This window comes from Mycolicibacterium insubricum (assembly GCF_010731615.1).
Taxonomy (GTDB): domain Bacteria; phylum Actinomycetota; class Actinomycetes; order Mycobacteriales; family Mycobacteriaceae; genus Mycobacterium; species Mycobacterium insubricum.
Genome location: NZ_AP022618.1, coordinates 1,705,004 through 1,819,459 on the forward strand (window position 1 = coordinate 1,705,004; position 114,456 = coordinate 1,819,459).

Annotated in this window: 108 protein-coding genes, 1 tRNA gene and 2 pseudogenes (2 of these 111 only partly in view); 63 read left to right on the plus strand and 48 right to left on the minus strand. The window is 66.1% G+C overall.

Annotated features, from left to right (window positions below; genetic code table 11):
* Together G6N16_RS08195 and G6N16_RS08200 are read left to right on the plus strand one after the other, a co-directional pair.
* On the plus strand, positions 1-714 hold the final stretch of the coding sequence (locus tag G6N16_RS08195) for an ATP-dependent helicase (RefSeq protein WP_083030742.1). Its footprint begins 2,415 nt before the window's first position; the window shows 714 of its 3,129 coding nt (coding positions 2,416-3,129); its start codon lies off the left edge, out of view; the stop codon is at positions 712-714.
* Positions 711-4,103 (plus strand): ATP-dependent helicase, encoded by a 3,393-nt coding sequence (locus tag G6N16_RS08200; RefSeq protein ID WP_083030744.1) that lies wholly within the window; start codon positions 711-713, stop codon positions 4,101-4,103. The genes G6N16_RS08195 and G6N16_RS08200 overlap by 4 nt, the downstream gene beginning before the upstream one ends.
* Here the strand turns inward: G6N16_RS08200 and G6N16_RS08205 are convergent.
* Complete coding sequence (locus G6N16_RS08205) at positions 4,030-4,425, minus strand: DoxX family protein (RefSeq protein ID WP_083030745.1); 396 nt, start codon at positions 4,423-4,425, stop codon at positions 4,030-4,032. The two genes, G6N16_RS08200 and G6N16_RS08205, sit on opposite strands and share 74 nt — an antisense overlap.
* Positions 4,426-4,470: 45 nt before the next feature.
* On the opposite strand from G6N16_RS08205, the gene G6N16_RS08210 reads away from it, so the two are divergent.
* Both G6N16_RS08210 and nudC read left to right on the plus strand, forming a co-directional pair.
* Entirely contained in the window at positions 4,471-5,556 is a 1,086-nt protein-coding gene (locus G6N16_RS08210) for a potassium channel family protein (RefSeq protein ID WP_083030747.1), read from the plus strand.
* The gene (gene nudC / locus G6N16_RS08215) at positions 5,549-6,472 is read left to right on the plus strand and encodes an NAD(+) diphosphatase (RefSeq protein WP_083030748.1); all 924 of its coding nucleotides are present in this window, start codon (positions 5,549-5,551) and stop codon (positions 6,470-6,472) included. The genes G6N16_RS08210 and nudC overlap by 8 nt, the downstream gene beginning before the upstream one ends.
* 122 nt (positions 6,473-6,594) lie before the next feature.
* Here the strand turns inward: nudC and G6N16_RS08220 are convergent, their stop codons facing one another.
* The 3 genes from G6N16_RS08220 to G6N16_RS08230 all read right to left on the minus strand — a co-directional run bounded on the left by G6N16_RS08220 (position 6,595) and on the right by G6N16_RS08230 (position 9,564).
* Positions 6,595-8,169: a serine/threonine-protein kinase gene (locus G6N16_RS08220; protein ID WP_234805833.1), complete on the minus strand. Its 1,575-nt coding sequence runs from the start codon at positions 8,167-8,169 to the stop codon at positions 6,595-6,597.
* A complete protein-coding gene (locus G6N16_RS08225; RefSeq protein ID WP_083030752.1) occupies positions 8,166-9,191 on the minus strand; it encodes a YncE family protein in 1,026 nt (341 codons plus the stop codon). The genes G6N16_RS08220 and G6N16_RS08225 overlap by 4 nt, the downstream gene beginning before the upstream one ends.
* A gap of 130 nt (positions 9,192-9,321) precedes the next feature.
* Entirely contained in the window at positions 9,322-9,564 is a 243-nt protein-coding gene (locus G6N16_RS08230) for a mycoredoxin (RefSeq protein WP_083030753.1), read from the minus strand.
* Between the two features lie 98 nt (positions 9,565-9,662).
* Here G6N16_RS08230 and G6N16_RS08235 point away from each other — a divergent pair, with 98 nt between their 5' ends.
* From G6N16_RS08235 to G6N16_RS08245, 3 genes are all read left to right on the plus strand, one after another.
* A complete protein-coding gene (locus G6N16_RS08235) occupies positions 9,663-11,789 on the plus strand; it encodes an ATP-dependent DNA helicase UvrD2 (protein WP_083030755.1) in 2,127 nt (708 codons plus the stop codon).
* 134 nt (positions 11,790-11,923) lie between these two features.
* The gene (locus G6N16_RS08240; protein ID WP_163787824.1) at positions 11,924-12,091 is read left to right on the plus strand and encodes a hypothetical protein; all 168 of its coding nucleotides are present in this window, start codon (positions 11,924-11,926) and stop codon (positions 12,089-12,091) included.
* Between the two features lie 162 nt (positions 12,092-12,253).
* Positions 12,254-12,517, plus strand: a complete 264-nt coding sequence (locus tag G6N16_RS08245) for a WhiB family transcriptional regulator (protein WP_083030778.1) — start codon at positions 12,254-12,256, stop codon at positions 12,515-12,517.
* 25 nt (positions 12,518-12,542) lie between these two features.
* Here the strand turns inward: G6N16_RS08245 and G6N16_RS08250 are convergent, their stop codons facing one another.
* The 3 genes from G6N16_RS08250 to G6N16_RS08260 all read right to left on the minus strand — a co-directional run bounded on the left by G6N16_RS08250 (position 12,543) and on the right by G6N16_RS08260 (position 16,220).
* Positions 12,543-13,871, minus strand: a complete 1,329-nt coding sequence (locus G6N16_RS08250; RefSeq protein ID WP_179961187.1) for a macrolide-binding ATPase MABP-1 — start codon at positions 13,869-13,871, stop codon at positions 12,543-12,545.
* 57 nt (positions 13,872-13,928) lie between these two features.
* On the minus strand, positions 13,929-14,780 hold the full coding sequence (locus G6N16_RS08255; RefSeq protein WP_083030758.1) for a bacteriocin biosynthesis cyclodehydratase domain-containing protein: 852 nt from the start codon (positions 14,778-14,780) through the stop codon (positions 13,929-13,931).
* 81 nt (positions 14,781-14,861) lie between these two features.
* Complete coding sequence (locus G6N16_RS08260) at positions 14,862-16,220, minus strand: zinc-dependent metalloprotease (protein ID WP_083030759.1); 1,359 nt, start codon at positions 16,218-16,220, stop codon at positions 14,862-14,864.
* Between the two features lie 93 nt (positions 16,221-16,313).
* Between G6N16_RS08260 and G6N16_RS08265 the strand changes: the two genes are divergently transcribed.
* The 5 genes from G6N16_RS08265 to G6N16_RS08285 all read left to right on the plus strand — a co-directional run bounded on the left by G6N16_RS08265 (position 16,314) and on the right by G6N16_RS08285 (position 25,471).
* Positions 16,314-17,336, plus strand: a complete 1,023-nt coding sequence (locus G6N16_RS08265) for a YlbL family protein (protein ID WP_083030761.1) — start codon at positions 16,314-16,316, stop codon at positions 17,334-17,336.
* A gap of 103 nt (positions 17,337-17,439) precedes the next feature.
* Complete coding sequence (locus G6N16_RS08270; RefSeq protein WP_083030763.1) at positions 17,440-20,424, plus strand: UPF0182 family protein; 2,985 nt, start codon at positions 17,440-17,442, stop codon at positions 20,422-20,424.
* Positions 20,425-20,443: 19 nt separating this feature from the next.
* Positions 20,444-23,797, plus strand: a complete 3,354-nt coding sequence (locus G6N16_RS08275) for an ATP-binding protein (protein WP_083030764.1) — start codon at positions 20,444-20,446, stop codon at positions 23,795-23,797.
* 101 nt (positions 23,798-23,898) lie between these two features.
* Positions 23,899-25,269: an FAD-binding oxidoreductase gene (locus G6N16_RS08280; protein ID WP_083030766.1), complete on the plus strand. Its 1,371-nt coding sequence runs from the start codon at positions 23,899-23,901 to the stop codon at positions 25,267-25,269.
* A 128-nt stretch (positions 25,270-25,397) separates the two neighbouring features.
* Positions 25,398-25,471, plus strand: a tRNA-Met gene (locus G6N16_RS08285).
* Between the two features lie 104 nt (positions 25,472-25,575).
* On the opposite strand, the gene G6N16_RS08290 is transcribed toward G6N16_RS08285, so the two are convergent.
* From G6N16_RS08290 to G6N16_RS08300, 3 genes and pseudogenes are all read right to left on the minus strand, one after another.
* On the minus strand, positions 25,576-26,892 hold the full coding sequence (locus G6N16_RS08290; protein WP_163787825.1) for an ISL3 family transposase: 1,317 nt from the start codon (positions 26,890-26,892) through the stop codon (positions 25,576-25,578).
* A gap of 325 nt (positions 26,893-27,217) precedes the next feature.
* On the minus strand, positions 27,218-27,571 hold the full coding sequence (locus G6N16_RS08295) for a hypothetical protein (protein WP_163787701.1): 354 nt from the start codon (positions 27,569-27,571) through the stop codon (positions 27,218-27,220).
* A 111-nt stretch (positions 27,572-27,682) separates the two neighbouring features.
* A pseudogene (locus tag G6N16_RS08300) lies at positions 27,683-28,126 on the minus strand (transposase-like zinc-binding domain-containing protein); the annotation flags it as partial.
* Between the two features lie 102 nt (positions 28,127-28,228).
* On the opposite strand from G6N16_RS08300, the gene G6N16_RS21580 reads away from it, so the two are divergent.
* Together G6N16_RS21580 and G6N16_RS08305 are read left to right on the plus strand one after the other, a co-directional pair.
* Positions 28,229-28,513, plus strand: a complete 285-nt coding sequence (locus tag G6N16_RS21580; protein ID WP_179961188.1) for a hypothetical protein — start codon at positions 28,229-28,231, stop codon at positions 28,511-28,513.
* Complete coding sequence (locus tag G6N16_RS08305; RefSeq protein ID WP_179961189.1) at positions 28,495-29,004, plus strand: hypothetical protein; 510 nt, start codon at positions 28,495-28,497, stop codon at positions 29,002-29,004. The genes G6N16_RS21580 and G6N16_RS08305 overlap by 19 nt, the downstream gene beginning before the upstream one ends.
* 143 nt (positions 29,005-29,147) lie before the next feature.
* Here G6N16_RS08305 and G6N16_RS08310 read toward each other — a convergent pair whose 3' ends face one another.
* Positions 29,148-29,657, minus strand: coding sequence for a very short patch repair endonuclease (locus G6N16_RS08310; RefSeq protein ID WP_083032008.1), 510 nt, complete (start codon positions 29,655-29,657; stop codon positions 29,148-29,150).
* Between the two features lie 98 nt (positions 29,658-29,755).
* On the opposite strand from G6N16_RS08310, the gene G6N16_RS08315 reads away from it, so the two are divergent.
* Entirely contained in the window at positions 29,756-30,754 is a 999-nt protein-coding gene (locus G6N16_RS08315; RefSeq protein WP_165756836.1) for a DNA cytosine methyltransferase, read from the plus strand.
* A gap of 27 nt (positions 30,755-30,781) precedes the next feature.
* On the opposite strand, the gene G6N16_RS08320 is transcribed toward G6N16_RS08315, so the two are convergent.
* From G6N16_RS08320 to G6N16_RS08330, 3 genes are read right to left on the minus strand one after another with little or no spacing between them, the layout of a single operon-like run.
* On the minus strand, positions 30,782-31,633 hold the full coding sequence (locus G6N16_RS08320) for a protein NO VEIN domain-containing protein (protein WP_133052964.1): 852 nt from the start codon (positions 31,631-31,633) through the stop codon (positions 30,782-30,784).
* Positions 31,617-33,443, minus strand: a complete 1,827-nt coding sequence (locus G6N16_RS08325; RefSeq protein WP_083032011.1) for a DEAD/DEAH box helicase — start codon at positions 33,441-33,443, stop codon at positions 31,617-31,619. Before G6N16_RS08325 ends, G6N16_RS08320 begins: the two co-directional genes overlap by 17 nt.
* Positions 33,440-34,852 (minus strand): hypothetical protein, encoded by a 1,413-nt coding sequence (locus tag G6N16_RS08330; protein ID WP_083032013.1) that lies wholly within the window; start codon positions 34,850-34,852, stop codon positions 33,440-33,442. Before G6N16_RS08330 ends, G6N16_RS08325 begins: the two co-directional genes overlap by 4 nt.
* Before the next feature lie 158 nt (positions 34,853-35,010).
* On the opposite strand from G6N16_RS08330, the gene G6N16_RS08335 reads away from it, so the two are divergent.
* Entirely contained in the window at positions 35,011-35,658 is a 648-nt protein-coding gene (locus G6N16_RS08335) for a KpnI family restriction enzyme N-terminal domain-containing protein (protein WP_234805915.1), read from the plus strand.
* 98 nt (positions 35,659-35,756) lie between these two features.
* On the plus strand, positions 35,757-36,689 hold the full coding sequence (locus G6N16_RS08340; RefSeq protein WP_264025644.1) for a NaeI family type II restriction endonuclease: 933 nt from the start codon (positions 35,757-35,759) through the stop codon (positions 36,687-36,689).
* A 13-nt stretch (positions 36,690-36,702) separates the two neighbouring features.
* Here the strand turns inward: G6N16_RS08340 and G6N16_RS08345 are convergent, their stop codons facing one another.
* On the minus strand, positions 36,703-37,737 hold the full coding sequence (locus tag G6N16_RS08345) for a UvrD-helicase domain-containing protein (protein WP_083032016.1): 1,035 nt from the start codon (positions 37,735-37,737) through the stop codon (positions 36,703-36,705).
* The gene (locus G6N16_RS08350; RefSeq protein WP_083032018.1) at positions 37,724-39,322 is read right to left on the minus strand and encodes an ATP-dependent nuclease; all 1,599 of its coding nucleotides are present in this window, start codon (positions 39,320-39,322) and stop codon (positions 37,724-37,726) included. Before G6N16_RS08350 ends, G6N16_RS08345 begins: the two co-directional genes overlap by 14 nt.
* Before the next feature lie 137 nt (positions 39,323-39,459).
* Here G6N16_RS08350 and G6N16_RS08355 point away from each other — a divergent pair.
* Positions 39,460-40,143, plus strand: a pseudogene (locus G6N16_RS08355) (SDR family oxidoreductase); the annotation flags it as partial.
* 90 nt (positions 40,144-40,233) lie between these two features.
* Here G6N16_RS08355 and G6N16_RS08360 read toward each other — a convergent pair.
* From G6N16_RS08360 to G6N16_RS08380, 5 genes are all read right to left on the minus strand, one after another.
* A complete protein-coding gene (locus G6N16_RS08360) occupies positions 40,234-40,830 on the minus strand; it encodes a hypothetical protein (protein ID WP_083032019.1) in 597 nt (198 codons plus the stop codon).
* Between the two features lie 88 nt (positions 40,831-40,918).
* Positions 40,919-42,325 carry a TIGR00366 family protein gene (locus tag G6N16_RS08365; RefSeq protein ID WP_083032021.1) on the minus strand — a complete coding sequence of 469 codons (1,407 nt, stop codon included), beginning with the start codon at positions 42,323-42,325 and terminating at the stop codon, positions 40,919-40,921.
* A 144-nt stretch (positions 42,326-42,469) separates the two neighbouring features.
* A complete protein-coding gene (locus G6N16_RS08370; RefSeq protein ID WP_083032022.1) occupies positions 42,470-43,324 on the minus strand; it encodes a cutinase family protein in 855 nt (284 codons plus the stop codon).
* Positions 43,325-43,469: 145 nt separating this feature from the next.
* Positions 43,470-44,294 (minus strand): class I SAM-dependent methyltransferase, encoded by an 825-nt coding sequence (locus tag G6N16_RS08375; RefSeq protein ID WP_083032024.1) that lies wholly within the window; start codon positions 44,292-44,294, stop codon positions 43,470-43,472.
* Positions 44,295-44,466: 172 nt separating this feature from the next.
* Positions 44,467-45,441, minus strand: a complete 975-nt coding sequence (locus tag G6N16_RS08380; protein ID WP_234805917.1) for a PDR/VanB family oxidoreductase — start codon at positions 45,439-45,441, stop codon at positions 44,467-44,469.
* Between the two features lie 458 nt (positions 45,442-45,899).
* Here G6N16_RS08380 and G6N16_RS08385 point away from each other — a divergent pair, with 458 nt between their 5' ends.
* The 17 genes from G6N16_RS08385 (at position 45,900) to G6N16_RS08460 (ending at position 59,451) form a co-directional block, all read left to right on the plus strand.
* Entirely contained in the window at positions 45,900-47,111 is a 1,212-nt protein-coding gene (locus G6N16_RS08385; RefSeq protein WP_083032025.1) for a cytochrome P450, read from the plus strand.
* 13 nt (positions 47,112-47,124) lie between these two features.
* Complete coding sequence (locus G6N16_RS08390; protein WP_083032027.1) at positions 47,125-47,319, plus strand: ferredoxin; 195 nt, start codon at positions 47,125-47,127, stop codon at positions 47,317-47,319.
* A gap of 65 nt (positions 47,320-47,384) precedes the next feature.
* Complete coding sequence (locus G6N16_RS08395; protein ID WP_083032028.1) at positions 47,385-48,266, plus strand: MlaE family ABC transporter permease; 882 nt, start codon at positions 47,385-47,387, stop codon at positions 48,264-48,266.
* Between the two features lie 95 nt (positions 48,267-48,361).
* Positions 48,362-49,138, plus strand: a complete 777-nt coding sequence (locus G6N16_RS08400; protein WP_083032030.1) for an ABC transporter permease — start codon at positions 48,362-48,364, stop codon at positions 49,136-49,138.
* 20 nt (positions 49,139-49,158) lie between these two features.
* The gene (locus G6N16_RS08405) at positions 49,159-50,229 is read left to right on the plus strand and encodes an MlaD family protein (RefSeq protein ID WP_083032031.1); all 1,071 of its coding nucleotides are present in this window, start codon (positions 49,159-49,161) and stop codon (positions 50,227-50,229) included.
* Positions 50,226-51,236 carry an MlaD family protein gene (locus G6N16_RS08410; RefSeq protein ID WP_083032033.1) on the plus strand — a complete coding sequence of 337 codons (1,011 nt, stop codon included), beginning with the start codon at positions 50,226-50,228 and terminating at the stop codon, positions 51,234-51,236. Before G6N16_RS08405 ends, G6N16_RS08410 begins: the two co-directional genes overlap by 4 nt.
* Entirely contained in the window at positions 51,233-52,195 is a 963-nt protein-coding gene (locus G6N16_RS08415; protein WP_083032034.1) for an MlaD family protein, read from the plus strand. Before G6N16_RS08410 ends, G6N16_RS08415 begins: the two co-directional genes overlap by 4 nt.
* Positions 52,165-53,337: an MlaD family protein gene (locus tag G6N16_RS08420; protein WP_407663685.1), complete on the plus strand. Its 1,173-nt coding sequence runs from the start codon at positions 52,165-52,167 to the stop codon at positions 53,335-53,337. Before G6N16_RS08415 ends, G6N16_RS08420 begins: the two co-directional genes overlap by 31 nt.
* A complete protein-coding gene (locus tag G6N16_RS08425; protein WP_179961190.1) occupies positions 53,334-54,332 on the plus strand; it encodes an MlaD family protein in 999 nt (332 codons plus the stop codon). Before G6N16_RS08420 ends, G6N16_RS08425 begins: the two co-directional genes overlap by 4 nt.
* Entirely contained in the window at positions 54,329-55,285 is a 957-nt protein-coding gene (locus tag G6N16_RS08430) for an MlaD family protein (protein WP_083032036.1), read from the plus strand. The genes G6N16_RS08425 and G6N16_RS08430 overlap by 4 nt, the downstream gene beginning before the upstream one ends.
* 39 nt (positions 55,286-55,324) lie before the next feature.
* A complete protein-coding gene (locus tag G6N16_RS08435) occupies positions 55,325-56,008 on the plus strand; it encodes a hypothetical protein (protein ID WP_083032038.1) in 684 nt (227 codons plus the stop codon).
* 71 nt (positions 56,009-56,079) lie between these two features.
* The gene (locus G6N16_RS08440) at positions 56,080-56,634 is read left to right on the plus strand and encodes a hypothetical protein (protein WP_083032057.1); all 555 of its coding nucleotides are present in this window, start codon (positions 56,080-56,082) and stop codon (positions 56,632-56,634) included.
* A 166-nt stretch (positions 56,635-56,800) separates the two neighbouring features.
* Positions 56,801-57,193 carry a hypothetical protein gene (locus G6N16_RS08445; RefSeq protein ID WP_083032039.1) on the plus strand — a complete coding sequence of 131 codons (393 nt, stop codon included), beginning with the start codon at positions 56,801-56,803 and terminating at the stop codon, positions 57,191-57,193.
* 8 nt (positions 57,194-57,201) lie between these two features.
* Positions 57,202-57,591, plus strand: coding sequence for a hypothetical protein (locus G6N16_RS08450; RefSeq protein ID WP_234805919.1), 390 nt, complete (start codon positions 57,202-57,204; stop codon positions 57,589-57,591).
* 57 nt (positions 57,592-57,648) lie between these two features.
* Positions 57,649-58,224 (plus strand): hypothetical protein, encoded by a 576-nt coding sequence (locus G6N16_RS22035; protein WP_165756837.1) that lies wholly within the window; start codon positions 57,649-57,651, stop codon positions 58,222-58,224.
* Between the two features lie 69 nt (positions 58,225-58,293).
* Complete coding sequence (locus tag G6N16_RS08455) at positions 58,294-58,698, plus strand: nuclear transport factor 2 family protein (RefSeq protein WP_083032042.1); 405 nt, start codon at positions 58,294-58,296, stop codon at positions 58,696-58,698.
* Between the two features lie 18 nt (positions 58,699-58,716).
* The gene (locus tag G6N16_RS08460) at positions 58,717-59,451 is read left to right on the plus strand and encodes an SDR family NAD(P)-dependent oxidoreductase (RefSeq protein ID WP_083032044.1); all 735 of its coding nucleotides are present in this window, start codon (positions 58,717-58,719) and stop codon (positions 59,449-59,451) included.
* Between the two features lie 163 nt (positions 59,452-59,614).
* Here G6N16_RS08460 and G6N16_RS08465 read toward each other — a convergent pair whose 3' ends face one another.
* Both G6N16_RS08465 and G6N16_RS08470 read right to left on the minus strand, forming a co-directional pair.
* Complete coding sequence (locus G6N16_RS08465; RefSeq protein ID WP_083032045.1) at positions 59,615-60,757, minus strand: 2-oxo acid dehydrogenase subunit E2; 1,143 nt, start codon at positions 60,755-60,757, stop codon at positions 59,615-59,617.
* Between the two features lie 34 nt (positions 60,758-60,791).
* A complete protein-coding gene (locus tag G6N16_RS08470) occupies positions 60,792-63,119 on the minus strand; it encodes a thiamine pyrophosphate-binding protein (RefSeq protein WP_083032047.1) in 2,328 nt (775 codons plus the stop codon).
* A 135-nt stretch (positions 63,120-63,254) separates the two neighbouring features.
* Between G6N16_RS08470 and G6N16_RS08475 the strand changes: the two genes are divergently transcribed.
* Complete coding sequence (locus tag G6N16_RS08475; RefSeq protein ID WP_083032061.1) at positions 63,255-63,731, plus strand: Lrp/AsnC family transcriptional regulator; 477 nt, start codon at positions 63,255-63,257, stop codon at positions 63,729-63,731.
* A gap of 28 nt (positions 63,732-63,759) precedes the next feature.
* On the opposite strand, the gene G6N16_RS08480 is transcribed toward G6N16_RS08475, so the two are convergent.
* Positions 63,760-64,350, minus strand: a complete 591-nt coding sequence (locus G6N16_RS08480; RefSeq protein ID WP_234805920.1) for a TetR/AcrR family transcriptional regulator — start codon at positions 64,348-64,350, stop codon at positions 63,760-63,762.
* Positions 64,351-64,461: 111 nt separating this feature from the next.
* Between G6N16_RS08480 and G6N16_RS08485 the strand changes: the two genes are divergently transcribed.
* Entirely contained in the window at positions 64,462-65,466 is a 1,005-nt protein-coding gene (locus G6N16_RS08485; RefSeq protein ID WP_234805921.1) for a spirocyclase AveC family protein, read from the plus strand.
* Positions 65,467-65,518: 52 nt separating this feature from the next.
* The gene (locus G6N16_RS08490) at positions 65,519-65,890 is read left to right on the plus strand and encodes a hypothetical protein (RefSeq protein WP_133052965.1); all 372 of its coding nucleotides are present in this window, start codon (positions 65,519-65,521) and stop codon (positions 65,888-65,890) included.
* Positions 65,891-65,980: 90 nt separating this feature from the next.
* On the opposite strand, the gene G6N16_RS08495 is transcribed toward G6N16_RS08490, so the two are convergent.
* The 6 genes from G6N16_RS08495 to G6N16_RS08520 all read right to left on the minus strand — a co-directional run bounded on the left by G6N16_RS08495 (position 65,981) and on the right by G6N16_RS08520 (position 72,466).
* Entirely contained in the window at positions 65,981-66,574 is a 594-nt protein-coding gene (locus G6N16_RS08495; protein WP_163787826.1) for an NADPH-dependent FMN reductase, read from the minus strand.
* A 101-nt stretch (positions 66,575-66,675) separates the two neighbouring features.
* Positions 66,676-67,224, minus strand: coding sequence for a YybH family protein (locus tag G6N16_RS08500; protein WP_083032761.1), 549 nt, complete (start codon positions 67,222-67,224; stop codon positions 66,676-66,678).
* A gap of 35 nt (positions 67,225-67,259) precedes the next feature.
* Positions 67,260-69,023, minus strand: a complete 1,764-nt coding sequence (locus G6N16_RS08505; protein WP_083032762.1) for an FAD-dependent monooxygenase — start codon at positions 69,021-69,023, stop codon at positions 67,260-67,262.
* Entirely contained in the window at positions 68,996-71,023 is a 2,028-nt protein-coding gene (locus G6N16_RS08510) for an acetoacetate--CoA ligase (protein WP_083032764.1), read from the minus strand. The genes G6N16_RS08505 and G6N16_RS08510 overlap by 28 nt, the downstream gene beginning before the upstream one ends.
* Entirely contained in the window at positions 71,020-71,874 is an 855-nt protein-coding gene (locus G6N16_RS08515) for a fumarylacetoacetate hydrolase family protein (RefSeq protein ID WP_083032765.1), read from the minus strand. Before G6N16_RS08515 ends, G6N16_RS08510 begins: the two co-directional genes overlap by 4 nt.
* Before the next feature lie 19 nt (positions 71,875-71,893).
* Positions 71,894-72,466 carry a VOC family protein gene (locus G6N16_RS08520; protein WP_083032767.1) on the minus strand — a complete coding sequence of 191 codons (573 nt, stop codon included), beginning with the start codon at positions 72,464-72,466 and terminating at the stop codon, positions 71,894-71,896.
* 246 nt (positions 72,467-72,712) lie between these two features.
* Here G6N16_RS08520 and G6N16_RS08525 point away from each other — a divergent pair, with 246 nt between their 5' ends.
* The 4 genes from G6N16_RS08525 to G6N16_RS08540 all read left to right on the plus strand — a co-directional run bounded on the left by G6N16_RS08525 (position 72,713) and on the right by G6N16_RS08540 (position 76,209).
* Positions 72,713-73,369, plus strand: coding sequence for a TetR/AcrR family transcriptional regulator (locus tag G6N16_RS08525; RefSeq protein ID WP_163787827.1), 657 nt, complete (start codon positions 72,713-72,715; stop codon positions 73,367-73,369).
* A 263-nt stretch (positions 73,370-73,632) separates the two neighbouring features.
* Entirely contained in the window at positions 73,633-74,091 is a 459-nt protein-coding gene (locus G6N16_RS08530; protein WP_083032770.1) for a 3,4-dihydroxy-2-butanone-4-phosphate synthase, read from the plus strand.
* A gap of 37 nt (positions 74,092-74,128) precedes the next feature.
* A complete protein-coding gene (locus tag G6N16_RS08535) occupies positions 74,129-75,343 on the plus strand; it encodes an acyl-CoA dehydrogenase family protein (RefSeq protein WP_083032771.1) in 1,215 nt (404 codons plus the stop codon).
* 191 nt (positions 75,344-75,534) lie between these two features.
* Positions 75,535-76,209 (plus strand): winged helix-turn-helix transcriptional regulator, encoded by a 675-nt coding sequence (locus G6N16_RS08540; RefSeq protein ID WP_083032773.1) that lies wholly within the window; start codon positions 75,535-75,537, stop codon positions 76,207-76,209.
* A gap of 30 nt (positions 76,210-76,239) precedes the next feature.
* Here G6N16_RS08540 and G6N16_RS08545 read toward each other — a convergent pair whose 3' ends face one another.
* The 3 genes from G6N16_RS08545 to G6N16_RS08555 all read right to left on the minus strand — a co-directional run bounded on the left by G6N16_RS08545 (position 76,240) and on the right by G6N16_RS08555 (position 78,142).
* On the minus strand, positions 76,240-76,995 hold the full coding sequence (locus G6N16_RS08545) for an isocitrate lyase/PEP mutase family protein (protein ID WP_083032774.1): 756 nt from the start codon (positions 76,993-76,995) through the stop codon (positions 76,240-76,242).
* A gap of 76 nt (positions 76,996-77,071) precedes the next feature.
* The gene (locus G6N16_RS08550; protein ID WP_083032776.1) at positions 77,072-77,485 is read right to left on the minus strand and encodes a rhodanese-like domain-containing protein; all 414 of its coding nucleotides are present in this window, start codon (positions 77,483-77,485) and stop codon (positions 77,072-77,074) included.
* Between the two features lie 39 nt (positions 77,486-77,524).
* Positions 77,525-78,142, minus strand: a complete 618-nt coding sequence (locus G6N16_RS08555) for a maleylpyruvate isomerase N-terminal domain-containing protein (protein ID WP_083032777.1) — start codon at positions 78,140-78,142, stop codon at positions 77,525-77,527.
* A 464-nt stretch (positions 78,143-78,606) separates the two neighbouring features.
* Between G6N16_RS08555 and G6N16_RS08560 the strand changes: the two genes are divergently transcribed.
* Complete coding sequence (locus tag G6N16_RS08560; protein WP_234805973.1) at positions 78,607-79,011, plus strand: PPOX class F420-dependent oxidoreductase; 405 nt, start codon at positions 78,607-78,609, stop codon at positions 79,009-79,011.
* Here the strand turns inward: G6N16_RS08560 and G6N16_RS08565 are convergent, their stop codons facing one another.
* Complete coding sequence (locus tag G6N16_RS08565; protein WP_083032779.1) at positions 79,012-79,479, minus strand: DUF2231 domain-containing protein; 468 nt, start codon at positions 79,477-79,479, stop codon at positions 79,012-79,014.
* Positions 79,480-79,685: 206 nt separating this feature from the next.
* On the opposite strand from G6N16_RS08565, the gene G6N16_RS08570 reads away from it, so the two are divergent.
* On the plus strand, positions 79,686-80,504 hold the full coding sequence (locus G6N16_RS08570; RefSeq protein WP_234805974.1) for a DUF3298 domain-containing protein: 819 nt from the start codon (positions 79,686-79,688) through the stop codon (positions 80,502-80,504).
* On the opposite strand, the gene G6N16_RS08575 is transcribed toward G6N16_RS08570, so the two are convergent.
* From G6N16_RS08575 to G6N16_RS08630, 12 genes are read right to left on the minus strand one after another with little or no spacing between them, the layout of a single operon-like run.
* On the minus strand, positions 80,494-81,948 hold the full coding sequence (locus tag G6N16_RS08575) for a carotenoid oxygenase family protein (protein WP_083032780.1): 1,455 nt from the start codon (positions 81,946-81,948) through the stop codon (positions 80,494-80,496). The genes G6N16_RS08570 and G6N16_RS08575 overlap by 11 nt on opposite strands.
* Positions 81,949-81,973: 25 nt before the next feature.
* Positions 81,974-82,750, minus strand: a complete 777-nt coding sequence (locus G6N16_RS08580) for a hypothetical protein (RefSeq protein WP_083032782.1) — start codon at positions 82,748-82,750, stop codon at positions 81,974-81,976.
* Positions 82,751-82,773: 23 nt separating this feature from the next.
* A complete protein-coding gene (locus G6N16_RS08585; protein WP_083032783.1) occupies positions 82,774-83,415 on the minus strand; it encodes an Rv1363c family protein in 642 nt (213 codons plus the stop codon).
* Between the two features lie 14 nt (positions 83,416-83,429).
* On the minus strand, positions 83,430-84,719 hold the full coding sequence (locus G6N16_RS08590; protein WP_234805975.1) for an MlaD family protein: 1,290 nt from the start codon (positions 84,717-84,719) through the stop codon (positions 83,430-83,432).
* Positions 84,716-85,801 carry an MlaD family protein gene (locus G6N16_RS08595; protein ID WP_163787828.1) on the minus strand — a complete coding sequence of 362 codons (1,086 nt, stop codon included), beginning with the start codon at positions 85,799-85,801 and terminating at the stop codon, positions 84,716-84,718. The genes G6N16_RS08590 and G6N16_RS08595 overlap by 4 nt, the downstream gene beginning before the upstream one ends.
* Positions 85,802-85,845: 44 nt before the next feature.
* A complete protein-coding gene (locus G6N16_RS08600) occupies positions 85,846-86,952 on the minus strand; it encodes an MCE family protein (protein ID WP_234805976.1) in 1,107 nt (368 codons plus the stop codon).
* Positions 86,953-86,966: 14 nt separating this feature from the next.
* Entirely contained in the window at positions 86,967-88,100 is a 1,134-nt protein-coding gene (locus tag G6N16_RS08605) for an MCE family protein (RefSeq protein WP_083032789.1), read from the minus strand.
* 4 nt (positions 88,101-88,104) lie between these two features.
* Positions 88,105-89,163 (minus strand): MlaD family protein, encoded by a 1,059-nt coding sequence (locus G6N16_RS08610; protein WP_083032791.1) that lies wholly within the window; start codon positions 89,161-89,163, stop codon positions 88,105-88,107.
* Positions 89,160-90,488, minus strand: coding sequence for an MlaD family protein (locus tag G6N16_RS08615; RefSeq protein ID WP_083032792.1), 1,329 nt, complete (start codon positions 90,486-90,488; stop codon positions 89,160-89,162). The genes G6N16_RS08610 and G6N16_RS08615 overlap by 4 nt, the downstream gene beginning before the upstream one ends.
* Positions 90,488-91,342, minus strand: a complete 855-nt coding sequence (locus tag G6N16_RS08620) for an ABC transporter permease (RefSeq protein ID WP_083032794.1) — start codon at positions 91,340-91,342, stop codon at positions 90,488-90,490. Before G6N16_RS08620 ends, G6N16_RS08615 begins: the two co-directional genes overlap by 1 nt.
* A gap of 2 nt (positions 91,343-91,344) precedes the next feature.
* Positions 91,345-92,205 (minus strand): MlaE family ABC transporter permease, encoded by an 861-nt coding sequence (locus G6N16_RS08625; protein WP_110810932.1) that lies wholly within the window; start codon positions 92,203-92,205, stop codon positions 91,345-91,347.
* Positions 92,202-93,470, minus strand: a complete 1,269-nt coding sequence (locus tag G6N16_RS08630) for a cytochrome P450 (protein WP_163787829.1) — start codon at positions 93,468-93,470, stop codon at positions 92,202-92,204. Before G6N16_RS08630 ends, G6N16_RS08625 begins: the two co-directional genes overlap by 4 nt.
* A 133-nt stretch (positions 93,471-93,603) precedes the next feature.
* On the opposite strand from G6N16_RS08630, the gene G6N16_RS08635 reads away from it, so the two are divergent.
* From G6N16_RS08635 to G6N16_RS08650, 4 genes are read left to right on the plus strand one after another with little or no spacing between them, the layout of a single operon-like run.
* On the plus strand, positions 93,604-94,395 hold the full coding sequence (locus tag G6N16_RS08635; protein ID WP_083032805.1) for an SDR family NAD(P)-dependent oxidoreductase: 792 nt from the start codon (positions 93,604-93,606) through the stop codon (positions 94,393-94,395).
* Positions 94,392-95,801: an aromatic ring-hydroxylating oxygenase subunit alpha gene (locus G6N16_RS08640; RefSeq protein WP_083032797.1), complete on the plus strand. Its 1,410-nt coding sequence runs from the start codon at positions 94,392-94,394 to the stop codon at positions 95,799-95,801. The genes G6N16_RS08635 and G6N16_RS08640 overlap by 4 nt, the downstream gene beginning before the upstream one ends.
* Positions 95,791-96,486, plus strand: coding sequence for a TetR/AcrR family transcriptional regulator (locus G6N16_RS08645; protein ID WP_234805977.1), 696 nt, complete (start codon positions 95,791-95,793; stop codon positions 96,484-96,486). The genes G6N16_RS08640 and G6N16_RS08645 overlap by 11 nt, the downstream gene beginning before the upstream one ends.
* Positions 96,487-96,489: 3 nt before the next feature.
* A complete protein-coding gene (locus tag G6N16_RS08650; protein ID WP_163787830.1) occupies positions 96,490-97,872 on the plus strand; it encodes an aldehyde dehydrogenase family protein in 1,383 nt (460 codons plus the stop codon).
* A 42-nt stretch (positions 97,873-97,914) separates the two neighbouring features.
* Here the strand turns inward: G6N16_RS08650 and G6N16_RS08655 are convergent, their stop codons facing one another.
* Positions 97,915-99,354 carry an NAD-dependent succinate-semialdehyde dehydrogenase gene (locus G6N16_RS08655; RefSeq protein ID WP_083032929.1) on the minus strand — a complete coding sequence of 480 codons (1,440 nt, stop codon included), beginning with the start codon at positions 99,352-99,354 and terminating at the stop codon, positions 97,915-97,917.
* 91 nt (positions 99,355-99,445) lie between these two features.
* Here G6N16_RS08655 and G6N16_RS08660 point away from each other — a divergent pair, with 91 nt between their 5' ends.
* The 12 genes from G6N16_RS08660 to G6N16_RS08715 all read left to right on the plus strand — a co-directional run bounded on the left by G6N16_RS08660 (position 99,446) and on the right by G6N16_RS08715 (position 109,812).
* Entirely contained in the window at positions 99,446-100,900 is a 1,455-nt protein-coding gene (locus tag G6N16_RS08660) for a carotenoid oxygenase family protein (protein ID WP_083032930.1), read from the plus strand.
* 15 nt (positions 100,901-100,915) lie between these two features.
* Positions 100,916-101,503, plus strand: a complete 588-nt coding sequence (locus G6N16_RS08665) for a TetR/AcrR family transcriptional regulator (RefSeq protein ID WP_083032932.1) — start codon at positions 100,916-100,918, stop codon at positions 101,501-101,503.
* Between the two features lie 128 nt (positions 101,504-101,631).
* Positions 101,632-102,597 (plus strand): thiamine pyrophosphate-dependent dehydrogenase E1 component subunit alpha, encoded by a 966-nt coding sequence (locus G6N16_RS08670; RefSeq protein ID WP_197913097.1) that lies wholly within the window; start codon positions 101,632-101,634, stop codon positions 102,595-102,597.
* Positions 102,598-102,601: 4 nt separating this feature from the next.
* On the plus strand, positions 102,602-103,645 hold the full coding sequence (locus G6N16_RS08675; RefSeq protein WP_083032935.1) for an alpha-ketoacid dehydrogenase subunit beta: 1,044 nt from the start codon (positions 102,602-102,604) through the stop codon (positions 103,643-103,645).
* A gap of 9 nt (positions 103,646-103,654) precedes the next feature.
* The gene (locus G6N16_RS08680) at positions 103,655-105,193 is read left to right on the plus strand and encodes an AMP-binding protein (protein WP_163787831.1); all 1,539 of its coding nucleotides are present in this window, start codon (positions 103,655-103,657) and stop codon (positions 105,191-105,193) included.
* Positions 105,194-105,197: 4 nt separating this feature from the next.
* Complete coding sequence (locus G6N16_RS08685; protein ID WP_083032938.1) at positions 105,198-106,259, plus strand: acyl-CoA dehydrogenase family protein; 1,062 nt, start codon at positions 105,198-105,200, stop codon at positions 106,257-106,259.
* On the plus strand, positions 106,252-107,445 hold the full coding sequence (locus G6N16_RS08690) for an acyl-CoA dehydrogenase family protein (RefSeq protein WP_234805984.1): 1,194 nt from the start codon (positions 106,252-106,254) through the stop codon (positions 107,443-107,445). Before G6N16_RS08685 ends, G6N16_RS08690 begins: the two co-directional genes overlap by 8 nt.
* 1 nt (position 107,446) lies before the next feature.
* Positions 107,447-107,791: a 2Fe-2S iron-sulfur cluster-binding protein gene (locus G6N16_RS08695; protein WP_083032961.1), complete on the plus strand. Its 345-nt coding sequence runs from the start codon at positions 107,447-107,449 to the stop codon at positions 107,789-107,791.
* Positions 107,784-108,215 carry a Zn-ribbon domain-containing OB-fold protein gene (locus G6N16_RS08700; protein ID WP_234805985.1) on the plus strand — a complete coding sequence of 144 codons (432 nt, stop codon included), beginning with the start codon at positions 107,784-107,786 and terminating at the stop codon, positions 108,213-108,215. Before G6N16_RS08695 ends, G6N16_RS08700 begins: the two co-directional genes overlap by 8 nt.
* Entirely contained in the window at positions 108,212-109,357 is a 1,146-nt protein-coding gene (locus G6N16_RS08705; RefSeq protein ID WP_083032941.1) for a thiolase family protein, read from the plus strand. The genes G6N16_RS08700 and G6N16_RS08705 overlap by 4 nt, the downstream gene beginning before the upstream one ends.
* A gap of 9 nt (positions 109,358-109,366) precedes the next feature.
* On the plus strand, positions 109,367-109,558 hold the full coding sequence (locus tag G6N16_RS08710) for a ferredoxin (protein WP_083032942.1): 192 nt from the start codon (positions 109,367-109,369) through the stop codon (positions 109,556-109,558).
* Between the two features lie 35 nt (positions 109,559-109,593).
* Positions 109,594-109,812 (plus strand): lipoyl domain-containing protein, encoded by a 219-nt coding sequence (locus G6N16_RS08715; protein ID WP_234805986.1) that lies wholly within the window; start codon positions 109,594-109,596, stop codon positions 109,810-109,812.
* 61 nt (positions 109,813-109,873) lie between these two features.
* Here G6N16_RS08715 and G6N16_RS08720 read toward each other — a convergent pair whose 3' ends face one another.
* Positions 109,874-113,104 carry a cytochrome P450 gene (locus G6N16_RS08720; protein WP_234805987.1) on the minus strand — a complete coding sequence of 1,077 codons (3,231 nt, stop codon included), beginning with the start codon at positions 113,102-113,104 and terminating at the stop codon, positions 109,874-109,876.
* On the opposite strand from G6N16_RS08720, the gene G6N16_RS08725 reads away from it, so the two are divergent.
* From G6N16_RS08725 to G6N16_RS08735, 3 genes are all read left to right on the plus strand, one after another.
* A complete protein-coding gene (locus G6N16_RS08725; RefSeq protein ID WP_234805988.1) occupies positions 113,103-113,909 on the plus strand; it encodes an N-acetylmuramoyl-L-alanine amidase in 807 nt (268 codons plus the stop codon). The genes G6N16_RS08720 and G6N16_RS08725 overlap by 2 nt on opposite strands.
* Positions 113,910-114,039: 130 nt before the next feature.
* Positions 114,040-114,285: a hypothetical protein gene (locus tag G6N16_RS08730; RefSeq protein WP_133052988.1), complete on the plus strand. Its 246-nt coding sequence runs from the start codon at positions 114,040-114,042 to the stop codon at positions 114,283-114,285.
* Positions 114,272-114,456, plus strand: the 5' portion of a protein-coding gene (locus tag G6N16_RS08735; protein WP_083032945.1) for a type II toxin-antitoxin system VapC family toxin. Its footprint extends 211 nt past the window's final position; only the first 185 of its 396 coding nucleotides appear in the window; its start codon is at positions 114,272-114,274; the stop codon falls past the right edge of the window. The genes G6N16_RS08730 and G6N16_RS08735 overlap by 14 nt, the downstream gene beginning before the upstream one ends.

The window sequence follows — 114,456 nt, forward strand, 5'->3', positions numbered from 1 at the left end:
CCGCTGCGCTGGCTGGGCGAACGCCACGGCGGCTCCGACCCGCGCGAGGTCACCTCCGCCCTCGGCTCGCTGCTGCACGCGCTGATCGCCGAACCCGGCCGCAGCACCGAGGAACTGGCCCGCGATCTGGAAAAGCTCTGGGACGCACTACCGTTCGGCTCGCCCTGGTACGCCCGCAACGAACTACACCGCCACCTCGACATGCTGGCAGCCTTCGGCGAATGGCGGCTGAACACCCGCGGCGAACTCACCGAGGTCGGCACCGAGGTCGTCGTGTCGGGAACCGTCGAGGTCGACGACGACACCCGCGTCGGTATCCGCGGCCGCGCCGACCGGGTGGAACGCGACGCCGCCGGCCGGCTGGTGATCATCGATATCAAGACCGGCAAGACCCCGGTCAGCAAGGCCGACGCCGCCGAGCACGCCCAGCTGGCGGCCTACCAGCTGGCCGTGGAAGAAGGGCTGCTCGGGGAGGGGGAGACCCCCGGCGGCGCTCGGCTGGTCTACCTCGCCAAGACCGGGCGCGACGGCGCCACCGTGCGCGAACAGGACCCACTGACCCCGGAAACCGCCGAAACCTGGCGCGCGGCAATGGCATCGGCACGCACCGACATGACCGGTCCGGACTATCCGGCACGTCGCAACACCGGCTGCACCCACTGCCCGATGCGCACCAACTGCCCCGCCTACCGTGAACCGGGAGCGCGATCGTGAACCCGCTGTCACCGGCCGAACTCGCCGACATCCTCGGTCTGCACACACCCACCGACGAACAGGCCGCCGTCATCGCCGCGCCGCCCGGGCCCGTGGTGGTCATCGCCGGCGCCGGCGCCGGAAAGACCGAGACCATGGCCGCCCGAGTGGTGTGGCTGGTCGCCAACGGCTACGCCACCCCCGGCCAGGTGCTCGGCCTCACCTTCACCCGCAAGGCCGCCGGGCAGCTGGCCCGGCGCGTGCGCAACCGCCTCACCAAACTCGCCGCCGCCGGACTCGTTCCCTACGGCAGCGCCGACGACGCCCAACCCGCGGTCTCCACCTACCACGCGTTCGCCGGCAACCTGCTCGCCGAATTCGGGCTGCTGCTACCGGTGGAACCCGACGCCCGACTGATCGGCGAAACCGAACTGTGGCAGCTGGCCTTCGACGTCGTCAGCCGCCACCCCGCCGAGCTGGACACCGACCGCACCCCGGCCGGCGTGACCCGGCTGGTGCTCAACCTGGCCGGCCAACTCGCCGAACACCTCGTCGACACCGGCGCCGTCCGGCACACCCACGCCGAACTCGGCCGACTGGTCACCACCTTGCCGCCGGGCCCGCGCCAGCGCGCCGAACCCAGCCAGGAACTGATGAAAATGCTGGACATCCAGCACGAACGGGCCGACCTGGTCCCGCTGATCGACGCCGTCGCCACCCGGATGCGCGAAACCGGGGTGATGGACTTCGGCGCCCAGATGTCGGCCGCCGCCCAACTCGTGCAACGCGCCCCGGAAGTCGGCGAGGCGCTGCGCGCCCGCTACCGGGTGGTGCTGCTCGACGAATACCAGGACACCGGCCACGCCCAGCGGGTGCTGCTGTCCGGGCTGTTCGGCCACGGCGCCGACGACGGGCTGGCCCTGACCGCCGTGGGCGACCCCATCCAATCCATTTACGGCTGGCGCGGCGCCTCGGCCACCAACCTGCCCCGCTTCGCCACCGACTTCCCGCTGGCCGACGGCTCCCCGGCGCCGATGCTGGAACTGCGCACCAGCTGGCGCAACCCGCCGGCCACGCTGCGGCTGGCCAACGCCATCTCCGAACCGGCCCGCCGCCGCTCGGTCGAGGTCCGCGAACTGCTGCCCAAACCCGGTGCCGATCCGGGCGAGGTGGCGCTGGCCCTGTGTGAGGACGTGGCCGCCGAACGCCGCTGGGTGGCCGAGCAGATCGCCGCGCGCTGGCAGACCGCCGCCGACGCCGGCCAGGCCCCGCCGACGACGGCGATCCTGGTGCGCCGCAACGCCGACTCCGCCCCGCTGGCCGCCGAACTGCGCGCCCACGGCGTGCCGTCCGAAGTGGTCGGGCTGGCCGGGCTGCTGGCCATCGACGAGGTCGCCGACGTGGTCGCCATGCTGCGGCTGGTCGCCGACCCGTGCGCGGGCACCGCCGCGCTCCGCGTGCTCACCGGGCCGCGCTGGCGCCTCGGCGCCGCCGACATCGCCGCGCTGTGGCGCCGCGCCCGCGACCTGGACTACCGGCCCACCGCCACCGCGGAATCCGGAATCGCCGCCGCCGAGGCGGTGGTCGCCGGACTGGCGCCCGACGCCGACACTCCCGCCCTGGCCGACGCCATCTGCGACCCGGGCCCCGCGCACAACTACTCGCCCGAAGGATGCGCCCGGATCACCGCGCTGGCCGCCGAGCTGACCGCGCTGCGCGCGCAGCTGCACCACCCGCTGCCGGACCTGGTCGCCCAGGTCCGCGCGGTACTCGGCGTCGACGTCGAGGCCACCGCCACCCACGGCGGCCCGGACCGCACCGGCACCGAACAACTCGACGCGTTCGCCGCCGTCGTCGACGGCTACGCCGCCCGGATCAGTGCCCGCGACATCGACCCGGTGCTGGGGCTGCTCGGCTATCTGGACGCCGCTATCGCGCAGGAGGGCGGGCTGACCCCGGCGGACATCGCCGCGGCCGCCGGTCGGGTGCAGATACTGACCGTGCACGCCGCCAAGGGCCTGGAATGGGAAGTCGTTGCCGTGCCGCATCTTTCGGCCGGGGTGTTCCCTTCGTCGACGGCCGGCGGCACCTGGCTGACCAACCCCGGCGAACTGCCGCCGGTGCTGCGCGGTGACCGCGTCACCCTCGGCGAACACGGGGTCCCGGTGCTCGAGGTCTCCGAGGTCACCAACCGCAAGCAGCTCGTCGACACCATCGACGCGCACAAGGCCCGGCTCGCCCAGCGCCGCAACGACGAGGAACGGCGCCTGCTCTACGTCGCGCTGACCCGCGCCGAGAGCACCCTGCTGATCTCCGGGCACCACTGGGGCGAAACCGGCCTCAAACCGCGCGGCCCGTCGGAGTTCCTCGTCGAGCTCGCCGGGATCGTCCGCGCCGCCGCCGACGACGGGCAGCCGTGCGGGGTGATCGACCGGTGGGATCCCGAACCCCCGACCGGCGCGCAGAACCCGCTGCGGGAGAACACCGCCGCGGTGAACTGGCCCGCCGACCCGCTGGCCGGCACCCGCGGCGATATCGAGCGCGGCGCCCAGCTGGTGCGCGCCGCCCTGGCCGCGCTGCCGTCCGACAACGTTGACGCCGACGTCCAAGAAGCCCGGGAAGCCCACGAAGACCCGTACGGCTGGACCGCCGAGGTCGACGCCCTGCTGGCCGAACGCGCCCAAACACCCCAACTGACCGTCGCCGCCCTGCCGGCGCAGCTGTCGGTCAGCGCGCTGGTGGACATCGACCGCGACGCCCAAGCCGCGGCCACCCGGCTGCGCCGCCGGCTCCCGTCGGCCCCGGACAGCAACGCGCTGCTGGGCACCGCGTTCCACGAATGGGTCCAGCGCTACTACCGGGCCGATCGGCTGTTCGACCTGGAGGATCTGCCCGGCGCGGCCGACGGGGCGCCCGTGGACCCCGACCAACTGGACGCGCTGCAGGCCGCATTCACCGCGTCGGCGTGGTCCGGGCGCACCCCGGTCGACCAGGAGGTGCCCTTCGAACTCGCGTTGGGCAACACGGTGGTCCGCGGCCGGATCGACGCCGTTTTTGCCGAACCCGGGGAACCCGACGGCTTCACCGTCGTCGACTGGAAGACCGGTGCCCCGCCGTCAGACGAGGAAGCCCTGCGGCACAACGCTATTCAGCTCGCTGTCTACCGCATCGCGTGGGCGGGTCTGGTCGGCTGCGATCCGGAGCGGGTGCGCGGCGCGTTCCACTACGTGCGGACCGGCACCACCGTCTACCCCGACGCGCTGCCCGGCGCCGAGGAACTCGCCGCACTGATCGGCCGCGCGGACACCACCGGCGCAACCGATGAAGCCAACTCGGTTACGAGTGCCGCCACACCCGCAGCGCCGCGAGGATCATCGGGAGCTGCATCGGCAGGCGCCCCAGCGCGATGAGCCGCATCGGCAGCGGCTTGTCCCGCCACTGCACGGCCATGTTGATGTTCGCCGGGTAGACGCCGAGGAACAGCAGCGTCGCGACCAGGCCGCCCTGGCGTCGGGTGGCCGGTGCGGCCAGCAGGGCGGCGGTGCCGAGCTCGGCCACGCCGGAGGCGTAGGTGTAGAAGCGCTGACCGCCCGGAAGCTGCTCGGGAACGATCTCGTCGAACCGCTTGGGGATCAGGAAATGCAGCACCCCCATCAGCGTCAAGGCCCCGGCCATGCCGAGGGCGAGCCTGCTGGTATCTGGTGCGTCGGTCCGACTCACGGGAAGGGTCATGCTTTCATTGTGGGGTGCCTCGGGCAGAACAGGTGACACAACGGCGTGGCGAACACTAGATTGCGCCGCCGGCTGCGCGGCCTCAACGACGAGCTGACCAGCAAGCCCGACGCGGCACTGCTGGACACCCTGCATATTCCGGAGAAGTTCGTCAGCCCGGTCAACCGCATTGTGCGGCGCGTGCTGTACGCGTTCGGCGCGCTGATGGCCGCGGTGCTCATCGTCTACTTCGACCGCAGCGGCTACCACGATATTCAGGGCGACGGTGACCTTTCGTTCCTGGACTGCCTCTACTACGCGACGGTGTCGCTGTCGACGACGGGATACGGCGACATCACGCCGTACGCACCGTCGGCCCGGCTGGTCAACGTCCTGGTCATCACGCCGTTGCGGGTCGCCTTCCTGATCGTGCTCATCGGTACCACCGTCGAGACGCTGACCGCCGCGTCGCGCCAGGCGTTCAACATTCAGCGTTGGAGGAAATCCGTGCGCAACCACACCATCGTCGTCGGTTATGGCACGAAGGGTAAGACCGCGGTCACCGCGATGATCGGCGACGGCACCCCGCCCGGGGACATCGTCGTCGTCGACACCGACCAGGCCACCCTGGAGCGCGCCGCGGTCGCCGGGCTCGTCACCGTCAAGGGCGACGCCAACCGCGCCGACGTGCTGCGTCTGGCCGGTGCGCAGCATGCCGCGGCGATCATCGTCGCCACCAACAGCGACCCGACCGCGGTGATGGTCACCCTGACCGCCCGCGAGCTGGCCCCCAACGCCAAGATCATCGCCTCGATCCGCGAGTCGGAGAACCAGCACCTTCTCAAGCAGTCCGGCGCCGACTCGGTGGTGGTGTCCTCGGAGACCGCGGGGCGTCTGCTGGGTATCGCGACCGCCATGCCGAGCGTGGTGGAGCTCATCGAGGACCTGCTGACCCCGGATGCCGGCTTCGCCATCGCCGAGCGCGCGGTGGAGCGCAAGGAAGTAGGCGGTTCGCCCAAACACCTCGGCGACATGGTGCTGGGCATCGTGCGCGACGGCAAGCTGATGCGCGTCGGCGACCCCGAGGCCGACGCGGTGGAGGCCGACGACCAGCTGTTGTACGTGCGCACGGTCGCCGACGACAATGACTGACTTCGCGCTGCGCGCGGTGCCACTGCTGGCCCGTGTCGGCGCCGACCGATCCGATGCCCTGCGCACCGACGTGGACGCGGCCGCCGCCGGCTGGCCGAGCGCCGGGCTGCTGTGGGTCGACCCGCGCGGCCGGGTGCTGGTGTCCGGGCCGGCCGTCGTCCTGTCCGACACCGAAAAGCTGGGCCCGACCCCGCCGCGCGAGGCGGTCTTCCTGGGCAAGCTGCCCGGCGACGACGGCCGCGCGGTCTGGGCGATGCGCGGACCGTTGCCCGACGGGCCCGGGGCGCCGATGGACGTGCGGCGCGACGCCGTCGGCCTCGACGACCTCAGTGCCCAGCTTCTCGTCACCGCGCTGGCGCTGCTGAACTGGCACGACAACGCCCGCTTCAGCCCGGCCGACGCCACCCCGCTGCGCCCGGCGCGCGCCGGCTGGGCCCGGGTGGATCCGGTGACCGGGCACGAGGAGTTCCCGCGGATCGACCCGGCGGTGATCGTCCTGGTGCACGACGGCGCCGACCGGATGGTGCTGGCCCGCCAGCACGGTTGGCCGGACCGGATGTTCTCGCTGCTGGCCGGTTTCGTTGAGGCCGGCGAATCCTTCGAGACGTGCGTGGCCCGCGAGATCCGCGAAGAGGTCGGCATCGACGTGTGGGACCCGCGTTACCTGGGCAGCCAGCCGTGGCCGTTTCCGCGGTCGCTGATGGTGGGCTTCCACGCCCAGGCCGACCCCGCGCAGCCCTTCGCCTACCACGACGGCGAGATCGTCGAGGCCCGCTGGTTCACCCGCGAGCAGGTCCGTGCGGCGCTGGCCGCCGGTGACTGGACCACCGCCGACGCCAATGCGGCGTTTGTGGTCCCCGGTTCGGTGTCCATCGCCCGGGAGATCATCGAATCCTGGGCGTATTCGCAGGACTGACAATGGTTTCGGTGACGGGAATGGTCGGGCGGGCGCTTGTGGCCGCGATTCTTGCGTTGGGTTGTGCGACGGCGTGTTCGTCTTGTGGCACTCGACAAGGCGTGTCCGGCCTGAGCAGGTACCTATTTCGCAGCGTGGACCACGATCTCGGACAGCTCGGTCTTGCTCTGCCCGCCGGTAGTGCCCAGCGTCGAAATCCACACCAGCAGATACGACGTCGGCGACGAGGCGTTCACCGTGATCGTGTTCTCGCCCGGCTGCAGGGTCTTCGGGTCGGTCAGCGCGGTGGTGTCATCCAGCGCAGCCGGATTAGCCGAGGTCGCCGACCGGATCTGAATCGCCGTCCCGGTACTGGGCAACCGCACGCTCACAGTTGCGACCTTGGTCGGTGACGGGAGTTCCAGCATCAGGCCGATACCCGGTTTGAATGTCGGGAACGGCACCGCGTCGGTGTAGGTGTCGGTGCGCCACCCGGTGTTCGGGTCACCGTCGATGGCCCGCTCGGCCTTGTCGGGGCTGTCCGGGTCGCCGCCGGGGGAGAAGACCGTCGCCTTCACCGGGTGGACCACGGCGCCGGGCTGGACGTCGGAATCGTCGTGGTACAGCACGATCGACGCAAACACGGTCAACACGGCGACCAGCACCGCCGCGAGCGCGATGATCAAACGCCGACGTTTGCGCGTCGGTTCGGTCGTCGGCAGGGGCAGCGGCGCGGTCGACGGGCCCACCTGTTCGCCGGTATCGGGAGCCAACAGCTCGTCGGGACTGAGGACACCGGTGTACTCGAGCGTTTGCTCGCGTGGCGCCGGCCTCGCAGCAGGTGCCGGCGATGGCACCTGCCGATGCGATACCGGGACGGCTACGGCCTGACCGTGCAGCGCCGCGCGTGCCGCGGCGGCCAGCTCCGCGGCGGTCTGGAAACGCTGCGCGGGATCGGTGGCCATCCCCTTGGCGATCACCGAATCGAATTCGGTTGGCACATCGGTGTTCACCCGGCTCGGTTCGGGAGGCGGCAGGTGCACGTGACCCCACAGCTGCTCTTCCAGGCTCTGCCCGACATACGGTTTCGCGCCGGTCAGGCACTCGTAGAACACGCACGCCAGCGAGTAGATGTCGGCGCGCTGGTCGGCGGTCTCGGCCGCGGTGAAGCGCTCCGGCGCGATGTAGGCGACCGTCCCGACCGTCGCCCCGGTACTGGTCAGCTGGTCCTCGCCGGGGGCGCGTGCGATGCCGAAGTCGATCAGGTACAGGAAGTTCTTCGGCGTGATGAGCAGGTTCGCGGGTTTGATGTCGCGGTGTTCCAACCCGGCCTCGTGGGCGGCGTCGAGCGCGGCGGCCGCCTGTTCGAGCAGCGACACCGCCTGCTCGGGCGGCAGTGCCCCTTCGCGCAGCAGGGTGCCCAGGTCGGTGCCGTCGATCAGCGGCATCGAGATGAACAGCCGGTTGTCGATCTCCCCGGAGTCGAAGATCGGCACGATGTGCGGTTCGTTAAGGGCGGCGGCGATGCGGGCTTCGCGGCGGAACCGCTCCTCGAACACCGGGTCGGTGGCGGCGCGGGCGTGCAGCACCTTCAGCGCGACCTCGCGCCCGAGCGCGGTGTCGTACGCGCGGTACACCTGCCCCATGCCGCCGGTGCCCAGCGTCCCGCGCAGCCGGTACCGCCCGAACTCCTCGTCCATCCCTGAATTCTCGCTCATCGCCCCAGCACCTCGACGGTCCTGTCCTTGGTATTGATGACGTAGACCCGGTGGGTGTCGGTGTCGACGGCCAGTGAACCGGGGTTTCCGCCGACCTGCACGCTCCCGGCGAGCGCGTTGCGGGTGGTGTCCAGTATCGACACCGTCCCGGCCTGGTAGTCGGTCAGGTACACCGTGTGGAGTCCGGGGTCGACGGCAGCGAATCCGACGTGTATTCCGAGGTGCAGCGTGCCCGTGACGGTGTTGTTCGTGGTGTCGACGACGGTCACCGGGTTGTCGGTGCCCGGGTCTGCACTCGTTGCGCCCACGCTGGTACTGGTGAGATACGCGCGGTGCACACCGGGGTCGACGACGACGTCGTGGGCGCTTTCCGGCAGTTTGATCGTGTCGGTCACCGCGGCATGCTCGGTGTCGACGACCGTCAGCGATTTGTCCAGCATCCCGGTCACGTAGGCGGTGGCGGGCTGCGGGGCCAATGCCAGTGCGAATGGAGTGTCGACCGGGGTCCGGCTGCTGACCGTGTTGGTCGCGATGTCGATGACGGCCAGTCCGCTTTGCGCGGTGATGGTGGTGACGTAGGCGGTGTGCCGCTGCGGGTCGATCACGATCGCCCCCGGGCCTTCGAGGGGGATCACGGCGGTCACGGCCTTGGTTGCCGGATCGACGACCGAGACGGCCTCGTCGGCGGTATTCGTGACATAGAGCGTGCCGCTGTCCGGCTCGACGGCGACGCTGATCGGAGCCTTGTCGACGGGAATCGTCGCGGTGACCGCGTTGGTCGTGGTGTCGATGACCGAGATCGTCTTGTCCTCGCGATTGGTGACGTAGGCGGCGTGCCGCTGCGGATCGACCGCGACATCTCGCGCGCCTTTTCCGACCGGGACGGTGGCGATCACCGTCGGGGCGGTGGTCTTCTTGGTGTTGGTGGCGTAGACCAGCCACGCCGTCACTGCGACCGCAACGACGACGACCGCGGTCACGAGGGCGATGAGCCGACCGCGCCGCGACGGCTTCGCCTGCATCGTCACTGCGCCCTCCCGTCGGCCTATGACCACCCTACTGACCGTGGTCGGGGCCTCGTGACGCCGAATGTCGCGTGATGTGCGACGACACGTCGAGAGGGTGGCACACAAGCCGACACTGGGCGGAAGGTCAGACCCCGAGCTTCGCCTTGACCTCGCGCAGGCTCGGGTTGGTCAGCGTGGACCCGTCGGGGAACCGCATCGTCGGGACCGTCTGGTTGCCGCCGTTGGCGGACTCGACGAACTTCGCCGCCTCCGGGTCGTGCTCGATGTCGACCTTGCTGTACTCGATCCCGGACGCCTTCAGCTGGGTCTCCAGCCGCCGGCAGTAGCCGCACCACACCGTCGAGTACATGATCAGTCCGTCGCTCATAGTGCGACCAACCTATCCCGGCCTGGCAGGTATTCCCCAGCCACACCCGGGCCTACCCGACGTTGTCGGTGCGGCCTGACAGACTGTGCCCGATACCCATGAATGCGATCTCCTCGGCCCTGGTGGCCGGTCTCGACGACGAGCAGCGCGCTGCCGTGCTGGCCCCGCGCGGCCCGGTGTGCGTGCTGGCCGGCGCCGGCACCGGCAAGACCCGCACCATCACCCACCGCATCGCACACCTGGTGGCCTCCGGGCACGTCGCCCCCGGGCAGGTGCTGGCGGTGACCTTCACCGCCCGGGCGGCCGGCGAGATGCGCGGACGGCTGCGGTCCCTGGAGGCCGGGCTCGGTGACGACGCCGGGGTGGCCCGGCTCGGGTCCGTGCAGGCCGTCACCTTCCACGCTGCAGCCCGGCGCCAGCTGCAGTACTTCTGGCCGCGGGTGGTCGGCGGCACCGGCTGGCAGCTGCTGGACTCCAAGTTCTCCATCGTCGCCCAGGCCGCCAACCGGGCGAAACTGTCCACCAGCACCGACACCGTGCGCGACCTGGCCGGTGAGATCGAGTGGGCCAAGGCGTCGCTGGTCACCCCGGAGACCTACCCGGATGCCGTCGCCAAGATCGGGCGCGACATCCCGATGGACGCCGCGCAGATCGCCGCCGTCTACGCCAACTACGAGACGCTCAAGGCCCGCGGCGAGGTCGCGCTGCTGGACTTCGACGACCTGCTGCTGCACACCGCCGCGGCCATCGAGAACGACGCCGCCGTCGCCGCCGAGTTTCGCGACCGCTACCGCTGCTTCGTCGTCGACGAGTACCAGGACGTCACCCCGCTGCAGCAGCGGGTTTTGACGGCCTGGCTCGGCGATCGCGACGACATCACCGTCGTCGGCGACGCCAACCAGACCATCTACTCGTTCACCGGCGCCACCCCGGACTACCTGCTGGACTTCCCGCGCCGCTATCCCGAGGCCACCGTCGTGCGCCTGGAGCGCGACTACCGCTCCACCCCGCAGGTGGTGTCACTGGCCAACCGGGTCATCGGCGCCGCCCACGGGCGGGTCGCCGGCAGCCGGCTGCAACTGATCGGCCAGCGCCCACCCGGCCCGACGCCGAGTTTCAGCGAGCATCCCGACGAAGTCGCCGAGGCCACCGCCGTCGCCCGCACCATCGGCGCGCTCATCGAGGCCGGCACCGAACCGGCCGAGATCGCCGTGCTGTACCGCATCAACGCCCAGTCCGAGGTGTACGAGGAGGCGCTGACCGCGGCGTCCATCCCGTTCCAGGTCCGCGGCGGCGAAGGATTCTTCACCCGCCAGGAGATCCGCCAGGCCATCGCCGCCCTGGCGCGCGCCGCCGACCGCGAAACCCTGACCGGCCCCGGCCTGCCCGAACTGGTCCGTGACCTGCTCGAACCGCTGGGCCTGACCCCGCAGCCGCCCGCCGGTCTGCGGGCCCGGGAACGCTGGGACGCCCTGGACGCGCTGGCAGTCCTGGTCGACGAGGAGGTCGAACTGCGCCCCGATCTCACCCTGGCCGGCGTGGTCACCGAACTGCGGATGCGTGCCGATGCCCGCCACGCCCCGACCGTGCAGGGCGTGACGCTGGCGTCCCTGCACGCCGCCAAGGGCCTGGAGTGGGACGCGGTGTTCCTGGTCGGGCTGGCCGACGGCACCCTGCCGATCAGCCACGCCCTGGCACACGGCCCCGACAGCGAGGCTGTCGAGGAGGAACGCCGGCTGCTCTACGTCGGGGTCACCCGAGCCCGGGAACACCTCGCGCTGAGCTGGGCGCTGGCCCGCGCCCCGGGCGGGCGCCAGGGCCGGCGGCCGTCGCGGTTCCTCAACGGCATCGCCCCGACGACGGGCCCCTCGGCCGCCCGACCGGCCAAATCGTCGACGAAACGCAGCCGCGGCACTCCGCGCTGCCGGATCTGCAACGCGACCCTGGGTGACCGCGACGCCATCATCCTGGGCCGCTGCACCAGCTGCCCGTCGAACCTCGACGAGCAACTGCTCGCCGACCTCAAGGAATGGCGGTCGCGGCGCAAGGACGAACTGAAGGTGCCCGCCTATGTGGTGTTCACCGACAACACGCTGATCGCCATCGCCGAGGCGCTGCCCACCGACGACGCCGCGCTGACCGCCATCCCCGGCATCGGCACCCGCAAACTCGAACAGTTCGGCGCCGACGTGCTGGCGATGGTGAAGGCCCGCGCCGCCGACTGAATCACGAAACCGCAGGTCAAAAATGAGTTGTGGCCCGCGGTAAATACCGACTAGCCTCGAACCCGTCGACCGCGACCCCGGCCGCGGACCGACGCCGACAACACCACGACAGCAGACCCGAGAGGAGGGGCGACATGATTTACACCGATGTGAACCACCGCGACGTATCGGACAGCGGCATGCTCGCCGCTCCGTTCGCCGCCGCGCAGGCCGGCGCCGCGCTTGCTCTATGGCACGCCGCCCCGGCCGCCAAGCGCCGCGCCGCCGCGTCGCCCGGGTCCCCAATTCGAGGTTTTGCCTAGCAGAACCCACGAAAAGCCGAAATGGCCACGGACCCGTCAACCCGGATCCGTGGCCATCGTTTTTCGCGACAGACACCGCGAAAACCCTGGTCACCGGGTCCCCACCCACCCCAGCCGAATCGCCACCGCGACGGCCCAATGACCAGGAAGCAGGTGAACACCATGACCGCGACGGTCGAATCCCGACGGCCGCTGCTGCCGTGTCATGTCAACGAGCCGGACCTGTGGTTCGCCGACGATCCGTCCGATCTGGAGAAGGCCAAGGGGCTGTGCGCCGCCTGCCCGCTGCGCGCCCAGTGCCTGTCCGCGGCCATCGACCGCGCCGAGCCGTGGGGGGTGTGGGGCGGGGAGATCTTCGACCGGGGTGTGGTCGTCGCGCGCAAGCGCCCGCGCGGACGGCCCCGCAAAACCCCCGTCGCCGCCTGAAGCGCGGGGACGTCGGCCCCGGCGACTACTCGTCGTCGGGGTCGGCGAAACCGGGCACCAGATCGTCGGCGATCTGGCGCACCGGCACATGGGCGTCGAGCTGACACGAGATCGCCACCACCGACGCGATCACCCGCATCGGGATGATCAACTTCGGCGGGATCGCCATCTGCCGGGCCGTGCGCAACTGGCCGGGCGCCTTCTCGAAATCGACGGACGCCATCCGCTGCAACCACTTGCGGTTGTAGTGGAACACCGGAACCTCAAGGGGCTCAACGTATTGCCGCAGCATCTCGTTGATGTCCTCGACGGACACCTTCTCGCTCTCGCCGGCCTGGATGAAGCCGGCCTTCTCCATCGTCGGCAGCAGCCGGTCGTAGTTCTTGTCGACGGCGTAGCGCAGCGTCTGGCCCAACTCGCGCGGCATCCCGCCGGGCAGCGGTGCCACCGCGCCGAAGTCGATGATCGCCATCTTGTTGCCCGGCAGCAGCATGAAGTTGCCCGGGTGCGGGTCGCCGTGCAGCATCTCCACCCGCCGCGGCGCGTCGTCGGTCAGCTCGAAGAGCCGGTAGCCCATCAGGTCGCGCTGTTCCTGGGTGCCGTCCTTGATGATCTCCGACAGCGGGATGCCCTCGATCCATTCGCTGACGACGACCTTCGGCGCGCTGGCCACCACGTGCGGCACCAGAAAATGCGGGTGCCCGTCGTAGGCGACGGCGAACGCCCGCTGGTTGTCGGCTTCCAGCCGGTAGTCCAGCTCCATCTCGGTGCGTTCGATCAGCTCGTCGACCACACCCTCGACGTCGGCGCCGGGCGCGAGCTGCTTGAACACCGAAACGAGACGCTTCATGGTCTTCAGGTCAGCGCGCAGCGCCTCGTCGGCACCCGGGTACTGGATCTTGACGGCGACCGGGCGCCCGTCGTGCCAGACGGCCTTGTGCACCTGGCCGATGCTGGCCGAGGCGGCCGGGGTGTCGTCGAAGGAGGCGAAGCGTTCCCGCCACTTGGTGCCCAGCTGCCCGTCGAGCACCCGGTGCACCTTGGCCGCCGGCAGCGGGGGAGCGTCCTTCTGCAGTTTGGTCAGTGCCTCCCGGTAGGGCTTGCCGTACTGCTCGGGGATGGCGGCTTCCATGACCGACAGGGCCTGGCCGACCTTCATCGCGCCGCCCTTGAGCTCACCGAGCACCTTGAACAGCTGCTGGGCGGCCTTGTCCATCAATTCCGCGTTGACCTCGTCTTTCGACGAGCCGGTCAGCCGCTTGCCCAGCCCCAGCGCCGCACGTCCGGCAACCCCGCCGGCCAGGCCGACGAGCTTGGCATTGCGGGAAATGCCGGTGCGTTTGATCTCTGCCACGCCCCCATCATTCCCTACCTGTCTGGGAGACGTACGCGCCAATGGCAACAGTCGTTGTCAGCAGCCGCAGCCGGGGTGCCGGGGCCAGTGCCGCGCCCGGATCGCACCGGCGTCGACGTCGACCTCCAGCGTCGTCGACAACGTCGCCGGAGCCGCCGCCCGGGCGCTCGATCCGCGGACCGCGGCCAGCACCGTGTGCACCTGGCGCAGCGCGAGTGCGGCGGTGGCCAGCAGTGTCGCCCGGTCGGCCGTCCCGACCCGGCCACGCAGCTGCGCGGCCAGCACCGGCCACGCCGCATCCCGGTCGGTGCGGTGCAGATCCGCGCAGGTCAGACAGCTCGTGACGCCGGGAATCACCAACGGACCGACCAGCCCGCGCCCGTCGCGCACCCGCACCGGCAGGTGCGCGACGCCGCCGCGGGTCAGGTCGCGGGCCAGCCGCGGGTCGGGGACCTGGGTGTCGGCCAGCAGCACCAGGTCGGTGCCGGTGGGGTGCACGGCGATATTGGCGGCGTGACTGCGGGCCAGGCGGGCGTCGGCGCAGCGCAGCCCGTCATACAGCAGCTGCGCCAGCGGCCCGTCGCCGTGGATCCGCACGTTCGGGGTGCGCCGCGGTGGCGCGTTCTCGACGGTCCCGGCCACCTCGGCGGCGACGAGTTGGTCCACCAGCGCGCCGATCGCCGCGTGGTCCGCGCCGGGCGGCAGGTGCGGACGGGCCTCGGCCGCCAGCTGCTCGGCGCTGGCACCCGCCGCGAGCCGGTGCAGCACCGCCGCCAGGGCAGTGGCCGTCCAGCCCGCCGCCGGCGACACCCGCACCGCGCGGCGGGGATCCCAGCCGATCTGGGCGCTGCCGTCGGGACGCAGCAGGATGGGCATCGCGGGGTCGAGCCGGTAGGTGGTCGCGGACATACCGCAGCGTGACACGAACCCGCCGGTCACCCGGATCCGTCATCCACAGGGCCCGAAGCGCGGGGCCCAAAGCGCGGGGGCCTACTCGGGGTCGGTGGCGCCGTCCGACGGCGTGCCCGGATCGCCGAGCTCGTCGAGCTGGCTCTGCAGCTTGGCGATCTCCGCGTCGATACCGGAGCTGTCCCCGCCGATCACCCGGTCGATGAACCGGGCCGGCTCGTCGAGGTCGTCGGAATCGGGCAGCAGATCCGGGTGGTCCCACAGGCCGTCGCGCGCGTCGATCCCGACGGCGTCGGTCAGCCGCTGCCACAGCGCAGTGGCCTCGCGCATCTTGCGCGGCCGCAGCTCCAGGCCGACCAGGGTCGCGAACGTCTGCTCGGCCGGCCCGCCGCTGGCCCGACGGCGCCGCATGGTCTCGGCCAGCGCGTCGGCGCCGGGCAGCCGGTCACCGAGTGCGGCGGCGACGACGGTCTGCACCCAGCCCTCGATCAGCGCCAGCAGGGTCTCCAGGCGCTCCAGCGCCGCGTTCTGGGTGGAGGTGATCTTCGGCTCGAATGCGCCCTGGCCCAGCAGGTCCTGCATGGCCGAGGGGTCCATCAGCTTCGCCGGGTCCAGGTTCTGGGCCAGCTCCTCGATGCCGGACATGTCCAGCGTGACGCCCTGGGCGTAGGCCTCCACCGAGCCGAGCAGCTGCGGCGCGAGCCACGGAACCCCGGCGAACAGCCGGTGGTGGGCGGCCTCGCGGGCGGCCAGGAACGTCAGGATCTCGCTGCGCGGCTGCTCCAGGCCCTCGGAGAACTCCTCGATGGCCGCTGGCATCAGCGCCGCCGTGCCCACCGGGCCCAGCGGCAGCCCGATGTCGGTGGAGGTCAGCACCTCCTTGGACAACGTGCCCAGGCCCTGGCCGAGCTGGGTGCCGAACGCCATCTGACCCATCTGGCCCATCATCGCCATCAGCGGCCCGGCCATCGCCTGGGCCTCCTCGGGCAGCGCCGAGGACCACATCGAAGACATCTGCCCGGCCACCGGGTCGCACAGCCGCTTCCAGGTGCCCAGCGTGTTGTCGATCCAGTCCGCCGGCGTCCACGCCGCCGCGGTGCTGGTCCCGGCCGGCAGCGCGCTGACGCCGTCGAGCCACAGGTCGGCCAGGTGCACGGCGTCGGTGATCGCCGAGGAGGTCCCGGCCGGCACCGGCGCGACGAAGCCGACGGAGTTGGTGGCCAGCTTGCGGGCCAGGTCGTAGTTCACCGCACCGCCGCCGCCGGAGGACATCGCCGCCGCGGTTCCGCTGAACATCTGGCCGAGCTGGCTGAACAGCTGGCCCAGATCATTGGGGTTGAAGCCGCCGCCGAAACCGAACGGGTCCGCGCCCGAACCCCGGGATTGCTTGTCGCGGTCGTCGTCGTCGCCGGCGGAGAAGCCGAAGGGCAGGTCAGCCATGCCCTCAACGGTACTGCGCCCGCGGGCGGTGCGCGCGCACCCGGGTTGCGCTGTCAGAGAAGGCACCCATCCTGGCCGACTACTGTGTTGCGGGTGAACAGGCGGATTGTGACGCTCGTGGTGGCGCTGGTGCCGATTCTGGTGTTCGGTGCGCTGCTGGGGACCGTCCGGGTGCCGTTCGTGTCGCTGGGTCCCGGACCCACCTTCGACACCCTGGGGGAGTACGACGGCAAGAAGGTCGTCGACATCGCCGGCACCGACACCAAGGACTACGGCGGGCACCTGAACATGACCACGGTGTCCCAGCGCGACGGCCTGACGCTCGGCCAGGCGCTGGTCCTGTGGCTGTCTGACCAGCAGCAACTGGTGCCCCGGGCGATGGTGTACCCGCCGGACAAGTCCAAGGACGACGTCGACAAGCGGAACACCGACGACTTCAAGAACTCCGAGGACAGCGCCGAGTTCGCTGCCCTGTCGTACCTGAAGTACGACAACGCCGTCACCGTGCGGACCCTGTCCGACGACGGCCCGGCCAAGGACGTGCTGAAGGTCGGCGACGCCATCGACGCCGTCGACGGCAAGCCCACCGCCACCGTCGATGCGCTCACCGACATCCTCAAGACCACCAAGCCGGGCCAGAAGGTGGTGATCGACTACCGCCGCAAGAACAGCCCCGCCGGGACGGCGACGGTCACCCTCGGCGCCAAGGAGGGTCGCGATTACGGCTACTTGGGCGCGGCGCTGCTGGACGCGCCGTGGGCGCCGTTCTCCATCGACTTCAACCTCGCCAACATCGGCGGCCCGTCGGCCGGGCTGATGTTCTCGCTGGCCGTGGTGGACAAGCTGACCGACGGGGAACTCAACGGCGGCAAGTTCGTCGCCGGCACCGGCACCATCACCCCCGACGGCAAGGTCGGCCCGATCGGCGGCATCAGCCACAAGATCCTGGCCGCCGAGGAGGCCGGCGCGACGGTGTTCCTGGTGCCCGCCGACAACTGCAGCGAGGCCAGCACCGCCGAACGCGGCGACATGACCCTGGTCAAGGTGGACACCCTGACCTCGGCGGTCGATTCCCTGAACCGGCTGACCTCCGGCCAGGACGCGCCCGGCTGCTAGGCCCTGCGAGAGCCTGGGCCCGGTCGCCGGGCCGCTTCCTGTGAGCGCCTTGCGTAGAGTTGAGCGGAATCGAACTTTCCGTACCGACCAGGAGTGCTGACACGTGGCAATGGGGCCCGGCGCCAGGATGCCGAAGTTGACCCGACGAGGCCGAATTCTGATCGTGCTGGCAGCACTGGTGGTAGTGCTGCTGCTGATCGGCCCGCGGCTGATCGACACCTATGTCGACTGGCTGTGGTTCGGCGAGCTCGGCTACCGCTCGGTGTTCACCACGGTGCTTGTCACCCGCGCGCTGATCTTCCTGGCGGTGACCGTCGGCATGGGCGCGATCATCTTCGGCGCCATGGCGCTGGCCTATCGCAGCCGGCCGGTGTTCGTCCCGGTGTCGGGTCCCGACGACCCGGTGGCCCGCTACCGCACCGCCGCGCTGATGCGCCTGAAGATGTTCGGCATCGGCATCCCCGCCGTCCTCGGGGCGCTGGCCGGCGTTGTCGCACAGTCCTATTGGGCCCGGGTGCAGCTGTTCCTGCACGGCGGCTCGTTCGGCGTCACCGACCCCGAATTCCACAAGGACCTCGGCTTCTACGCCTTCGACCTGCCGTTCTACCGGATGATCGTCACCTTGTTGCTGGTGTCGTTCTTCCTGGCGCTGCTGGCCAGTGTCGCCACCCACTACGTCTTCGGCGGCATCCGGCTGGCCGGGCGCGACGGCACCCTGTCGCGGCCCGCGCGGATCCAGTTGGTGTGCTTGGTCGGAACGCTGGTGCTGCTCAAGGCCCTGGCCTACTGGCTGGACCGCTACGAGCTGCTCAGCCACACCCGCGGCGGCAAGCCGTTCACCGGCGCGGGCTACACCGACATCAACGCGGTGCTGCCCGCCAAGCTCATCCTGATGGCCATCGCGCTGATCTGTGCGGTCACGGTGTTCTCCGCGCTGGTGCTCAAAGACCTGCGGATCCCGGCGATCGGCCTGGCGCTGCTGCTGCTGTCGTCGCTGGTGATCGGCGCCGGCTGGCCGCTGATCGTCGAACAGTTCAACGTCAAACCCAATGCCGCGCAGAAGGAATCCGCCTACATCACCCGCAGCATCGACGCGACCAGACAGGCCTACGGGCTCACGCCCCAGCACGTCGAGTACCGCGAATACGGCGGGGGACCATCGGTCACCGCCGAGCAGATCGGCCGCGACAGCGCCACGGTGTCCAACATCCGGGTGCTCGATCCGACCATCATCAGCCCGGCGTTCACCCAGTTCAACCAGGGCAAGAACTTCTACAGCTTCCCCGACCAGCTGTCCATCGACCGCTACACCGTCGAGGGCCAGCTGCGTGATTTCGTGGTGGCCGCCCGCGAGCTGAACCCGACCAAGCTGACCGAGAATCAGCGGGACTGGATCAACCGGCACTCGGTGTACACCCACGGCAACGGCTTCATCGCCGCGCCGGCCAACACCGTCAGCCGGATCGCCAACGACCCCAACCAGAACGGCGGCTACCCGGTGTTCCAGACCCGGGTTATTGGCGCCAACGGCAAGCTGTCCCCGGATGTGGGCCCGGCCCCGCTGGACCAGCCGCGGATCTACTTCGGCCCGATCATCGCCAACACCGCCGCCGACTACGCGATCGTCGGTGGCCCCGGCGACCCCCGCGAGTACGACAGCGAGACCAGCAACTACACCTACAGCGGCACCGGCGGTGTGCCGGTGAGCTCGTGGATCGACCGCAGCATGTTCGCGCTGAAGTTCGCCGAGCGGAACTTCTTGTTCTCCAACGTGATCGGCGAGGGCTCCAAGATCCTGTTCAACCGCGACCCGGCCAAGCGGGTCGCCGCCGTCGCACCGTGGCTGACCACCGATTCCAGCCAGTACCCGGCGATCGTCGACAAGCGGCTGGTGTGGGTGATCGACGGCTACACCACGCTGGACAACTACCCGTACTCCGAGCTGACCTCGCTGTCCTCGGCGACCACGGACTCCAATGACGTTGCGCTGAACCGGCTGATGCCCGACCAGCAGGTGTCCTACATCCGCAACTCGGTCAAGGCCACCGTGGATGCCTACGACGGCACCGTGACGCTCTACGCCCAGGACGAGAGCGATCCGGTGCTCGCCGCGTGGATGAAGGTGTTCCCGGGCACGGTGAAGCCCAAGAGCGACATCACCCCCGAGCTGTCCCAGCACCTGCGCTACCCGGAGGACCTGTTCAAGGTGCAGCGCGCGCTGCTGGCCAAGTACCACGTCGACGACCCGGTGAAGTTCTTCAACTCCCCGGACTTCTGGGACGTGCCCCTGGACCCGAACCCGACCGCGTCGAGCTACCAGCCGCCGTACTACATCGTGGCGAAAAACATTGCCCTGAAGAATGATTCGTCGTCGTTCCAGTTGACGACGGCGATGAACCGGTTCCAGCGCGACTTCCTGGCCGCCTACATCAGCGCCAGCAGTGATCCGGCCACCTACGGCAAGATCACCGTGCTGACCATCCCCGACAGCGTCAACGTCAACGGCCCGAAGCTGGCGTTCAATGCCATCAACACCGACCCGACGGTGACCGCGCATCTGGGTCTGATCGGACGCGACAACCAGAACCGGATCAAGTTCGGTAACCTGCTGACCCTGCCGGTCGGCGAGGGCGGGCTGCTGTATGTGATGCCGGTGTACGCCTCGCCGGGCTCCGGGGACATTTCCTCGACCTATCCGCGACTGATCCGGGTGGCCATGCGCTACGACGAGAAGGTCGGCTACGGCGCGACGGTGTGTGAGGCGCTCAAGGGCATCTTCGGTGACGACGCGGGCAAGTCCGCCGCCGTCTGCCCCGGCCCGGGCTCCCCGGCCGGTGCCCCGGCGGCACCCGCGCAGCCGCAGGCCAACCCGGGCACGCAGGCCCCGGCGGCCACCCCGGTCCCGGCCGCCGCCGTGCCCCCGGGCGCGACGGTGACCCTGTCGCCGGAGAAGTCCGCGGCCCTGGCCGGCATCGGCACCGCGCTGGACGCCGTCCGCAAGGCCCAGCAGTCCGGCAACTTCGCCGACTACGGCCAGGCCCTGCAGAGCCTGCAGACCGCGATGGACGCCTACGACAAGGCCAAGTAGCGGCCAGTAGTCTTCCCGCGTGCACCTACAGCTCCTCGGACCGCTGCAGGCCGTCGTCGACGGCCGCCCGGTGGAGCTCGGACCGCCCAAACAGCGCGCGGTACTGGCCGTGCTGGCGCTGGCCGGCGGGGCCGTGGTCTCCGCCGACCGGCTGATCGACGCCGTCTGGGGCGACGACGCCCCCGCCTCGGCCACCGCCGGGCTGCACGCCTACATCTCCAACCTGCGCAAGGCCCTGCGCGGCGACAGCCTCGGCTCGCCGATCGTGCGCCAGGCGCCGGGCTACCGGCTCGCCCTGCCCGCCGACGCCCGGATCGACCTGGCGGAGTTCACCGCGTCGTGCACCGCGGCGCGCGAGGCCGCCGCCGCCGGAGCGTGGACCGACGCGCTGGCCGAGGCCGATACCGCCCTGGCCCTTCAGCGCGGACCCCTGCTGGCCGATCTGGCCGACGCCGACTGGGTGACCGCGGAAGCCGTCCGCGTCGACGAACTGCGCACCGAATGCACCGAGACCCGCATCGCCGCGATGCTGGCACTGGGCCGCACCACCGAGGCCTTGACCGGTGCGCTCGCCCTGCGCGCCGACCAGCCGCTGCGCGACCGCGCCTGCTGGCTGCACATGCTGGCCGCCTACCGCGCCGGGCGCACCGCCGAGGCGATGGACGCCTACACCGACTACGCGCGGCACCTCGACACCGAACTCGGCCTGACCCCGGGCCCCGAACTGCGCGAACTGCAGACGCTGATCCTGGCCCAGTCACCCGAGCTGGCGACCTGGCCGCGGCCCTCGGCGTGGACCGGCGCTACCGACGTGCAGGCCCCGGTCATCGACCCGCCCGAGCTACCAAGCCCGGAACCCACGACGGGCGCGTTGGTCGGCCGGGAACGCGAATTACCCGTCATTACCGCACTTCTCGACGACATCGACGCCGGCGATACCTCCTGGCTGGTACTCACCGGGCCGCCCGGCATCGGCAAGACCCGGCTCGCCGAGGAAGCCGCCGCACGCGGGAACGCGCCGGTGATCTGGGTGGACTGCCCCGACGAATCCGGCACCCCACCCTGGTGGCCGATGCGCCGGCTGGTCCGCGCCCTCGGCGCCGACGCCGACGAGATCCTCGCCGTCCCGCCCGATGCCGACCCCGACGCCGCCCGGTTCCTGGTCTACGAACGCCTGCACCTGCTGCTGGCGACCGCCGAACCCCGGCTGCTGGTGATCGACGACGCCCAGTGGGCCGACGCCGCCTCCCTCGGCGCGCTGGCCTATCTGGCCGGGGTGCTGCGCGGGCACCCGGTCGGCGTGGTGCTGACCGTCCGCGACGGCCGCCACGGACCCGAACTCGACCGACTGCTGACCACCCTGGCCCGCAGCGACCGCGGCCGTCACCTCCCGGTCCCGGCGCTGGCCGCCGACGACGTCGCCGCACTGGCCAACGGCATCGCCGAGGAACCGCTGAGCACCGACGAGGCCGCCCTGCTGGCCGAACGCACCGGCGGCAACCCGTTTTTCGTCGGCGAATACGCCCGACTGCCCCGGCGCGACCGCGGCACCGACATCCCCTCGGCGGTTCGCTCCGTGCTCGACCGACGCCTCGCCGGCCTCGCCGACCCGGTCATCACCGTGCTGCGCACGGCCGCGGTGATCGGTGACCGTCTTGACGCCGAAGCGCTCGGCCTGCTGCGCGCGGTCACCGCCCTGGACCTCGACGGGCTGGCCGATCTGCTCGACGAGGCCGCCGACGCCCGCATCCTGGTCACCGCGCACGCCTCCAGCGCCTACGAATTCGCCCACGGCCTGCTGCGCGAACACCTGCTGGCCGGCATGCCACCCATGCGCCGCCAACGCCTGCACGCCCGCGTCGCCGAACTCCTCGGCGACGCACCGGAAAACGCCGGCCGGCGCGCCCAGCACCTGATCGACGCCCTGCCGCTGGTGGATCCCGTCGACGTGGTCGACGCCTGTCGCGTCGCCGCCGAACAGGCTGCCGCCCAATGGAGTTCGGAAACCGCCGCGCACTGGTGGCAGGCTGCCCTGGCCGCCTACGAACTCATCCCGGCGGCCGGGCGCAGCGACGCCGACGGCGACGCTCTCACCGTCGCGCTATTGCAGGCCCTGGCTCGCGCCGGGCGCGGGCAGACCGTGCTCGACGCCGCTGCCGACGGGCTCACCGAGGCCCTGGCGTCGGGGCGGTCGGTCACCGTCGGGCGCATCGCCGCGGAGCTGCTGCGGGTCAGCGGCGGATGGCCCTGGCCCGCACCGGGCGGTGACCCCGGCGCCCTGCTCGAACTGCTGTGGCGCGCCGTCGATCTGGTCGGCGGCGACCCGGCCGCCGGAGCCCGGGTCCGCGCGGCCCTGGCCGTCGGCAGCTGCTATCACCCCGACCCGTCGGTGGTCTCTCGCCTGCTGGCCGACGCCGACACCCTGGCCGAACAGTGCGGGGATCCCGACGTCGCCGCCGATGTCCTGCTGGGCCGGCTCATCGCCTACTCCGGGGTCTCGGACTACAGCCGGGCGTCCCTGGACTGGGCGGCCGAGCTGATCGTCCTGCCGCACACCCGTGGCCGTGAGGACACCGTCACCGCGCATTCGGTGGCCACCATGGCCACCTTCAACCTCGCCGACCTGCCCGCCACCCGCGCGCACCTGCAGGCCGGCATCAGCGGCAGCGAACAACTGCGGCTGCCGGTGCTGCGCGTCCAATTGCGGTGGCTGGAGGCCGTTCTCGCGGTCTGGGAAGGGGATTTCGCCGAGGCCCGCCGCCACCACCGCATCGCCGCCGCCGTGCACGGCCAGACCGAGCTGTACGGCGCCGGCAGCGCCCTGCTCGCCCTGGCCAGCCTGCTGCGTGAGGAGGGCGATCTCTCCGGCGACGGCATCCCGTTCGACGACCACCGCGACGACGGCGGTGAGGACATGCTCGCCGTCGTACGCACCGCGATCTGCGCGACGCCGGAGGACGCCGCGGCCCTGGCCGCCTATGGGCTCGGTGACGAACACGTCTGGAGCGCCCTGGGCCGCGCCGCGCTGATGGCGCACCTGTGCGCCGACTTTCACCTGGCCGACTACGCCCCGGAGGTCCTCGCCCGCCTGGACGGGCACCGCGACGAGATCGCGGTGATCGGCCAGGTCGGCGTCATCGGCCCAGTGGCCCTGGCAACGGCCCGCCTGCACACCCTGCTCGGGGACACCGACGCCGCCCGTGCCGATCTGGCCCGGGCGCGGCGGATCGCGCAGCGGGGCGGGGGAGTGCCGTCACTGCTGCGCTGCCGGCTGCTGGCGCGGGAGCTCGATTCCGACGCTCGCGACGACGACCTGGCCGCCGACGCGCAGCGTCTCGGCATGCATGGGGTGGCGGCCGCCGCGCGGCGCTGATCCTTGGATTTTCCTTGGCGCCGGTGCCCCGACCTGCACACCAAGCCCCCGCCAAGAACGCCCCGGCACGGTCATGACAGCCGAACACCGAAAGGACCGTCATGACCATCGCCTCCGCCGATCTGCATCTGAGCACCCTGATCGAGGGGACTGTCGCCGTGGCCTCGGACCCCGAATACGCCCGCGCCACGCCGTGGAACACCGCCGTCGATGTGGCGTCGCAGGCGGTGGTGTTCGCCCGCAGCGCTGCCGACATCGCGACGACCGTGCGGTATGCCGCCGCAGTCGGTGCGACGGTCGCCGTCGCCGCCACCGGGCACGGCGCTCTCGCGGTCGGGCCGGACAGCATCCTGGTGCACACCGGCGACATGATCGACGTGCACGTCGACGCCGTCGCGCGGACCGCCCGGATCGGCGCGGGCGCCACCTGGCAGCACGTGCTCGAAGCCGCCACCCCGCACGGCCTGGCACCGCTGTGCGGGTCCGCGCCGTCGGTGGGGGTGGTCGGGTTTCTGACCGGCGGCGGGATTGGGCCGCTGGTGCGCACCTTCGGGCTGTCCTCGGATCACGTGCGGGCCTTCGAGCTGGTGACCGGGGACGGGGAGGTCCTGACGGTCACCCCGGAGACCCACGGTGACCTGTTCTGGGGGCTGCGCGGCGGCAAGGCGACCCTCGGGATCATCGCGAGTGTCGAGATCAACCTGCCCGAGCTGTCCGGGTTCTACGGCGGTGCTGTGTATTTCGACGGGGCGCACGCTTCCGACGTGTTGCACGCCTGGGCCCGCTGGTGCCCGGAGCTTCCGGAGTCGGTGAGCACCTCGATCGCCCTGCTGCAGCTGCCGGATCTGCCGGAGATCCCCGCGCCGCTGGCCGGCCGGTTCGTCGTCGCGGTGCGCTACGCCGCGGTGGGGGACCGGGGCCAGGCGCTGGATCTGCTGACACCCATGCGGGCGGTGGCGCCGGCGCTGCTCGACGCGGTGGCGGAGCTGCCGTACGCGGCGATCGGCGCGGTGCACATGGACCCGCCGCACCCCATGCCGGTCTACGAGGACCACACGCTGCTGTCCGGGCTGCCGGCCGAGGCCGTCGACGCACTGCTGGCGCTGGCCGGCCCGGGGGTCGGTTCGGCGCAGGCGATGGTCGAGGTGCGCCAGCTCGGCGGTGCGTTCGCTCGCTGGCCCCGGCAGCGCAGCGCGTTCTGCCACCGCGACGCCGCGTTCGCGGTGACGACGATCGGTGCGCCGGTGCCCGAGTTGGCCGAGCCGGTGCGCCAGCACGCGGCGGCGGTGATGGCCGCGATGGAACCCTGGTCGACGGGCCGGCAGCTGCCGAACTTCGCGCCCGCGGCCGATCCGGGGCGCCTCGCGCGCTGCTACGACGACGACACCCTGTACCAACTGGCGGCCCTGGCCGAGCGGTATGACCCGAAGGGTGTGTTGCGGGTGGGCCAGGTGGCCCGGTACCCGTTCTGAGCGTGTGATCCGCGACACCTTCGTGGGGGCGGTGATCGGGTCTCCGGGCTTGGTGCGACGCGGGTTTGGCGGCTTGAACAGGCGATTTGGCGCGTTCGTGACCCGACCGGTAACGTTGTGTTCACCGACGCGGGGTGGAGCAGCTCGGTAGCTCGCTGGGCTCATAACCCAGAGGTCGCAGGTTCGAATCCTGTCCCCGCTACTAGCGAAAATGGCTCCCAGGCACTTGCCTGGGAGCCATTTTCCATTGCGTCAGCTGCGGGTTGGGGGGTTATTGGGCTCTTCGGATCTTGCCGGGGTTGGTGTTCATTGGACGACGATGGATGTGAGGACCCGCCAGTTGGGTTTGCCGGCGTAGAGCAGTGCTCGGATGCGGTAGTTCTTGAAGTTGGTGAAGCCGTAGCCGATGCGTTTGATGCGTTTGATCAGATTGTTCAGTGCCTCGGTGGGTCCGTTGCTGACGCGGGCGATGTGGAAGTTGCAGATCTTGTCGAACCAGGCTTTCAGGGTGCGGGCGAGTTTGTTCAGTTCGGTCGGCAGGCCTGGTCGTAGGCAGTGTTCGATCAGTTCGGACAGCATCGCGCGGGCAGTGTCGATGTCGGGGGCTCGGTAGAACTCGCGGAGTCGTTCTTTGACGCGGTAGGCGATGGCGACTTCGCCACGGGGATCACCGAGTTGTAGTAGCGCGCTCAGGCGTTGGGTGGCTTTGGTGTCGAGGCGTTCCTCGCCGGTCAACAGCACGCGGCGGATCCGGTAGAGGGGGTCGTTGCGTCGTCCGCGGTGGCCTTTTTGTTCACGCTGTACGCGTCGTCGGATCTCGTCGAGGGCCCGGTTGGCCAGTTGCACGCAGTGGAAGGGATCGACGACCTGGGCGGCGCGGGGCAGCATCACCGTGTAGACCGCGGCGTAGGTCGCTGACATGTCCAGGGCGCCGAAGCGGATGCGGTGTTTCCACGCGACGGGTTGCTGATCGACCCAGCCGGCGACGTCGACATAGCTTCGGGTGGGCAGGATTTCGATGATCTGGTGGTTGGCGACATCGGCGACGGTGGTCGCATACGAGCGGCCCCGACGGCCGGCGAGTTTGACGAACGAGGTCTCGTCCAAGCCGATCGCGGTGGTGGCGTTGAGGCGACGCCGATCAGCAGCCAGCAGCGCCGCACCGTAGGTCATGACTGCGTCGTTGACGGTATGCCAGTCACACGAGAGCTCACCGGCGACATCGGAGACCGCACGACCGGTCCCGACCTGCAGAGTCGCCCATTTGGCGCACCGGGTCGTCAGCAGGCAGTTCTTAGCGGCGATGCGGTGATCGGCACTGGTCCAGCTCGCCCCCGCACAGTCGGGTCGCCGGCAGATCAACCGGTGCTTGCGCCACGCCAGCCGCATCGGCTGGCCGTACACGGGCAGGTCAACATAGCGCACGGTCGGCCGTTCCTTGATCTGGCCGGCAACGCCGCAGGTCGGGCAGGTTCGCTCGACGACGGTCTGCTCGATCACCAGCTCGACATCGGGACCGATGCGCCGGTAGGCCAACACGCGGACGTCCTTGAGCCCGACCAGGGCTTCGACGATCTGACTAGGCTCACAACGGACGAAGGTGCTTTCGGATTTGATGGTCACGCTTCAAAGACTCAGGCACCTTCGCCCCTCACAACCGCAGGGCACGCCGACCTCAAAGCCAACACCGGACCCCGCTGCAATCCGAAGAGCCGGTTATTGGCGGGTTATTGGGGTTATTGGCCAAAATGTGTGTATGGTGCTCGGCGTGTTGGGTGGTCAGCGTCGTGATCTTCCGGGACATCCACGTCGGACACGCGTTGCGCCCGCTCATCAATTGAATTGAAGCGTCGCTTCAGCGCTGTGGGATGGCTCGCTGTTGAGCATCCCGTCATTCGGAGTGTTGATGGGCAGGGCTCGAGTACGTAGTTGGGTGCGTCGTCCAGCTTCACAGTTCCACCGTCCCGAACCAGCTCAGCCCGGCCTCGTCGTTGCGGCGCGGACCGTCGTGCCCGACCCGCTCGGTGCCCGCGGTGCCATCCGACGAGAAGCACCCGCACGGGGTCTTGGCGACGTCCGCCTGGACCGCGGCCTTGGTGAAGTCGCCGGGCTGGTAGCCCTTCGGGATCGGCCGCGGCGACTCTGCGCCGGCGATGGACAGCACCAGCACGACGAGCGCGAAGAACGTGATCACCGCCAGCCACACCGGCATGTAGTGGTTCAGCATCACCAGAACCATCAGCGGAACCCCGACTCCGGCGCAGGCGAGGGCGGCTCCGACAACCGCAGGTCGCACACTCATGGTGCTCATCCTGCTGCCTCCCTCCGACATTCGTGACCAGCGGGTCGTTGTCGATGTACCCGTATGCGTTGATCTGCACGTCCTCGATCTTGTCTCGATCCCAGGCGTAGGCCGGTACCCAGCCGTTACGTTCACCCTCGGTAACGGCGGCATTCGACGGACCCGGTCGCACCACTGCCAGTCCAGGACGTGGCGGCCGTCGGTCGTCGGTGGCGATCAGCAGGCGCCAGGATTGGAAATAGGTGCCATCGAGAATCACCACCTGAGGGGCCACCGGCGGTGGTGGTGGGGGGGTACCTCGATGCGCCAGCACCAGGCGGTGTCGCGGCGGAAGGTGCGTGCACTGGAGGCCAGCTCGCCGGGCTTGTCGAAGTCCAGTAGCCACGACAGGAACGCCCGCAGTTCGGCCTTGCCGGTGATGTCGGAGCGGGCCTGAGTGCTCGACGCGCCGCAAGTGGTGCAGCGCCACCGCGTCCGCCCAGCCGACGTCGTGCCGTTCTTGACCAGCTTGCGACCGCACACACCACAGGTCGGGGAATTGCGAGCACCAGACACAGAACATGCTTTCGGAGCATGTTCAGGCCACCATCACCTCAGGTCAGAGTGCATAAATCACCGGATCTATACACACATTTTGGCCATTAACCCTGATTCGCGATGCTGGGCGGCCAGGCGTTTCGTCTGCTCCATGCGCTCGCGAAAGAGGCGGAGGCCCGCGGACACTCAGTGCGCGTGCCGACACGGGACCGGCGCGGCTATTGCCAAGGCAGCAGCAAGCTCGACGGCGACATGATCGTCAAAGTCGGCGACATCGAGTCCTCGGTCAACATCTGGCAACCCAACGCTCGGGTGGACCACATACCGACGCGAGAGGAGATTGAGCGCGAGAAGAAGTACGGCTGGGGATCTCGGTCCTACGCTACGTGCCGTCCAACCGCCTGAGTATCGCCGTCGAAACCGACAGCCGATTCTCGTCCAAGGTGTCGTGGACCGAGACAAAGACAATCTCGCTCGCGACACGGCTACCCGACGTGATCATGACCTTTGACCGCTGGGCCGTCATCGACGCGGAGGGCAAGGAAGCCGAACGCCGCGCTGCAATCGAGAAGCAGGATCGCGAGGCGCGCGAGGAGGCGCTCGCCCGAGATGCGTACGTTCAGCACGCGCTGGGGGAGCGGCTGACGGCAAACCTCGGCGACTGGGAACTGGCGAACCGGTTGCGCGCATACCTCGCCGCGCTGCGTGGCCGAGTTACGCAGATGGCGCCCTCGGACGAGCGCGCCGCCGCCGAAGATTGGTTGCAATGGTGTGAGCACTACGTCGACAAGCTCGACCCGGTTGCACGGCCAATCCGCCAGCCCAAGGTGAAGCCGCCCGACTACAACGACCTCAGGGAATTTCGCCAACGGCTCGGCTTCGGGATGTGGTGGTGAGGCGCGGGACAGCCGTTGTGAGCGTCAACGGGTGGTCAGCGCTCCACGTTTGCGCTGAGGCGCCGCGGGTTGTTGCCCCGCTTCGGGCGGGTCCAGCCCGGTGGCTTCGCGGAAGCCTGTCTCGGTCGCGCCCTTCTTGATCATCAACGCAAGCGGTGATCAACGCCGTGATTCCGCCTTCCAGGAGCTGAGGTTTCGCCTGGCCAGGTGATCGCCTGTTCAATAGCGGCCACCACGTCATCAACGTCCTCATGCTCCCAGAACCGTAGTACGCACCAACCGTCCGACTGGAGGGCTGCGGTCTGGTCGCGGTCCCGTCGGACGTTGCCCGCCAGCTTCGGCGACCAGTACTCGCCGTTGGCCCCAGGCTGTCGCCCGTGTTCTGGGCAGCTGTGCCAGAAGCAGCCGTCGACGAAAATGGCGACCCGGCGCTTGGTGAACGCGATGTCGGGGCGAACGAGTCTCCCGTTCACCCGAATCCGGTAGTCCTTGCGAAACCTGTAACCGAGCCGGTGAAGCGCAGAACGTAGCCTGACCTCGGGTTTCGTATCTCTTCGGCGGATTGCCGCCATGTTTCGAGAACGGCCTGGTGTCGTGAGGTACGGGGCGGTTTCAGGGTGTACCGGCGTGCCGGGACCGTCCTCGGCGACCATGCCGATACGGTACGTGGCGCGGGGTTTGACGGGTCGGGCGGTCCCGCGGTAGTGTCTTGTATCGAACATGGGTTCGAACGGTGGCGGAGGTGTGCGGGATGGCGGGGCGACGACTGAGCTGCCTGGAGATCTGCGCTGGAGCGGGCGGTCAGTCGCTGGGGCTTCATGACGCGGGCTTCGATCATCGCCTCGCGGTAGAGATCGATCCGGACGCGTGCCAGACGCTTCGGCTGAATAAACCCAAATGGCAGATTTACGAGGGTGACGTTCGAGAGGTCGATGGCACCGCTTACCGTGGGATCGATCTATTGGCCGGCGGAGTGCCGTGTCCGCCGTTCTCTATTGCCGGCAAACAACTCGGCCAGGATGACGAGCGTGATCTATTCCCCGAGGCGCTACGGCTTGTCGAGGAAGCGCAGCCGAAGGCCGTCATGCTGGAGAATGTCCGGGGATTGTCGACCGCGAAATTTCACACGTACCGGGCGTCAATCAAGGCTCGACTCAAGGACCTCGGTTACGAATCGGACTGGCAAGTGCTGAACGCCAGCGAGTTTGGCGTACCGCAGCTGCGCCCCCGATTCATTCTCGTTGCTGCTCGCCCTGAGCATTTCGCTCTATTTGAATGGCCAGGTGCGCAGAAAACGCCGCCAACGGTCGGGGAGACGCTCCATCATCTAATGGCGCGTGACGGATGGGCCGGGGCCGATGCTTGGGCCGAACGGGCTGACGGCATCGGTCCGACGCTTGTGGGTGGCTCGCGAAAGCATGGTGGCCCCGATCTCGGTCCGACGCGTGCGCGCGCTGCATGGCTTGAGCTTGGCGTTGACGGTAAGGGCCTTGCGAATGAAGGGCCCAACGAGCTGACGCCGATCGATCACAATCCTCGACTCACGCTCGAAATGGCCGCTGCGATACAGGGTTTCCCGCCGGAGTGGAAGTTCCACGGGCGGAAAACCGCGGCATACCGTCAGATCGGCAATGCGTTCCCACCGCCGGTTGCTAAAGCGGTAGGCCGATCGATTGCAAAAGCATTGCGAAGTAATGTGAGTCGACGTCAATCGCGTGAGCGCCGCTTGATTGTGGTTCGATCGGCATAGCGTAAGTTCGGTGTCGGTATTGTCGGATCAGGCGCCCGGCCATGTTGGTTCGCCTTGCAGGATTGCGGGTGCACGGAAGGTGCTGCGAGTGTAGATCGGCGCGATACCTGGTGTAATCGCATGATGCGGTATGTCCAGTCTCGCTGATTCCCAACGGCCACCCGGTTGATCCTCGGGTGCAGACATCGCAATCCAATTGCGATCGACTGTTGCAGTAGCGATGGGTCGCATGGCGTCGCTCACCCGTAGCGCGACCAAGAGCCAATCGGGGTCGCGGCGCATGGCTTCGAATTCGTTGCGCGACAGGAATATCAACAGTCGTCCGCGTCGAGTTGTGGTCTTTACTTCAATGTGCAGAGTCGCATCTAGCAGGGCGGCATGGATGTCGTACCCGTATCCGTCTGATACTGCGGCTACATGGCGAACCTGCACGTCGGGAACAGATTGAAGCAACGATATCAGCGCGTATTCGCCCGCGGCACCGATTCTTTCGCGTTCAGCCGTATCAACCTTCCCCCAACAGCTGTGGACGATCGCAAATGCTTCCGACGGTTCGATGCCCAACGCTTCGGCTGCGAACATGCCATCTTGTGGCATCGAATTTGGTTCCGGCACAAGCAAGTCTGAGTCACGAAACCAAAGTGCCTCGCGAATCGCTGCTTCGAATACTACGTGGACACAGTCGTCCGTGGTCGGGGATGCCTTGAGCAAGCCTCTGGCTTGCAGCCATTCGTACGCGGTGGTGTACTGGGTTGGAGTGATGTCGGCGAACGCAGGATGTGCCCGAAATAAGGCGCGGAGTTGCGCATCGCTCGATTCGCGCCGATGTTCAAGCCAGCGGGCAGCAGCTCGAAGGACTGTACTAGACGGCACCGGCACGGAGGTGCCCCATCAACGCTTGCAGGTCGCTGTGATCAAGTCCGCCGCCAACGGCAGGTTCTTCATCCAGGTCAGCTAGCTCCTGCACTGCAGGGTCATCGAGGATGCGCCCCATAAAGTCGAGTTTGGAAGCGAGCCGCTGGTTCACGATCTCGTCAATCGTGCCAACGCTTGTAAGCACGACGATCCGGGTCTCGACATCAGGAGCCAAGCCAAGCCGATGGATACGGTCGAGACTTTGCAGGAATCGCCCCGCGGCGAAGTCCCGGTCAATGTACACAGCATCGTGGCACTCATGATGCAGGCTGATGCCCTCGCCCAGTGTTGCGGGGTTTGACACGAGCACCATGCATTCGGGGTCGCTCCGGAAGCGCGCGATCTCGCTATCACGATCCTCAGTTGCACCGTGAACGATGGCAGGATGAAACTCCTGAAGGATGTCGGCCAACGTGTTGATGCTGCGGATGAACGAGGACCACACAAGGGTCTTCCGCCCGGCTGCGGCATTTGATGCCACGATGGCAAGCGCCTCCTGATACTTGGGTGAGAGTTCATAGCTCGGTAGGTCTTGCATCAGTCTCAAAAGCGGCGAGTCATGTGGCACCGGGAGCGGTGGCACTTGGTACGCCAATGGTTCATATCTTGTGGTTCCCGCCGCAAGAAGCGCGGGACTGATCGCGGCCATGAGCAGGTAGACGAGGATGCGGCCGAGGAGCTGCAAATCGTCTTGTGAGGTTGCTGCTCTGGCGGAATACATGCCGATCAGTCCGTCGTAGATTTCGCGATGGAGCGGCGGTAGATCGACTAGCCGTTGGCTGAGACTGACTGGGGGAAGACCGAGTTCGCCTTTTGTGGTTCGCGTGAATAGCGGCTGTAAGACACGACTTGCGTACGCGAGGTCGCCTCCGGCGACGGCATTGCTCACGGTGCGCCGACCGTGACCGGGCCATACAAATCCCAGCAGGTTCTCAAGGTCTCTCGCGCCGTTCGGTGCAGGAGTGCCTGTGAGGATCAGCCGACGCCGAGCACGTGCGCCGAGCGCCATGCACGCAGCCCCGTATACTCCATCGGCACCTCGCTTCATCCGATGCGCTTCGTCCAGGATGAGGAGCGTGGGCCGGGCAACTAGCCAGCGCCCCAGCGCGCTTAAGGAGCCTCGAAGCCGCTCGTAGTTCACAACGAGAGCTTCTGTGGATGGGTTGGCGTTGGATTCGAAGATTTCCATCCGAAGGGCCGGAGTCAGACACTCGGCGTTCTCCGTCTGCCAAGATTCGTAGCAGGATTTTGGGCCGACAATCAGCATCCGGTCGACGATGCCCATCTCTCTAAGTGCTTGAAACACTGCAAGTCCCACGCGGGTTTTACCTGCGCCGGGGACAGAGAAATTGGCCCCATGGCGGAGTGACAACAGGCGTGCAACGTCTCGCTGCTGGAAGTTCGTTAAGTTGCCCCTCCATCCAGATCCGAGCAAATCCTGCACGGCTTCCGGTGCGATGTGAGTAACGGTGTTTGCGTCGTCCTGGAGGTGTCCGGCGACGTTTTGGGCATCAAGCGTTGTGTCGCGCGCGAGAGCCGCGAGGTCAGGTTGCCAGGACACACTTTCTGGATGTGGCCACGTCGCTAACTCTGCGAGATTCAAAAGTAGGTCGTCAACCGCGACGTCGGCTATGCCGAGCGCACGCAACCGAGCCGTCCGAAACCGTGTTGCTAACCGTTGCAGTTCGTCCGAATGTCCGTTGCCTGCGCGCAGTCGCGCGACCAACTCGTGGTCGCCAAACTCGATCTCCAGCGACGGGTTGGATTCGGTCATTGATTAGCCTCGGTGATCGTCAGCAGCCAGTCGACACCTTCTCCGGGTTCCGTGAAGGTTCGTCGGGCTTCTTTGGCGAGCTTGGTGATGGCGGTGCGCAGCCGCAGAACGGCGTCATCAAATGCGGAGTCGTCGACTGCTCGTGTCGCGCGGCTTTGCGCAAGATCGCCAGCGCACAGCTCGATATCGTCGCATGCGTCCGAAAGTCTCTCTGGAGCAGCCAGTTTGCGTTGTTGAAGGCGGGCGTCTCTTCCGGCGGGTTTCAATGCGCGATCGAACGACTCGCGTGCGGCAGCGAGCTTGGCGTCGGCAGCGCTACCTGCTCCATCTCCGTCCGTTGACGACACCGTTTGCGCTGCAGCTTTCGCCCTGAGCAGATCATCTGCGAGCGCCTTCGCAACTCTCGCTTGCGGCCCAGCGCCTGGAACTTCGACATCGAGACCGGGAATCTTGATACTGGCTGATGCGCCAACGGTCGGTTTGATGTCGTCAGGCAATTTCGGCTCAAGGTACTTTTCGTAGAAATCTGGTTGTGCAAACCTGAGATCGGTCTTGGCATAGCCAAGGACGATCATGGCGAGCCGCGTCTCCTTCAGCGCTTCCGCTGCGTCTCGGTCGGTGGCGGCCACCTTTGTGTACGCGCGATAGAGTTCACGCAGCTTCTCCTGGTGGTCCTCGAAATCGATCTCGCGAAGCACAGAGTCTTCGTTCGTCCTACTCCGATCGATCGCATCGCGGATTACGCCGTAGACCCACTGATCCTGCTCCAGAGTCGGCTTCTTGATTCGAAACTCTCGGGCAATGTCTTCTGGCCGCCGCCCAAGCTTGAGCTGCTCGTCCATTGCAATGAGACGGTTGATGTATGAGTAGTCGCGCTTTTGCTCTTTCCTCAGCTGCAGCGACAGCTCGACCGTATTGATGTCGTCCCAGTCGGAGGTTTCCGGGAGGACCCCCACCCGAATGTATTTCTCGCCGAGCTCGCGTAGTGCCGCACAGCGGGTGTTTCCATTGACGAGTACCCCATAGACGGAGATGAGCCCAGGATCGCGTTGACTGAAGGACTCAAGATCGTCACGTAGCGCTTCGAAATCCGGATCAATCTTGTCGGGATCAGACGGTTGGCACTTCAGGAGGCGATCGAGATAGTCCTGCGCCACCTGCCCCCAGGGATTGTCTTGCAGCGCTTGGTCCCTTACAGGATCGAGTGACCGCTGTGCCCTAATGCGATGGGTATCGGGGTTGTAGTAGAGAAGGTCCACTGGCATAGAGATGACATAAAGATGCTTGGGCTGGCCACGCCATTCGATCGTGACCTTCTCGCCGTTTGAGTTGGCAGCCTCTTCGATTTGCCCTTTGACGATCTCGCTGATCTGCGAGCCGCGTGGCGGAACTCCGTAGTCTGCAGCCATCGGCGTGAAGCCTTCCCCTCGGGTTCTATAGTTCGACGGAGATGTTGCCAGCCACCTCCGACCGACGATAGCAATCGCTGGTCCGGACACGCCAGATGGGAGACGGTGTCGGAATGATGCGGCCCAGATGGAACGACTCTCGATTCTCGGCCGGAACGATGGTGCGCGGCGCCCTGTGGCTGCTCGACGTTGTCGGCGAAGGCAACGTCTTTACGAAGGAGCAAGTCAGAAGTGCATTTCCAGGCGTTTCGCAAGCCGACCGCCGCATTCGTGACCTGCGAGACTACGGATGGACGATCTTCTCCAGCTCCGACGACGCCACACTCGAATTGGACGAGCAGAGATTCGTGGCGGCGGGTATCGCAGTGTGGGATCCGGCCGCTCGACGCCAGGCGCAAGCCAAAGCCATAACAGCCAAGGAACGTCACGCGGCCATGGCTGCCGACGGCTTCCAGTGTGTCGTATGCGGCGTAGGTGGTGGAGAGACCTATCCGGACTCGCCAAATGAGACAGCCGTGCTCGGCACTACGCGGCGTCCGGTTGGCCTTCCTGACGGGTCGTCTGCCAAACAGCTCGTGACCGAGTGCAAGCGGTGTAGAGCCGGGGACGGCTCTTCTAGGCCGCCGGCTGATATCCGAAGGCTGATTGAAGACGCACGCAACTTAGAGGATGACGACCGGAACCATCTGCATCGTTGGGTGGAGCGGGGACGGCGGGGACCAACGCCGCTTGACCGGCTGTGGAACGCATACCGCCAGCTACCTGCTGAAGCGAGGCACGAGTTCGAGCGGTCTTTTGATACCTGAGGGCGGCTTGGACGGCGCTAGGCTCAGCGCAATCGACATCGTGGACAGGGGTTTCGAACGTGGTCGACATTTCGTGGCCTGCAGGGCACGACCTCGAGATGGAGGAGGTAGTAGCGGAGCTATACCGACTCGACCCCACGGGAGACCGTGTGGCGACAGTGCTCCGGGATACGTTCGACCAGCTCTACGACGGCCAGCACACCGGCCGATGGAACTTCAACGACCTGTACAAGACCGAGAAGACCCACATGGGCACGTTGGTCGAGATCAACCTGCATCGCGAGTTCAACTTCGACGACGGTGACAAGACGGACTACCGCATCGCAGGTGTCCAGGTGGACTGCAAGTATTCGATGAAATCGTACGGCTGGATGCTGCCGCCGGAAGTCATCGGTGAGATTGCGCTGCTGGTTACGGCAAATGATGAGGCCTCGACATGGCGAGCCGGCCTCTTGCGTGTAATCCCTCAGACGACAAGGGGAACGCAGAACCGGGACGCGAAGACATCGTTGTCGCTGTTGGGCCGTGAGCAGATCCGGTGGCTATGGGCAGACCATCCAGGGCTTGCGCCGAACCTCTTCCATGAACTGGACTCCGCAACGCGCGATGCGATCTTCAACGCCAAGGCCCGGCGGGGGAGCCAACACGGTCAGGCTCGGGTGAACGAACTCTTTCGCCAGGTGCACGCCCGCATCGTCCGACGTGCCGAGTTGGCAACCGTCGCCCAACAGGATGACTTTATGAAGCGGGCAAGAGGGAATGGAGGAGCGCGCACTACGCTGCGGCCAGAGGGCATACTTGTGCTCGGACATCAGGATAATGACCCCAGGGTTGCGGCGACTCTGGGCTTACCCGTGCCTAAGAAGGGTGAGTTGGTGGCTGCTCGCGTTGTCCGTGCACAACTCGGACGGTCCGATCCCGTTGCCGAGATTGATGGTGAGGAATGGGCTATCGCCCGTATTGACGACGAAGTATCATCTGCGCCCGTGATTGAACGAAAAAGGTTGAAAAATTCGACCGCCATAGTGTGACTATAAATGCATTCTATACAACAAATGCAACGCTGTGCTTCGCGCGAGTGACCGCGACATAGAATTTCGCGATATCACCCGCGTCCGCAACATTTTTTGTTTTCAGATACTTTTTCATCTTTTCGGTTGGGAAGATCAGCACCCGTTCAAACGTGCGGCCTTTGGATACACCAAAGTTCATTGCTGAGTAGCCAAGGGTGTTGGTGGTGATTCGGTACCGCATAACCACCGGCTGATGCGTAGCCATGTACTCGTCAACTTGAGACTCGGTGATCTCGAAAATGCCATCGTGATTTGTTGAGTCGGTATTTTTCGAAGTCGTTCCCGGAAGATCCGGATATAGCGCATCTGCGAAATCGCAGATATCTTGGTTGCAGCGGAAGCTCTCGTTGCGCCATTCGATGGTGAGCTTGCCAGCGTCCATGCGCTCTTGAAACCAATCATACAATTTCAAGCGTTGGTACGCACTATGTTTGCGAGTGTTGCTCGTCGTGTAAGTGCTTTGTCGTGGATCGCCGACCATAGTGAGCGAGATATCGGAATCAATTAGCAAGTCAAGAAGATCGAGGTCAAATCCGACGAGGTCCTGTACTTCATCCACGTATAGCTCATCGTAAATGGTGGTGAGTCGATTAATGACCTTGCCATTCGACGTTTCGTTCAGGCTGGCAGCAAAATCTGCTGCGTTGTCGCTGTAGATGTTGGAGGCCGAATCGATGTAATAACCGTCGATATTGGCCTTTTTCGCAAATCGGGACGGCTTTGTTGTGAAATTGAGCGAACGCACCCTATTCGTATCCGTGAGATAATTTTGATAGGGCTTTATGCAATCTCTGAGCAGAAATGTGAACCAGCTCTTGATCGTGACATTCGGTGGAACTGTTCCCATCCGTTTCGTAAGTCGTTCAGTTATTTGGGCAAGATTCTCAATGGTGTACGTCGTGATGAGGATCCGCCGCGCCGGATCGGTGTCGGCGACAGCTTGGATGATGGATTCCGTCTTTCGCGAACCCGCCGCTGCGAGAATGGCAAGATTATTGGATGGCATTTAGGATGTACTCCGGCATCGACACTGTTTCAGCTGTCCCAAATACCGCCACCGCACAGGTTGTCTTGTTCTTGTCATTGGTTATGTGAGCCAGCATCTTCTCATCGTCAGGAAAGTTCTTGCCGAGGATACGATTCATCTTGTCTCTGCCGTTGAGGCTATGAAGATGCTGCTCAAGGCTAGGGAGTGTCGCGTCGTCACTTCGATGAATAGTGATATTCGTGTACTCCACAAAGTCTTCAAATTTTTTGTCGACCGCGCTGGGATCACCATCGTTGTCAGTGACGACATGGACGGGCTTGCGGAGTTGTGCGGCGATCTCCAGAAAGCGCTTTGATGAAAGGCCTCTTACGTTCAGAACGTCGATCCCGTCGTGGATAGGAAGTCGCCCGTCGTGAGTGTCCCTGTAAGCGCGTTGGACAACCAGCTCGTCCGAGGGCCCTTCGACGATGATGGTTTCGCGAGCGAGGACCAATCGAAGCGTGTCGTAACCCGATAGCTTCATGAAGTAGTCCTGGGTGGCAGGGTCTAGTTCGGTCATCTTGGCCGGCTGCTGCTCGTTGAGAAGGATCAGCTTCCCAAGGCCGAGCTTGTTGATGACGTATGAACTGTGAGTAGTGATGATGACCTGTCGTTCTTTGCACTTCTCTTCGATCTTGCCGATCAACTTATTCAGGGTGGCAAACGACAGGTGGTTCTCTGGCTCTTCGATCAAAATGGCGTGAGATTCTTCGAGGCGTCTGCTGATAGCCAGCAGGATCTTCATCGTATTCTGCTCACCCGAGCCGATCATCGGAAATGGCAAGTCATCGAGATGCGGGACCAATCCCGACTCCCACCCCGATTGTTGTGATACGTCGATGCCGAGTGAAAACGTCTTGTCGCTGACATCTCCCTTTGCATTGTCGAGAATGTCGTTAATTATTTTGATTGAATCATTTGCGGAGAACGTCTGCTTGAGGTCACGGTACGCTCGGGACAGTTCAACGCGCTGCTGGTCCGTTAAATGTCCCTTGATGATCTTTTGCAGGTAGTAGTCTGCACCGTTTTGAAGGCGAATATTTGCCGCATTGATCATCGATGCGGCAACTGGCACTCCGCGTTGGGTTATCGCAGTTCCAGAGAATGCCATCCACTCTACTTTATAGTACTCGACCGGCACGGCCGTCGCAGTTTTCCTGTCGATAAACGTCTTGTATTCCGCCGCGTACTCGTCATTGTAGGCCAAACGAATCCGGATGCCAGGAACGTCCTCCTTCGCCAGATTATTAGTACCCTTCAAATGCGCAGTCTTGGCATCGTTCTTAAGAAAAAGATCGATTATTATATCGGGTGGGACCGGGTTGGCGCCTGCATTAATCTGATCGACGTACTCTTGTGCAACCGCTTGGTTAAACAGATGCGGCGATATCTCGGTTTGAATCAGACGGCCGGCGGTTCTTCCGGTTAGTACTAAGTTGATCGCTTCTAGTAGCGTGGACTTGCCTGCTTCATTATCGCCCACAATAATGTTAACGTCGGCATTGAATTCAAGTGTGAAGCACTTGTAGCATTTAAAATTCTGGATAATGAGTTTATGAAGCATGAATCGAACCTCCCGCGCTGCCGCATATTATAAAGGATATTGGGCTGAGTAGCGAGAGGCTGGCCGCCGGCGTGTCTCCGTCGCGGAGAGTGCTCTTAGCAAGTGCAAATGCCAAAACGCAGTGACGGGAGAATCGCCTCGACGACAGCTACGCCAACGGCTACGCGAGCAGCAAATGGGGTGGCAAAGTGCTGCTGCGCCGGGCGCACGAGCGTTACTGCCTGCCGGTTGTGGTGTTCCGGTGCGGCATGATCGTGGCCGACACCCGGTATCGCGGCCAGGTGAACCTGCCCGACCGGTTCACCCGGCTGATAATGACCTTGGCTGCTACCGGCATCGCGCCGGGGTCGTTCTACCCACTCGACGACACAGCTGGGCGTCATCGGGCACACTACGACGGATTGCCGGTCAACTTCATCGCCGAAGCCATCGCCGCCCTCACCCAACCCGTTGAACCGGGGTTCCGGACGTACCGCATCAGCAACCCGTACGACGACGGCGTCGGTCTCGATGAGTACGTCGACTGGCTCAACGACGCCGGTTATCCGATTCGCCGGATCGACGACTACGAGCAGTGGTAGCAGCGGTTCGAAAACGCGGTGCACGGTCTGCCGGAGAAGCAGCGGCAGCATTCGCTGCTGCCACTGCTGCACGACTACCGGCAGCCGGCGCGCCTCATGCCCCCCGGTAGCATCCCGGTCGAGCGGTTCCGCGAGGCGGTCCGAGCGGCCAATGTCGGCTCCGATGGCGACATTCCGCACATCACTGCGGACGTCATCGTGAAATACACCGAGGATCTGGGTGTGCTCGGGCTGCTGTAGCGGCACGTCGTCGTCGCGCGGATGAATGCGACCTGGAGGAATCCGAGTTGAGCCGCTGACCGCCGGACCACCGCATCGGCCGTGGAGGTGCTACTCGAAGAAGCCGTCGGCTGATTCGTCGAGCAGCTCATCGGTCGCGAGGTCGAGGCGCTGTGGACGGGACACGCTGGCGGGGTCCGTCGTCACCTTCATGATGAGGCCCGCCGGGTCGAGGCCGAGGGATGGAAGTATCCCGAGCGCCGTCGCGATCGCTTCCTGCTCACTGACGTCCCGGCCGCCCGGGTACACCCTGACGGTGTGCGCGTAGGCCGTCGTCCCATTGACCCGTCGGTGAAACGACACCCGGCGCGCCGTGGCCGCCGCGACCGGCGGGCCGACGTGGGCGCCGGTGGTGTCGAACTCGTTCACCACGCCCGCCGAGGCCCCGTTTTCGGTGAACAGCTCGACCGTCAGCTCGGTGAGGCCCGCCGCGGTCAGCGTCGGTGCGTTCACGGTGATCGCGGCGCCGTCGACCACCACCGACCGGATGAACGCGTAACTGCGGAACATCGGCGACGGCGGCAGGTTGGAGTTGAACTGAAGGTGCATCGCCAACGTCGTCTGCGCGAGGACGTCGCACGCGGGGTGCGTGTAGTGGACGGTGGCCGAGTTGCCCCAAGTGTTCACGGTGTCGGTGTAGATGATCACCAGCAGCCCCCTTCCGGCCCGACCTGCATTGTCGCACCGGTGATGTCGCAGCGGAAGGCGAAGCCGTCGCCTACACCGTCGCCGTCTCTCACAACACCAGCGGCGCGATCAACGTAGCGCCGCCGAGCACCACGAACCCGATCAGGAACGCCACCACCGTGAAGCCCATCACCTGGCGCACATGGAGTTTCGCGATCGCCAGCAGCGGCAGCAGCCAGAACGGCTGAATCATGTTGGCCACCCCCTCGCCGACGGCCACCGACATCGACATCAGCCCGAGATAGGCAGGGGAGTCCTGACCGAGTGCCAGCGCCGAATCGACGGCAATCGGACCCTGCACCGCCCAGTGCCCACCGCCGGAGGGTACGAACAGGCTGATCACCACCGACCCGACGAAGGTCAGGAACGGCAGCGTGTGCGTCGTCGCGCCGTGGACCAGCGCTTCGGCCAGCAGGGTCTGCAACGGCTTGCCGTCCCGGGTCACGTGATAGCCCAGCAACCCCACCAGCCCGCCGTAAAGCGGATACTGCAACAGCAGCGGACCCGACACCTTGGCCGCGTCGGTGAACGCCCGGATGAATCGGATTGGGGTGCGGTGCAACAACGCACTGGTGATGGTGAACAGCATGATCATCGAGGCGATGTTCAGCGCGAAGCCGCTCAGGACGAAGTATGCCAGCCCGGCGGCGAAGACTAGGACGTTGAGGATCCACAGATTCTCCAGCCACTCGGCGAAGGTTTTCTTGGTCGGGGGCGCGGCCTCCGATGCGCTCTCGTCCTCGAAGACCGCCGGGTCCGGCGCCAGGGACTGAGCCGGGGCCATCCGCCACACGGCGACCGCGAGCAGCGCCAGCACCACGATCACCGACACCCAGCTGTAGGGCGCGAAGATGGTCAGCCGCAACGGCACCGTGATCCCGGTGATCTGATGGATCACATTGATCGGACTGGCGGGATCGGTGTTGGCCAACGCGATCGACGACGACAGTCCCTGCGTCCAGATGATGAACCCCATGAATGCCGAGGCGATCAGATACCCGAAGTGTGCACCGGGCAGCCGTTTTGCCACCTGCCGGGCCACCAGCGCTCCGGCCACCAGCCCGAGCCCCCAGTTCAGCAGCGACAGCACCGCGCTGACGGTGAAACACAGCAGCGCGCCCTGAACCTGGTTCTGCGGTTTGGCGGCGATCCGCACGATCGCCCGCTTGAGCACCGGCGCCTCGGCCAGGGTGTAGCCGGTCACCAGGATCAGCACCATCTGGAACGCGAAGGTGAAGATGTTCTGCGATCCCCACACTCCGCCGTACCAGGCGGAAAGCATGCCGGCGGGGGCGGCGCCGTCGACCAGCACGGCGACCAGGGCGGCGACGATGATGGTGAGGATGACCGCGAACAGGTACGGGTCGGGCATCAGGCGTTCGACGTAGCGCACGCACAGCGAGGTGAATGCCTGCATGGCGCCGCGGCGCGGCGGCGCACCTGTGGTTTCGGACATCGGCGCAGCATATCGACCGAACGACCGACGGATCGGGATCAGCCTCGAGCCACCGATCACCTGGGTGGCAGTGCGGCGTTGATTAGCTGCATCGCTGCTAGTGCAGCAGCGCGGAACCCCGTGGCTTTGTTGACGAGGACCGGATCAGGTACCGGTGACGACGAGTCCCGGCGCCGTCGAACCCGGTTGGGAAGGTACCGCGGCGACGGTTGCGGGCTGCTGCGGGCCGGGCGCTTGGCCGGAGCCGGTCGGGGAACCATCGGCGGGTACCGACGGCAGCTGCAAACCGTACTGCGGCGTCGCGTGGGTCAGCAGAGCTGACGCAATGTAGGCCGCCGCCTTGTCGGTGTAGACCGGAACGTAGCCGTCGGTGTGCCCGCTCCAGGAGTTTCCGGAGCCCTCGTGGCAGATCGGGTCGGCCGGATTGCACAGGTCGATCGATTTTGAGGCCAGCGGTGAACTCTGGGTGTTCGTCGGTCCACCGGTGCGGTTGGCGACGTTGCCGAAGGTCGCGACTGCCACGACGCTGTCCATGTACTGGCGCGGGAGCGGATCACCCCAGTTCACGCCGTTGAACCCGGCCACGATGTTGACCACGCTTGCGCCCTGTGAGTAGCCGCCCAGCACGATCTTGGTCCTGGGGCAGGAGTCCACGGTCGCCTTGATGTGGTTGATCGCGTCCTTGGCGCCCTCGCCGCTGTGCCGCTGCGTGATGGTGGCCTTGTAGTTCACCGCATAGGTCCGGATGTCCAAGCCGCCGGTCTGCTCCCGAAGCGAGTCGACCATGGCGTCTCCGACACGGCCCATCCCGGCCGGTTCGTCGGTTCCGCGAGCGAATACCACCTCGGCGACCGGGCAATCCTCGGCCGCGGCTGGCGGGGCTGCGGTCGTGACCAGAGGGATCGCGGTGAGGAACAGAGCCGCCGCTCCCAGGTGGGACAGGCGACGCGCGGCTGGTCCACCCACGAGAGCAGGGTTGACGACGTGCCGGACAGACATCCCGGCAGTCTACCTGTGTCCAGCCTTCTCTACACCGAGATGCCAGCTGGTAGCCCCGGGTTCACGGCTTTGACCTGGTGGTTTGGGAGTCCAGGCGGGGTGGTGGCCGCCGACGCCTGGCCGCGACGCCCGCGCAGCGAAAACGTCACCGCCGCCGCGCCACGACCACCAAGTACTCCCACATCATCTGCCGATCGCTGTCGAGTCTTGAAGTGCATAGATCGGCCAGCGCCTCGTCCAGCTCGGCGGTCCGGCCCGGGTCGTCGGCGAGGCCCCGGTAGGCCGCGATGGTCGGCGCGTAGTTGGCCTTGAAGTAGTCCCGGAACTGGGCCCCATTGGCGAACCGGTCCACGGGGAGGTTGCCTGTGGTGACCGCCAGGTCCTCCACCGCGTCTCCGAAGAGCTCGCGGACGTAGTCCTCGTCGCCCCAGAGAGTCGGTGGGGAAACACCGGGCGGAGGTGCCGGAACGTAGGGCCGCATGGCGGCCAGCATCTGGCCGACGAACCCGTCGGGCGTCCAGCTGAGGACCGCAATCGTCCCCCCGGGTCGGCACACCCGAACCAGTTCGGCCGCCGCCTGCTGGTGGTGCGGCGCGAACATCACCCCGATACAGGACAGCACGGCGTCGAACTCGCCGTCGGCGAAAAACAGCGCCTCGGCGTTGGCCTCGCGCCAGGTCACCTGCAGGCCGCGCTCGGCCGCGTTCCGTTCGCCCTGCCGAAGCATTTCCGGCACCAGATCGGTGGCCACCACGTCGGCGCCTGCGGCCGCAGCGGCCAACGCGGCATTGCCGGTGCCGGCGGCGACGTCGAGAACGCATTGCCCGGGACCGATGCACGCCGCAGTCACCAGCGCACGTCCCAGCGGTGCCACCAGCTCGGTAGCGATGGCGGGGTAGTCGCCCAAGCCCCACATGGCACGGTGCTTTGCCTCGAGGCCGGTATCGATTCGCGTCGTCGTCGTGTTCATCTCGCGCTCCTCATCGATGGCTCCCCACCTCGATTTTCGGCGCTACACAGGATGGCGGAAAGTTTCGAATCTGTACCTGCGGCAGTACTGAATCTGTACTGGCCACCCCAGTGGGACGACTGTGTACTTGAGGTTGCGCAACGAGACGTGCCGGGATGGCCACCGTCGTCGATCAAATATCGAGAACGATTCGCTTACCGACGCAGCGCGATACACAGATCATCATGGTTTCGCCGGCCGCGCGTTCTGCGGGAGACAAAAAGGAGTCCCGCTGGTCTGGTACACCCTCGAGAACGTCGACTTCGCATGTGCCGCATGTCCCCTCGGAGCAGGAGCTGAGCACTTCAATGCCAACCTTGCGCACCTCGGCAAGGATTGTGGAATCGGGCGGAACGGTGACGGTGATGCCGGATTCCGCGCAGACGACATCGAACTCCTGGTTCTCTGGAACATCGATGTTTTCCTTGGGGGAGAAGCGTTCCACGTGCAGCGAGAGTCCCTTGGATTCGCTGATCGCTTCGGTCGCTGCGATCAGCGGTTCGGGTCCGCAGCAGTAGACCGCGGTGTCGGCGGTGGCGTCGCTGAGATAGGAGTCCAAGTCGAGTAGTCCGTACTCGTCCTGGGGGCAGATCTGGACCTTCTCGCCGTAGGCAGACAACTCTTCAAGGAAGGCCATCGACTCGCGGCGGCGTCCTCCGTAGAGCAACCGCCATTGTGCCCCGGCAGCCTCGGCGGCGCGGACCATGGTCAGGATCGGAGTGATCCCGATGCCGCCCGCGATGAACAGATAGTCGTCGCTGGGGACGAGGGGGAAGTGATTGCGAGGTCCACGAACGGACAGCGAAGACCCCGGAGAAACGGAGTCGTGCAGGAAGCGGGATCCTCCGCGGCTGTTGGGTTCCCGCAGAACCCCGATGCGCCAATGAGTCTTGTCTGCGGGATCGCCGCACAATGAATATTGCCGGACGAGCTCGTCGCCCAGGATCACGTCGATATGCGCACCCGGAGCCCACTCCGGAAGTGCGCTGCCCCCAGGGCTCTCCAGTACCAGCTCAATGCAGTGCTCGGCAGCATGGCTGATCGCGCGGACGGTCAAGGCGACCGCTTCGCTGGCGCTGGCGCGCTCGCGATGGAGGGGTTGTGTCACGTTGATCCCTGCAATTCGATCCCCGGCACCGATTCCGCAGACTCGGCGCGGCTTTTCTATCTGCGACGGCCACACGCGAGTCGCCCTGCCCACTATCTAGGAGTCATTGACTTCGTGTCAAGGAGATGTTCGACTTCTGTCGGGCGCGAGGCGCGGTTTGGCGGGGCGGCGAGGCGGTATGGCGCGAAGCGCGTCCGGAGCGCCATGGCGCAGGCCGCCGCACCAAGGGCGACCAACCCAAAAGTTTCGACTCAAAGTCATTGATTCATTGTCAATAACATGCTTAGTATGTGATCCACCGCGATGTGAAACAGGTTGCTAAGGGCTACGAAGAACGAAAAATCACGCCCTGAACAGCCACTTCAGAGCGGTTGCGCTGACGGCAGCCCGCTAACCAGCGCTGCCCGCACCACCGACAGGCGATGGAGTTGGTGGCTCCACAGGGAAAGGGAACAGGCATGTCCGAACTGGTCGATAAGGACCTCAAATCCGAGCTGGCGGGCTATAGCAGCTACACCTCCACCCCGGCACGGGCGTTGGATCTCTTCGAGGAAGCCCGCGCCGCAGGCTGCCCGGTGCCCCACAGCGACGAAATGGGCGGATTCTTCCTTGCTCTGGACTACGCGGACGTCAAGGCAGTCCACAGCGACTGGGAGAGCTTCTCGCATTCGCCGACCGTCGTCCTGCCAGTCGTCGAACGGCCGGCGTTCCCGCCGATCGAATTCGATCCACCCGAGCACACCCCGTGGCGCGAGTTGATCGCCAAGGCATTCAACGCCGAAACGCCGGCGAAGGTCGAGGCAGGTGTCCGCGAGGACATCAACCATCTCATTGACAGCTTCGCCGCCAATGGTTCCTGCGACCTGGTGACCGAGTTTTGCGAGGAGGTGCCGCTACTCGCGCTCTGTCGTGTCATCGGGTTCGACCAGGAGAAGCGTGCCACCGTCCGCGATATGACACTGCGGCTGGTGGCGGCCTTCGAGGATCCGGAGGAGGGCCCCAAGGCATTCATGGACTTCGCCATGTTCGGCGCGGGGGAGGTCCTGGCACGGGCGGAGAACCCAAAGGATGACTTTCTGACTGACCTGGCCCACGCAGAACTGAACGGCCAGCCGCTGGGGCCACTGGAGATCGGCCAGATCATGAACTCCTTCCTGATCGCCGGGCACGGCACCAGCGTCGCAGCCATGGCGAGCCTTCTGCACGAGGTGCTGAGCAGGCCGGAACTGGTCGAGCGGCTCCAGGGGAATCCCGAACTGATTGCCGCCGCAGTCGAAGAAACTCTGCGGCTGCATCCGCCGTTCTTCGGCCTGTACAAGCGGGCCACTCACGATTTGGAACTCGGGGGTACCCAGATCCCCAAGGACAGCTACATCCAGACCTGCTGGGCTGCGGCCAACCGGGATCCGAAAGTGTATGAAAATCCGGCCGAATTCGACGTCGACCGCAAGTTCGGCCGCAAGAATCGCCACCTCACCTTCGGATGGGGCATTCACGCCTGCCCCGGTGCGCCGACGGCACGCATGGAACTGCGCATTGCTCTAGAAGAACTGCTTCGGAGGCTGCCGGACATCAAGCTTGACGCTCCGGACGCGGCGGAGTACGCGTTCCACGGCACGGAAACCGCGGCTATTGACGCGCTGCCGGCCACCTTCACGCCTGAGAGCTGAGGAAATCCACCTGATGAAGGTCGAGATTGACTACAGCCGCTGTGAGGGACACGGGGTCTGTGTTGGTCTGGCCCCCAGCACCTTTGAGCTCGGAGACGAAGATGAGCAGGTGCGCCTGGTCACCGAGAGCCCCGAGCGGACTGCAGAGGAGGCGGTCACGTTGGCCGCCAAACGCTGTCCGACCCAATCCATCCGCATCCATCCCTGATTCGCCTACAACGCAAAGGCATTGGAAATGATCCTGCACCTCCAGACGCGCATCGGCGGTGGCCGATGACGACCGCGTCGGTGGCATCCGGCTCGTACGGTGCTCGATCGCGGTTGGCTGTCAACGCGATCGGAGGTGCCGGGTCCAGGACCGCCGCACGATTGGTCTCGATTCCGAGGCAAAGTGCAGCAACGGCAGGGCGTGGCGTCTTGTTGGCAGGCTCCGTCTTCCGATACGCGATCACCGACACCCTGACCCTGCGTCTGCCGTGGGGCGAGACCATCGTCCAGGCGTGGACCCTATTGCGCGTGACGGCGTTGCCGGCCATCTTGATGGCGATTCCGTTCGGCGCCATGGTTGCCGTGCAGTTGTCCGGTCTGGTCAATGAAGTGGGTGCAAACTCCTTGGTTGGTTCTGCCACAGGGGTTGCCGTGCTTCGGCAGGGGGCGCCCGTCACGGCCGGCCTGCTGATGGGCGGGGCTGCCGCCGCTGCCATCGCGTCGGACTTCGGAGCACGAGCAATACGCGAGGAACTCGACGCACTCCGGGTACTGGGCATCGACCCGGTTCGCCGGCTCGTCGTACCGCGGTTCCTGGCCCTCCTCCTGATTACCCCAATTCTGGTCGTCATCGTGATCGCCATGGGGGTGGGCGCCGCCTTCGTCATCGCGACAGTGGTCAACGACGTCACCCCGGGCAGCTTCTGGCTGTCATTCGGCTCGTTCGCCAAGATGGTCGACCTCTGGTTCACCATGCTCAAGGGCGTCATCTTTGCCGCGATTGTCGCCGTCATCTCGACCCAGCGCGGCATGGAGGCCAAGGGTGGACCGCGCGGTGTGGCGGACGCCGTGAACGCCTCGGTGGTGCTCAACGTCATCCTGATCGTGGCCGTCAACCTGGGGATCACACAGTTGCAGGCCATGTTCTTCCCGATGGCGGTGGCCTAGTGGTAGCCGTGGGAAAACATCAATCCGCTGTGCCGGCATCAGTATTCAGCACCCGTCTCCTGTCCTCCCGTCGGCTGCGTGCACCGTTTCGAGAGATGGGACAGTGGGCAACGTTCGTCTGGCAGACCCTGTGGTTGCTGCCCATCACGGTGCGGAAGTACCGAGACGAGACGCTCCGTGTGATGAACAATCTGGCCTGGGGTAGGGGATCGATCATCGTCGACGGCGGTGTCATCAGCGTGCTGATAATCCTGGGCGTCACGGTCGGCGGAATCGTCGCGATCGAAGCCTTCGCCACCCTCGATCTCATCGGCCTCGGCGCGTTGACCGGCATCATCGGTGGGTGGGGCAACGTTCGTGAAATGGCGCCGTTGGTGGCGGGCGTCGCCTTCGCCTCGCAGGCGGGCTGCCGAATGACCGCCGAGATCGGCTCCATGCGAATCGCCGAGGAGATTGACGCCACTGAGGCGATGGGCCTGCGGTCAATACCCTTCGTCGTCGGTACCCGGGTGATCGGCGGGCTGCTCTGTGTCGTCCCGGGATTCCTGATCACGCTCGTTGTCAGCTTCTACACCGCGGTCACTATCATCACCAAGCTCTACGGGCAGCCGGCTGGCACCTACCACCACTACTTCGTCCAGTTTCTGACAATTCCCGATATCGGCGCGGCGCTGCTCAAGGCGATGATCTACTGCACCGCGGTCACCATAATCCATTGCTATTACGGATTTTTCGCCTCTGGTGGACCGGTCGGCGTCGGTGAGGCCTCGGGGCGAGCAATCCGGGCCAGCCTCGTGACCATCATGGTGCTGGACCTGGCCACGACGATCGCGCTCTGGGGGCTGCGACCCGAGTTCATCTTCACCGGTTAGGGGCGGCATTGCTATTCCGAATGACGGCCCACGACGAAGACCGAAGACTGACCCTCATCGGGGTGCTTGTCGCGCTGGCGATGGTAGTGGCGGTCGTTCTGATCGCCACCAACCCATTCGCCAAGGATCCGGCCGACCGGATTCGTATCGTGCTCGACGTGCCCTACGTGGGCCAGGGTGTGGCCGCCGGCACGCCGCTGATCATGCACGGCGTCGAGGTCGGAGAGATCACCGGCGTATCGGTAATGCCCGGGGGCAACGTCGAACTGGGCGCCAGCGTCCAAATCGCGCCGATCGCCGACGTCACCGATACGCTCAGCGTTGACTTCCGTCCCGCGAACTACTTCGGGGTCACCGGTATCAACCTGATACCCGGAAGCGGCGGGTCACCTCTGACCGACGGGGCGCAAATCAACGTCACGCCGGTCGGAAACTTCACCCTGCCCACCATGCTGTCGCAGCTGGGGGAGATCACCGACGGGGTCATCACGCCCCAGCTGGTCAACGTCATCAACCGGGCAACCAGGTACACCGACGGACTCAACCCGTTGTTCGAGACGATGCTGATCGGGGCCAAGACGCTGGCGCGGGTTCAGACCGTCAGCACCGAACAACTCCTGCAGAACGCAACCGGAATCAGCGTCGCTTTCCCATCTTTCGTCGACGGTGCAACGGTTGCCGGCGACGCCTACAACACCGAATTCGTCACCTGGAACGTGTCGGGCAAGGATGCACTGCCCGGACAGGCCTACGTGGCCGAACCCGGGATGGAGATCACCGACGAGATCTGGCAGAGCCGCGCACGGGCGACTCTGGACGTGATGTCGGGGTCCTTCTTCGGTGCGCTGGGCAGGGTGCTCTCCTCCCACAGCGGTGACCTACTTCCTGCCGTCAATCTGGTTCAGACGATCACGGACGTGATTCCCGGGTTGGTGACGCCCGTCGGTGTCTCCGACATGCTGGTGGAACTGCGAACCCGGCTGCAAAACCTCTACGGTGGGACGCCGGAACAGCGTGCATTGCAGGTTCACCTCGTTCTCGACAAGGTTCCCGGTGTCCAGGCCCCAGTCAATGCGATGGGGGGACCGTGATCTCACCCCGTTCCGCGCTGTGGCGCTTCTTGTTGGTCGCGGCACTCACCTCACTGGTGTTCGTCTTGACCGTCAATGTTCTGCGACAACCCGTCGACGCCGAGACACGCTCATATAAAGCGAAATTCACCGACATTTCCGGACTCCATGCCGACGCCGACGTCCGAATCCGTGGGCTGCGGGTCGGAAAGGTTGGGTCGGTGCACCTGGTACATTCCGGGGGGCAGAGCGTTGCAGAGGTGAATCTGACCCTGGACAAGCGCTACGCGATCGTGCCGAACACGCGTCTTGCCATCAAGTATCAGGCGCTCACCGGTCTGCGTTATGTCGACGTGGCCAACGCTGTGGAGGAACCAGAACCCGGCGACTCTCTGGTGACCGACATCCCGTTGACGATGACGCGGCCGTCTTTCGATATCACTCGGCTGTTCAACGGTTTGCAGCCGGTGCTCGCCACTCTCAGCCCGGATGACATCGATATTTTCACCGCAAACGTGGCCTCCTTCCTGCAGGGTGACGGCAGTGGACTCGGCCCGATGCTGGACAGCATCCGAACCTTCACCGAGTTCGTTTCCGATCGCCAACGGGTGGTGGCAACCCTTATGCAAAACCTCACCGGGATCGCGAACACCCTCGGCGGCCATTCCCGCGACCTCGTTCAGATCCTGGACTGGTTGAACCGACCGCTCGACGCCGCACTGTCAGTGATCGACGAGTTTCGCAAGTCCGAGCTCTATGGTCCGTCCTTCACCTCAGCCGCGGTGCGCCTGCTGGAGAGTGCCGGATTCGTCCCGGGTAAGGCAGATATGGACGATGGGATCGACCGCGCCATAACGGTATTCGATGACTACAGCGATGCATTCAAGCGTGTGCCGGTGATCTGGGACAACATCGATTCGGCAACACCCCCCGGTACTCCATTGCCGTGCTCTCGCGGGCGGGCGCAGCTGCCCGAGACGATGGATGTATTGCTGAACGGACAGCGAGTGATCCTGTGCAATCGATGAGCAAGTTCAAGAACCCGACGTTCTGGGGAGTGAGCGCGCTGGTTTTGCTGGCGGTTTTTGCGGTGACGGCCGCTGGGATCTACGTCAATCCGCCAGGCCGCAATGCTGTGGAGTTCTACACCGACGATGTTGCCTCGATCAGAGTCGGCGACGACGTCCGGATCGCCGGAATCACCGTAGGCAAGATCAAGGGCGTATCGATGGAACAGGATCAGGTGAAGGTCCGGGCGTTGGTCGACGGTGACGCCTTCGTCGGCGACCAATCGCAGGTCGAGGTGCGCATGCTCACCATCGTCGGCGGCTACTACGTGAATCTGATCTCGCTTGGTGACCACCCCTTGGGTCGAAAAGCCATTCCGCGGGAGCGCACGACGATGCCGTACAGCCTGATGCGTGCGCTGGCCGACTCTACGAAGGTCACCGAGGGAGTGAACCCGAAGCCGATACGCGAGTCTTTGGATGAGCTGGAGGCCGGCCTGACCGGCACGAACGTGGAGGCATTGTCGACGTTCATCGATGCCGGCAATACGCTCACGGCGACGATCGACAGTCAGCGTGGCCAGATCTCACAGATCCTGGACCTGTCCGACGAGTACATCGAGACGTTGAAAAACTACGGGGGCAAGCTGACCGAGCTGGTCAACAAGCTGTCCATCCTCGAACAAACGCTGGTGATCTACGGCAAGGGATTCGCGGGTGCGATGAAGGGAATGGGAGACATCGCCGATGCATTTCTGGCGCCGTACGGAAAGTTCTGGGTAAATCACCGCGAGGACTTCATCCTCAAAGTACGCGAGTGGCAGGACCGGGTGCGTCGCTGGGCAGACAACAACAGCCGAATCGTCCCCAGGCTTCGCCGGATCCGCGACAAGATCGAGCGGGTCTTGGATGCCCAGAATGCGCGCCCGGAACTGTTGGCCACCGACCTGTGCATCCCGCTTCCCGGGAGTCCGTGCTGATGTTTGGATTCAAGAAGTTCCCGGGTCGCCGCGTCGTGACGACGACGCTGATCGCAGCCTGCTCCGCCGCCGGCGTCTCCTCTGGTTGCTCGAGTCCACCCGCCGAGAACACCAGCTTCTGCGCCCTGCTGCCCGACACCGTCGGTCTGTACGTCGGTAACCCGGTGACCCAGATGGGTTACCCGATCGGAACGATCACCTCGATCGATGCGGGCTCGGCCAACGTCCGGGTGGACTTCACCGTCACGGCCGACCGAACGCTCCCGGCTGACGTCAAGGCTGTCGTCCGCTCGCCATCGATTCTGGCGGACCGGTCGATGGAGTTGGTCGGCAACTATGCCAGTGGTCCTCAACTGGATTCAGCTACCTGTATTCCGCTGGATCACTCCTACTCGCCGAAGACCCTGTCAGAGGTCATCGGCTCGGCGGACAAGATGCTGAATGCGATCAACTCGAGCGGTTCGAGAAATATTGCCGGAACCGTCAAAGGTCTGGACGAACTGACCCACAACAACGGGGCGGGAGCGCGGAACCTCCTCACTGTCGCATCTTCGCTCCTCGACAGCCCGGACCAATCCATCAGCAACCTCGGATCGATCGTCGAGAACCTGGCCGAGCTGACCCAGGTGCTGGTTGATACTCGCGGGCCGGTGAAGGAGATTCTGCAGGATCTGCCGTCGACGACTGTCGATCTGGGCGTCGCACTGGATGGCACGGCCCGTCTCGCAGGTGTCCCTTCGGCGACCACCGGCGTGGAGTCGGAGTACGGGACCCTTGCGCCGTTGCTGGAGTCGGTGGCGGTCCTGGAGACCCGACTGGGAGACGAGACGCAGATCACCCTGGATTCGGTGAGCGCGGCGCTGAGAAAGGTCACACCGCACTCGAATGAGTTGGCCGGCTTGTTCAACGGCATCCCGTGGTGGATCAATTCGATCGCAAATGACTACAACAACCGGCAGTTCAACATGTTCAACATCGCCTATCGCCCGCCGATGTTCCGGGTGCGAGCTCCCAACGGACTGGCGTTGTGCGGATTCATGAACGCCTCGATGCCGGGGAGCTGTGCCGATGTACACGGTCAGCCGTACGCGGTTGACGTTGCGCTCTTGCAGTACGTGCTTCAGCAAGCGAGTCGGCGATGACCCGCCGCGGCGTTGCGACGCTCATCGCGGCCCTCACCGTGGTCCTCACGGTCTCCTCGTGCGCCTCGCTGACCGTGAATTCGCTTCCGCAGCCCGGCGGCGGCCGAGGTGGCTATTCCATCGTCGTCGAGTTCGAGAATGTGCTCAATCTCCCCGACCGCGCCAAGGTCGTCCAGGGCGGCACCACAGTGGGCATGGTCACTTCGGTTCAGTTGAAAGATAACCACATTGATGTCCGGGCTCAGATCGACCCCACGGTGGTCGTACTGTCGAATAGTCGCGCAACGTTGCAGCAGTCCACGGTCCTCGGAGACATCTATGTTGCTCTGGAACGCCCATCGCCGGACGACCGTTCTGCCCCAGCATTGTTGCCCGACGGGCGAATTCCGCTGAGCCAAACGAGCTCGCCGCCGCAGTTGGAGGACACGATCGCCAACCTGGCAAACTTCGTCGGCAGCGGTTCGGTCCAACGTGTGCAGAACAGCATCATTGGAATCAACCGGATCACACCGTCCGACCGCGAAGAATTCCGCAGCATGGTGGGCCGGGTGGCGGCCGACCTCGCAGATGTTTCGAACAGTATTGACACCGTCAATCTGTGGTTACAGGGCGTTTCGGGTACTGCCGACACGATGCACCGCTACCTGCCGGTCTACGGCCGCTGGTTCAGCCCCGCCGGACTGCTGGGGTTCGACAGGGCCAGCCAAGTCGGTGGATACATCGGGACCGTTGTGCCCTCGATCGGCAGCATCTACAGCGGTGGCTATTGGCTGGTGCCCATGCTGAACTCACTGGCCGGCGCGGTCGGCGCGGTACAACAGACCAAGTGGAGCTTCGAAGATGAGGCCGCGGGCTGGCGCAGGCTATTCACCGATTATTACTTCCCGGCCGACAAGTACCCCGCGATCAACATCACCTCGATCAAGGGGCCAGACGGCTCCGAGATGATGAACAACGTTGAGGATGTCCTGCGGATTCTGGGGGCAATACCATGAAGATGACGAAGTATCTCCTGTCGTTCGGGGCGTTTGCGCTGATGATCGCGGTGGCGATCACCTACATCGGATCATTCGGACTACGGACCGCCCCTCCTGATCATCGGATAAACCTGTCGATGGAGGTCCCCGAGATCAAGGGCCTGGTGGTCGGGTCCAGCGTGCTGCTTCGTGGCGCCGTGATCGGCCGGGTCACCAGGATATCGGCGGCGCGCAACGATGCGACGGTCGATTTCTATATCGACGGTGGCAGAGAGATCCCGGTCGACAGTGAAATCCGGCTGGAGAATCTGTCGGCGCTGGGTGAGGCCTTCATCGGCTTCAAACCCCGGACCGCTCAGGAACCGTACTTCATCGACGGTCAACACATCGCAACGGAGGCGGTGGTCGTTCCCCCGTCGATCTCCGAACTGGCCACCAGCGTCGTCCGTTTCCTCGACCAGATGGATCCTGGCCAGCTCAAGCGGATCCTGGACGAGGCGGACGAGGCGCTCCCGGATCCCGATGATGTACTGCCGAATCTGTCGCGGGCGAGTTCGCTCACGCGAAATATGGTGACCGGCTTGGACGGTAAGGGTGCTGCAGTACTGGAAAACTTCCAGACGCTGCTGCAGAACGCCGGATGGGTCGGACCTCAACTGGCGGCTAGTACCGAACCGATACGGACGGCGGGGCTCAACATTTCGCGGGTCTGGCACGGAATGATGTTCACCGTTGCCTGGAACAACCCGGAGAACATGCAGTTGTTCCAGAAATTCCTCGATCGCGTTCAGCACTTCCTAGACGACCGAGGCGGCGACCTCAAGGTGATTTCTGGTGCCCTCCTCCCGCAGTTCAGCGGAATCGGCGGTGCGCTCATGAACTTCGATACAGCCCAGATCCTGTCTAACGCACTGTCGGGGACTCCGGAGGAGGGGGCGATCACACTTCACGTCGCGATCCCTGATCGCTAGATCGACACCATCTCGCACGACATCCGAAAAGGAAAAGCCATGTCAACCATCGCCACTAGCGCCGAGGATACGGTGACCGCGCTCGAGCCGCATCCAGACGAAGACGAGGCCGACTCGGCAGTAGCGGAGGAAAGCCCTACCGAGGAGCCCGAATCCGCGAGCAAAGAGGCCCCCCGTTTGGCAGCCGATTCGGCGAGGACGACTCGACAACTCTCGATCTCGCTCCGCGGCTTGGCCGTCGGCGCAGTGATACTGCTGGTTGCCGTTGCCGCGGGAGTGCTGGGATGGCTGTACGTCGATGCCAAGGGGCAACTGAACGCGCAAGCGCAGGAGGCGAGTAACCGCGAACGGGCCGAAAGCCTGGCGATGGACTACGCGGTCAATGCCGCAGAAATGGACTATCAAGACTTTGCGGGTTGGAAGGTCAAACTCGTCAAGGGCACATCACCGGAGCTGAAGGAGAAGCTGACCAAGGCGGCCAATTCGATGGAGCAGGTACTTGCCCCGCTCCAGTGGAGGTCAACGGCCCGTCCGCTGGCAGCGAGGGTGCGCTCCAGCGCAGGAGGGGTCTACACCGTGGATTCCTTTGTCAGCGTGCTGACCAAGACCGTGCAGGCACCTGAAGGGTTGCAGTCCACCGCCACCTACAGCATCAGCATCGACAGCCGGAACGATTGGCAAATCACCGATGTCGGCGGAGTCGATGCTGCTTTGGGCAGGTGACGACGGTGTCCGCAGGCCTCGTTGGTTTTCGCCGGATACGGCTGCTGCCGGCCCTGTTGAGCGCCGTCTTGATGGCGAACTCCACAGCCGCCGCTGACCCGGGAGACGGTCCCACCGCCCAGTTCGAGCAGCCACAGCCGCTGCCAGTGGTCACCCCGGTGGCCGACACCTGGCAACCGATCTTCCCGTTCCCGTTTGACCTGACTCGCAACGAGGTCACCGATGCAGAGATCAACGCCGAGCGTGAGATGTGTCAGTGGTATGACGCGCAGTACGACATTGTGCGTCGCCAGATAGCCGGATTGAACAACTTGGTCATCCGCAACAACGGCAACTTCGATGCTCCGGGCGTTCCCGAGCATGTGGCGATCGTCGTCGGGAACATCGATCAGTCAGTGGGCTTTCTCGCCCCGCGCGTACAGACCCTGACCCAGAGCCAAAACCACGCCGGGGACCTCTATTTCCCGCTGTATCAGGGCGAAAGTTTCTATGGGTTGTGGCAGCAGATGTCCAACGTCACCAACGGGCTCAACGCGCGCCAGCCGAACTGGTTCACCGGCCCTTCCTACCAACGAATGCTGCACTGGGGCAGCAAGATCAACCGGTCGCATGTCTGCCGGGTGTGATCGACCGCGGGTGATTGCGGCGAACCCGTTCAGCCGATCACGCCGCGAGATGGGAGCCGCGAGCCGTCTGGCTCCGTCAGGAGATGGAAGAGTGTTAGCCGGAGCGCGGCGAACGGTAGCCGCATGGACCGCATTTCTCGCGCTGTCGGTGGGAGGCTCAATTCCGATGGCCTGGGCTGCGCCGGCCATCGGAATTGAGCAGGCGGTGGTCGAGGCGAGAGGGAATCCCGGCTGCGGGACGCTGCATCACAACGACACCGTGGAGCAGGCCGCAGATATCGTGAATCGTTCCACCTATGACTACCTTAGCCACCGCACGGGGGACGTCCCGGCCGACGAGCGGAACCCCACAGCCATCCTGAAAGACCTCGGTATCACGACGACGCAGGCAATTTCGCTGCAGGGCGCGGCGAAGAGCGAAGCGGATGCCATCAAAGGTGCGTTGCTACAGGGATACAAGGCAATCCCGAACTGCACATACAGCGAGATCGGAACCAGCCGGCTCTACGAAGAGCAGAGCGGGTACGTCCTGGTGGTCATCATTCTGGTGGGTCGATGAGGGCGGGTATGTGTGATCTGAAAGTCCTGGTGGGTGCGGTCTCGGTGGCGTTACCGGCGGCCGCACTACTGACCTACGCACCACCAGCCTTGGCTGACGATCACGTCACCTACGAGGTTGTCTCCGACTATGTGCAGGTCGCAGACATCGAGTACCAGGACGTCGCAGGCCGCCTATGGGCATTCCAGGCCCCGTTGCCGTGGCGAACCGATGCGGCGGTCTCGGCTGTTCGCGATGCACCGCCGACAGGCAGCCAGGTTCGTGCTGACTGGCGATCCGCGGCAGCGCCCGGCCGGTGGCTCACGGTTCGGATCATCTACCAGGGAACGGTGATCTGCCAGAGCACTCTCGATCTGGGCAATGCGACCTGCTACGGCGCAACTCCCCGGATCACCTAGCGCCGGGCGATTGATATTCCATCAACCTTGCGAGATGACCCCAGCACTGGAGGCACAATGACGATCTCACTTCGCGCCGCCGCCTTGGCACTTGGATATGTCGCACTTCTGGCAGTGACGTCACCAGTAGTGCACGCGGATCCGGTGGGGGACTCGGGCGCTGGGGACTCATCGCCGAATCCGTTTCCCGACATTCGCTACTACGAGAAGGCTGACCCTGACCGCTTCGTCCAGCCCGGCGGCGTCTGGTTCGTCGCACCGACCGGACAGGATTGCGGCATTTGGGGATTGGGCAGCTTCGGCTGTGCCGGAACGATCCCCGGGGCGCCGTCCGGAACCGAGCACATCGGCTGGATCGATGGAGATCGGGCGGTCCACTATGACTGGACGATGGCGGTGCGCTTCCCCGGGACGCAGGCCCAACTGCCACTGGAACCACGGAGCAAGATCAGCCATCAAGGGACCACCTGCGCAGTAACGCCTGACGGTCGAACGTATTGCGAGCGTGGCCCGCTGCGGTTCATCATCGAGCCCACCAAGACGTGGTTGTCGGCACCGTGGACGGATTTGAGTTGGGTGGAGCTCGGTCCCGCGTCCTGCAGCCCACCAGGGGGAGGCCCCTGCTATAGCTGACCAGGGATCAGGACAATGCTCGCATCACAGACGGCGTACATCGATTACTAGTGGAAGGTAAGCAAGGAGATGAGCAGTGCTATCGACACGGCCGGCAGATGGCTGGAAGTGCTGGCCACCGGCGCGGTTGCAGAGTGGGACGGACTGGTAGATCCGGACTTCAGTATGCATGTTCCGTTCATGCCAGGAGAGTCGCCGGAGCCGACCGTGGGACTGGAACCCAATCGTGCACGGGTGGCTGCACTTTGGGCTGCATGGGAGCAGTTCGAGTTCACCGATACCGAGATCCATGCCGCCGCCGATGACCCGGAACTGATCTTCGTCACGAGCCGCTCGGTTGCGAAAACCGTGTGGGGCGCACCCTACGAAAACCGCTACATGATCCGACTCCGGGTACACGATGGGATCGTACGGGAGCACCTCGAGTTCATGAATCCAGCACCAGTGCTTGCGGCCTTCGAGGGCCACCTCTAAACAGACGGGATTTGGACAATGACGCAGAACAATACGGTTGCGCTGGTCACCGGTGGTGCGAGCGGGATCGGGGCGGCGACCGGCCGTCTGTTGGCAGAAGCAGGCAACACCGTGTACCTGGCCGACCTCAACGAGGCAGGAGCCAAGGCCACCGCCGCCGATATTGGCGCGCAGGTAGAAGGCATCCACCTGGATATCTCGGATGAGAACTCCTGGGCCGAGGTTGTTGCTCAGGTAACGGCGCAGTCGGGTCCGATTTCGGTCTTGGTGAATAACGCCGGGATCTTCACCCCGGGCGGCCTGGAATTGATTGAGCGCGAAGCGTTCCAACGCACCTTCGATGTCAATGTGACGGGTGTGTTCCTTGGAATGAAAGCGGTTGTAGCGACGATGAAGTCGGCCGACGGTGGTTCGATCGTCAACGTTTCGTCATCGGCGGGTCTGGTCGGCGTCAAGGATGCGATTGCCTACTCGGCGTCCAAGTGGGCTGTGCGCGGCTTGACGCGAGGCGCTGCGCTGGATCTGGCCCCGTATTCGATCCGGGTCAACTCCGTACATCCCGGACTGACCGAGACGCCGATCTTCACCGGATTTCCACGCGAGGCACTCGATGCGATGACGTCGGCCCTGCCGATGCCGCGGCTGGGCAGGCCGGACGAAGTGGCGGCGGTGATCGCCTTCCTTGCCTCCGATCGGGCAAGCTTCTGCACGGGGGCGGAGTACACGGTCGACGGAGGCTACGCCTGCCCATAAGGCGGGTATGGGCGGGGTCCGGCGCTTTCCGCCGGGTCCCGCCCAATCAACTTCCGTCAGGGGTGGTGAGCTATCCACCCGTTGGTGCCCACTCCGGCGGGCGTTCAAGCAAATCGGTCAAGGTCTGGGCCGTGCGCGCGGCCGGGGCTGGACGTACCGGGGATCAGCCGATCAGATCTGCGGCCGAGTAGCCCGATTCGAGGCGCTGCTTCATGGCGGTCAGGAACTTGGCAGCGTCAGCCCCGTCGACGATCCGGTGATCGTAGGACACGGACAGGTAGGCCATCGGACGAACTTCGATCCGAAGTGGGCTTTCGGGGGCGCGGACGGGAACGACTCGCTCGACCACCGCTCCGGTCCCCAGGATGGCGGTCTGCGGCTGGTTGATGATCGGTGTGTCGAACAGTGCGCCACGACTGCCGGTGTTGGTGATCGTGAAGGTGCCACCGTTGAGTTCCTCTACGGTGATGGCCGCGTTGCGCACCCGGGCCGCAGCGGCTGCGATTGATTGAGCCAATTGCGCGATGCCGAGATTGCCGGCGTTGCGGATGACGGGAACCATCAACCCCTTGGGTCCTTCGACCGCGATCCCCAGGTGGCAATTGCCGTGGTAGATCACCTCGGTGACGTCTTCGTTCAGCGACGCGTTGAGCATGCGGTGTTCTGGAAGCACGTCCAGAGCGGCCCTCGCGAAAAACGGCAGGAACGACAGCTTGACGCCGGTGTGCGCAAGGAAGTCGTCTTTGTGCTCGCTGCGCAAGCGGGCGATCGCGGACAGATCGACCTCGAGGACGGTCGTCAACTGCGCCGAAATCTGTAGGGACTCCATCATCCGGCGGGCGATCGTTCGCCGGACGGGGGAAAGTTTCTCCGTGCTGTCGGCCTTCGGTGTTGCTGCGGGGGAGGGGGTGGGCTCAATAGTGGTCTCGGATGCCGCCGACAAGTGCGGGGCGTCTTGTCGTGGCGGGAGTACCGCGGCCGGTACCGGTTGCGGCGCCGGAACCTGGGGCTTCGGTGTGGCAACAACAGTATCCGGAGCTGCGCCCTCGCTGCTGGCGACCACTGCCAGCGCGGCGCCGATCTCGACCGTCTCCTCCTCCTGGACGAGAATCTCCGCAAGGACCCCGGCGTGCGTCGACGCGATCTCCGTGTCGACCTTGTCAGTGGCAACTTCGAGTAGCGGCTCATCTACTTCGATGGCGTCGCCGGGGGCCTTGAGCCACCGGGTAACCGTGACCTGATCAACTCCTTCGCCCAGTTGGGGGAGGTAAACCGTTGACTCGGGGGGCAAGACGGAGGTATCCATCGGTGTGTATGTCCGTTCGGTTGCGGTGCTGAAGCTAATCGGTGATGTCGAGGGCAGCTCGTAGGATGCTGTCGGTATCGATGCAGTGGTAGCGGTAGACGTCCTCGATTGCGCCCGCCTGACCGAAACCGGATACCCCCAAGGCGGTCAACCGGACCTGCTGGATGTTGGCCAGGAATGCCAACGTGTGTGGGTGGCCATCCAGGACGGTGACCATGGGGTGCGCGCGGTCGGCCGGGAAGAGTTGATCGAGGATCCAAGTGTCGGCAGACCGTCGGCCTTGACGGGCCTGCCAGGCCTGGAACAGCAACCCGGGACTGGTGATGCAGATGACGTCGCTGGGGATTCCGGATTGTTCGAGCCGTTCGGCGGCGTCCAGCGCCTCGGGAATCAGTGCGCCCATGGCAGCGATGGTGACTTTCGCTCCCTCAGCGCGGCGTAGCGGGTATCCGCCCGCGACGACCTGACGACGACGACGTTCCCGGGCAGCGGGGTCCTCGGGTACCCGCGCCAGCGCCTGGTCGACGGGACGAGTGGACAGTCGGAAGTAGGCGGACGATCCGTCGGGCCGGCCGAGTCGGGCGATGCTTGCCAGCATGGCCCATTCGACGTCGAGCGCGAAAGCCGGTTCGTAGCTGATGCAACCAGGTTGTTCCAGCCCGATCGACGGCGTCTTGATGGACTGATGCGCACCGCCCTCCGCCGCAAGGCTCACCCCCGACGGGGTGCCGATGAGGATGGACTGACCGCCGGCATAGATCCCGAAGGACCATGGCTCCAGGGCGCGTTCGACAAACGGGTCGTAGAGCACCCCGATCGGGAACAGTGGTTCCCCCCAACGGCTCCAGGTTGCGCCCAGCTCTCCGATGAGTCCCACCAGATTGGTCTCGGCGATGCCGAGTTCCATGTGCTGGCCGGTGGGCCGCTCGTTCCAGTGCATGAGGGTCTGGGCGTCGTCGGCGAACCAGTTGCGACGCTCGCTTGCCGACCATACGCCCACCTTGTTCACCCATCCGGCCAGGTTGGTGGTCGAACTGACATCGGGGCTGACCGTGACGATGCGTTTGGCGGCGTCAGGGGCTTCCCGGGTGAGATCCAACAGCAGGCGTCCAAGGGCCGCTTGGGTGGTCGACGTCCCTTTCGGTGTGCGTCCGATATCGGTGGGAACGGTCGGAACGGCTGCGGGGGGTGCCGGTGTCCGGTTCAGCTTCACGGCGGTCTCCGCGCACAGCCGGCCCGGCAGGCTGTCCGTGCTGAAACGGGCCCAAGGGTCGTCGACGTCCATACCCAAACGGGAGGCCAAGGTCGCGTACTCCTCATGGCTGAGCAGCGCTGAATGGTTCTGCGGATGCCCCTCGGTGGGAAGGCCGTAGCCCTTGATGGTGTAGGCCAGGATCACCGTGGGCCGGGTGTCGTCAATTCGGCGGTACGCCTCTGTGAGTGCGGCGAGATCGTGACCGCCGAGGTTGCGTATCGCGGAGGTCAGGGTGAGGTCGTCGAGTGTCGCCACCAACCTCGTAATCTCGGCGCCTCGTGGTCCCTCGCCCGGGAGGCGGCGCCGCAGCTCGTCGGCATCGCATCGCAGCAGCCGCTGATATTCGGCGTTCTCCATCTCGATGATGCGGTTTCGCAACGCATCTCCGCCCTCAAGGACGAACAGAGACTCTAGGAGCCGGCCGAAGCTCACCGTGATCACCTGCCAGCCGGCGGCTTCGAACATCGCCTCCAGCCGGCGGGCCGCGATGTTGGGCACCACGCGGTCGAGTGACTGCCGGTTGAGATCGACGATCCAGACCACTTCACCGAGTTCGGTGATACCGGGGTCGAGGATCGCCTCCCACACTGCGCCTTCGTCGAGCTCGGCGTCACCGACTAGCGAGTACTGTCGACCGCGTCCACCCGACCCAAGTTGAGTGTTGACGTAGCGGCGGGCCATCGCACCCCAGATCGGTGCGGTGGCACCGATACCGACCGATCCCGTCGAGTAGTCCGCCGGGTCGGGATCCTTTGTTCTGCTGGGGTAGGACTGGAGACCGCCGAACTCGCGCAGCGTGGTCATGTACTGCTGGTCCAGTTGGCCGAGCAAGTAGTTGATGCTGTGCAGTACCGGAGAGGCGTGGGGCTTCACCGATACCCGGTCGCCGGATTGCAACTGCTGAAACCACAGCGAGGTCATGATCGCGACCATCGAGGCGCTGGAGGCTTGATGACCACCCACCTTCAGACCCGAGGGGTTCGGTCGTACCCGGTTTGCGTGATGGACCATCGAGGTGGACAGCCAGAGCACGCGTTCGGCGATCCGGTCGAGCGTATCGATATCGCCAGTCGCCGGTTGGACGTCGACGGAAGCGGGGGAGTTCATGGTGGCCTACTCGGGGTTGAATGCGCAGATAGATCACCGAGTCCATCAACAATTGAGTAAACGTGCAATAAGCGAGGTAAAGTCTGCGCAGATTGCGCAAATATTGCGTGTTGGTGAGGATGGGAGGTGGGCATAATGCCCAGCCCGGATCGGCTCGTCGATGACGTCGATGCACGTATCCTAGACGCACTCGTCAAGAATCCCCGGGCGACCGTGGTGGCCTTGGCGGAAGCTACAGGATTGGCCCGCAACACGATTCATGCTCGGCTGGCAAGGCTGGAATCAGCCGGCGCGCTCCGGTCGATGGAGCGGCGTATTGACCCGGCTGCGCTCGGATATCCGTTGACGGCCTTCATCATGGTGACCGTCATGCAACGCAAGCTGGACGCCATCGGCGTTGCGCTCGGGGATATCCCCGAGGTCCTGGAGGTCCACGGACTCAGTGGCGTCACCGATCTGATGGTGCATATCGCGGCCCGCGACGCCGGTGACCTGTACCGAGTCGCCGGTCAGATCCTGGATATCGACGGGGTCGAGAAAACGACGACGGGCTTGGTCATGCGGCGTCTGGTCGACTACCGCGTCGCTCCATTGTTGACAGCGTGCAAGTAGATCCCGCTGTGGGGCAGCGCCGCTGCGTTCACGCGCCGGCGTCGCCCGTGGCCATCTTCAGTGACGTCAGCACGAACCTCGATATCATGGTGCGTTCGTCATCTGCGGGAATGTTGCGACGCAATATTATTGACGCATAGACCGTATGGAGCCAGTCGGCGAGTTCGCGGTTGGACAGGTCGGTGCGCCACACTTGGTGTTTCCGGCCGGCGTCCAGCCATGGCTGCCAGAAACGGATGGCTCGATCGACCAACTCTGGTTCCCAGAGTGCCTCGTGCAGGGTGACGGGGCTCCCGTCCCCCAATAGCGCGCTGAGCTCGGCGTCGTTACGGAGCGTTTCGATGATCTGTACCGACAGGTCCACGAATGAGTCGTTGAAGGATGTTGACGGTGCGTCGGTGGCGGCCGCATCGGCGATTTCGCCGATCCGCTCGATCGCTGCCGCGAGGACCAGTTCACGGCGATCGAAAAAGACCTTGTAGACCAGTTGGCGCGAACAGTCGGCACTTTCGGCGACGTCACTCATGGTGACACCACGAACGCCGCGCGCACGAAACAGCTCTCGTGCGCCGGACAGGATCTGCTGGCGAACCGCGGCGCGTGGATGTTGTTTCACCACGGTCGCAGCCTATCGCGAGGCGCGCAGATCCCCGTTGACATTCGGTCAATCATAGGACCAGAATGGCTTATCTGAATACAAATCGACCAGTTTGTCACCTGAGGAGGTGTCGTGACGACGGCTCGTATGCCCAAATCGTCGCCCGCAGCAGAGCGCGACCCGGCGGAACTTCCACCCTTGGGGCGTCAGGGGCCGGCGACCTTCCTGGCGCTGGTGGGAATCTGTTGGACTGTCTTCGCCGCTATCGTCCTCGTTCGATGGGTCACCTCGGGTGAGGACTTCACGCCGGTTCCACGGCTCGGACCCGATGTCATGCCGGACTGGCGCCTGATTGCGTTGCGGATATTCGAGGCGATCAGCCTTGCCGTGCTTGCAGCCTTCGTGTGGTACTGCGTGGTGAGACCGCTGCGGACCACTGGAAAGATCGGTCTCGACGGCAAATTCGTGATCGGTGGCCTGGTGTGCTTCGTCGTTGACGGATTTCTCAACGTGCAGGAGTATCTGTTCGCCTGGAACAGCGCGAATGTCAATCGAGGGGTCTGGGTGCGGTTCCTTCCGTTCCACAACCCGGACGCGCCGACGCGCTACGCGGAGTCGCTGATCTGGGGGCCACCGATGTATGTCTACTTTGCCGCCGGTGTCGCCATCGTGGCGTGCCACGAAGCGAATCGGGTTCGGCGGAGGTGGCCCGACATCAGCAAGTTTCAGCTGCTAGTGGCGATCTTTGTCTTCGAGTTCCTGTTCGACTTTGTGGTGGAAAACATCGCCATTAGAACGACGCATGCCTACGCATACGCGAAAACCTATGAACCGCTGACGTTGTGGGCCGGCGAAGTCCACCAGTTCCCCCTGTATGAATCGTTCCTCGTCGCCTGCGTCGGTTGCATGTTCACCTGGGCTCGAATGGAAGCGCAGGAACGTCCGCTCGGACAGTCGCCCATCGAGGTTGGCGCGGAGCGCTGGCGGTCGTCGTTGGCCCCGCACGTCCGCAATTTTGCAGTGATCGGCTTCTGCATCCTGACACTGGCGTTGCTCTACCACTTGCCATTCAACTGGTTGGGCGTCATAGGGACTTCCTATGCCGATCTGCCCAGCTACCTGATGCCCAGCCCCTGACCAGGGTGCTGTGCGAGCGAACTTTGTCGGAACGAACAGAAGGCGTGGCTCCATGGGTTCTTCCGATCCGAAGGTGGTGCTGGCGGTGTTGCGCTCGTCGATCGGTGTCGGTGGCTGGCTAGCTCCGATCAAGGCGGGTAGGGCATTCGGGATCGATGCGTCCCGGGACGTCGGGGCAGTGCTGTATCTGCGGATGGGTGCATCACGTGATTTCGCGCTTGCGGCCGCGCCATTCCTGGCGAACGAGCGCCTGCGCCGGAGGGCTCTGGAGATCGTTGCCGCCTGCGACGTGGGCGACATCATCGCCGCCGCCATTGCCTACCGCCGAGGAAAGATTCCCGGTTGGGGCGGTGGGGCTTCTATCGTCGCGTCGTTGAGTTGTCTGGCATTGAGTCTCCAGGCCCGCACGGAGGTTGACGGGTAGCGCCAGCGTCATTCAGCCCGGCAGCCACTTGGAAGTGGGCGACGAGTTCGTCTGGCCGAACAAGTTCCTCGCCGCCAATGAACCGGTTGGCTAGCCCTGCTCCAGGCGGGCCGCGGCGAACGACGTGGCGAACGTCAGCACCTGATTGGCCAGCAGCTCAAGCTGATTGCTGACGGTGGCATCCGTGAGCGCTCCGCTCTCGTCCCAGATCGGGTCGGCGGAGTTGATCGCCACGCCCAGCGGGGTGGGCCAGGCGCGCAGCGAATGGCCGATGACCCGCAGTTGGCCCAGGGTGCCGACGGCGGCCTGCCAGCCGTAGGCGCAGGTAATCACCCCCCACGGGGTGTTGTCCAGGTAGACGCGTGGGTCGCTGCGCAGGTCCTCGATGTAGTCCAGGGCGTTCTTCACCAGACCGGAGATCGCGCCGTGGTAGCCCGGGGAGGCGACGACGACGGCGTCCGCCTCGCGCAGCGAGGCCACCAGTTCGGCGGCCTTGGGGGTGCGCTCGAGGTTGTGCGGGGCGTACATCGGCAGGTCCAGCTCCGGTCCGCCGTACATCTTGGTGCGCCCGCCGAGGCGTTCCACGGCGTCCAGGCAGTGCTTGAGCGCACGTTCGGTCGAGGAGTCGGCACGCAACGTGCCGCCGATACCGACGACCAGGGGAGCCGAGGAAATGTTCGTCACGTTGATGGACTCCAGATAGGTGTGATGACTCAGGTGGAGCGGTCACCGCTGTGAGTGCGGATACGCAGACGATTGGTTCTGCGTATCCGCACTCATCGCAGTCAGCCTCCGGCGAGGATCGGGCTCACTTCCCAGGCGGGCGGCCGCTTCGGGTATTCGAAATCGACCTGCCAACGATCGGGATGTTTGGCCTCCGGGGTGGCCGCGAACGACAAGTGGGTGTGCAGGATCTTCCATTCGCCGTCGATCTTCTCGACGACATCGGTTTGCCGCATCTTCCACACGAACTGCGAACCGTCATCGAGTGTTCCCTCGTAGGTTTGGTTCATGTAGACAAATCCGACGCCGTTTTTCGCGAAGATCCGCATGTTGATCAGGCCGAGGTCGCCGACGAACTGAGGGCTGATGTAGTTGAACCACTTCAGCACGTCTTCGCCGAAGTACTGTCCGGGCGAGAGGATGTCGATGAAGCTCACGTCGGGATGATCGCTGTAGTGCCTGAGCGGAGCGTCGTAGGTCTTGAGCCACTCGTTGTTGTAGATGTGCTCTACGGTCTTCTCCATCGCGGCGATTTCCGCAACGTCTCGTGGATCGCTGTCGAACAGAGCGATCGGCTCATCGAAATCTGGCTGCAGGTTTGGATGGGGCATGTTCTTCCTTTCAACGGGGTGGGTTGCTGCGTTTTCTAACGGTGCAAGACGGCGCCTAGCGCGTCGATGAGCGTTTCGGCGGATTCGTTCGAAAGGGCTGCGCTTCGCCAGGCGACAATGTTGTCGGGCCGGACCAGGATGGCCCCGTCGGAGTGAATCCCGCTGAGCGGTCCCCACATTCCGTCGACGTCTTGATAGTCCTGCCCGATGGACGCGGTGGAGATCTCGATCCCGAACGCCTTCGCTGCCGCTTCCGCCGCAGGCTTCCAGCCTTGGCCGTCAGGACCTGCGATCAGGACGAACCGACCGTCGTTGCCAACCAGGTCGTGGGTAGAAATGCGGCTTCCGTCGTGCTCCAGCCAGGCATGCGGAAGCCGGTGTCCGGGCCGTGTCGTCGGATGGTAGACCGACCCCATCGGATCGACGGGCGGTGCTTCGGAGCCGTCCGGCACAAATGCGCCACTGGGATAGGCGATGCCCAGTTCCAGGTCGTGGGCCTGGAACTCGGTGCGCTGCGTGCTGACCACCTCGGCGAATCGCGCGCGCCGTGACGCGCCCATCGGCGTATCGGAGAAGAAGATCTCGAAGACGGCGCGATGCATCTCTGGCGGTACCGGGACCGGGAGAAGTCCGATGCCGGCGTCGACTACGAAATGGTTCTGCATGGTGAACAGCGCCCAGTCAACGATGCGCATCCCGGCTGGTTGTCGTTCGGCGCCGTAGCTCTCCAGCAGGGCTGGTCCACTCTGCCCCTTGAGGACGGCGGCGAGTTTCCATGCCAGATTCTGGGCGTCCTGGACACAGGTGTTCATCCCCAGACCAGTTGTTGGCGGGTGCCGGTGCACGGAGTCGCCGACCAGGAAAACCCGGCCCTGAGAGTATTTGTCGGCGACCGAACCCTGTACGGACCAGTGGCTTACCCGGAGGATCTCGATCGGAATGTCGCCGACGCCGAGGAGCTCACGGATCTTGGCCAAGATCGCTTGCTCGTCGAGATTCGAGTCGTCGGTCGGCAGGAACGCAAAATGGAAGGCCCATTCTTCGGAGTGTTTGCCCCAGGTTGGGCCCATCTGCACCATGTTCCCTCCGGAGGGGTATGACCCCGCTTCAGGATTGATGAAATGGGCGATCAGGACGTCGTCCTCCCACCACTGGGAGAAGTCGGCCTTGAGATGGGCCGTGACGATGTCCAGCAAGTCGTGGGCGCCAACCATGCTGGCACCGATCAACTGGCCGATGGTCTTGCCGCCGTCCGCCCCGACGAGATAGTCAGCGGTCACGGTGAAGGTGTCGCCTGTCGCGCGGTTCAGGATCGTCGCGGTGACCGCGTCTTCGTCTTGCGTCATCGCGGTCAGTTCGTGGTTGAACAGGACACAGCCTGGTGCGCGCTCCTCGGCATGTGCGCGCATGATGGGTTCGAGCCGCAACTGCGGATAGTTGGTCGATGGGCATGGGCTGTCCTGTTCGTACTGCTCGGTGAGGCGTCCGCCGCCGAAACAGTCCATCTTGTGGAAGCGCTTGCGCTGTAGCGGCCCATCGCCGGCAAGGGTGGTCTGCCAGATCACGGACGCCATGTTCGGCACCGGCGCCCCCACCCTGTAGACGTCTTCGGCCAGGCCGAACTGTCGGAACAGCTCCATCGCCCGTTGGTTCAGGTAGTGGGCCTTGGGAAGGATCGAAGTACTTTCGTGCCGCTCGACGAGAATATGTTTGATCTCGTAGTGCGACAGCATGATCGACGTCATCAGGCCCGACGCGCCTCCGCCGACGATCAGGACAGGGACCGTGGTGTCTGACATGGTTGCTTACCTTTCTGCAAGACCGTGGATGGTGCGAAGCGCGTTGCCAGCTCTTCGAAGATGTCCAGCGCGCGGGGATTGCGGACGGCGCCGTCGGACACGGCGGTGTCACGGGGGGCGCCCATGAGCAGGCGTTTGACTGGAACTTCAAGCTTCTTGCCGGTGAGGTTGTAGGGGACTTCAGGGACCTGGAGGATCTCGTCCGGCTTGTGTCGTGGTGACAGGCGCTGGCGGAGTCGAGCACCGATGCGGTCGCGGGTCTCGTAGTCGAGGGTGCTCTGGTCGCTTAGTTGCACGAACAAGAGCAGGGAACCCAGTCCGCCTGCAGGATCATCGACGTGGACCACGAGGCTATCGGTGATTTCGGGTAGATCCTCGAGTGCGGAATAGAATTCGCTGGTTCCGAGCCGGACGCCGCCCCGGTTGAGGGTGCCGTCGGATCGGCCGCTGATGACGCAGCCGCCGGTTCGGCTGAAGGTGATCCAATCGCCGTGCCGCCATTGGCCCGGGTAGTGGTCGAAGTAGGCGCTTCGGTACTTCTGTCCGTCCGGGTCGTTCCAGAAGCACACCGGCATGGAGGGCATTGGAGCCGAGATGACAAGTTCGCCGACTTCATCGACGACCGGGTTGCCGGAGGGGTCCAGAGCGTGGGCAAATACCCCTAGTGCCGGCGCGGTGATTTCGCCTGCGCGCACTGGCAGCAACGGTGTTCCGCCGACGAAGGAGGTGCAGACGTCGGTGCCTCCGCTGCTTGACTGCAGGTAGATGTCGGGACCGACGGTCTCGTAGACCCACCGGAATCCGGATGCGGGCAGGGGGGACCCGGTAGATGTCATTGCCCGTAGCTTGGTCAGATCGAATTTTTCGGCCGGTCGTAGTCCGGCCTTTCGACATCCCATGAGAAAGGCAGCGCCGGCGCCGAACACCGTGACACCGCGCTGTTCGACGATCTGCCACAGCAAGTCTGGTGTGGGGAAGGACGGGTCACCGTCGAACAGCACGATGGATGCACCGAGCAACAGTGCAGACACTTGGATGTTCCACATCACCCAGGTCGTGGTGCAGTAAACGAAGTAAGTGTCATCGGGGCCGATATCGGAATGCAGCCCGAGAGATTTCTGCAGTTCGAGGGTGATCCCGCCGTGGCCGTGCACGATGGCCTTCGGAAGTCCCGTGGTACCGGAGGAGAACAGCACCCACAGCGGGTGATCGAAGGCGACCCGGAGATAGGCCGGCTGCGCAGGTTCTGCGACGAGTTCGTCCCACCCGGTCACATCCGGAAGAGCCAGCCCTAGGTAGGGAATCTGTATGGTGACGTCTGCCGTTGATAGCGCGCAACGAATGGCCGAGACTTCTTCGGTGCGCTCGATCATCTTGTCGCCGTAGCGATAGCCGTCCACGGTGATGAACACCTTCGGCTCGAGCTGCTTCAGACGGTCGATGACGCTGTCGACACCCAGCTCGGGTGCGCAAACCGCCCAGATGGCGCCGATGCTGGTGGCGGCGAGCATTGCGACCAACGTTTCGGGGATGTTGGGCAGATAGCCGACGACTCGGTCGCCCGGCTGGACTCCGAGTCTTCGTAGTCCGGCTGCAGCGCGCGCCACCTGGTCGCGGAGTTGTCCACGGGTCAGGGTGATGGGATCTCGGGTCTGGGAGATGGCGGTCAGAACCAGTTGCTCGGCGTCCCCGCGGAGCATGTTTTCGGCGTAATTGAGCCGTACGTCGGGAAACCACTGTGCGCCGGGCATCGATTCGTCGACGAGGACCCGCGTGGGATCACCGTCAGAGATGATGTCGAAGTAGTCCCAGACGGCTCGCCAGAACGCGGAACGTTCGGCAATCGACCATTGCCACAGTCCGGGGTACCCGGCGGAGTCGAGTGCGCCGCGCGCCACTATCTGCCTGGCAAATTGGGCCATTCGGCTGTCCGTGAGCATGCGGGACGGAGGCTCCCAGAGCACCTCGGCCTCGGACTCCAGTGGCGGCACAGTGCTCATCTGGGAGCCTCGGCGGCGATCATTCGGTGCCGCATGGTGCCGATTCCTTCGACCGTCGTCTGCAGCTCATCGCCGGGCGCCAGATAGCGCGGGGGGTTGAGGGCAAAGCCGATCCCGGAGGGAGTGCCGGTGAAGATCACGTCGCCGGGCAGCAGGGGAAGGATTTCCGATAGGTAGGAGACCAGTGTTGGCACCGAGAAGATGAGGTCTCCGGTTCGGCCCAACTGCACTTGCTCGTCACCGATGGAACAGCTGACCTCCAGGTCATCGGGGTTACAGAATTCCTCGGGTGTTACCAGTGCGGGGCCCAGTGGGGCGAATCCCGGGTGTGATTTTGCGAGGCTGAACTGCTGGGGGGCGGGCGGTTTCACCTGAAGATCGCGTTCGGAGAGATCCTGGCCGGCGGTCAAGCCCGCGACATGGCCCCACGCCTGCGAACGGGGAACCCTTTCCGCCCTGCGGCCGATCACGGCAACGAGCTCTACCTCCCAGTCCACCGATCCGGGCGGCATCGTGATGTCGGTATACGGTCCGGTGATCGAGGAAACGAACTTGGTGAACACCATCGGGGTGTCGGGAATGTCGACCCCCGTCTCCTCAGCGTGGCTGCGATAGTTCAGTCCAATCGCGAAGATCTGGCGTGGAGTACCCACGGGGGCTTGCAGTTCCGTGGGATCGAACGCGTGGCCTTCGACTTCGCCGAGCTCGTTGGCCCATTCTCGGAACTCCTCCCACCGGTCAAGTACGTCCTGGAACTGCGCGGAGAACCTCCCGTTGCTGGTCTGCTCGACATCGACAGCGAGCCCGTCGCGCTCCAGGGCGACCCTGCCGGCCAGATTGATCAAGCGCATGCTGCCCTCGGCTCCTTGGTTAAACGGTGGTGAGAAGTTCGAACGGATTCACCTGAGCGGTGGTCTTGGCCCAGGCGCGGGTGGTGAGCTCCGGCTCCGGAGTCCCGCTTCGGTAGGCCCTGATCAATTCGTCGACGTCGAAACTGGGCCCGATCGGGTCGGCCGCATACTCGGGACCGTTCATGTAGTCGGTCGCCTGCTCGGGTGTGTCGAAGTTGTCGATCTGAAGCTCGACCATGTTTCCGTCCGGGTCGCGGTAGTAGATAGAGGTGGTCAGACCGTGTTGCACCGGAACACGTGGATGGATGCCGAGGGATTGCAGTTCCAGGTACTTGTCGAGGAGATCGCCCAGGTTGGGGAAGGTGAAAGCCGAATGTGCCATCCCGATCGTTAGCGGTGTGCGTTCGGTGAGTACCCCGGGAGGCAGTCCGAGCAGTGCTACGCGGTGGTGCTCCTCGTCGAATGTCAGGAAGCACATCGAGGCGTTCTCGTAAACGGCATGCGCGCCAAGAACGTTCAGGTACCAATCCCGCATGGTGGGCAGCTGGGTGGTCTGCAATACAAAGTGGGCGAGGCGGGGTCGCACGGTCATCGTTGGCTCCAAGTTGACGGCTGTGGTGTTTGCGGGCGTGGGCAATGGCGTGGAGCACACCACGTGGAAGGGGATTCCTCCGCGGCGGCTGTGGTCGGGCCCCTGTGCTCCCTGGGCGTATGCAGGGTCAGAGTAGATGGATATTGATTTCTAGTCAATGACTTGAAGTCGGGATTCTGTGGTTTGATGGTCAGTATTCTGGGCTGGCATCTAGACGGGGAGCCGCACGGGCGTGGAAGGGTGATTGTGAGCACCAAGACGGAACCATCTGCCCGAAAGGCGCAGGCCGAAGAGACTCGGCGCCGGATTCTCGACGTGGCGCTGGAGGCGTTTTCTGCGACGCACTACGAGGCCGTCGCCGTCAGTGACATCGCTGCTTCGGCGGGGGTTGCTCATGGGCTGCTGTTCCACTACTTCAAAAACAAGCGCGGCCTCTATCTCGCGGCCATGGAGGAGGCGGCCCGGGAGTTCGACGCGGCGCACCAGGACGATCCGGAGCTGCCGCCCGGTGTCCAGATGCGGCAGAGATTTTGTAGCCAGTTCGCGTACTTGGCGCGCCATCGGGGGCTGGCGACCCGACTGGTGCTCGGCGGGCGAGGTGCCGACCCGGAGGCGTGGTCGTTCTTCGAACAGCAGCGCTGGCACCAGATTGACCGGGGGTGTGTGGCGCTGGGTTTGGATCCCGAAAAGCCCGCGCTGCGCATGATGCTTCGGGCCTCGACCGCTGCCGTGGATTCGGTCGCCGCGTTCTGGCATCAGAACGGCGAGTTGTTCGATGTGGATGCGCTGGCCGAGGTGCTGTTCGAGCAGACTGTCGCCGCGCTGCGTGGCGCGGCCCAGCTCGATCCCACTCTGCAGCCCGCGGTAGACCGGGCGATTCGGCAGCTGCGCGAATCGGCGTAGGCGCCTTTCGGGCCGGCTCGGCAGCTTCGGGTCAGCCTGGTTCTCATTTCGTTGCCGGGGTTGGCCCTTGTCCGGTCGACGGGTTCCGGCTGCTCTCAACAGGTCGTGGGATCCCCTCCGCCATTAATCGACTCAAAGTCATTGACAATGAGTCAACGATAGGCGACCATGGGTCTTGCATCGCCGGTTGACGGCTCGCCGGAGATGCGGCCGGCGTAGTTGCGTATCCCGAGGGGCGCGCTCGCTCCTACTTGGGAGGCAAGATGAGTGTGTGTGTCGACGGTGTTCCCGGACGTCGCGTCAATGCCGAAGCCGCCGTTGATCTTTGCCGCTTATCAGGTGTCGCTCCCGTTTCCGTCATCCCCGAACGGGCCGCTGACGATGGGGCGATCATGCGGATGCCCGTGCCCAAGCATCCCGCTGCGCCTTGCGACTTTCCTCTGCTCACAATCGAGCATGAGAGTCGTTGCTGTTCAAGTGGGTTCGAGGAAACTCGTGTATCCGAGGCCGCGAAATCGTCGCTGTCGATGCGGTTCGAGAACCGCCCGTTGACCGGGTACTGGGACCGGCCCGACCGTGCCGAGAATGTTGCCCTGATCGTCGGTGAGGTCCGCGATGACTTTCTTGTTCGGGTGCAGCACCGTTTAGCCCCCGCCCCCAGCCCCCGCCAAAAGCCGGGCCAACCGTCGTCGTGGCCGCTACTTCTTGCGGCCTCGCACTAGATCGTTTCCACGTTTCTATCGAGAAAGGTAATTGTCCATGTCAATTGACCAGGACATCAAACCGGTTCAATCGCTGACCGGATTCCGGGAGGACTTGGCAGCTGAGTTGGCTTCCCGAGCCAAGGCGGTGCGTCCACTGTTGGAGAGCAAGGCCGATGAGCACGAGGCGAACAGCGAGCTGAGCCGAGAAGTCATCGACAAGCTGACCGAGATCGGTGTCTTTGCGATGGCAGGGCCCGCCCGGGTCGGCGGATTGGCGCAGTCCAGCCACTCAATGGCCGTCGTTGCCGCGGAACTTGCCAAGGGATGTCCGTCGACGGCCTGGGTCTACACCATCTACAACTCGTGCCTGTGGTTTGCATCCAAACTGCCGGCCAACATCCAGGAGAAGATGTTCGCCGCCGGAGTTCCGCTGATCTGCTCGCCGCAGAACGGCATCGGGCACTTGGTCCCCGAAGGGGACTCATATCGTCTCACTGGTCGCTGGAGCTATGCGACCGGATCTCACAATGCTGCCTGGACCATGGTTCCCGCGCTCTCACCAGAGCAACTCCCGGTTTTGGTCGTCATGCCGATGTCGGATGTGCGACTCGACTACACCTGGCACGTCGCCGGCATGAAGGGAACTGGATCGGACACCGTCGTCGCCACGGATGTCGTTGTTCCAGCCGACATGATTGCCGCATTCTCTGACATTGCCGTGGCGCCGCCGGCCACGGTCGACGAGGACGTCAGAGTGGCCAGTGACTACTGGGTCAACTATCCGATTCTGCGGGCCAAGGCCCTCGGTGTGCTCGTCGGATGTGCCGAGGGATTGCTCGAGGTGGTTGCCGCCAAGAGTGGCAGTCCCATCATCTACAGCATCTACGCGCACAAGAGCGATTCGTCGGCCTACCACGCCGCCATCGGAGAATCCGCGGTCCAGATCAAGGCCGCCAGGAGAATTGTCGAGGATTCGTGCCGGCGGATTGACGCCGCGGCTTGCGAGGGGCGTGTCTTCTCGATCGAAGAACGAACGGAAGCCCGCGGTGAAGGTGCCCTGGTGATCCGCCTTCTTCACGAGGCCATCGAGCGGCTGATGGATCTCGGTGGATCCTCGGGCTTCACGACTACGGCCCCGGCCCAGCGCTACTGGCGAGACTTCGCCATCGGCTCGCGGCACGTATTGTTCAACTCCCAGATCAGCTACGAGCAGACCGGTCGTCACCTACTCGGCATCGAGCCCGGCATCGTTGATCCGGACATGCTCTGACGTCGAGGTCGTTGGTGCCATGCCGCCTGTGACAAGTTCCGCGGGTGGCATGGCCGACCTGACTGCCGTGCACAATGTCTCCAGGAGGGCGTAAAGCCCGGACGGGCTGTACCGCCGCCGGTACTGAATCTGTACTGGTCACCGCGGCTGGACGAGTGTGTACTTGAGGGGGTCCGACGGGAGGTGCCGTGATGGCGGGTTACGGTCAATTCTGTCCCATGGCCAAGGCCATGGAAGTCCTCGACGAACGCTGGACCATGCTGGTGGTCCGGGAATTACTCGCCGGCAGTTGCCATTTCAACGATCTGCGCCGCGGTGTGCCCAAGATGTCACCGGCATTGTTGTCCAAGCGGCTCAAATCCCTGGCCCGGGCGGGGGTCATCGAACGAACCGAGGTCGACGGCCGCGCCTGCTACCGGCTGACCCTCAGCGGCCAGGAACTGCGTGGCGTCGTCGAGGCTCTCAACGCCTGGGGTGCCCGGTGGGTGGGAACACTCGGGGAGGAGGACCTCGACCCGCACCTGTTGATGTGGGATATCCGTCGCACCGTGGCGGTCGACGCCTGGCCGCGGTCGCGGACGGTCCTGGAGTTCCGCCTCGACGGCGTCGCCCCGCGGGTGTCGTGCTGGTGGCTGATGGTCAGTGACGGGCAGGTCGACCTCTGCGACTTCGACCCCGGCCACGAGGTCACTGCCGTCGTGGAGGCCACCCTGCTCACTCTCACCCGCATCTGGCGCGGGGATACCTCCTGGGAGAAGGCCGTGCGCGAAGGCAGTGTGCGGATCTCGGGTTCGGCCGCCGTTCGGAAAGTCGTGCCGGCGTGGATCGGGCAGGGCGCAGCGGCCGTCGTCCCGCGGCCGCCGTGAGTGGTCCTCGCCCGGAACGGGCTTGGCTTCTCAGCGGCGCCAGCGCCCGAGCATCTCGTTGGACCGTTCGGTGAGTGCGCGTTGCCACAACGGGCCGAAGCTGATCCGGCCCGCTCCCGCCGCGGCCAACTCGGCCAGGTCACCGGTGGCCGGGTGGGCGATCGCGTTGACGGGCAGCGGGAGTTCCTCGGTCAGCCGGCGCAGCGTCGCGTCATCGTAGAAACCGACCGGGTACAGCGAGTCCGCTCCCGCGTCCGCGCAGAGGCGCAAACGCGCGATGGCCCGGTCGACACGGTCGGACTCGTCGCCGATCTTCTTGAGGATGACATCGGTGCGAGCGTTGATCACCACGTGCACGCCCGCCGCGTCGGCGGCCGCGCGCAGTGCACCGATCAGGTCGGCGTGTTCCTGCGGGTCACGGAGACGGCCACCCTCGGAATGGACGGTGTCCTCGATGTTGAGGCCCACCGCCCCGGCGTCGAGCAGACCGTTGATCAGCCGCTCGGCGGTCTGCCCGTAGCCGGACTCGATGTCCACCGACACCGGCACGCACGCTGCGGCGGTGATCTGCCCGACGCGCGTCATCGCCTCGTCGAACGTCATGCCTTCGCCGTCGGCGCGGCCGATCGAGTCGGCCATCGGGTGTGAGCCGACGGTGAGCGCCGAGAACCCGGCGGCGACCGCGGTGTTCGCGGACCAGGCGTCCCAGGTGGTCGGTAAGACGACGGGATCGCCCTTGCGGTGGAGTGATTTCAGCGTGGTGGCCAGATCGGCGAGTGAAGTCATGTCCCCATTGTGGTCCTCGACTGCGGTAAATGTGGCTCGTCGGTGTGCAGATCGCGGGCAGAGGAACGGCCAGGGGTTAGTGGTGGAATGGCTCCACCGGATACCCTGCCTCACTCCATGCGGTGAACCCGCCGGCGATGTGGGTGACGTCCTCGACGCCCATCCGGGCCAGCGATGCCGCAGCCAGGGCAGAGCGCCAGGCGCCGCCGCAGTAGAGCACCAAGCGCCGGCCGTCGTCGAGGGCGGGACGGTAGTACGGACTGGCCGGGTCCACCCAGAACTCCAACATCCCGCGAGACGCGCGGTAGGCGCCCGGAATGATCCCGGTGCGTTCCCACTCGCCGGGTTCGCGGATGTCGACAAAGCGGACGGACTCGTCGTCGAGCAGCGCCCGTGCCTCCTCAAGGGGCACCGGCGGTGCGAGCTCGTTCGCCTCGGCCACGAGCTCGGCCGCGGGGAGAGGCAGCGGTGATCCGGGAACGCGGGCCATGACAGTCCTCTCGTCGATCAAAGTTGTTGGCCACACCGGCTATAACGACCAGAAATCAGCGGGAAGCTGCGCACGACCGGTCATCGCAAGCAGCAGTGTCGGGCCTCGCCCGGTGCAGATCGCCAGCGACGCCGCGAGGTCGATGCACCGGCGCAGCGCGGCATCCGGCGGTGAGGACGGCAGGCCCGCGGCCGTCGTGATGTCGAGGCCGTGCACCACCAGCTCGAAGGTGCGCGTCGGCAGGTAGTTGCTGAGGCGGATCCCGCCGACGATCGTGGTGACGACGCGGTCATGCTCGCCCGCCAACAGCGCAGGAACCCGCTCGGCGATGGCTCGGAACGACGCCTTGGGATCGCTACCGAGCGCGGCGCCGGCGTCGACTCCGCGCTGGAGGACGGCCGCGGGGTCCGCGCCGGCCAGCCGGGCGGCGACCTCGTAGTAACCCTCGGCGCTGGTCACGTTTTCCGACTCGGCGGGGACCGGGAGGTACTGCTCGACGGTCAGCAGCGCGCGGCTGCTGTGGCCGACCAGGGCGCGCATATCCCAACCGCCCAAACCCGGCCCATCCCAGGCCGACTCGGGAAGCGCGTCCACCTGGTGGGCTGCCCACCGGGCGGCAGCCGTGAACACCGTGACCTCATCGAGCAGCGCGCCCATGAAGCGCAGGGTACTCCGGCAACTTTGCGCCCCGTGCCAATCACACCCGAGGTGGTCCGCCGCCTGGGAATCTGAACGGCTGCCAGCGCAGCGCAATCACGCCCGGCCATTTGTTTGACGTACTACGGGATGCTGTGTAGCGTCACGCTCTTCGCTTTCCGGCGGAGTCCCCGATTGGTTCCGAATGCTGCCCGTCCGCCGCTGGCTATCCCGTCAGTTCTACCTCTGGTCAACTCGCATCCACGAAGACTGGCACGAGGTTGAACTCCGTGCTGCAGACGGTGAGCGGATTCGATTCTGCTGCTACGGCGACTTCACCGGCTCGTGGTCAGACCGATGGGAGTTCAGCTGCTCCTGTGAGGAATGAAGCGATGTCGGTGGTGATGCGTACCCTGGCGTTTGAGTCGATCACGCTTGCCGATGTCGATACCAGCGCAGATCGTGCGCAGACCGAGAGGAACCTTGTGCCCCAACCACTTCCCGCCGGACTGATCGACCTGCTGCGCAAACCCAGCCCGTGCTTCGTCGCCACCCTGATGCCCGACGGCTCCCCGCAGCTCACCGAAACCTGGGTGCACACCGACGGCGAGCACGTCGTCCTCAACATCGTCCAGGGCATGCAGAAGGCCCGCAACCTCGCCCGCGATCCGCGCATCGCGCTCAACATCGTCGACGCCGACGACCTCACCCGCTACTACGCCGTGCGCGGCCGGGTGATCTCCATGACCACCGAGGGCGGCCGGGAGAGCATCGACGAGATCGCGCAGAAGTACACCGGCGCCCCGTACGCCAACTACGGCGGCGCGACGCTGAACCGCGTCGTCGTCACCGTCGAGGCCGACAGGATCACCCCGCCGTTCGGAAGCTGATCACCCGCTCGCCTCGGTACCCCACGTCGCTCGCGCGCCCGCGTCGCCGATCCGGTAGACCTGCACCATCGTCGCCAGCCCCACCACCACCGTCGCGACCGCCACGATGATGCGCAACGTCCGCCCAGCGGCAAACCCCCGGCCCTCGAACACGTGCACATAGGCAATGAACGCGGCGACGAGCAGCAGGCCGACAGCGGCGTAGATCATGGTGTCGCCCCGCGCGGCGTGCTCCTGCAGCAAGGCGCTGGGCTTGGGCTGCCGGTTGTAGAGCCATTCGCCGGCTTCGGTGGTCAGCGGGGTCAGCGCGCAGGTGATCGCCGCCAGCACCAGGGTTGGCCACACCAGCCGCTGACGTGCCGCCGGCCATAGGACGCACAGGATCGCGAAGATTGCGGTCAACGGCGCCAACACCACGACGAAATGCACCAGCAGCACATGGGCGGGAACCCCGTTAATCACGTCCATCGTTGCCTCCTGGGCGGGTAGTCGACCGGCCCAAATTACTCCGTTGCCGGCTGGTGCCGCGCGGGAACGGATGCGGCGAGAAGCGCATCCCTGCGCCCGTCCAGATCGAACGGATCACCCCGCCGTTCGCGGGCTGATCACGTCGCCCGGACACGCGCGATATCAGGCAGAAGCACACTCGAATAAGTCCGCCGAATTTCCCCGCAGTGGGTCTGTTTCCATTCGGCGAGGGCGGCCGTCGTGGGATACTTTTCCGCGATCTCGATAGTGAAATAAACCGACCTGCGGGTAGGAGTGCAGAAAAAATGCTGACCCGAATTATGGGAATCTTCTCGCTGGCTGCGGGGGCGTTGATCGCACTGCCCGCCCCGGCGGCGGCCGCGCCGGGCAATGTGTGCGCACCGTACGGCGCGGTTCCCGACGTCATCGCCGGAACGAGCACGGATAGCCTGGGCAACTGGGTGGTTCGCTATGAACGTATCGTCGGTGGCAACCCGGACATCAACGACGCGATCAACGACGTCATCGACGCAGAGGCCCGCGGTCAGGTTGCCACCTACGAACCCAGTGCGTCCAAGACCCTTCCCTGGACGCTGAATATCGATGGGCACATCCAGAAACGGCCGGTGACGGTTTCGGCGCTATTCACCGGCGAATACAACGACCCGCAACCGAATATGCCGTTTCACGCCGTCGCAACCCGTGTTTTCGATTGCCGAAGCGGAATTCTGATCGACTGGGACAATTTATTCACCAATAAACTTTCCGGCCTCACGAGGCTTTCCGAGGAGACGCAGCGGATCATCCCCACCGTCTACGCGCCGCCGACGCATCCCGGGGTCTGGCAATTCGGCAGCGAGGTCGCCCCGGTCGACGCCAACTTCCGCTTTTGGATTCCGACCGATCGGGGCATCGAGCTGCACTTCCCGGACTGGCAGTTCGGTCGCGGTGTCGCGGTGATCACCGTCGGCTGGGCCGCAGTCAAAGACCTGATCGTGCCGGAATTCCAGGCGATTACCGGGTAGCCGGCCCGTGCGGTCGGGCGACCCGCGGGGTGTAGCACCCGTGGAAGCTCAACGGCAGATGGTGGCGCAACTGCCCGGTATAGACCGGCCCGGCCTCGATGTCCCTGGCGTCGAACACGGTTACCTTGGCGATGTTGTTGACCGCGTCGAGCACCGGCGCGATCAGCCAGCCGTCGTCCTCCTCGGTGGCGTCCGGCCGGGCGGCAAAGACCGCCTCGTGCGGGAGTTCCCCCTCGGCGAAGCGGAACTCGGTCTCCTTGCCCGTCACGTTGTCGATCTTCGCCAGCGCATTGGGATACAGGCTGCCATCGCCGGCCGCCGACATGTAGAAGTAGCGGTTCGGCTTGGCCATCTTCGACACGTTGATGGTCGGGAACTCCCCGTGCGTACCGGAGTATTCGTCGATGGTCACCGTGCCGCCCTCGGTAATGCGCAGCCGGGTGGGCAGCCCACCGAAGGGCATGGTCGAGGTCTCCATCAGGGTATCGATACCGGCCAGCTGGCTGTTGAGCTGCTCCCAGGTGGCGTGGTAGTTCATCACCTCCACCACCACGTCGCCGTTCTCGTCGTCGTAGGCATTGGAGAAGTGCAGGTGCAGCATCGGATCGGTGTGCAAGATGCGGGGTTTGCCGCCATCACGCGGCACCAGCGCGATCATGGTGCCCATCGACGCGTCGTACTCGATGGCGTCGATATAGTTGAGCAACCCGAACGCTGCGCCGAAGAACTTCTTGTACGGGAACACCAGCGGCGGGATCACGAACACCATGTACCGCTTGGTCAGGCCCACATCGTGGTTGAACATCGGTCCGGGCAGGCGCACCTGGCCTAGTCGGTGCAATTTACCGGCCCGGTCTGTCCGGTAGCAGATCAGCTTCGGCACCGGCGCCATCGCCATCCCGAAGTTGAACATCTCGCCGGTTTCCCAGTCCCACTTCGGATGTGCGGAGAACGCACCCAGCCACTTGAGTTCACCGTCGTAGTCGTACTCGCCCTTGGTGCGCAGTGTGTCCGGATCCAGCTCGGTGGGCCGGCCACCTTCCCACAGGGCCAGCAGTTTCCCGGCGTTCATGATCACCGCGGTGTTGGCAACGTTGGCAGGGAATCGCAGCGCATTCTTCAGCAATCCGCCCGCGCGCATGGTGCCCAGAGCTCGGAACGGAGCCCCATCGGAGACGATCGACCGCTGGTAGTGCTTGGTCTGCACAAACCTGTTGCGGAAGTGCACCTTTCCGTCGGAGAACGAGTACATGGTCAGCATGCCGTCGCCGTCGAAGATGTGGCCCAGGCGTGCTCCGCCGGCCTCCATTTTGCCGGGGCCGTTTCGGTACACCGTCCCGCGCAGCACCGCCGGCAGCTCGCCGGCGGACTCGTCGATTGTGTAGTCGTACTCCTCGTACAGTGGGGTGTAGGTCTGAATGGGATTGTTGCCGACGCTCGTCATGACGAGACTCCTTCTCCGGTGGGGGTCAGTGGGCGCGGTGGACGCGTAGGGTGCAGCCAAGGCCGGGGAGATGCGGGTCGAATTCCAGCGGCATGGGTCCACCGGCGTGGAACACCTTCTCGCAGGCCGCCTTGCAGCCCATCAGGCAGGAGTTCTCCTGCGCCGTGTGGGTGCCGACGACGGTGTGCATGGCGCATTCCGGGATCTCGTAGACGAGGGTACCGTCGGATTCCTCGCCGGTACGCCGTATCGGGCCCACCAGGAACGTCGATATCCCGACGCCCATATCCATCACCGGCGCGTACCACGACGCCGGGATGAACTTCACCGAGTTGAACATCGGGATCATGAACCGCAACCAGTGCCGGAGCCGGTTGGCGACGGCGTCGGACACCAGCTCGTTCACCGCCTCGAATGGCAGATCGTGCAGCAGTTCGGTGCTCACCCACTCCAATTCGGCGACGAACTGACCGTACTGACGTTCCCACGAGCGCCGCGGGCTCTCGAACAGCCCGCGGCGGCGACGACGAGCACGCAGCGCATTCCACTGCGTGTCGACGGCTGCGCGGTCGTCGGTGACCAGCCGAAGCATGGGCAGGAACACGGTTTCGGGAAGATCTGCGACGCGCTTGAGCATCGAGTGGATCAGCAGCTCGTTGCGCAGCATGGCCACCGGGCCGATCGTTGCCTCCGCCGGCGCCGGCCTCGTGGGCGCGGCACCGGTTCTCGCGGCACCGATCGGCAGGTCGATAACCGGCGGTGTCGCAGACGACCGGGCGGCAGTGGTGTGTGACGTGCTCATCGGAGGGTTCCTTTCGGTGCAGATCAGGGAAGTTCGACCTTGGCGGCCTTCCATCGGCCGTCGACGTTGCGCATGGTCATGACCATGCGGCTGTGGTCCACCTGCGGATCGCGGACCTCGGTGTTGGCGACCGTCTGGTCGACGAACAGCAGCACCACCGCTTCGTCGGGACCGGCGGACTTCACCGCGGAGTTGACGACGACACCGTGACCGGTTGCCTTGTGGTCGATGAGCAGCTTGCGCAGTTGGTCGCTGGACTTGGCATACATGTCGTGGAATTCGCCGGTGGAGCCGTCGAGCACGGCGGCGAAGTTGGCGTCCAGGGTGTCGGGGTCCACCGAGGTCAGGGTCACGGCGTAGGCGTCCGCAGCGGCCAGCGCCGCACCGGCGGCGGCGGCGGCCTTGTGGTCGCGGGCATAGTGCCAGCCGAAGAACCCGGTGAGTGCGCCCAGTACGGCGACGACCGCCAGCGTCACCAGCCGCACCGGCCACGTCCAGCGGGTGACACCGCGCGCCGATATGCCCGCGTCGGGATCGTCGACGTCCACCCAGTCGCCCGCATCGGTGTCGGCGGCGTCGTACACGTCGCTGTCGTCGAGCTCGCCGGCGTCGATGTCGTCGGGTTCTTCGACGTCGCTACGGTCGATCATGTAGGTGCCGGTCATTGTGTCCTCATCTCTCACCACTGTCCGCCCTGGCGCTGCGGCTGGGACTCCGGCGGCAGAATCGGCCCGCCGTAGGGCGTTTTGATGGTGTGATCGGTGATCGGTGTCGGATCTGAGCGACGCAGCGGATCCAGGCCTTCCGGGGGTGTGGCGGTGTCGTCTCCGGGTGGCCGGGGCGCGTTGCGGGCACCGCGGACCAGCAGGTTCGGATCCTGGTTCTGGCAGTAGGTGTACAGGTAGGGCTCGGGATAGTTCGGGATGAACGGCACGTCGCGCTGGTGCGGGTAGTCGCACAGCGGCCGAGGATAGATGTCGGCGATCGCCCAGATCGCGCCGTCGTGCATCAGCGAGCGGATACCGTCGAGCAGCGGCTGGCGGTCGTCGTTGAACATGCGGTCCAGTGCCGGAACCCGTACCCGGGACAGTTGGGAGACGGTCGCCAGATCGCCGAGCAACTGCACCATGGTGTCGGAGTTGTTGTCGATCACCTGATCCACCGACTTGAGCAGATCGGGCGTCTTGGCGAGCAACGTCCGGACGCCTTCGTCCTTGTTGCCCAGGGCGCTCAGCGTCCCGGCGAGGTTGTGCGACATGACCTGCATGCCGTGCTGGGAGTCGTCGAAGATCTTGAACACCGGCCGGCTGCTGCGCAGCAGGGTCATGGTCTGCGGCAGGACGCCGTCGAGGGTGTTGAGCAGCACCTGCGTGCCGTTGAACAGGTCCCGGAGTTTCTCCGGCCCCTGCTCGCCGACCCCGAGTTCGTCGATCACCGAACGGATCTGCTCAGGGTCGGCCTGGGCCAGCACACCGTCGACATTGGTCAGCAGGCGCCACAGCGGTACCGGGACCTCGGTGTGGCTGCGATCGATGACCGTACCGTCGGCCAGGTACGGGCCGTCGGTGTGCTGCGGGGCGAAGTCCAGATACTGCTCGCCGGCAGGGGAGAGGCCCGACACCCGGACAGCGGTGTCGGCCAACGGGATACGGGTCTTGCTGTCGATCATGGCGGTGACCATGACCCCGTTTGCGGTGACGTCGACCGCGGTGACCCGGCCGACCGGGATCCCTCGTACGGTGACGTCTTGGCCGGGTAGCAGCCCGCCGGACTCGGCGAGGTCCACCCGGACGGTGATCTGCCGATCGAACGGGTTGATCCGCAACGCGCCGAAGGCCAGGTAGGTGACGCCGACCACCACGAGGAGGACTTGCCCGACGACCGACAGGATCAGCTTGTGCCTGGTGACGAACTGCACCGCCCGGATGGCGACGGCGGCCACCGGATCGAACGCGTTGCGGATGCTCACTTCGGCGGCCCCCAGATTCTGCCGCGCTCGGGTCCCCACACCCGGTCGCCGAGCTGGGTCAGCACGAACCGGACCGAGCCGACCATGTTGTCCCAGTTGGCCCATTTGGGTCCGGTGAATCCGGGATCGGCGTAGTGGTTCATGTCGGGGATGTGCCCGATCGCGACCTGCTGCAGGTCGACGTCGGCGGCCGCGGCGTTGCTGCCGAACAGTTTCAGTGCGGCTGGCAGGAACCGCAGGAAGTTAGCCATGGTCACCCGGGGGTCGGTGGAGGTCTCGTTGAACGCGTTGGACAGGGTGTTCAGGTCGCGGATCCAGCTGCGGGTGTCGGTGCCGGCGATCGCCGGGAACTTCTGCAGTTGGGTGGTCACCGCACCGAGCTGGTTGACCAGACCCACGATCGCCGACGTGTTGTCCGCCAGGGTCAGCAGTGCGGGCGTTGCGGAGTCCAGGACGTCGTTGATGGTGTCCCGACGGGCGTTGAGTTCGTCGGCGAGCCGGGCGGTCTGGTCGAGCATGGTGCGGATCTCGTCGGAGCGGTTGGCCATCATGGACACCAGGGCGCGGGACTCGTGGATCAGGCTGGTGAGTCCTTTGCCCTGGGTGCCGAGTGCCCCGCCGACACCGTTGAGCACCCGGGTCAGGTTCCGGATGACGCCGCCGTTGACGATGAGGGAGGTGGTGGCCAGCACCTGCTCGATGGTCGCCGCGGCGGTGGTGGATTGCTGCGGGATCCGGTCGCCGGCGCCGAGCGTGCGTGCGTCGCCGGCCGGTGTCGCCGGCGGTTTCAGGGACACGAACACGTCGCCGAGCGGGGTCGCCGAACGTAGTTCGGCGGTGGTGCCCTTGGGCAGCCGGATACCGTCGAGGATCCGCATCTGCACGACGGCGGTGTAGTCCTTGGCGCTCATCCCGACGACTTCGCCGACGTCGGCGCCGCCGACGCGGACCTTCGCCCGGTCGGGGAGATTGAGGGCGTTGGTGAACTCCGCCTCGAGCACATAGGTCGGCCCGCTGAGCCCGGGGGCGGGCAGCGGCAGCTCCTCCACCCCGGCCGAGCAGCCCACCGCGAGCGTGGCCACTACGGCTCCGACACCGATGTGAACCGCCCGGTTCGGTCGCGAATTCATCGGTCCCCCAACTTCGTCAGCCCGTCGAGCACGCTGGTGATCCCGAAATCGGGCCCCAGATCCCGGATCGATCCGGTGCGGCACCCCAGTTGACGCAGACCGAGGATGTTGCAGACCTCCTTGGTCATCGAGCTGTCGAAGAACACATTGTCGAAATGGGCGCCGACGCGCAGCATTCCGTTCTCCATATCGATGGCCCCGGCGGCGTTGTCGATCGCCAGTGGCGCCACGTCGAACACCTCGGCCAGCTCACGGCGGTAGTCGACGAGGGCGCGGCTGAGCCGGGCGCTGCTGGAGATGCTGTTGCGCAGGTTGTCGCCGTTGGTGCCCAGAATGTCGTTGAGCCGGCCCAGCAGGTTGTTGAGCCGCCGTCCGGTAGCGCCCTGGCCGATGTTCTCGGATGCCAGCAGATCGGTGAGTTGCCGGATGTAGGAGCCGAATTCACGGATCTGGGTCTCGTTGCGGGCCGCACCGTCGGTCAGCGTGGACAGGTTGGTGATGATGGCGTCGAGGTTCTGCTTGGTCGCGGCGCCGCCGTCGGCTCCGGTGCGCAGCGCCTCCGACAGCCCGGCGAGCGCCCGCTTGATGTCGGGCCCGCTGGTGGAGGTGATGTCGTGGGTCGCGGTCATCAGATCGGCCAGCGGTCCCTGGCCGGTGCCGTCGCCGCCCATTGCGCTGCCGAGCTTGTCCACCATCTTGAGCACCCGGTCGAACTCGATGGGTGTTCTGGTCTTCTCCGGCCCCAGCACGGCGCCCTGATCCAGTACCGGGCCGCCGGAATAGGCGGGGGTGAGTTCGATGTGCCGGTCGGTGAGGATGGAGGTTCCGACGGTGACCGCGGAGACCGTGGCCGGGATGTCGTTGCCCGGATCGACCTCGATTCCGACCGCGACGTGGTTGCCGCGGTTCTCGATCGAGGTCACCCGGCCGACCGGCATGCCCAGCACCGAGACGTCGTTGCCGACGTACAGGCCGATGGCGTTGTCGAACTGCGCGGTGAACCGCAGCGGAGCCGCCGCACCCGGACGCAGCACGTAGGCACCCGTGACGGCCATCGCCACCGCGGTCATCACCACCGCCAGGATCGCGGTTCTTCGTGTCAAGTGCGGTCCCGGTCTCATTCGCAGTCCTTGAAGTACTGGTAGCGTTCGGGCCACTTCCACTGCTCGGCACGGCCGCTGATGGCGCACATCCAGGAGTCCACCATCAGTCCACCGGGCAGCATGAAGTCCAGGAACGGCCCCGTTCCGGTCGCGTTGGCGGCATTGCGCATGGCCACCGGCATGATCTGGAACAAATTGCGCAGCAGGTCGTCGTGGTCGCCGAGCATCGCGGTCACCTGCGCCAGATCACTCAGCAGCTGGTCGATGTCGTCACCGTTGCCGTGGACGACGTCCTCGACGGTGGTGATCAAGGTGGTGGCGGCGGCAAGCAGTCGCTCGACGGCGGCGCGGCGTCCGATGATCTCGCCGGTGAGTTCGTGGCCCTGTTCGACCAGGGCGGCCAGATCATCACGCTGGCCGCCCAGGATGGTGGACACGCGGGCGGTGTTGCGGAGCAGATCCGAGATCTGCCCGCGCCGCTCGGCGATGATCGCCGACAGGTTCTCGACGTTGGCCAGCGCGTCGGGCAGCACGGCGGGCACTCCGGTGAGTTGTCCGGACAGGGTCCGCATCGACGTGGCGAAGCGTTGTGCGTCGACGTCTTCGAAGGTCGTCGTCGAATCCGACAGCAGCTTCTGCAGGTCGTAGGGAACCGTGGTGTGGGTCAGCGAGATCCGGTTTCCCGGGAGCGGATCGGCGCCCCGGGGGCGCAACTCGACGTAGCGGGCGCCGAGCACGGTGGTCAGCTTGATGGCGGCCTTGGTGTCGGTGCCCAGACGAAGGTTGCTGTCGAGCTTCATGGTCACCAGGACGCGGTCGACGGCCAGCTTCGTGGCGCTGACGATGCCGACCGGGACACCGGCGACGTTCACCTGGTCACCGGGCCGCAGGCTGGCGACCTGAAGGAACTCTGCGGTGTAGGTGCGCTTGCCCAGGTGCAGGGAGTTCACCGCGGTGCTCGCGACGATCACCGCGGCCAGCGCCGCCAGCGCGACGGCGCCGATCACCGCGGTGTTGCGGTCCTCCAGTGCGCGGGGCCGCCGGTGCCCGGTGGACTCCGCGACGGTCCCGGCGGTGCGGCGCTCGGTGATGCGCCGCCACAACCGTGGTGTTCGTCCCGGGTTTTCGGCTTCCTTGCGAGCGATCATCGGGTCACCTGCACTTCGCGGTGTACTTGCGCTGGCCGCCGGGGGTGGCCGCGTTGACGATGCTGGGGATGATCGGCTTGAGGAAATTGAACAGGGTGAAGTTGAAGTCGCACGGCATGGCGCTCATCGCCGTGGAGTCCCCGGTGATCCGGGACAGGCCCTTGAGCACCGCGGGCAGGTTCGACCCGAGGGTGGTCCAGCCGTCGCGCTGCGCCACCATCGTCGAGAGCATCCCGGGCCGGCGGGTCAGCATGGCGTCCAGTTCGGGTTCGGTCGCGGTCATGATCGCCGCCAGTCGCGCGGTGACGGTGGTGATGGCGCCGGTGGAATCCACCAGCTCGGCACGGTGCGCGTTGAGACCGGCGATCACCGAACGCATTTGGGTCAGCGTGGTCTCCAGTTGGGTGCCGCGCGTCGCCAGGTTTGCGGTCACCGCATTGAGGCTGTCGATCACCCGGCCGAGGACCTGGTCAGGGCCTGCCAGGGACCGTGCCAGGTCCGAGGTCTGCGCCACCAGCATCACCACCGAGTCGGAATCGCCTTGCAGGGCATTGATCAACGCGGTGGACAGGTTGCCGCGGTTGTCCTTGTCGAGCAGGGTGAACATCGGCTCGAACCCGTTGAGCAGATTGGTCACGTCGAACGACGGCTCGGTGTGCGTGACGGGGATCTCGGCGCCGTCGGCCAACCGCTCGGGCCGGCCGAAGTCGGCCATCGTCAGTCCGATGTACCGCTGGCCGATGATGTTCTGGTACACCACCGAGGCCTTGGTGTTGCCGTAGAGCGGCTGATCGCGCTGCACCCGGAAGCGCACCGTGGCCACAGCGTCCCGGTCGGCGCCCGGGTCGTCGAGGGTGACCGCGTCGACCCGGCCGACCCGCACGCCGGCCACCCGCACGTCGGATCCTTCCCGCAGGCCGGTGACATCGGTGAACTTCGCCGTGTAGGTGAACGCCTCGCCGGCCACCTCGCGGCGCAGCGTCACCAGAATCGTCCAGGTGAGCGACAGGCAGACAGTCATGAACAGTGCGAGCCAGGCGAACTTGCGGGCGCGGGCTTTCATGGTGTCCCCGAAGGTTGTTCGGCGGAGGGAGTTTCGGCTGCCGGTGCGGCGGGAGCCGCTTCGGCCCCGCGCTGTCCGGGGATGAAGGTCGGCGGGGTCTGCGGCTCCGGTGGTGTCTGCAGGGGCGTCTGCAGCAGCTGTTCGGCCGGGTTGGCCGGGGTGGGCAGGGTGATTCCGGGCGGGGCGACGTAGGCGCGGGGGTCGGGCAGGTTGTGGGTGTCGACCACCGGGATGCCCTCGGGCGCGGTGTCACAGCTAGGGCCGCGCAGGTCGCCGTACATCGGGCAGTCGGTCCGGTTGTAGATGCGCAGCGGCGTCAGCGAGATGACCAGCTTGAAGGTGAACGTCACCTTCTGATTGGTGCGTGTCCACATCTCGTCGAAGAAACCGTTGACCACGTTGTTGATGCCGACGGCGACGGCGGGGAACTTCCCGGAGCGGTCGGCGAGCACGCCGATCACCGGGGTGAGGTCGGTGGTGATGCCCACCAACTGGTCGATGTGGTTGTCGATAGCGGTGTCCAGGGTGCCGACGGTGTGGTTGGCCCCGGTCAGCAGATTCGTCAGCGCCGCGTTCTGCTCGGCGATGGTCCGCATCGGCTTCACCGCGTTCTGCAGCGAGTCGAGCAGCTCCGGCGCGGTCTGGCCGAGGGCGTCGAGCGCGGAGTTCCAGGTGGTTAGGGTGGGCGGGCCCGAGTCGTCGGTCCGCAGGTCGTTCATCTCGGTGACGATCCGGTTGAGTCCCTGTGCCGCCGAGGTCAATTCGGGTCCCTTGCCCGCGGTGGCGTCGGCGATGGCCCGTAAGATGCCCAGGGTGTGGTCGGTCTCGGGCCGGCCGACGGCGGCCACCAGCTCACGAACCTTGGCCAGGGTGGTCTGGAACAGCTGGGTCGGCAGCGTGGTGTCCTGGCGGATGACGTCTCCGGCCCGGATGGCCGGGCCGACACCGTTGTCCACCAGCTGGACGGTGGACACCGCGAACGCGTTGCCGGGAACGATGCGGGCGGTGACGGTGTTGGCGATGTTGGCCACCTGGTCCGGGCGAAGGTCGATGTCGACGACGTTGTCGCCGCCGCCGAGCGCCGGCGTCACCGACCGCACCGCACCGACCAGGACGCCGTGGTACTTGACGTCGGATTTGGGCGGCAGGCCGTCGCCGACGCTGGGCAGGTGCGCGGTGATCTGGACGCGCTCGTCGAGAGATCCGGTCGACTTCGCGAACATCACCGCACCGGCGATCACCGTCACCACCAGGAACATCACGCAGCTGATGGTCAGCGCGCGCTCGGAGGGGCCGCGGCCGTCCAGCTCGAACGGATTGGGCATCAGCCACCGAGCCTTCCGCCGGAATCGACGCCCCAGAACGCCATGGTCAGCATCATGTTGGTGACGACCATCAGCGTGATGGACAGGCGCATCGCACGCCCCGCGGCGATACCCACGCCCTGGGGGCCGCCGGCGGCGTAGAAGCCGTAGTAGCACTGCACCGTGGACATGATCGCCACGAACACCGCCACTTTGATCACCGCGAAGACCATGTCGCGTCCACTCAGCATGAGCGTGAAGTAGTGCAGGTAGGTGCCCGAGGCCTGGCCGCTGGCCAGGAAGACCACCAGCTGACACACCAGAAAATTCAGCGCCAGGCAGACGACGAACAGCGGAATCACCGCCATCGCCGATGCCAGCACCCGGGTGGTCACCAGATAGGGGATCGGGTGGATCGCCACCGATTCGAGTGCGTCGATCTCCTCGGAGATGCGCATGGATCCCAGCTGCGCGGTGAAGCGGCAACCGGCCTGGATCGCGAATGCCAGTGCCGTCATCATCGGCGCCAGCTCCCGAACACTGGCCAGGGCGGTCAGCAGGCCGGTCGCCGGGCCTAGGCCCAGGAGATTGAGAGCGTTGAAACCCTCGATCGCGACGACCGCGCCCGCGGCCGCGCCGACCACCAGCACCACGCCGGCGGTGCCGCCACCGACCACGATTGACCCGTTGCCCCAGGTGACGTCGGAAGAGAGCCGGAGGAATTCGCGGGGGTAGCGTTTGATGACGACCGGGATCCCGGCCAGGGTGCGGAAGAAGAACGCGACGATGTGACCGTTGCGCAGCATCTGGTACTGCGTGCTGCGCGCGGCCAGGGCCAGCGGACGTACACCGAATGGCAGGTAGGTGGCGGCCATCGTCAGAAACTCGTCTTCGGGAAGAACACCAGGTACATCTGACTGATCAGCGCATTCGCCAGCAGCAACAGCAGGATCGACTGGACGACAGCGGCATTGACCGAGTTCGCCACACCGGCGGGACCGCCCCGGGTGTCCAGGCCCTTGTAGCAGGCGATGACGGCGACGATGACGCCGAACACGATGGCCTTGATCAGGGTGAGGACGAGGTCGTCGACGGTGGCGAACGACGAGAACGTCGTGGTGTAGCTGCCCGGCGTGCCGCCCTGCAGGATGACGGTGAACGCATAACCGGCGAGGAACCCGATGAAGCAGGTGAACCCGGTCAGCGCCACCGACACCAGCACGGCGGCGGCCAGCCGGGGCACCACGAGGCGGCGGATCACCGAGATCCCCATGACCTCCATGGCATCGGTTTCGTCGCGGATGGTCCGGGCGCCCAGGTCCGCGCTCATCGACGAGCCGACGGCGGCGGCCATCAGGATCGCCGCGACCAGCGGTGCGCCCTGTTTGATCACGGCCAGCCCGTTGGCCGCGCCGGCCAGTGCGGTGGCGCCGAGTTGTCCTGCAAGCAGGCTGAATTGGACGGCGAGCGTGACGCTGATGGGCACCGCGATGAACAACGTCGGCACCACGGCGGTACGCGCCATGAACACGGCCTGGTCGACGAACTCCCAGAACGGGAAGCGGCCCCGCACCAGATCGGCGGCCAGATACTGGACCGTGCGCACCGCGAGCACGCACTGACCGCCGACGGTTCGCAGCGAGGCGAGGGGGTGTCGGTCCAGATACCCCTGCCCCCAACGCAGCACCCGATCTGTTGCCGCGGTCTCGATATCCGCAACCCCGGGTGTCACGGTCAGTGGGCCCCGAAGATGAGGTTGAGCCGCTTGAGGCCACGCAGCATGAAGCTCGGCTCGTACTCGTAGTCGTTGTCGGCGGAGAGCTCGATGGTGGCGAACCGGCGGCCGATCTCCGCCAACGCGATTCGGGCCTGCAGCCGCGCCAGTGCGGCGCCCATGCAGGCGTGGATACCCTGGCCGAACGCCAGATGTGTTCGGGCGTTCGGTCGCTGCGGGTTGAACTCCTCGCCGTCGTCGTACTGCGACTCGTCGCGGTTGGCCGAACCGAAGACCAGCACGACCAGCGAGCCGGCCGGAATCGTGTAGTCGCCCAGGACCGCTTCGGCCTTGGTGATGCGGAACATCGACTGCACCGGTGTCAGGAAGCGCAGTGCCTCCTCGACCAGCAGGTCGGCGTGGGCGTCGGGGTCCTGCTGCAGCCAGCGCCACCACCGCGGGTTCAGTGCCAGCTGGTGCAGGGTGCCGGTCATCAGCTTGCGGGAGGTCTCGTTGCCCGCGATCAGGATCTGCTGGATGATGCTCAGCGCCGCGCCGGTGGTCAGTGGCTCGTCGTCGTTGGCGTTGGAGGCCTGCACCAGCCCGGTGAGCAGGTCGTCCTGCGGATTGGTGCGGCGATCCTCGAGTTCGGCGGCGAAGTAGCGCTGGTACTCCAGCAGGCTGCGGGCCTGCTCGAGGGCGCCGGCGTCGTCGATCTCCGCGCCGATGGTCAGTGCGAACTGGTCGGACCAGCGGCGGAAGTCGTCGATCCGGTCGTCGGCGACATTGAGCGCCTGGGCGATGATCCGCAGCGGCAGCGGCGCGGCGAACTGTTCGATGATCTCCACCGGCTCGCCGGTTGGCAACGCGGTGAGTAGTTCGTCGACGATGTCGCGGATCGCGGGCTCGCGCTGGGCGACGAAGCGAGGCGTGAACGCGCGGGACACCATCCGGCGGTAGTAGTGGTGCTCGGGCGGGTCCGCGGTGAGCAGCGTCGGGATCATGTCCCAGCCCTGTTCCTTGAGTGCCTCGACCTCTGCGGCCACCGAGGCCGGCGGCGGCATCTGCGGCAGGCCGAAGGCCGACGAGAACACCTCGTGGTTGTTCAGCGCGGTCGACACCAGCTCCCGCGAGGTGACGAACCACATTCCCCGCTCGGGGACGAAGTGCACGGGTTCTTCCGCGCGCAGTGCTCGGTACCACGGGTGGGGCTCCTGCATCGTCCGCGGATCCAGCGGATCGAACGACGCGATCGGGCAGGTGGCGGGTGGGCTGCTGATGTCGGTCAAGGCCTTCTCCAGGGTTGATCGGGCGAACCGCCAGGGGTTTGGGCTGCCCTCTTGACTAATTGGTGGACCAATATAATAGTGACGTGGACCATAAATCAACCCTCGGGCGGAACGTCGGGAAAGCGGGGATTCGGTGCCGACAGCAGTGGTGACGGGCGCGGGCAAGGGCATCGGCCGCGCCATTTCGGAGCGTCTGGCCGCCGCCGGCGCGGATGTCGTGGTGGTGGACATCGACCCGGTCGCGGCCGCCGAGGTGGCGGCCGCGACCGGCGGCCGTGCGGTGGTCTGCGACGTCACCGACGAGCAGTCGGTGGCGGCGGTGGCCGACGCGGTGGGTGCGGACTCCACGATCGACGTCCTGGTCAACAATGCCGGGATCTGGAGGTCGAACACCTTGGCGCAGAGCACCGTCGCAGAGGTCGACGCGGTCCTGCGGGTCAACGTCCTGGGCACTTGGCTGGTCACCCGCGCACTGCTGGATCGCTTCGCGCCCGGCGGCGCGATCGTCAACCTGACCTCGGTGCTGGCCGAACTCGGTGGCGCCGGGCGCGGGATCTATCCGGCGTCGAAGGCGGCGCTGGTCGCCCTCACCAAACAGATGGCGACCGAGTATGCGCCGCTGGGTATCCGGGTCAATGCGGTGGGCCCGGGCCTGATTCTCACCGACGGCACCGCCGGTGAGTTCGCCGATCCGGGACTGCGGTCGGCCATCGGCGCATCGATGCCGCTGGGCCGGCTCGGCGAACCCGACGACGTCGCCGATGCGGTGGCCTTCCTCGCCTCACCGCGGGCCGGCTACATCACCGGCCAGGTGCTCTACGTCGACGGCGGTTGGGGCATCAACGGATCGGCATTCATCGGGACCGCCGTGGCGCATTACCTGGCGGGATCGGCGGCCGGACCTCAGACGGAGGAGACACTGTGACCCAGACGACCGGCAGGACCGGCCCCGACGCGACCGCTCCGGGCCAGGCACGATCGGCCGGCCCGACCGTGCAGAGCCTGCTCGCCGAGGACACCCGCGAGGTACCGGCACCGCTGCGGGAGGAATCGTATGAATTCCTCGGCTCCGCCGACATCGACAAGGAGCGCTACTACAGCGCGGAGTTCCACCGCCTCGAGGTGGATCGGATGTGGCGCAAGGTTTGGCAGCTGGCGTGCCGCGAGGAGGACATCCCCGAGCCGGGGGACTACCACGTCTACGACCTGGCCGACATGTCGTTGATCGTGGTCCGCACCGCCGCGGGGGAGATCAAGGCATTCCACAACTCCTGCCTGCACCGCGGCACCCGACTGTGCGACGACGCGGGCCGGGTCAACCAGCTGCGCTGCCCCTTCCACGGATTCACCTGGAGCCTGGAGGGCGACCTCACCGACGTGCCCGGGCGGTGGGACTTCCCGCATGTCGACGACGCGGAATTTGCGCTTCCGCAGGCCCGCACCGGCGTCTGGGCCGGCTTCGTCTTCGTCAACCCCGACCCGGACTCCGCCCCGCTCTCGGACTACCTCGGTGACCTGGAGCAGCATCTCGCGCCGTTCCGCCTGCAGGACCGGTACAAGGCGGTGCACGTCGCCAAGGTCATCGACTGCAACTGGAAGGTCGGCATGGAGGCCTTCCTGGAGTCCTACCATGTGATCGCCACGCATCCCCAGTTGCTGGAGTACCTCGGCGACGCCAACACACAGTACGACGTCTACACCCGGTCCGACGGCCTGCCCGGGTTCAACCGGATGATCACGCCGCAGGCGACGACCAGCCCGCATCTGGAACCGCTGGAGCCCCAGGACGTACTCGACGCGATGTTCCGGGATTTCCTGCCGGAGGGTGTCGGGGCGTTCGAGGTGCCCGAGGGCCAATCGGCACGCCCGATCGTCGCTGCGGCGATGCGCGACGAGCTGGCGAAGAACACCGGCGCCGACCTGTCGGGCACCAGCGACTCGGAGATCGTCGATGCCATCCAGTACTTCATGTTTCCCAACATGGTCCCGTGGGCGGGTATCGGTGCGCCGCTGACCTATCGGTTCCGTCCCTACGGCAACGATCCGGACCGGTGCATCTTCGACATCATGCTGCTGATCCCGCTGCCGCCGGGCGTGCCCAAACCGCAGGCGACCCCGATCCACTGGCTCGGGCCCGACGAGGACTACAGCGCCGCGCCGGAGCTGGGCGGACTGTGTGCGGTGTTCAACCAGGACTTGTCCAACATGCCCCAGGTACAACGCGGTTTGCGGTCGATGACCAAACCCGGTGTGACGCTGGCCAATTACCAGGAAGTGCGGATCCGTCAATTTCACCAGGACCTCGATCGGTACATCGCCGGTGACCACTGAACTGCCCGCGAGTGTCCCGCGGATCACCGCGCTGCGCGATGATATCGGGATGAGCGAGGACACCAGCACGCGATCGGGACCGGGGCGACCGGCGGGGACCGACAGTGGCGACACCCGTCAGCGGGTGCTCGACGCGGCTTGCCGGTGTTTCGCCCAGTACGGCTACGGACCGGCCACCAACAGCCTGATCGCGGAGATGGCGGGCGTCACCGCAGGTTCGCTGCATTACCACTTCGGGACCAAGAGCAGTCTCTTCGACGCCGTCTGCGACTACGTGTACGGAAAAATCATCGCGCGCTCGGTGGAGGTGCTGGCCGGCCCGCACTCGGTGCGCGGCCTGCTGCGGGCGGTGCTCGCCGAATCGATGCGGATCAACCACGAATCGCCGGAGCTGGCCGGCTTCGTGGCCACCGCACCTATTGACGCCCGGCGCCATCCCGAGTTGTCCGCGCCGTTCGCCAAGCAGGCCCAGGCCATGTCGAGCACGGTGGCGCGGGCGGTGACCGCCGGACAACGGGCGGGCCGCATCCCCGCCGACCTGGACACCGAAACCGTTGTGGGAATGGTCATCGCGATCGTCGACGGCTTCGCCCACGCCGCAGCCCAGACCGACGTCGCCGCCATGGACTCGATGAACGAACTGTTCGGCAGCCTGCTCCTCGACGAGCCCGATCGCGCGCCCTAACCGATGCCCACCGCCCAGAACAGCGACGCGGCGGCGACGGTGCACCGGCTGCGGCAGACCTTCGACACCGGCAGAACCCTCGATGTCGGCTGGCGTCGGAGTCAACTGCGCGGGGTCGCCGAGATGCTCAGCGCCAACGGCGACGCCATCGTGGACGCGGTCGCCGCCGATCTGCGCCGCACGCCCTTCGAAACCTGGCTGGCCGAGATCGTCGCGACGGTCAACGAGGCTCGCTACGCCGCGCGTAACGTCGGCCGCTGGACCCGGCGCCGGCATCGGCTGCTGGAGTGGACCCAGCTGCCCGGACGGGCCTGGATCGAGTACGAGCCGTACGGCACGGTGCTGATCGTCGGCCCGTGGAACGTCCCGTTCCAACTCTCCCTGACGCCGGCGATCGGTGCGCTCGCGGCGGGAAACACCGTGGTGGTCAAGCCGTCCGAACTCGCCCCGGCCTCTTCGCGGCTGATGGCCGAGCTGATCCCGCGCTACCTCGATCCCGAGGCGGTGGCCGTGGTCGAGGGCGACGGCTCCGTCACCCAGGATCTCATCGGGCAGGGCCTGGACCGGATCCTGTTCACCGGCGGCACCGCGATCGGTCACAAGATCATGGCGGCCGCGGCCGAGCACCTGACCCCGGTCACTCTCGAGCTGGGCGGCAAGAGCCCGGTGATCGTCGCCGAGGACGCCGACGTGAAGACCGCCGCCCGCCGGATCGCCTGGATCAAGCTGATGAACTCCGGACAGGTCTGCGTCGCCCCCGACTACGTCCTGGTGCACCGAGCCGTCCGTGACCGGTTCGTCGACGAGATCCGCGCAGCCATCACAGAATTCCGCGCGGGGTCCACCGCCGGGCTGCCCATCGTCAACGAACGGCAATTCACCCGTCTGGCCGCAGCGCTTGCCGCCACCAGGGGGGCCGTCGTCGTCGGCGGTGAGGCCGACGCGGATTCCCTGACGATCCAGCCCACCGTCGTCGCCGAACCCGACCCGGCGGAACCGCTGATGGCCGACGAGATCTTCGGCCCGATCCTTCCGGTACTCACCGTCGAATCCACCGACGACGCTATCGAATTCGTCCGGCAGCGGCCCAAACCCCTCGCCGCGTACCTGTTCACCGGCTCCAAGGCGACCCGGGAAGAGGTCGTTCGCCGGGTACCGGCCGGCGGTGTGGTGGTCAACCAGCTCCTGCTGCAGGTGGCGACCGCGAAGATGCCGTTCGGCGGTGTTGGGCCGTCGGGCATGGGCGCCTATCACGGCAGGTTCGGCTTCGAGGAGTTCAGTCACCGGAAATCGGTGCTCACCAAGCCGACCCGACCGGACCTGACGTCGATGTTCTATCCGCCGTACACGGACCGGCGATTCCGGCTGCTGCGCCGGATGGTGTGACGCCCGCCCGCCCGCCCGGTCGGTCCGCAGCGGGAGCCTGGTTCAGCCCTTGTCGAGGGCGAGGTACTTGACCTCCAGGTACTCGCGGATGCCTTCGAATCCGCCTTCGCGGCCCAGCCCCGACTGCTTGACTCCGCCGAACGGTGCGGCGGCGTTGGACACCAGCCCGCGGTTGATGCCGATCATCCCGGCTTGCAGCGTCTCGGCGACCCGGAACGTGCGGCGCAGGTCGTTGGTGAACAGGTAGTCGACCAGGCCGTACTCGGTGTCGTTGCTCGCTGCGACTGCCTGTTCCTCGGTGTCGAAGGTGGAGATCGCCAGCACCGGCCCGAAGATCTCTTCGCGGGCGATGCGCGACCCGGCTGGCACATCGGTCAATACCGTTGGCGGATAGAAGAATCCGGGGCCTTGGGGCAGCTCGGCACCGCACCGCGCCCGGGCGCCGTCATCGATCGCGTCGGTCACCAGCCGGTGCACTCGCTGGCGCTGGCGCGCGTTGATCATCGGGCCCAGGTCGACTCCGGGTTCGGTTCCCGGTCCGGTGCGCATGGCGCGCACTCGCTGCAGGACCCTGTCGGTGAAGGCCTCGGCTATGCCATCCTGCACGAGGATCCGGTTGGCGGCTACGCAGGACTGTCCGCCGTTGCGGAACTTCGCCAGCATCACGCCGTCCACGGCGGAGTCCAGGTCGGCATCGTCGAAGACCACGAATGCCGAGTTCCCGCCGAGTTCCATCGAGGTGCGCACCACGTTGGCCGCGGCGCCGGCCAGCAGGATCCGGCCGACCGGCGTGGAGCCGGTGAACGACACCTTGCGCAGCCGGGTGTCGGCCAGCAGGGCCGAACTGAGGTCCGCGGGGCGGCCGGTGGGAACCACGTTGACCACGCCCGGCGCGACGCCGACGTCGTGGAGAACCCGGGTGAGAAGCAGGGCGGCCAGCGGAGCCTCCTCGGCGGGTTTGACGACGACGGTGCACCCGGCCGCCAGCGCGGGCCCGATCTTGCGGGTGATCATCGCCAGCGGAAAATTCCACGGTGCGATCAGCAGGCTGGGGCCGACTGGCTGTTGCAGCGTCAGGATCCGGGCGTCGGCCTCCGGGGTGGTGCGGACCTCGCCGGAGATCCGCACCGTCTGCTCGGCGAACCAGCGCAGGAACTGGGCGGCGTAGTGCACCTCGCCGCGGGATTCGGCGAGCGGCTTGCCCATCTCCGCGGTGATCACCGCGGCGAATTCTTCGGTGCGGGCGACGACTTCTCGATAGGCGGCGGCCAGCAGGTCCGCGCGCTCGCGCGCCGGGGTCCCCGCCCACCGGGGTGCGGCACCGGACGCCGCGGTGAGTGCCTGCAGGCCGTCGGCGGCGGTGCCGTCGGCGACCTCGGCGATGCCCGCGCCGGTGGCGGGATCGAGCACGGTGAACGTCGCCCCGTCGGCCGCCGGCTGCCAGCGTCCGCCGATGTAGCAGTCGGTGGGCACATTCATCATGGTGTTCCCCTTCGTGCGCTCGGACAGTACACTTCTGTACTGATAGTAAAACAATATCGTATGCAGCTGTGCATTGACGCCGGGAGAAGCCATGGATGCCACCCTGATTCGGGAAAGCCCGTTCCTGACCGGACATCACTGTCCCAACAGGATGGAGGTGGATGCGCCGGACCTGGTGATCCGCGGTGAGCTGCCGACGGATCTGGCCGGGGTGTTCTACCGAAACGGGGCCGAGCCGCTCTACCCGCCCACCGACGAGGACTACCACTGGTTCGACGGCGACGGCATGGTCTACGCCTTCTACATCGAGAACGGCCGGATATCGCTGCGCAACCGCTGGGTGCGCACCGACAAGTTCCTGCTGGAACAGGGGCGGGGCCGCAGGCTTTTCGGCGTACTGGGCAACCCGATGACCACCGATCCGGCGGCGGCGGGCACCCGCTACAACACCGCCAACACCAACGTCATCATCCACGGCGGCAAGCTGCTGGCCCTGATGGAGGGTGCTCCGCCGGTGGCCCTGGACCCGCGCACCCTCGACACACTGGGGGAGCACACTTACGACGGTCTCATCACCACGACGTTCTCCGCCCATCCGAAGGTCGACTACGCCACCGGCGAACTGATCAACATCGGCAACGCTGTGCACGGCTTGGGCGGAGACGCCGTGATCCGTTACGACATCATCGATTTCGACGGCAAACCCGTGGTCACCGAGTTGATCCCGGTGCCGCACATGACCATGATGCACACCTTCTTCGTCACCGAGAACTGGGTGGTGTTCCCGGTGATGCCCCTTGAACTGAGCCTGGAGCGGGTGATGCGCGGCGGACCGATGACGGCGTGGGTGCCGGGTCGGCCGAGCAAGCTCGGCCTGATGCCGCGGCGCGGTACCGCCGCCGACGTGCGCTGGATGGAGGTCGAGCCGCGCCACATGCTGCACGAGGCCAACGTGTGGGAACAGGACGGCAAGATCATCGCCGACGTGGCCGCCGCCGAGGGCACCGCACTGTTCCCCGACGTCGACGGCAACCGGGCCAGTCACGCCGATACACGGCAGAGTCTGCGTCGGTGGACCATCGACCCGCAGGCGAAGACGGACACGCTCGACGAACAGATCATCAACGACCGTGACATTCAGTTCCCGCGGCCCGACGACCGGCTGATGGCCCATCTCAGCCGGCACGCGTTCGCCAACAGCAACCTGCACTCGCGCGACGGCCGGGTCGACGGCATGGACTCGGCGCTGCGGATAGACACCCGGACCGGCGCCGAGGACCTTTATCATTTCGGTCCCGGAACGGCCGTCGGCGAACTGATCTTCGCCCCGCGGGTGGGCAGCACGGGGGAGCTCGACGGCTACGCGCTGACCCTGGTGCACAGGGAGGGTTCCCGGGAGAGCGAACTGGTGGTCTTCAATGCCGCCGATATCGCCTCGGGCCCCGTTGCCAGCGCGGTCATCCCGTTTGGGGTGCCCAGTGGATTCCACTGCAGCTACTACAGTGTGGATAGCCCGCTGTATCGGCAGGCATTCGCAGACGCGTAGACGGGAGGCGGCGCGGTGGACGCGGTGAGTTCGGCGCTGAGCGCCCGCCACACCGCGGAGGCGCGCCGCGAGCAGGAGATCCTGGACGTGGTCCTGGACATGCTCGCCGAAAGCGGCTACGAGGGTCTGCGGCTCGATGTGCTCGCCCGCCGGGCCCGGGCCAGCAAGGCCACCATCTACGGCCGTTGGGGTGGGAAGAAGGCACTGGTCCTCGACGCGATCCGGTACTCCGTTCGTCCCGTCGGCGATATCGACACCGGCGAGTTGCGCGCCGACCTGATCGCGATCGGCCGCGCCGTGGACCACTCCAAGAAGCGCTCGGCGGGCTTCATGCTTGCCATCGGTCACACCGCGACCGTGGATCCGGACTTCGCACGCTCGGTACAGGAGAACCTGGGTGCCCCGGTGATCGCCGCCACCCGCAAGGCGATCACCGCTGCCGTGGAACGCGGCGAAATCAACCCGTCGGCACTGGAGCTCAAATACATTGCCGACGTCCTGCCCTCGCTGGCGCTGGGGCGCCGGATGTTCGGCGTCCCCGGACGGTTCGACGTCGAGGACGTCGTCGACACCATCGTCTTGCCCGCGCTGCGCAACGCGTAGATCGCTTCGCCCCGGGCGCCGAACGTCGCGGACGCGACGTCGCCGCCACCATCGAAACCCCCGGTTGACACGGCGATGTGACCGCTGTTACTAATTAATTGACTGACCGACTAATAGACGGGATGCTGATGACGCTTGCGCCGGCAGAGCTGACACGGATCTTCATCACCGCCACCAGGATCAAGGTCTGCGACGAGAAGTTCCGCTCGCTGATCCTGACCGGCCAGGTGAGCGCCCAGTACTACTCGCCCCGCGGCCAGGAGATTGTGGCCGCCTCGGTCGGGGCGGCACTGCGCTCCGACGACTACCTGGTCACCACCTACCGCGGCCTGCACGACCAGCTCGCCAAGGGCGTGCCGATGCGGGAGCTGTGGGCGGAGTTCTTCGGCAAGGCCACGGGCACCTGCAAGGGCAAGGGCGGCCCCATGCACATCACCCATCCGGACTCCGGCCTGATGGTGACCACCGGCATCGTCGGCAGCGGCCTGCCGATCGCCAACGGCCTGGCCCTGGCCGCCCAGCTACAGGAAACCGGCCGGGTCACCGTCGTCAACTTCGGTGACGGTGCCACCAACATCGGGGCGTTCCACGAGGCCTGCAACCTGGCCTCGCTGTGGCGGCTGCCGGTCGTGTTCTGCTGTCACAACAACCACTACGCCGAACACACCGCCTTCGAAGACGGCACCAGCGTGGACCGGGTGGCCGATCGCGCTGCCTCTTACAAGATGCCCGGCGTCCGGGTCGACGGCAACGACCCCGTCGCCATGTACGACGCGGCGCGCACCGCCGTGGACCGGGCCCGCGCCGGGGACGGGCCGACTCTGCTGGAGGCCATGACCTTCCGGTTCTACGGGCACCAGATGTCGGACCAGAACGAATACATGAAACCCGGTGAACTGCAGGCCCGGCGCGCCGAGGACCCGGTGCTGCGGATGCGCGCGGCCCTGATCGCCGACGGCGTGCTCACCGAAGACGAAGCCGCGGCCATCGAGGTGCAGGCGAAGGCCGAAGTGCAGGACGCCTTCGAATTCGCCGAAGCCAGCCCGGTCCCCGACCTTGCCGAGTTGCTGACCGATGTCTACGAAGGGGTATGACGCGATGACCGCCGAAACAGGCAGCGAAACCGTGGAAACGACGCCGATGCTCGGCTTCCAGGCCCTCGGCTCGGCCCTTGACGACGCGCTGGCCCGCGACCCGTCGGTGATCCTGCTGGGTGAAGACATCGCCGACCCCAGCGGCGGCGTCTTCAAGGTGTCCGCCGGGCTCTCCACCAAGTACGGCACCGACCGGGTACGCGCGACCCCGATCAGCGAGCAGGCCATCGTGGGAGCGGCCGTGGGCGCCGCGATAGCCGGCATGAAACCGGTCGCCGAGATCATGCTCATGGACTTTTTGGCCGTGTGCATGGACCAGGTGTCCAATCACGCCGCGAAACTCCGCTACATGTCCGGCGGCCAGACGACCGTGCCGTTGACCATCCGCTGCGCCGCCGGCGCCGGAATGCAGTTCGGGGCACAGCATTCCGAGATGCTGGAGGCGTGGCTCACCCACATTCCCGGCCTGAAGGTCGTGGTGCCCAGCAACCCCGCCGACGCCAAGGGACTGCTCACCGCGGCGATCTTCGACCCCGACCCGGTGGTGGTCGTCGAGCAGAGCCTGCTGTACTTCGCGCCCCCGCAGCCCGTTCCGGTCGGCCACCACGTCGTGCCGCTCGGATCCGCGGCGACGGTCCGCGCGGGCAATGACATCACCCTGATCAGCTACGGCCGCCAGGTGCACACCGCGCTGGCCGCCGCCGAGGCGCTGGCGCGGGAGTCGGTGGACGCCGAGGTGATCGACCTGCGCTCGCTCGTCCCGCTGGACGAGAGCCGGATTCTGGAATCGGTGGCCCGGACCAAGCACGCTGTGGTGATCCACGAGGCCGTGCGCCGCGGTGGATTCGGCGCCGAACTCGCCGCGATGATCACCGAGAACCTGTTCGACGAGCTCGGGGCCCCAGTGCAGCGGGTCGCCGGCCCGGTTACCCCGATTCCCTTTGCGAAGACGCTCGAGGACGCCTTCGTACCGGGTGAGGACGCCATCGTGGCCGCGGCGCGCTCAGCCCTGGCACGGTCGCGCGCCACCGCGGGAACACACGGCTAACCTCCCGTGGTGCATGCGATCGAGCAATACGCGCGCCGGGATCCGGCCGCGGTGGCGCTGTCCGACGGCTCGACCTCGTGGACCTGGGCGCAGCTCAACGCCCACCTGAACCGGACGGTGAATTGGCTTCTGGCGCAGCAGGTTCCACAGGGACAGCGAGTGGCCGTGATGGGCACCAACAGCGCACACGTCGCGCTGGCGCACCTGGCCACTACTTACGCCGGGTTGTCCGCGGTACCGGTGAACTATCACCTGACCGCTGACGAGGTCGGCTACATCTTGCGCGACGCCGCCGTGCACACGGTGCTGTGCAGCGCCGACGTGGCCGCGACCGTCCGCGCGGCGGCAGACGTCGCGGTGCTGGCCTGGGGCGCCGCCGGACCCCCGGGTGCCCCGGACGTACCGGACTTCGACGCCGCGATCGCGCAGTGCCCGGACACCGAACCGTCCGCCGACATCGCGCCCGCCAAGCCGCTGTACTACACGTCGGGAACCACCGGCTATCCCAAGGGCGTCGAACTGCCCGACCAGATGTTCCCCGGCGGCGCGTCGATGGTCGAATACGTCCAGCGCGTGGTCGATTCACCGGTCCGCACACCCGGCAAGCATCTGGTGGTGGCCCCCATGCACCACACCGGACCGATGACCGGGGTGCGCGGCATCCTCGCCGGCTCACCGCTGGTGATCGTGCCGAAGTTCGACGCCGAGCGGGTGCTCGCCACCATCGAACGCGAACGCACCGAAGCCACCATGATGGTGCCCACCCACTTCTCCCGCCTGCTGGCTCTGCCGGCCGAGGTCCGCGAACGCCACGACGTCGCCAGCATGCGCAGCATCGTGCACACCGGTGCGGCCTGCCCGGTCGAGGTGAAGCAGGCGATGATCGACTGGTTCGGCCCGATCCTCGTCGAGGCGTACGGCTCCACCGAGGCCGGCACCGTCACGCTGATCAACTCGACCGAGTGGCTCGAGCACCCGGGTTCGGTGGGACGGGCCATGCCCGGCTACGAGCTGAGCATCCGCTCCGAGGACGGTGATCCACTTCCCGTCGGGGCGGCCGGTCTGGTCTGTGTCCGGTCGACCAGCGACCATCGCCCGAGCTATCACGGCGACCCGGAGAAGACCCGACGCAGTTACGTCGCCGACGGCGTCTTCGCGCTCGGCGAGATCGGCTACCTCGACGCCGACGGCTACCTGTTCCTGACCGACCGTGCCTCCGACATGGTCGTCAGCGGCGGCGTGAACATTTATCCCGCCGAGTCCGAGGCCGTGCTGCGCCGGCACCCGGGAGTCGTCGACGTCGCCGTCATCGGCATTCCGCACGACGACCTGGGCGAACAACTGTGTGCCCTGGTGGTCAGCGACGACCCCGGTCTCGATCCCGCCGAACTGGCCTGCTGGACACGAGAACGGTTGGCGCACTACAAGTGTCCGAACTTAGTCGAGATGGTCGACTTCGATCTGCGATCGGTGATGGGGAAATTGAACAAGCGGCAGCTGCGGGACCGGTATCTGGCCGGGATGCACCCCGCGGGGATCGGTGGGTAGGGCGATGACAGATACCGCCGAACTGACACGGACGGCCGGATCCGGCGAGTTCGTGTTCACCGAGGAACACGACGCTCTGCGCGATGTGCTCGGCGACTTCTTCGCCGACGCAGGCGAGACCGGTTGGCACAGGTTGCTCTCCGACGTCGGCGTCGACGAGATCGTCTTCGACACCGGCGAATCCACCGCCGTCGACCTGACGATCCTCGCCGAGCAGGCAGGCGCGGCGCTGTTCGGCGGCCCGCTGCTGCCCGGCGTGGCCGTGGGCGCACTGGCGGCATATGCGGGCGATACGTCGCTGGTCGAGCCGCTGCGCGACGGTACTCGGACGGTCGGCTTCGCCGGCCCCGAAGCCGAACTCGGTACGAATGCGTCCGGCGGTGTCGACGCGCTGCTGCAACCGATCTGGAACGGCCCCGGCGCCGACCGCGTCCTGGTCACCGGGACCCTCGACGGCGCACCCGCGGTAGCCCTGATCACCGGTATCGACAGCGCGGTCGAGGAGCTCTCCGGACTGGACCTGTCTCGACCGCTGGGCAGACTGGCGATCACCGGCGTCGAACCGACGGTGCTGCTTCGCGGTGACGACGCCGAGGCGGCGGCGGCCGCGATCGCCCGGCGCACCGGCCTGCTGACCGCGGCGGAGCTGCTCGGTGCGGCCCAGCACGTCCTGGACGGCACGGTCGGATACGTCGACAAACGGGTCCAATTCGGCCGCACCATCGGTTCTTTCCAAGCGGTCAAACATCGCCTGGTTGATCTGCTGGCCGCGGTCGAACTCACCCGCTCAGCCGTCTACGGTGCGGCCTGGCGGCTCACCGACGATCCGGGGTCCCCGGGCACCGACATCGACCTGGCCGTGGCGGCGGTACTGTCCCGGCAGACGGCGCTGGCCGTCACCAAGGCCGCCGTCCAGCTGCACGGTGGCATCGCCATCACCTGGGAGCACTGGGCACACCGCTATCTGCGGAGAGCCAACTCGACGGTCGCGCTGACCGGTTCACCGAGCGCGTGGCGGCAGCGCCTGGCCGACCTCATCGATCGACGGGACGGATACGGTGTCTGAAGAACTTCGCGCCGAGGTGCAAGCCTGGGTCGGCGAACATCTCCCCGGGAAATTTCGCGACGCCGTGGCGCCCGGCAGCCTCGCGCTGCTGGCCGACATCGACGCCGAGGCCGCCGCCGCCTGGTACGCCGCACTGGGCGAGCGCGGCTACACCGTGCCGCACTGGCCGCGCGAACACGGTGGTCTCGGCTACAGCGAGCAACAGGCCGCGGTGGTCCGATCGGTACTCGTCGAGCAGGGCGCGGGTCTGCCGGATCACTACTTCGTCCCGCTGATGCTGATCGGGCCGGCCATCATGGCCTGGGGCACCCCCGAACAGCAGCGCACCTACCTGCCCGGGATCGTCGCCGGCGCCGGCATGTGGTGCCAGCTCTTCAGCGAACCGGGAGCGGGTTCGGACCTGGCCAGCCTGGCCACCCGCGCGGTGCCCGAAGACGGTCGGGCCTGGCGGGTCAACGGTCAGAAGGTATGGAGCTCGTTCGCCACCGAGTCCCGCTATGGGATGCTGCTGGCGCGCACCGATCCGGATCAGCCGAAAAACGCGGGAATCACCTGCTTTCTGGTCGACATGACGGCGCCGGGTGTGACCGTTCGCCCGCTGCGCCAACTCACCGGCGACGAGCACTTCTGCGAGGTGTTCCTCGAAGATCTGATGCTCGGACCCGAAACCGTCCTCGGACCGGTCAACGAGGGCTGGCGCGTCGCCATGACCACCCTGAACGCCGAACGTTCCGGGCTCTCGGAAACCTCCAGCGCCAGCGGATACCCGCTGCAACCGGTACTCGAGCTGGCTCGGCGCACCGGACGCTGGAGAGATCCCCTGGTCCGAGACCGGCTGACGGACCTGTTCGTTACCGAACATGCACTGGCACTGACCAACCTGCGTTCGGTTGCCGAGTCCCGCACCTCCGGCGGATCCCCCACGGGGTCGATCACCAAGCTGGTGCTCTCGGAGCTCTCCCAGGAGATCAGCGAACTCGGCTTCGAACTGGGCGCAGCGCAGGCGGCGTACTGGGACGACGTCATGCCGCCGGAGACCCATGCGCTCCTGGACAGCCGTCGATTCACCATCGCCGGTGGAACGTCGGAAGTGCAGCGCAACATCGTCGGTGAGCGGGTGCTGGGCCTGGAACGGGAGATCGATCCGGGACGCGGCAAGCCGTGGCGTGAACTCCGGCGCGGTTGACGTGCCAACCGTCACCGTCGCGCCGTCCGGAATCACCTTCGAGGCCGCTCCGGGCCAGACGGTGATGGCCGCCGCGGTGGCTGCCGGCCTGCGCTGGCCGACGGTCTGCGGCGGAAACGGCGACTGCCTGGTCTGCCACGTCGGGGTCTTGGCGGGAGCCCAGCACCTGGCCGAACCCTCGGCGGCCGAGACACAGGCGGTGCGCAACCTCAGGGGAGATCGGGGCGGGCGCGGCGAGCATGTCCGGTTGGCCTGCCAGGCGGGCGTGCTGGGCGACGTAGTTGTGGAAAAGCGTGGCGTCCGGAGACAGCGCAACCAGACAGAACAGGAGGAGTCGAGTGGCTGAGCTCATCGATCCCGGCATCATGGAGGTCGTCGACGGCCGGCTCAGGCTGCTCGGCGGCCGCTGCGGCGCCTGCGGCGAGGTCGAATTCCCACGCAAGCAGTCGTGCCGCGACTGCGGCGGGGCGGACATCACCGACATGCCGCTGGCCGACCACGGCGTGCTGTGGAGCTGGACCGTGCAACGGTTTCCGCCACCGAGCCCCCCGTACTACGGCCCCGCCGACGAGTTCGTGCCATTCGGCGTGGGCTACGTGGAACTTCTCGGTGAGGTCGTCGTGGAGACACGGCTGACGGAATCGGACCCGGACCGGTTGCGGATCGGCATGCCGATGGTGCTCACCGGCGTCGACGTCGTCACCGAATCCGGCGAGATCGCCCAGACTTTCGCCTTTGCACCGGCTGGAGAACAGGGAGATCCGTCATGACATCGGTGGCAATCGTCGGTGTCGGTTGCCGGCCGTTCGGGCGCTTCCAGGACACCTCGGTACGGGCCGAAGCGGTCACCGCGGTGCGCCAGGCGCTGGCCGATGCATCGGTGACCTGGCCGCAGATCGACTACGCCGTCGGCGGCAGCATGTCCGCCGGCACCGCCGACACCTTGGTGTCGGACCTTGGACTGACCGGCGTCCCGTTCCTCAACGTCATCAACGGCTGTGCGACGGGCAGCAGTTCCCTCATCTCCGCCGTGCACACCATCGAGGCCGGGGCGGCCGATCTCGCCGTGGTGGTCGGATTCGACTCGCACCCGCGCGGCGCGTTCACCATCGACCCGGCCGCGCTGGGGCTCGGCGACTGGTACGGGCCGACAGGTCTGGCACTGACCTCGCAATTCTTCGCACTGAAGATCCGGCGCTATCTGCATGAATTCGGTCTGCCGGCACGGCTGCTGGCCGCGGTGGCGGCGAAGGCATTCCGCAACGGATCGCTCAATCCCAACGCCTGGCGGCGGAAACCGCTGTCGGAGGCCGACATCGCGGCGTCGATGATGCTGTCGGATCCGCTGCGGCAGTACATGCTGTGCTCGCCGGGCGACGGCGCCACCGCCCTGGTGTTGTGCAACGCGAAGAAAGCCAAGCAGCTGAGCCCCCACCCGGTGTACGTCGCGTCGTCGGTGGTGCGCACACGTCGTCCCGGATCCTTCGAGGTCCTCAGCCCGTCGCTGTCGATTCGCCGCGGGGTCAGCCCGACCGTCGACGCCGCGGCCGCCGCATTCGAGCAGGCCGGTATCGGGCCCGCCGACGTCGATCTGGCCCAATTGCAAGACACCGATGCCGGCGCCGAGATCATCCATATGGCCGAGACCGGGCTGTGCGCCGATGGCGAACAGACCGAGCTCATCGACTCCGGTGCAACCGAACTCACCGGCCGCCTGCCGATCAACACCGACGGCGGCTGTCTGGCCAACGGTGAACCGATCGGCGCGTCGGGCCTGCGGCAGATCCACGAGAACGTGCTGCAACTGCGCGGTGCCGCCGGCGATCGGCAGGTCGCCGGGCAACCCCGAGTGGCACTGTCCCACGTCTACGGGGCGCCCGGGCTGAGCGGCTGCACGGTTCTCACCAGATAGGAGTAGGCGATGAAGGTGACCGTCGACACCGACCGGTGCGTTGGAAACGGCGTGTGCGAGGCCCTGTCGCCCGACCTCTTCCAGGTCGGCGACAACGGACAGGCCGAAGTGCTCGTCGAGCAGATACCCGCAGAGCAAGAAGCCTCGGTGCGACAGACGGTGGATTCCTGCCCCGCACTCGCACTGAGATTGTCCGGCTGAACGAACCCGAAAGGCGCGAACACGTGGATATAAAAATGCCGAAACTCGACGTGACGATGACCGAGGGATCCTTCCTCGGCTGGCTGGTGCCCGACGGCGCGGCCGTCGCCGAGGGCGAGGACCTCTATTCGGTCGGTACCGACAAGGTCACGGTCGACATTCCAGCCCCGTGCGCCGGTGTGCTCCGCTACGGCGATGCGGTGGAAGACGAAACATACTCGGTCGGAACGGTTCTAGGCGCCCTGCAGACGTAGGGGTGCCGCCGGCCGCGGCACCGGGCCGCCGGCGAACGGTAGGCCGTGCGTGACAACGAACCTACCCGGCCCACACGTCCTCGACGTAGTGATCCGAGGCCACCAGACCATCGAGCCAGGCCCGCGCGGCATCATCGTCGGCACCGGTGCGCGCGGAGTAGATTTCGCGGAACGCCGCCCGCACCGCCGGGGCCATCCGCGCCCCGTCCCCGCACACGTACACGTGGGTGTCCTTGGTCTCGTCGCCGAGCAGGGCCCAGGCGTCGTCGGCGTCGGCGGCGATCCGGTCCTGCACGTAGCGCACCCGGTCCTGCGGAGCGCGGGAGAATGCGGGCCGCATCGCGACGATGCCGAGCCGCTCGGCCTCCTCGAACAGGTCCCGGAAGATGTAGTCAACCTCGGGGTCGCGAACACCGAAGAAACACAACGCCGGTGAGTACGGTTCACCGTTCTGCCGCGCGGACAGCCGGTCGCCGAGGAACCCGCAGAACGGGGCCACGCCGGTTCCGGCGCTGACCAGGATCACGTTGCGCTGCGGGTCCGCGCCGGCGCGGAACGCCTGACGCGCCGGATCCACCCGCGCCCGGATCTGGCCGCCAGGAGCGATATCGGCGAGGTGATTCGACGCTACGCCCTTGAACAGGCCCCGGCCGGAGTGCGCCGGGCGGTCCAGGACGCTGACGATCAACGCCAGCTCCTTGGGCGACAGCCGCGACGAAGATGCGATCGAATAGTGCCGCGGTGTCATCGGTTCGAGGAGCTCCAACAGTTCCGCGCCGGTCATCACGCAGCCCGGGTGCTCCTGCAGGCATTCCATCGGACTCAGCAGGCACGGCTCGGCACTGTCGGCGAGCTCTTCCAGGCGCTGCCGCTCCGGCGGGCAGGGGTTGGTCGCGGCCAGCCGCAGCAGTTGGCTGCGAGTCGCGGGTTTGCGCAGTTCGACGAAATGGGTGAGCAGCTCGCGCACGCTCACCTCGCGATCCAGCGCGATCACCCGCCGCGAGGTGCGCCGCGGGTTGATCGACAACCGTTGGTTCCCGTCGACGCCGAGCAGTTCGATCGCCATGTCGACGACCTCCGGCGGGTTGTCCGCCAGCACCGTCAGGTGATCCCCGGTGTTGTAGTCGACGTCGTCGGGAAGCGTCACGCGGACATAGCGTTTCGCCTGGCCCAGTGAGTTGTCCGCGCTGACCAGTTCCTCGTTGAGCACGACGGTCATCGGCTGCACCCGGAACCGCGCGTCGATCGCGGAGGTGACCGGGCCGGTGATCTGGCGCAGGTCGTAGAGCGGCTCGTCGTCGTCGCTCAGCGGTTCGGCGTCGGGGTCGCCGAACCGTGCCGACAGGGCGGCCCGCAGCGCGGTGCTGAACTCCTCCACCCCGCCCACCAGATCCCCGGAGGTGTCGACCGCGCCGCGTGGCAGCAGCATCGCGGCCCCGAGCGCGGATAGTCGCTCCTCGATCCGGATGGGCACGGACTGGTAGGTGTCGGCCCAGTTGTGGTCCCCGACGCCGAGAACGGCGAACGCCGTGTTCTCGGGCACCGCGGCGTCGTCGCCGAGCAACCACCCCAGGAATGCGCGGGCATCGTCGGTGGGCTGACCGTTGTAAGACGACGCGACGATCACCACCGCGTCGACGTCGGGGAACCCGCCCGCGGCGTCATCGAGCGGACCGAGCGTAGTAGCGCAACCGATGTCGCCGGTCTCCTCGGCGAGCAGTCCCGCCAGCGTCCGGCAGGTGCCGAGGTTGGAGCCGTGCAGAACGGCCAGGGTGGTCCCGGTGCGCACCGCCGTTCTCGGTTGCAATTGGTCGGTGCCGGCGGGTTCCGCAACGGCTGTCCGGGCCCGCTCGGCCGGGGTGCGCCGCACCAGCTCGAGCCGGAAGCCGACGGGCCGGCGCCCCACCCCATCCCAGGTCAGCACATAGTGTTTCGCGTCGATCAGCCGGTAGCGGTGGACCAGGCGTGCGATGAGCATGGTGGCTTCGTGCAGCGCGAACTGACGCCCGATGCAGGACCGCTCGCCGGTGCCGAACGGTTTGAACAACGCACTGGGCCGGACGTCGGCGAATTCCGGGTCGAACCGGGACGGGTCGAACAGCTCCACATTGTCGCCCCACTGCCCCTGGCGGTGCAGCGCACCGGTCAGAACGGTGACCGCCTCACCGGCCGCGACGGGGTAACGGCCACCGATGATGGTGTCGGCCAACGCCATTCGGTCGAACTGGGCAACCGGTGGTGAAAGGCGCAGCGTCTCGCTGATCACCTGGCGCAGATAGCCGAGCTTGCCGATGTCGTCGTAGCTGGGCACGTAGTCGTCGTCGGGACCGAACACCGCGTCGACCTCGGCGCGCACCCGGGCCAGTGCACCCGGATGCTGCACCAGGTTGTACACCGCGGTGGGCATCAGCTCCGAGGTGGTCAGCTGCCCGGCGATCAGGAACGTCATGATCTGGTTGCGGACGTTGTCCACGTCAAGGACCGGGCGTCCGTCGGCGTCGTGTGCCAGCATCACGGCGAGCAGATCATCGGCGGTACCGTCGGCGCGGTGACCGGCGATCAGCTCATCGAAGTACCGGTGCAGAGTGTCGCGGTCACGCTCGAATTCCGGTGTGATTCCGTGTGTTACCGACCCGATCAGCGCCGAGGTGAAGCACTGCGGGATGGGCGCCAGGCCGTCGTGGTCGAACGAATCGAACCGCGCACCGAAGCCGGCGAGCGCGACGGTGTCCATCGCCAGCTTCTGCAGGTCGTCGGAGACGTTCACCGGTTGCCGTCCCGCGCAGGCATCCCAGCGGGCGATCAACTCCGAGTTGATGTCGAGCATGGCGCCGTGATAGTTCCGCAGCCCGGCATAGCTGAACCCGGGCAGCAGCACGTCGTGGGCCTTCTGCCAGTTCGGTTCGCCGTGAAAGGCGGTGAACAGCCCGTCACCGGCCAGCGGGCGCACCCGGGCCAGCGTCGGGGTCAGGTTCTTGACGAACCGGGTCTCGTCGCAGAGCTCGTTCACCAGTTCCAGCGAGCACACGTAGAGCTTGCGGATCCCGCTGAAGTCGGCGTAGAAGATCGGGCCGTGCACTTCGCCGAGCAGGTCGATGGGCAGCGCATAGGGCCGTCCGGTGAGGTCGGCGGGCGTGGGCAGCGGTCCTTCCGCCGAGGGAACGTTGTCGAGCTCCGGCGGCAACGACGGCGTGAACTCCTGCACCTGCGCAGCATAGGCCCGGTGTCTGAACAGCGACGGCGGACCGGGATCGGCGATGGCCCGCCGCCGGCCACTACAGTCGTCGGGCATGGGGGAATCTCCAACGTTCGGTGAGTGCTCGGACGCGATCACCCGCCGTCGGCTGCTGCAGATGACCGGGACCCTGGGGCTGACCGCCGTCGCCGCCGGGTGCGCCGACCCGATGCCCGGGTCACCGTCGCTGCCGCCGGGAGAGTCCCCGGCACCTCCGGTGCCGTCGTCACCGGCTGCCGCACCACCGTCGACGACGACCGCACCGCCCGTCGTCACCCCAGTGGATGAACTGTGCCGTTCGGCCTGGGGCGCCCAGCCGGCCCGCCCCGGCGGCCGGCCGCACACCATCACCCGGATGACGCTGCATCACACCGCCGTGGTGCTCGGGGACAACAGCAACGCCCCGGCCCGGTTGCGACAGCATCAGCGCTACCACCAGAATGACAAGGGCTGGATCGACATCGCCTATCACGTCAGCGTCGACCGCAACGGCAACATCTACGAGCTGCGCGACTGGCACCTGGCCGGGGACACCGCCACCGAATACGACCCGGCCGGGCACTTCCTGGTCCTCTGCGAGGGCGACTTCGACCAGGAGGAGATCACCGAGGCGCAGCTGCACGGCGCCGCGCTCGCCTTCGCCTGGGCGACGCAGAACTTCCACATCGCCCCGAACACCCTCGGCGGACACCGCGATTTCGCCTCGACCTCCTGTCCGGGGACGAACCTGTACGCCCGGCTGGCCAACGGGGAGATCGGGCGGCGCGTCGACCAACTCGTCGCCGCCGGGCCCGTGGACCTCAAGCAGTTCTGCGGCCCCGCGGCGGACGCGAAGGTGGCGCAGATCGAGGCGGGCCGGTAGCGCGTCCCGGGGAGAACCTCACTTGTCGGTGGTCGGTGCCACCATGGCCTCATGGAAACGAGGTCGTAGTGATGCAGCATTTCACCGTCTTGAACTGGTCTCATGCGTTTATGCATGAGATAATGCATGTATGCCTAAGACAGTGCAGATTCGTGATATCGATGACGATGTCTATGCCGGGTTGGTCCGACGCGCCGGTGAAGAGGGCGTAACCGTGCCTGAGCTGTTGCGCCGTGAGGCAGCGAAGCTCGCTGCTCGACCCTCGATCGCCGAATGGTTGCGGCGCACCCACCGGAGGCCGTCGCAGGTGTCAACGCAGGAGGTGCTCGCGACGCTCGACGAATGGCGGGGTGAGTGGCCCGATGCTCGTCGTTGACGCCTCCTGCTTGTTCGAGGTCGTGGCGGATACGCCGCGAGCTCCGCAAATTGCGGCGCGAGTGACCGCCGATTCGGATCATTTCGCTCCAGAGGTGATTGATGTCGAAGTCCTTGGTGTCATTCGCGCGCAGTATCTGGGAGGCAATCTTGACGGTACGGCTGCGGGACA

Coding starts and splice junctions, on each gene's coding strand:
- G6N16_RS08205 (WP_083030745.1), bottom strand. CDS start 4,425: ATGACCCTTCCCGTGAGTCGGACCGACGCACCAGATACCAGCAGGCTC.
- nudC (WP_083030748.1), top strand. CDS start 5,549: ATGACTGACTTCGCGCTGCGCGCGGTGCCACTGCTGGCCCGTGTCGGC.
- G6N16_RS08220 (WP_234805833.1), bottom strand. CDS start 8,169: ATGAGCGAGAATTCAGGGATGGACGAGGAGTTCGGGCGGTACCGGCTG.
- G6N16_RS08225 (WP_083030752.1), bottom strand. CDS start 9,191: ATGCAGGCGAAGCCGTCGCGGCGCGGTCGGCTCATCGCCCTCGTGACC.
- G6N16_RS08230 (WP_083030753.1), bottom strand. CDS start 9,564: ATGAGCGACGGACTGATCATGTACTCGACGGTGTGGTGCGGCTACTGC.
- G6N16_RS08235 (WP_083030755.1), top strand. CDS start 9,663: ATGAATGCGATCTCCTCGGCCCTGGTGGCCGGTCTCGACGACGAGCAG.
- G6N16_RS08240 (WP_163787824.1), top strand. CDS start 11,924: ATGATTTACACCGATGTGAACCACCGCGACGTATCGGACAGCGGCATG.
- G6N16_RS08245 (WP_083030778.1), top strand. CDS start 12,254: ATGACCGCGACGGTCGAATCCCGACGGCCGCTGCTGCCGTGTCATGTC.
- G6N16_RS08255 (WP_083030758.1), bottom strand. CDS start 14,780: ATGTCCGCGACCACCTACCGGCTCGACCCCGCGATGCCCATCCTGCTG.
- G6N16_RS08260 (WP_083030759.1), bottom strand. CDS start 16,220: ATGGCTGACCTGCCCTTCGGCTTCTCCGCCGGCGACGACGACGACCGC.
- G6N16_RS08280 (WP_083030766.1), top strand. CDS start 23,899: ATGACCATCGCCTCCGCCGATCTGCATCTGAGCACCCTGATCGAGGGG.
- G6N16_RS08295 (WP_163787701.1), bottom strand. CDS start 27,571: ATGAGTGTGCGACCTGCGGTTGTCGGAGCCGCCCTCGCCTGCGCCGGA.
- G6N16_RS21580 (WP_179961188.1), top strand. CDS start 28,229: ATGCTGGGCGGCCAGGCGTTTCGTCTGCTCCATGCGCTCGCGAAAGAG.
- G6N16_RS08310 (WP_083032008.1), bottom strand. CDS start 29,657: ATGGTCGCCGAGGACGGTCCCGGCACGCCGGTACACCCTGAAACCGCC.
- G6N16_RS08315 (WP_165756836.1), top strand. CDS start 29,756: ATGGCGGGGCGACGACTGAGCTGCCTGGAGATCTGCGCTGGAGCGGGC.
- G6N16_RS08325 (WP_083032011.1), bottom strand. CDS start 33,443: ATGACCGAATCCAACCCGTCGCTGGAGATCGAGTTTGGCGACCACGAG.
- G6N16_RS08330 (WP_083032013.1), bottom strand. CDS start 34,852: ATGGCTGCAGACTACGGAGTTCCGCCACGCGGCTCGCAGATCAGCGAG.
- G6N16_RS08335 (WP_234805915.1), top strand. CDS start 35,011: ATGGTGCGCGGCGCCCTGTGGCTGCTCGACGTTGTCGGCGAAGGCAAC.
- G6N16_RS08340 (WP_264025644.1), top strand. CDS start 35,757: ATGGAGGAGGTAGTAGCGGAGCTATACCGACTCGACCCCACGGGAGAC.
- G6N16_RS08345 (WP_083032016.1), bottom strand. CDS start 37,737: ATGCCATCCAATAATCTTGCCATTCTCGCAGCGGCGGGTTCGCGAAAG.
- G6N16_RS08350 (WP_083032018.1), bottom strand. CDS start 39,322: ATGCTTCATAAACTCATTATCCAGAATTTTAAATGCTACAAGTGCTTC.
- G6N16_RS08365 (WP_083032021.1), bottom strand. CDS start 42,325: ATGTCCGAAACCACAGGTGCGCCGCCGCGCCGCGGCGCCATGCAGGCA.
- G6N16_RS08370 (WP_083032022.1), bottom strand. CDS start 43,324: ATGTCTGTCCGGCACGTCGTCAACCCTGCTCTCGTGGGTGGACCAGCC.
- G6N16_RS08375 (WP_083032024.1), bottom strand. CDS start 44,294: ATGAACACGACGACGACGCGAATCGATACCGGCCTCGAGGCAAAGCAC.
- G6N16_RS08385 (WP_083032025.1), top strand. CDS start 45,900: ATGTCCGAACTGGTCGATAAGGACCTCAAATCCGAGCTGGCGGGCTAT.
- G6N16_RS08390 (WP_083032027.1), top strand. CDS start 47,125: ATGAAGGTCGAGATTGACTACAGCCGCTGTGAGGGACACGGGGTCTGT.
- G6N16_RS08395 (WP_083032028.1), top strand. CDS start 47,385: ATGACGACCGCGTCGGTGGCATCCGGCTCGTACGGTGCTCGATCGCGG.
- G6N16_RS08400 (WP_083032030.1), top strand. CDS start 48,362: ATGGGACAGTGGGCAACGTTCGTCTGGCAGACCCTGTGGTTGCTGCCC.
- G6N16_RS08405 (WP_083032031.1), top strand. CDS start 49,159: ATGACGGCCCACGACGAAGACCGAAGACTGACCCTCATCGGGGTGCTT.
- G6N16_RS08415 (WP_083032034.1), top strand. CDS start 51,233: ATGAGCAAGTTCAAGAACCCGACGTTCTGGGGAGTGAGCGCGCTGGTT.
- G6N16_RS08425 (WP_179961190.1), top strand. CDS start 53,334: ATGACCCGCCGCGGCGTTGCGACGCTCATCGCGGCCCTCACCGTGGTC.
- G6N16_RS08430 (WP_083032036.1), top strand. CDS start 54,329: ATGAAGATGACGAAGTATCTCCTGTCGTTCGGGGCGTTTGCGCTGATG.
- G6N16_RS08435 (WP_083032038.1), top strand. CDS start 55,325: ATGTCAACCATCGCCACTAGCGCCGAGGATACGGTGACCGCGCTCGAG.
- G6N16_RS08440 (WP_083032057.1), top strand. CDS start 56,080: ATGGCGAACTCCACAGCCGCCGCTGACCCGGGAGACGGTCCCACCGCC.
- G6N16_RS08445 (WP_083032039.1), top strand. CDS start 56,801: ATGGCCTGGGCTGCGCCGGCCATCGGAATTGAGCAGGCGGTGGTCGAG.
- G6N16_RS08450 (WP_234805919.1), top strand. CDS start 57,202: ATGTGTGATCTGAAAGTCCTGGTGGGTGCGGTCTCGGTGGCGTTACCG.
- G6N16_RS22035 (WP_165756837.1), top strand. CDS start 57,649: ATGACGATCTCACTTCGCGCCGCCGCCTTGGCACTTGGATATGTCGCA.
- G6N16_RS08455 (WP_083032042.1), top strand. CDS start 58,294: ATGAGCAGTGCTATCGACACGGCCGGCAGATGGCTGGAAGTGCTGGCC.
- G6N16_RS08460 (WP_083032044.1), top strand. CDS start 58,717: ATGACGCAGAACAATACGGTTGCGCTGGTCACCGGTGGTGCGAGCGGG.
- G6N16_RS08465 (WP_083032045.1), bottom strand. CDS start 60,757: ATGGATACCTCCGTCTTGCCCCCCGAGTCAACGGTTTACCTCCCCCAA.
- G6N16_RS08470 (WP_083032047.1), bottom strand. CDS start 63,119: ATGAACTCCCCCGCTTCCGTCGACGTCCAACCGGCGACTGGCGATATC.
- G6N16_RS08475 (WP_083032061.1), top strand. CDS start 63,255: ATGCCCAGCCCGGATCGGCTCGTCGATGACGTCGATGCACGTATCCTA.
- G6N16_RS08490 (WP_133052965.1), top strand. CDS start 65,519: ATGGGTTCTTCCGATCCGAAGGTGGTGCTGGCGGTGTTGCGCTCGTCG.
- G6N16_RS08500 (WP_083032761.1), bottom strand. CDS start 67,224: ATGCCCCATCCAAACCTGCAGCCAGATTTCGATGAGCCGATCGCTCTG.
- G6N16_RS08505 (WP_083032762.1), bottom strand. CDS start 69,023: ATGTCAGACACCACGGTCCCTGTCCTGATCGTCGGCGGAGGCGCGTCG.
- G6N16_RS08510 (WP_083032764.1), bottom strand. CDS start 71,023: ATGAGCACTGTGCCGCCACTGGAGTCCGAGGCCGAGGTGCTCTGGGAG.
- G6N16_RS08515 (WP_083032765.1), bottom strand. CDS start 71,874: ATGCGCTTGATCAATCTGGCCGGCAGGGTCGCCCTGGAGCGCGACGGG.
- G6N16_RS08520 (WP_083032767.1), bottom strand. CDS start 72,466: ATGACCGTGCGACCCCGCCTCGCCCACTTTGTATTGCAGACCACCCAG.
- G6N16_RS08530 (WP_083032770.1), top strand. CDS start 73,633: ATGAGTGTGTGTGTCGACGGTGTTCCCGGACGTCGCGTCAATGCCGAA.
- G6N16_RS08535 (WP_083032771.1), top strand. CDS start 74,129: ATGTCAATTGACCAGGACATCAAACCGGTTCAATCGCTGACCGGATTC.
- G6N16_RS08540 (WP_083032773.1), top strand. CDS start 75,535: ATGGCGGGTTACGGTCAATTCTGTCCCATGGCCAAGGCCATGGAAGTC.
- G6N16_RS08545 (WP_083032774.1), bottom strand. CDS start 76,995: ATGACTTCACTCGCCGATCTGGCCACCACGCTGAAATCACTCCACCGC.
- G6N16_RS08550 (WP_083032776.1), bottom strand. CDS start 77,485: ATGGCCCGCGTTCCCGGATCACCGCTGCCTCTCCCCGCGGCCGAGCTC.
- G6N16_RS08555 (WP_083032777.1), bottom strand. CDS start 78,142: ATGGGCGCGCTGCTCGATGAGGTCACGGTGTTCACGGCTGCCGCCCGG.
- G6N16_RS08565 (WP_083032779.1), bottom strand. CDS start 79,479: ATGGACGTGATTAACGGGGTTCCCGCCCATGTGCTGCTGGTGCATTTC.
- G6N16_RS08575 (WP_083032780.1), bottom strand. CDS start 81,948: ATGACGAGCGTCGGCAACAATCCCATTCAGACCTACACCCCACTGTAC.
- G6N16_RS08580 (WP_083032782.1), bottom strand. CDS start 82,750: ATGAGCACGTCACACACCACTGCCGCCCGGTCGTCTGCGACACCGCCG.
- G6N16_RS08585 (WP_083032783.1), bottom strand. CDS start 83,415: ATGACCGGCACCTACATGATCGACCGTAGCGACGTCGAAGAACCCGAC.
- G6N16_RS08605 (WP_083032789.1), bottom strand. CDS start 88,100: ATGATCGCTCGCAAGGAAGCCGAAAACCCGGGACGAACACCACGGTTG.
- G6N16_RS08610 (WP_083032791.1), bottom strand. CDS start 89,163: ATGAAAGCCCGCGCCCGCAAGTTCGCCTGGCTCGCACTGTTCATGACT.
- G6N16_RS08615 (WP_083032792.1), bottom strand. CDS start 90,488: ATGCCCAATCCGTTCGAGCTGGACGGCCGCGGCCCCTCCGAGCGCGCG.
- G6N16_RS08620 (WP_083032794.1), bottom strand. CDS start 91,342: ATGGCCGCCACCTACCTGCCATTCGGTGTACGTCCGCTGGCCCTGGCC.
- G6N16_RS08650 (WP_163787830.1), top strand. CDS start 96,490: ATGCCCACCGCCCAGAACAGCGACGCGGCGGCGACGGTGCACCGGCTG.
- G6N16_RS08655 (WP_083032929.1), bottom strand. CDS start 99,354: ATGATGAATGTGCCCACCGACTGCTACATCGGCGGACGCTGGCAGCCG.
- G6N16_RS08660 (WP_083032930.1), top strand. CDS start 99,446: ATGGATGCCACCCTGATTCGGGAAAGCCCGTTCCTGACCGGACATCAC.
- G6N16_RS08670 (WP_197913097.1), top strand. CDS start 101,632: ATGACGCTTGCGCCGGCAGAGCTGACACGGATCTTCATCACCGCCACC.
- G6N16_RS08675 (WP_083032935.1), top strand. CDS start 102,602: ATGACCGCCGAAACAGGCAGCGAAACCGTGGAAACGACGCCGATGCTC.
- G6N16_RS08685 (WP_083032938.1), top strand. CDS start 105,198: ATGACAGATACCGCCGAACTGACACGGACGGCCGGATCCGGCGAGTTC.
- G6N16_RS08705 (WP_083032941.1), top strand. CDS start 108,212: ATGACATCGGTGGCAATCGTCGGTGTCGGTTGCCGGCCGTTCGGGCGC.
- G6N16_RS08710 (WP_083032942.1), top strand. CDS start 109,367: ATGAAGGTGACCGTCGACACCGACCGGTGCGTTGGAAACGGCGTGTGC.
- G6N16_RS08715 (WP_234805986.1), top strand. CDS start 109,594: ATGCCGAAACTCGACGTGACGATGACCGAGGGATCCTTCCTCGGCTGG.
- G6N16_RS08725 (WP_234805988.1), top strand. CDS start 113,103: ATGGGGGAATCTCCAACGTTCGGTGAGTGCTCGGACGCGATCACCCGC.
- G6N16_RS08720 (WP_234805987.1), bottom strand. CDS start 113,104: ATGCCCGACGACTGTAGTGGCCGGCGGCGGGCCATCGCCGATCCCGGT.
- G6N16_RS08730 (WP_133052988.1), top strand. CDS start 114,040: ATGCCTAAGACAGTGCAGATTCGTGATATCGATGACGATGTCTATGCC.